This is a genomic window from Bacillus sp. FSL W8-0223 (genome assembly GCF_038006805.1).
In the GTDB taxonomy this organism is placed as follows: Bacteria; Bacillota; Bacilli; order Bacillales; family DSM-4216; genus Bacillus_O; species Bacillus_O smithii.
The window spans coordinates 2,100,531-2,215,873 of the sequence record NZ_JBBOVX010000001.1; the positions used below are offsets into that span (position 1 = coordinate 2,100,531).

At 40.0% G+C, this 115,343-nt stretch carries 102 protein-coding genes, 1 pseudogene, 1 CRISPR repeat array and 2 riboswitches (2 of these 106 cut by a window edge); of the genes and pseudogenes, 21 read left to right on the top strand and 82 right to left on the bottom strand.

The window, feature by feature from the left end; genetic code table 11:
- A protein-coding gene (locus NST81_RS10210; RefSeq protein WP_341029724.1) for a globin-coupled sensor protein crosses the window boundary here: on the top strand, positions 1 to 1,127 show its 3' portion. The gene continues 253 nt to the left of window position 1, outside the view; the window shows 1,127 of its 1,380 coding nt (coding positions 254–1,380); its start codon lies beyond the left edge, outside the window; its stop codon occupies positions 1,125 to 1,127.
- A 764-nt stretch (positions 1,128 to 1,891) separates the two neighbouring features.
- Here NST81_RS10210 and NST81_RS10215 read toward each other — a convergent pair.
- The 6 genes from NST81_RS10215 to NST81_RS10240 all read right to left on the bottom strand — a co-directional run bounded on the left by NST81_RS10215 (position 1,892) and on the right by NST81_RS10240 (position 9,796).
- A complete protein-coding gene (locus tag NST81_RS10215; RefSeq protein ID WP_341029726.1) occupies positions 1,892 to 2,878 on the bottom strand; it encodes an NAD-dependent epimerase in 987 nt (328 codons plus the stop codon).
- 100 nt (positions 2,879 to 2,978) lie between these two features.
- Positions 2,979 to 4,325: a UDP-glucose dehydrogenase family protein gene (locus tag NST81_RS10220; protein WP_341029729.1), complete on the bottom strand. Its 1,347-nt coding sequence runs from the start codon at positions 4,323 to 4,325 to the stop codon at positions 2,979 to 2,981.
- Positions 4,326 to 4,677: 352 nt separating this feature from the next.
- Positions 4,678 to 5,565 (bottom strand): UTP--glucose-1-phosphate uridylyltransferase GalU, encoded by an 888-nt coding sequence (gene galU / locus NST81_RS10225; RefSeq protein WP_327797268.1) that lies wholly within the window; start codon positions 5,563 to 5,565, stop codon positions 4,678 to 4,680.
- 249 nt (positions 5,566 to 5,814) lie between these two features.
- The gene (locus tag NST81_RS10230) at positions 5,815 to 6,978 is read right to left on the bottom strand and encodes an IS256 family transposase (RefSeq protein ID WP_048623008.1); all 1,164 of its coding nucleotides are present in this window, start codon (positions 6,976 to 6,978) and stop codon (positions 5,815 to 5,817) included.
- Positions 6,979 to 7,215: 237 nt separating this feature from the next.
- Positions 7,216 to 8,700, bottom strand: coding sequence for a glycosyltransferase family 4 protein (locus NST81_RS10235; protein WP_327824172.1), 1,485 nt, complete (start codon positions 8,698 to 8,700; stop codon positions 7,216 to 7,218).
- 1 nt (position 8,701) lies between these two features.
- Positions 8,702 to 9,796 (bottom strand): CotS family spore coat protein, encoded by a 1,095-nt coding sequence (locus tag NST81_RS10240; RefSeq protein WP_004439877.1) that lies wholly within the window; start codon positions 9,794 to 9,796, stop codon positions 8,702 to 8,704.
- An 804-nt stretch (positions 9,797 to 10,600) separates the two neighbouring features.
- On the opposite strand from NST81_RS10240, the gene NST81_RS10245 reads away from it, so the two are divergent.
- Positions 10,601 to 11,086 carry a GNAT family N-acetyltransferase gene (locus tag NST81_RS10245; protein ID WP_341029732.1) on the top strand — a complete coding sequence of 162 codons (486 nt, stop codon included), beginning with the start codon at positions 10,601 to 10,603 and terminating at the stop codon, positions 11,084 to 11,086.
- A 99-nt stretch (positions 11,087 to 11,185) separates the two neighbouring features.
- On the opposite strand, the gene NST81_RS10250 is transcribed toward NST81_RS10245, so the two are convergent.
- From NST81_RS10250 to xylA, 5 genes are all read right to left on the bottom strand, one after another.
- On the bottom strand, positions 11,186 to 12,211 hold the full coding sequence (locus tag NST81_RS10250) for a DUF3231 family protein (protein WP_341029734.1): 1,026 nt from the start codon (positions 12,209 to 12,211) through the stop codon (positions 11,186 to 11,188).
- A gap of 232 nt (positions 12,212 to 12,443) precedes the next feature.
- Complete coding sequence (locus NST81_RS10255; protein WP_341029736.1) at positions 12,444 to 12,650, bottom strand: hypothetical protein; 207 nt, start codon at positions 12,648 to 12,650, stop codon at positions 12,444 to 12,446.
- Positions 12,651 to 13,339: 689 nt separating this feature from the next.
- Positions 13,340 to 14,722, bottom strand: a complete 1,383-nt coding sequence (locus NST81_RS10260) for a sugar porter family MFS transporter (protein WP_341029738.1) — start codon at positions 14,720 to 14,722, stop codon at positions 13,340 to 13,342.
- Positions 14,723 to 14,802: 80 nt separating this feature from the next.
- Positions 14,803 to 16,305, bottom strand: coding sequence for a xylulokinase (gene xylB / locus NST81_RS10265; protein ID WP_341029740.1), 1,503 nt, complete (start codon positions 16,303 to 16,305; stop codon positions 14,803 to 14,805).
- A gap of 147 nt (positions 16,306 to 16,452) precedes the next feature.
- The gene (gene xylA, locus NST81_RS10270) at positions 16,453 to 17,787 is read right to left on the bottom strand and encodes a xylose isomerase (RefSeq protein ID WP_341029742.1); all 1,335 of its coding nucleotides are present in this window, start codon (positions 17,785 to 17,787) and stop codon (positions 16,453 to 16,455) included.
- A gap of 245 nt (positions 17,788 to 18,032) precedes the next feature.
- Here xylA and NST81_RS10275 point away from each other — a divergent pair, with 245 nt between their 5' ends.
- Positions 18,033 to 19,208 carry an ROK family protein gene (locus NST81_RS10275; RefSeq protein WP_341029744.1) on the top strand — a complete coding sequence of 392 codons (1,176 nt, stop codon included), beginning with the start codon at positions 18,033 to 18,035 and terminating at the stop codon, positions 19,206 to 19,208.
- A gap of 18 nt (positions 19,209 to 19,226) precedes the next feature.
- Positions 19,227 to 20,228, top strand: a complete 1,002-nt coding sequence (locus NST81_RS10280) for an aldose 1-epimerase (RefSeq protein ID WP_341029746.1) — start codon at positions 19,227 to 19,229, stop codon at positions 20,226 to 20,228.
- A gap of 350 nt (positions 20,229 to 20,578) precedes the next feature.
- On the opposite strand, the gene NST81_RS10285 is transcribed toward NST81_RS10280, so the two are convergent.
- On the bottom strand, positions 20,579 to 21,256 hold the full coding sequence (locus tag NST81_RS10285) for a DNA alkylation repair protein (protein ID WP_341030485.1): 678 nt from the start codon (positions 21,254 to 21,256) through the stop codon (positions 20,579 to 20,581).
- 490 nt (positions 21,257 to 21,746) lie between these two features.
- On the opposite strand from NST81_RS10285, the gene NST81_RS10290 reads away from it, so the two are divergent.
- Complete coding sequence (locus NST81_RS10290) at positions 21,747 to 22,484, top strand: methyltransferase domain-containing protein (RefSeq protein ID WP_341029748.1); 738 nt, start codon at positions 21,747 to 21,749, stop codon at positions 22,482 to 22,484.
- Positions 22,485 to 22,802: 318 nt separating this feature from the next.
- On the opposite strand, the gene NST81_RS10295 is transcribed toward NST81_RS10290, so the two are convergent.
- Positions 22,803 to 23,591 (bottom strand): TrmB family transcriptional regulator, encoded by a 789-nt coding sequence (locus NST81_RS10295; protein ID WP_341029750.1) that lies wholly within the window; start codon positions 23,589 to 23,591, stop codon positions 22,803 to 22,805.
- Between the two features lie 428 nt (positions 23,592 to 24,019).
- Between NST81_RS10295 and NST81_RS10300 the strand changes: the two genes are divergently transcribed.
- Positions 24,020 to 24,793, top strand: a complete 774-nt coding sequence (locus NST81_RS10300; RefSeq protein WP_341029753.1) for a TSUP family transporter — start codon at positions 24,020 to 24,022, stop codon at positions 24,791 to 24,793.
- A gap of 250 nt (positions 24,794 to 25,043) precedes the next feature.
- Here NST81_RS10300 and NST81_RS10305 read toward each other — a convergent pair whose 3' ends face one another.
- The 8 genes from NST81_RS10305 to lhgO all read right to left on the bottom strand — a co-directional run bounded on the left by NST81_RS10305 (position 25,044) and on the right by lhgO (position 34,155).
- Positions 25,044 to 26,072 (bottom strand): ABC transporter substrate-binding protein, encoded by a 1,029-nt coding sequence (locus NST81_RS10305; RefSeq protein ID WP_341029756.1) that lies wholly within the window; start codon positions 26,070 to 26,072, stop codon positions 25,044 to 25,046.
- A gap of 31 nt (positions 26,073 to 26,103) precedes the next feature.
- Positions 26,104 to 26,448 carry a ferredoxin family protein gene (locus tag NST81_RS10310; protein ID WP_341029758.1) on the bottom strand — a complete coding sequence of 115 codons (345 nt, stop codon included), beginning with the start codon at positions 26,446 to 26,448 and terminating at the stop codon, positions 26,104 to 26,106.
- Positions 26,445 to 28,076 (bottom strand): FAD-binding protein, encoded by a 1,632-nt coding sequence (locus tag NST81_RS10315; RefSeq protein WP_341029761.1) that lies wholly within the window; start codon positions 28,074 to 28,076, stop codon positions 26,445 to 26,447. The genes NST81_RS10310 and NST81_RS10315 overlap by 4 nt, the downstream gene beginning before the upstream one ends.
- 62 nt (positions 28,077 to 28,138) lie before the next feature.
- Complete coding sequence (locus NST81_RS10320; protein WP_341029765.1) at positions 28,139 to 28,915, bottom strand: ATP-binding cassette domain-containing protein; 777 nt, start codon at positions 28,913 to 28,915, stop codon at positions 28,139 to 28,141.
- A 37-nt stretch (positions 28,916 to 28,952) separates the two neighbouring features.
- Positions 28,953 to 29,741, bottom strand: coding sequence for an aliphatic sulfonate ABC transporter permease SsuC (gene ssuC / locus NST81_RS10325; RefSeq protein ID WP_341029766.1), 789 nt, complete (start codon positions 29,739 to 29,741; stop codon positions 28,953 to 28,955).
- Positions 29,742 to 30,451: 710 nt separating this feature from the next.
- Positions 30,452 to 31,525, bottom strand: a complete 1,074-nt coding sequence (locus tag NST81_RS10330; RefSeq protein WP_341029768.1) for an LLM class flavin-dependent oxidoreductase — start codon at positions 31,523 to 31,525, stop codon at positions 30,452 to 30,454.
- Between the two features lie 58 nt (positions 31,526 to 31,583).
- Complete coding sequence (locus NST81_RS10335; protein ID WP_341029770.1) at positions 31,584 to 32,453, bottom strand: sugar phosphate isomerase/epimerase family protein; 870 nt, start codon at positions 32,451 to 32,453, stop codon at positions 31,584 to 31,586.
- Between the two features lie 499 nt (positions 32,454 to 32,952).
- Positions 32,953 to 34,155, bottom strand: coding sequence for an L-2-hydroxyglutarate oxidase (lhgO, locus tag NST81_RS10340; protein ID WP_341029771.1), 1,203 nt, complete (start codon positions 34,153 to 34,155; stop codon positions 32,953 to 32,955).
- Positions 34,156 to 34,592: 437 nt separating this feature from the next.
- Here lhgO and NST81_RS10345 point away from each other — a divergent pair, with 437 nt between their 5' ends.
- The 4 genes from NST81_RS10345 to NST81_RS10360 are packed head-to-tail and all read left to right on the top strand — an operon-like array spanning position 34,593 to position 38,039.
- Positions 34,593 to 35,300, top strand: a complete 708-nt coding sequence (locus NST81_RS10345) for a FadR/GntR family transcriptional regulator (protein ID WP_048623477.1) — start codon at positions 34,593 to 34,595, stop codon at positions 35,298 to 35,300.
- Positions 35,301 to 35,324: 24 nt separating this feature from the next.
- Positions 35,325 to 36,734, top strand: a complete 1,410-nt coding sequence (locus tag NST81_RS10350; RefSeq protein WP_341029775.1) for an FAD-binding oxidoreductase — start codon at positions 35,325 to 35,327, stop codon at positions 36,732 to 36,734.
- A gap of 1 nt (position 36,735) precedes the next feature.
- Positions 36,736 to 37,398 (top strand): 4Fe-4S dicluster domain-containing protein, encoded by a 663-nt coding sequence (locus NST81_RS10355; RefSeq protein ID WP_341029777.1) that lies wholly within the window; start codon positions 36,736 to 36,738, stop codon positions 37,396 to 37,398.
- Positions 37,305 to 38,039, top strand: a complete 735-nt coding sequence (locus NST81_RS10360) for a (Fe-S)-binding protein (RefSeq protein ID WP_341029778.1) — start codon at positions 37,305 to 37,307, stop codon at positions 38,037 to 38,039. Before NST81_RS10355 ends, NST81_RS10360 begins: the two co-directional genes overlap by 94 nt.
- A gap of 414 nt (positions 38,040 to 38,453) precedes the next feature.
- Here NST81_RS10360 and NST81_RS10365 read toward each other — a convergent pair whose 3' ends face one another.
- The 3 genes from NST81_RS10365 to NST81_RS10375 form a co-directional block, all read right to left on the bottom strand.
- A complete protein-coding gene (locus tag NST81_RS10365; RefSeq protein ID WP_341029779.1) occupies positions 38,454 to 39,596 on the bottom strand; it encodes a hypothetical protein in 1,143 nt (380 codons plus the stop codon).
- Between the two features lie 2,159 nt (positions 39,597 to 41,755).
- Positions 41,756 to 42,505 carry a CRISPR-associated endoribonuclease Cas6 gene (gene cas6 / locus NST81_RS10370; RefSeq protein WP_341029781.1) on the bottom strand — a complete coding sequence of 250 codons (750 nt, stop codon included), beginning with the start codon at positions 42,503 to 42,505 and terminating at the stop codon, positions 41,756 to 41,758.
- Between the two features lie 702 nt (positions 42,506 to 43,207).
- Positions 43,208 to 43,564: a CRISPR direct-repeat array (repeat unit 29 nt; unit sequence GTTTCAATTCCTCAAGTTAAGATAAAAAC).
- Between the two features lie 334 nt (positions 43,565 to 43,898).
- Entirely contained in the window at positions 43,899 to 44,798 is a 900-nt protein-coding gene (locus tag NST81_RS10375) for an aldo/keto reductase (protein WP_341029783.1), read from the bottom strand.
- 1,174 nt (positions 44,799 to 45,972) lie between these two features.
- Between NST81_RS10375 and hpaB the strand changes: the two genes are divergently transcribed.
- Positions 45,973 to 47,409, top strand: coding sequence for a 4-hydroxyphenylacetate 3-monooxygenase, oxygenase component (gene hpaB, locus NST81_RS10380; protein ID WP_048623484.1), 1,437 nt, complete (start codon positions 45,973 to 45,975; stop codon positions 47,407 to 47,409).
- 141 nt (positions 47,410 to 47,550) lie between these two features.
- On the opposite strand, the gene NST81_RS10385 is transcribed toward hpaB, so the two are convergent.
- The 13 genes from NST81_RS10385 to coxB form a co-directional block, all read right to left on the bottom strand.
- Positions 47,551 to 48,753 carry a transposase gene (locus NST81_RS10385; RefSeq protein WP_048623400.1) on the bottom strand — a complete coding sequence of 401 codons (1,203 nt, stop codon included), beginning with the start codon at positions 48,751 to 48,753 and terminating at the stop codon, positions 47,551 to 47,553.
- Positions 48,754 to 48,995: 242 nt separating this feature from the next.
- The gene (locus NST81_RS10390) at positions 48,996 to 49,790 is read right to left on the bottom strand and encodes a TIGR00266 family protein (RefSeq protein WP_341029785.1); all 795 of its coding nucleotides are present in this window, start codon (positions 49,788 to 49,790) and stop codon (positions 48,996 to 48,998) included.
- A 559-nt stretch (positions 49,791 to 50,349) separates the two neighbouring features.
- Positions 50,350 to 51,705, bottom strand: a complete 1,356-nt coding sequence (locus NST81_RS10395) for a PFL family protein (RefSeq protein ID WP_048623486.1) — start codon at positions 51,703 to 51,705, stop codon at positions 50,350 to 50,352.
- A 14-nt stretch (positions 51,706 to 51,719) separates the two neighbouring features.
- Entirely contained in the window at positions 51,720 to 51,989 is a 270-nt protein-coding gene (locus NST81_RS10400) for an ACT domain-containing protein (RefSeq protein WP_040342136.1), read from the bottom strand.
- Between the two features lie 455 nt (positions 51,990 to 52,444).
- Complete coding sequence (locus NST81_RS10405; protein WP_004439960.1) at positions 52,445 to 53,101, bottom strand: amino acid ABC transporter permease; 657 nt, start codon at positions 53,099 to 53,101, stop codon at positions 52,445 to 52,447.
- Positions 53,102 to 53,214: 113 nt separating this feature from the next.
- Positions 53,215 to 53,997, bottom strand: a complete 783-nt coding sequence (locus NST81_RS10410) for a transporter substrate-binding domain-containing protein (RefSeq protein ID WP_048623488.1) — start codon at positions 53,995 to 53,997, stop codon at positions 53,215 to 53,217.
- 293 nt (positions 53,998 to 54,290) lie between these two features.
- Positions 54,291 to 55,796, bottom strand: a complete 1,506-nt coding sequence (locus NST81_RS10415; RefSeq protein ID WP_341029789.1) for an aldehyde dehydrogenase family protein — start codon at positions 55,794 to 55,796, stop codon at positions 54,291 to 54,293.
- 675 nt (positions 55,797 to 56,471) lie between these two features.
- Positions 56,472 to 56,954, bottom strand: a complete 483-nt coding sequence (locus NST81_RS10420) for a threonine/serine exporter family protein (protein WP_004439974.1) — start codon at positions 56,952 to 56,954, stop codon at positions 56,472 to 56,474.
- A 73-nt stretch (positions 56,955 to 57,027) separates the two neighbouring features.
- On the bottom strand, positions 57,028 to 57,783 hold the full coding sequence (locus NST81_RS10425; RefSeq protein ID WP_048623490.1) for a threonine/serine exporter family protein: 756 nt from the start codon (positions 57,781 to 57,783) through the stop codon (positions 57,028 to 57,030).
- A gap of 246 nt (positions 57,784 to 58,029) precedes the next feature.
- A complete protein-coding gene (cyoD, locus tag NST81_RS10430; RefSeq protein ID WP_004439978.1) occupies positions 58,030 to 58,326 on the bottom strand; it encodes a cytochrome o ubiquinol oxidase subunit IV in 297 nt (98 codons plus the stop codon).
- Position 58,327: 1 nt separating this feature from the next.
- Positions 58,328 to 58,924 (bottom strand): cytochrome o ubiquinol oxidase subunit III, encoded by a 597-nt coding sequence (cyoC, locus tag NST81_RS10435; RefSeq protein WP_048623491.1) that lies wholly within the window; start codon positions 58,922 to 58,924, stop codon positions 58,328 to 58,330.
- Positions 58,924 to 60,894, bottom strand: coding sequence for a cbb3-type cytochrome c oxidase subunit I (locus NST81_RS10440; protein WP_341029796.1), 1,971 nt, complete (start codon positions 60,892 to 60,894; stop codon positions 58,924 to 58,926). The genes cyoC and NST81_RS10440 overlap by 1 nt, the downstream gene beginning before the upstream one ends.
- A gap of 58 nt (positions 60,895 to 60,952) precedes the next feature.
- Positions 60,953 to 61,915, bottom strand: coding sequence for a cytochrome c oxidase subunit II (gene coxB / locus NST81_RS10445; protein WP_048623493.1), 963 nt, complete (start codon positions 61,913 to 61,915; stop codon positions 60,953 to 60,955).
- Positions 61,916 to 62,568: 653 nt separating this feature from the next.
- On the opposite strand from coxB, the gene NST81_RS10450 reads away from it, so the two are divergent.
- A complete protein-coding gene (locus NST81_RS10450) occupies positions 62,569 to 62,910 on the top strand; it encodes an antibiotic biosynthesis monooxygenase family protein (RefSeq protein ID WP_048623494.1) in 342 nt (113 codons plus the stop codon).
- Positions 62,911 to 63,310: 400 nt separating this feature from the next.
- Here NST81_RS10450 and thiE read toward each other — a convergent pair whose 3' ends face one another.
- From thiE to ku, 5 genes are all read right to left on the bottom strand, one after another.
- Positions 63,311 to 63,946: a thiamine phosphate synthase gene (gene thiE, locus NST81_RS10455; RefSeq protein ID WP_341029801.1), complete on the bottom strand. Its 636-nt coding sequence runs from the start codon at positions 63,944 to 63,946 to the stop codon at positions 63,311 to 63,313.
- Positions 63,933 to 64,742: a hydroxyethylthiazole kinase gene (thiM, locus tag NST81_RS10460; RefSeq protein WP_048623495.1), complete on the bottom strand. Its 810-nt coding sequence runs from the start codon at positions 64,740 to 64,742 to the stop codon at positions 63,933 to 63,935. The genes thiE and thiM overlap by 14 nt, the downstream gene beginning before the upstream one ends.
- Before the next feature lie 27 nt (positions 64,743 to 64,769).
- On the bottom strand, positions 64,770 to 65,570 hold the full coding sequence (thiD, locus tag NST81_RS10465) for a bifunctional hydroxymethylpyrimidine kinase/phosphomethylpyrimidine kinase (RefSeq protein WP_048623496.1): 801 nt from the start codon (positions 65,568 to 65,570) through the stop codon (positions 64,770 to 64,772).
- Positions 65,571 to 65,686: 116 nt separating this feature from the next.
- Positions 65,687 to 65,801: riboswitch (TPP riboswitch) on the bottom strand.
- A 90-nt stretch (positions 65,802 to 65,891) separates the two neighbouring features.
- Positions 65,892 to 66,578: a phosphatase PAP2 family protein gene (locus tag NST81_RS10470; protein ID WP_048623497.1), complete on the bottom strand. Its 687-nt coding sequence runs from the start codon at positions 66,576 to 66,578 to the stop codon at positions 65,892 to 65,894.
- Between the two features lie 30 nt (positions 66,579 to 66,608).
- Positions 66,609 to 67,433, bottom strand: a complete 825-nt coding sequence (ku, locus tag NST81_RS10475; RefSeq protein WP_048623498.1) for a non-homologous end joining protein Ku — start codon at positions 67,431 to 67,433, stop codon at positions 66,609 to 66,611.
- A gap of 126 nt (positions 67,434 to 67,559) precedes the next feature.
- Between ku and NST81_RS10480 the strand changes: the two genes are divergently transcribed.
- The gene (locus NST81_RS10480) at positions 67,560 to 69,383 is read left to right on the top strand and encodes a DNA ligase D (RefSeq protein WP_048623499.1); all 1,824 of its coding nucleotides are present in this window, start codon (positions 67,560 to 67,562) and stop codon (positions 69,381 to 69,383) included.
- Positions 69,384 to 69,799: 416 nt separating this feature from the next.
- Here the strand turns inward: NST81_RS10480 and dapF are convergent, their stop codons facing one another.
- The 6 genes from dapF to NST81_RS10510 form a co-directional block, all read right to left on the bottom strand.
- Complete coding sequence (gene dapF, locus NST81_RS10485; protein WP_341029804.1) at positions 69,800 to 70,795, bottom strand: diaminopimelate epimerase; 996 nt, start codon at positions 70,793 to 70,795, stop codon at positions 69,800 to 69,802.
- 153 nt (positions 70,796 to 70,948) lie between these two features.
- A complete protein-coding gene (ribH, locus tag NST81_RS10490; RefSeq protein ID WP_341029807.1) occupies positions 70,949 to 71,419 on the bottom strand; it encodes a 6,7-dimethyl-8-ribityllumazine synthase in 471 nt (156 codons plus the stop codon).
- A gap of 37 nt (positions 71,420 to 71,456) precedes the next feature.
- Positions 71,457 to 72,650 (bottom strand): bifunctional 3,4-dihydroxy-2-butanone-4-phosphate synthase/GTP cyclohydrolase II, encoded by a 1,194-nt coding sequence (locus NST81_RS10495; RefSeq protein WP_270583519.1) that lies wholly within the window; start codon positions 72,648 to 72,650, stop codon positions 71,457 to 71,459.
- 17 nt (positions 72,651 to 72,667) lie between these two features.
- Positions 72,668 to 73,318: a riboflavin synthase gene (locus NST81_RS10500; RefSeq protein WP_048623502.1), complete on the bottom strand. Its 651-nt coding sequence runs from the start codon at positions 73,316 to 73,318 to the stop codon at positions 72,668 to 72,670.
- A 47-nt stretch (positions 73,319 to 73,365) separates the two neighbouring features.
- Positions 73,366 to 74,451: a bifunctional diaminohydroxyphosphoribosylaminopyrimidine deaminase/5-amino-6-(5-phosphoribosylamino)uracil reductase RibD gene (gene ribD / locus NST81_RS10505; protein WP_048623503.1), complete on the bottom strand. Its 1,086-nt coding sequence runs from the start codon at positions 74,449 to 74,451 to the stop codon at positions 73,366 to 73,368.
- 195 nt (positions 74,452 to 74,646) lie between these two features.
- A riboswitch (FMN riboswitch) is annotated at positions 74,647 to 74,792 on the bottom strand.
- Between the two features lie 170 nt (positions 74,793 to 74,962).
- A complete protein-coding gene (locus tag NST81_RS10510; protein ID WP_327797308.1) occupies positions 74,963 to 75,232 on the bottom strand; it encodes a hypothetical protein in 270 nt (89 codons plus the stop codon).
- 108 nt (positions 75,233 to 75,340) lie between these two features.
- Here NST81_RS10510 and NST81_RS10515 point away from each other — a divergent pair, with 108 nt between their 5' ends.
- The 3 genes from NST81_RS10515 (at position 75,341) to NST81_RS10525 (ending at position 78,929) form a co-directional block, all read left to right on the top strand.
- A complete protein-coding gene (locus tag NST81_RS10515) occupies positions 75,341 to 75,937 on the top strand; it encodes a DedA family protein (RefSeq protein WP_048623504.1) in 597 nt (198 codons plus the stop codon).
- A gap of 766 nt (positions 75,938 to 76,703) precedes the next feature.
- Positions 76,704 to 77,261 (top strand): GNAT family N-acetyltransferase, encoded by a 558-nt coding sequence (locus NST81_RS10520; RefSeq protein WP_048623505.1) that lies wholly within the window; start codon positions 76,704 to 76,706, stop codon positions 77,259 to 77,261.
- A 291-nt stretch (positions 77,262 to 77,552) separates the two neighbouring features.
- Entirely contained in the window at positions 77,553 to 78,929 is a 1,377-nt protein-coding gene (locus tag NST81_RS10525; RefSeq protein ID WP_048623506.1) for an MATE family efflux transporter, read from the top strand.
- 66 nt (positions 78,930 to 78,995) lie between these two features.
- Here NST81_RS10525 and NST81_RS10530 read toward each other — a convergent pair whose 3' ends face one another.
- From NST81_RS10530 to deoD, 7 genes are all read right to left on the bottom strand, one after another.
- Positions 78,996 to 79,769 carry an SDR family oxidoreductase gene (locus NST81_RS10530; protein ID WP_048624469.1) on the bottom strand — a complete coding sequence of 258 codons (774 nt, stop codon included), beginning with the start codon at positions 79,767 to 79,769 and terminating at the stop codon, positions 78,996 to 78,998.
- 202 nt (positions 79,770 to 79,971) lie between these two features.
- On the bottom strand, positions 79,972 to 80,688 hold the full coding sequence (locus NST81_RS10535; protein ID WP_341029816.1) for a CAP domain-containing protein: 717 nt from the start codon (positions 80,686 to 80,688) through the stop codon (positions 79,972 to 79,974).
- Between the two features lie 315 nt (positions 80,689 to 81,003).
- On the bottom strand, positions 81,004 to 81,267 hold the full coding sequence (locus tag NST81_RS10540; protein ID WP_003354964.1) for a hypothetical protein: 264 nt from the start codon (positions 81,265 to 81,267) through the stop codon (positions 81,004 to 81,006).
- 107 nt (positions 81,268 to 81,374) lie between these two features.
- A complete protein-coding gene (locus NST81_RS10545) occupies positions 81,375 to 81,821 on the bottom strand; it encodes a MarR family winged helix-turn-helix transcriptional regulator (RefSeq protein ID WP_244878000.1) in 447 nt (148 codons plus the stop codon).
- A gap of 225 nt (positions 81,822 to 82,046) precedes the next feature.
- Entirely contained in the window at positions 82,047 to 83,528 is a 1,482-nt protein-coding gene (locus NST81_RS10550) for a lmo1851 family serine protease (protein WP_048623508.1), read from the bottom strand.
- A 1,096-nt stretch (positions 83,529 to 84,624) separates the two neighbouring features.
- Positions 84,625 to 85,395, bottom strand: a complete 771-nt coding sequence (locus NST81_RS10555; RefSeq protein ID WP_048623509.1) for a M15 family metallopeptidase — start codon at positions 85,393 to 85,395, stop codon at positions 84,625 to 84,627.
- Positions 85,396 to 85,526: 131 nt separating this feature from the next.
- On the bottom strand, positions 85,527 to 86,231 hold the full coding sequence (gene deoD, locus NST81_RS10560; protein WP_048623510.1) for a purine-nucleoside phosphorylase: 705 nt from the start codon (positions 86,229 to 86,231) through the stop codon (positions 85,527 to 85,529).
- 167 nt (positions 86,232 to 86,398) lie between these two features.
- Between deoD and NST81_RS10565 the strand changes: the two genes are divergently transcribed.
- Complete coding sequence (locus tag NST81_RS10565; protein WP_003354956.1) at positions 86,399 to 86,521, top strand: hypothetical protein; 123 nt, start codon at positions 86,399 to 86,401, stop codon at positions 86,519 to 86,521.
- 30 nt (positions 86,522 to 86,551) lie between these two features.
- Here NST81_RS10565 and NST81_RS10570 read toward each other — a convergent pair whose 3' ends face one another.
- Positions 86,552 to 86,860: a YodL domain-containing protein gene (locus NST81_RS10570; protein WP_234395490.1), complete on the bottom strand. Its 309-nt coding sequence runs from the start codon at positions 86,858 to 86,860 to the stop codon at positions 86,552 to 86,554.
- A gap of 178 nt (positions 86,861 to 87,038) precedes the next feature.
- Positions 87,039 to 87,827: a sporulation protein gene (locus tag NST81_RS10575; RefSeq protein WP_048623511.1), complete on the bottom strand. Its 789-nt coding sequence runs from the start codon at positions 87,825 to 87,827 to the stop codon at positions 87,039 to 87,041.
- A gap of 236 nt (positions 87,828 to 88,063) precedes the next feature.
- Between NST81_RS10575 and NST81_RS10580 the strand changes: the two genes are divergently transcribed.
- Entirely contained in the window at positions 88,064 to 89,107 is a 1,044-nt protein-coding gene (locus NST81_RS10580; RefSeq protein WP_048622401.1) for an IS30 family transposase, read from the top strand.
- A 289-nt stretch (positions 89,108 to 89,396) separates the two neighbouring features.
- On the opposite strand, the gene NST81_RS10585 is transcribed toward NST81_RS10580, so the two are convergent.
- Complete coding sequence (locus NST81_RS10585) at positions 89,397 to 89,579, bottom strand: YozD family protein (RefSeq protein WP_327797317.1); 183 nt, start codon at positions 89,577 to 89,579, stop codon at positions 89,397 to 89,399.
- 127 nt (positions 89,580 to 89,706) lie between these two features.
- The gene (locus NST81_RS10590) at positions 89,707 to 90,354 is read right to left on the bottom strand and encodes a hypothetical protein (protein ID WP_327797318.1); all 648 of its coding nucleotides are present in this window, start codon (positions 90,352 to 90,354) and stop codon (positions 89,707 to 89,709) included.
- A gap of 475 nt (positions 90,355 to 90,829) precedes the next feature.
- Between NST81_RS10590 and NST81_RS10595 the strand changes: the two genes are divergently transcribed.
- Positions 90,830 to 91,060: a YozE family protein gene (locus tag NST81_RS10595; RefSeq protein WP_048623512.1), complete on the top strand. Its 231-nt coding sequence runs from the start codon at positions 90,830 to 90,832 to the stop codon at positions 91,058 to 91,060.
- A 109-nt stretch (positions 91,061 to 91,169) separates the two neighbouring features.
- On the opposite strand, the gene NST81_RS10600 is transcribed toward NST81_RS10595, so the two are convergent.
- The 5 genes from NST81_RS10600 to msrA all read right to left on the bottom strand — a co-directional run bounded on the left by NST81_RS10600 (position 91,170) and on the right by msrA (position 95,237).
- Positions 91,170 to 92,642 carry an NAD(P)/FAD-dependent oxidoreductase gene (locus NST81_RS10600; RefSeq protein ID WP_048623513.1) on the bottom strand — a complete coding sequence of 491 codons (1,473 nt, stop codon included), beginning with the start codon at positions 92,640 to 92,642 and terminating at the stop codon, positions 91,170 to 91,172.
- Between the two features lie 778 nt (positions 92,643 to 93,420).
- The gene (locus NST81_RS10605; RefSeq protein WP_048623514.1) at positions 93,421 to 93,633 is read right to left on the bottom strand and encodes a YjcZ family sporulation protein; all 213 of its coding nucleotides are present in this window, start codon (positions 93,631 to 93,633) and stop codon (positions 93,421 to 93,423) included.
- Positions 93,634 to 93,742: 109 nt separating this feature from the next.
- The gene (locus NST81_RS10610; RefSeq protein ID WP_328203953.1) at positions 93,743 to 94,243 is read right to left on the bottom strand and encodes a PTS sugar transporter subunit IIA; all 501 of its coding nucleotides are present in this window, start codon (positions 94,241 to 94,243) and stop codon (positions 93,743 to 93,745) included.
- 6 nt (positions 94,244 to 94,249) lie between these two features.
- Positions 94,250 to 94,696, bottom strand: coding sequence for a peptide-methionine (R)-S-oxide reductase MsrB (gene msrB, locus NST81_RS10615; protein ID WP_048623516.1), 447 nt, complete (start codon positions 94,694 to 94,696; stop codon positions 94,250 to 94,252).
- Positions 94,686 to 95,237, bottom strand: a complete 552-nt coding sequence (gene msrA, locus NST81_RS10620; RefSeq protein WP_003354945.1) for a peptide-methionine (S)-S-oxide reductase MsrA — start codon at positions 95,235 to 95,237, stop codon at positions 94,686 to 94,688. The genes msrB and msrA overlap by 11 nt, the downstream gene beginning before the upstream one ends.
- A gap of 288 nt (positions 95,238 to 95,525) precedes the next feature.
- Between msrA and NST81_RS10625 the strand changes: the two genes are divergently transcribed.
- The gene (locus NST81_RS10625; RefSeq protein ID WP_048623517.1) at positions 95,526 to 96,212 is read left to right on the top strand and encodes a DUF4397 domain-containing protein; all 687 of its coding nucleotides are present in this window, start codon (positions 95,526 to 95,528) and stop codon (positions 96,210 to 96,212) included.
- A gap of 125 nt (positions 96,213 to 96,337) precedes the next feature.
- Positions 96,338 to 97,711, top strand: coding sequence for an RsmF rRNA methyltransferase first C-terminal domain-containing protein (locus NST81_RS10630; RefSeq protein WP_341029831.1), 1,374 nt, complete (start codon positions 96,338 to 96,340; stop codon positions 97,709 to 97,711).
- A gap of 82 nt (positions 97,712 to 97,793) precedes the next feature.
- Here the strand turns inward: NST81_RS10630 and NST81_RS10635 are convergent.
- The 18 genes and pseudogenes from NST81_RS10635 to NST81_RS10720 all read right to left on the bottom strand — a co-directional run.
- Positions 97,794 to 98,923 (bottom strand): annotated as a pseudogene (locus NST81_RS10635) (zinc-dependent alcohol dehydrogenase).
- Positions 98,924 to 99,239: 316 nt separating this feature from the next.
- Positions 99,240 to 99,818: a YpmS family protein gene (locus NST81_RS10640; RefSeq protein ID WP_003354938.1), complete on the bottom strand. Its 579-nt coding sequence runs from the start codon at positions 99,816 to 99,818 to the stop codon at positions 99,240 to 99,242.
- Complete coding sequence (locus tag NST81_RS10645; RefSeq protein WP_003354936.1) at positions 99,819 to 100,625, bottom strand: SGNH/GDSL hydrolase family protein; 807 nt, start codon at positions 100,623 to 100,625, stop codon at positions 99,819 to 99,821. It abuts the gene before it with no gap.
- A 1,220-nt stretch (positions 100,626 to 101,845) separates the two neighbouring features.
- The gene (locus NST81_RS10650; protein ID WP_003354935.1) at positions 101,846 to 102,097 is read right to left on the bottom strand and encodes a DUF2535 family protein; all 252 of its coding nucleotides are present in this window, start codon (positions 102,095 to 102,097) and stop codon (positions 101,846 to 101,848) included.
- 148 nt (positions 102,098 to 102,245) lie between these two features.
- Positions 102,246 to 103,040, bottom strand: coding sequence for an ABC transporter ATP-binding protein (locus tag NST81_RS10655; RefSeq protein ID WP_003354934.1), 795 nt, complete (start codon positions 103,038 to 103,040; stop codon positions 102,246 to 102,248).
- Positions 103,015 to 104,034 (bottom strand): ABC transporter permease, encoded by a 1,020-nt coding sequence (locus NST81_RS10660; protein WP_048623519.1) that lies wholly within the window; start codon positions 104,032 to 104,034, stop codon positions 103,015 to 103,017. Before NST81_RS10660 ends, NST81_RS10655 begins: the two co-directional genes overlap by 26 nt.
- Before the next feature lie 62 nt (positions 104,035 to 104,096).
- The gene (locus NST81_RS10665) at positions 104,097 to 105,092 is read right to left on the bottom strand and encodes an ABC transporter substrate-binding protein (protein ID WP_341029838.1); all 996 of its coding nucleotides are present in this window, start codon (positions 105,090 to 105,092) and stop codon (positions 104,097 to 104,099) included.
- 163 nt (positions 105,093 to 105,255) lie between these two features.
- A complete protein-coding gene (locus tag NST81_RS10670) occupies positions 105,256 to 105,738 on the bottom strand; it encodes a dihydrofolate reductase (protein WP_341029839.1) in 483 nt (160 codons plus the stop codon).
- Positions 105,735 to 106,529, bottom strand: coding sequence for a thymidylate synthase (locus NST81_RS10675; RefSeq protein WP_048624472.1), 795 nt, complete (start codon positions 106,527 to 106,529; stop codon positions 105,735 to 105,737). Before NST81_RS10675 ends, NST81_RS10670 begins: the two co-directional genes overlap by 4 nt.
- 216 nt (positions 106,530 to 106,745) lie before the next feature.
- A complete protein-coding gene (locus tag NST81_RS10680; protein WP_048624473.1) occupies positions 106,746 to 107,477 on the bottom strand; it encodes an anthrax toxin lethal factor-related metalloendopeptidase in 732 nt (243 codons plus the stop codon).
- Positions 107,478 to 107,613: 136 nt separating this feature from the next.
- Positions 107,614 to 107,844 carry an excisionase family DNA-binding protein gene (locus tag NST81_RS10685; RefSeq protein ID WP_003355060.1) on the bottom strand — a complete coding sequence of 77 codons (231 nt, stop codon included), beginning with the start codon at positions 107,842 to 107,844 and terminating at the stop codon, positions 107,614 to 107,616.
- Between the two features lie 74 nt (positions 107,845 to 107,918).
- On the bottom strand, positions 107,919 to 108,668 hold the full coding sequence (locus tag NST81_RS10690) for a TerC family protein (RefSeq protein ID WP_048623522.1): 750 nt from the start codon (positions 108,666 to 108,668) through the stop codon (positions 107,919 to 107,921).
- 178 nt (positions 108,669 to 108,846) lie between these two features.
- Positions 108,847 to 109,284, bottom strand: a complete 438-nt coding sequence (locus NST81_RS10695) for a BrxA/BrxB family bacilliredoxin (protein ID WP_003355062.1) — start codon at positions 109,282 to 109,284, stop codon at positions 108,847 to 108,849.
- Positions 109,281 to 110,423 (bottom strand): conserved virulence factor C family protein, encoded by a 1,143-nt coding sequence (locus NST81_RS10700; RefSeq protein WP_341029842.1) that lies wholly within the window; start codon positions 110,421 to 110,423, stop codon positions 109,281 to 109,283. Before NST81_RS10700 ends, NST81_RS10695 begins: the two co-directional genes overlap by 4 nt.
- A gap of 86 nt (positions 110,424 to 110,509) precedes the next feature.
- Entirely contained in the window at positions 110,510 to 112,384 is a 1,875-nt protein-coding gene (locus NST81_RS10705) for an ABC-F family ATP-binding cassette domain-containing protein (protein ID WP_341030488.1), read from the bottom strand.
- Between the two features lie 379 nt (positions 112,385 to 112,763).
- Positions 112,764 to 113,249, bottom strand: a complete 486-nt coding sequence (locus NST81_RS10710; RefSeq protein ID WP_003355065.1) for a hypothetical protein — start codon at positions 113,247 to 113,249, stop codon at positions 112,764 to 112,766.
- A 57-nt stretch (positions 113,250 to 113,306) separates the two neighbouring features.
- On the bottom strand, positions 113,307 to 114,995 hold the full coding sequence (locus NST81_RS10715) for a formate--tetrahydrofolate ligase (protein WP_003355066.1): 1,689 nt from the start codon (positions 114,993 to 114,995) through the stop codon (positions 113,307 to 113,309).
- Between the two features lie 59 nt (positions 114,996 to 115,054).
- A protein-coding gene (locus NST81_RS10720; protein ID WP_327805275.1) for a class I SAM-dependent methyltransferase crosses the window boundary here: on the bottom strand, positions 115,055 to 115,343 show its end. It continues 392 nt past the right edge of the window; only the last 289 of its 681 coding nucleotides appear in the window; its start codon lies beyond the right edge, outside the window; it ends in the stop codon at positions 115,055 to 115,057.

The following is a 115,343-nucleotide window of genomic DNA, read 5'->3' on the forward strand; positions in this document are numbered from 1 at the left end:
CCAAAATTGTCGATGCTTTTTACGACCGCATCGGCAGCATGCCTAACTTAGTACAAATTATCCAAAGCTATTCGACGATTGACCGTTTAAAGCAAACGTTTCGTGCCTATTTATTGGACATGGTGTCGGGGGAAGTTGGCGAACAATACGTATTGCGACGGAAAGTAATCGGGCAGGTTCATAATCGTATCAAACTATTCCCTGAATGGTATCTCGGGGCTTATGCCTTCATTCAAAACGAAGTGCTGCGAATGCTGATGCAAGAACTGCCGCCGCATAAAGCAACAGACGTATACCTCTCTTTCATGAAACTGTGTTGGTTCGATATACAAATAGCCATAATGACATATATTGAAGCGTACACGTCTTCCATGATGAAGTTTAGTGAAATCGAAAAAGTCCAATATCGCCTAACGGAGTCGTCTACAATGCTTGCCTCCAACGCTGAAGAAACCACTGCTTCTATCGCGGATCGGGAAAAATACGTCAAAGAAATGTTCGATGCAATAAACGCCATTCAAACGCAGTCAAGCGAAATGATCGCAAAAATAGAAAGCGGAAAATTAGACGTAGCCCAAACATTAACGAAACTTGATAACATTGCACAATTAATTGAAGGAACAAAAGCTCTCACCACTGAACTAGCCGACAGCTCAAAAAAAATCGATGGAATTGTTACCACGATTAGAGACATCTCCAACCAGACGAATATTTTATCCCTAAACGCAAATATTGAAGCCGCACGCGCCGGCGAACATGGAAAAGGGTTTTCAGTCGTCGCCAATGAAGTGCGCAAGCTAGCCATGCAAACGGAACAGTCTCTCGATTATATTCAGAATCATATCGATATCGTTCAACAAACGATTCAAAAATTTGAAGCGGCTTTTCAGCGTATCGTCGAGGAAACGAGTGCATTCCGTCAAGCGAACGAAAGCATCATCCAAGTGTTTGAAGACGAAGCTGCAAGTGTAAAATCCAGCGGGGAAAAAATCGATCGATTAGCTTCATTTATCGAAGACTTTCAACAAACTTTCGGGGAGATTGCAAAAGCGTCCCATCAGATCGCTCAAATGGCGGAAGATCTGAGTTATTTAAATAACGAATTAACCGAAAAGTTTAAAAAATAGTAAACCGTTTTTTCCGCTGTTTTCTATTCAACCTTTCTGGACAATTGAAATAAGATGGTCAAATCGAGTAGGAGGGAGCGATTAACTCCCGTCCTCTCACACCACCGTACGTACGGTTCCGTATACGGCGGTTCAATTAAGATAATTGACGCAAGTCTTTATAACTTCCGTGAATAGCTGTTCTCTTTATGCCAGTGGTCACTCCACCCTCCAAGAGGTCTCCCACGGGATTCACCGCTTCCTCCCTCAAGTGAGGTACTACGTTTTCTGTGTTCATCATGACTCACTGAATACCAAGGGCTATTCTCTCTTAATTGTTCGGTCCTTCTTAGTTGTTCTAGACCAACTAATACTATGACCTCTGCTGACTTCTGACGGTTCAGCTACTTATCACTAAGTAGGTTATGAAGAGTACTTCACATATCCGCCAGACCTCCCCGGGTAAGTACATGCACTTTCACACCATCTATCCGCCTCATTTACTCGATATGACCTTCGACAGAAAGAGCTTTGTTTTGTTATGCAAACTCACTCCATCATACCTAGCCTTATATGAGGTTCGTGTTCCTCGGACCGGTGTTTTGCCTCCAGCTTCCTTCAGATTCCGCGTCACCACGGACACCCTTGCTCTTGGCTAACCTCTACTTCTGTCTTCGGGGTTCGGGACTTACACCCTATAGTTCATGTACATGCCGGGCGCACATAAAAACTGCAGAATGATTCTTTTCTGCAGTTTTTAGCTCTTAAATTCTACTTTTATTAACCTACTCGCTAATTTTATAATAATCTTTAAACCACTCGACAAACTTTTCGATTCCTTCCTCAATAGATACTTGGGGTTTATAGTCGATATCCTTTACTAATTCATCAATATCCGCAAATGTTTCTGGAACATCGCCGGGCTGTATAGGCAAAAGCTTTTTGATTGCCTTCTTTCCTAAATGTTTTTCCAGTACTTGAATAAAATCATTTAGTTGTACGGGTTGGTTATTTCCTATGTTATAAATTTTATAAGGAGATTCCGGAGAAGGCCCTTTATTGATTAAACGTAAAATGGATTCCGTAATATCATCAATATAGGTAAAGTCTCTTTTCATATTTCCGTAGTTATAAATTTCGATTGGCTGCTGTTTTACAATGGCATTTGCAAATTTAAATAAAGCCATATCGGGTCTCCCCCAAGGGCCATAGACAGTAAAAAAGCGCAACCCTGTTGTAGGGAGATGATACAAATGGCTATACGTATAAGCCATTAACTCATTCGCTTTTTTAGTTGCTGCATATAAACTAATCGGGTTGTCGACACGATCGGTTACAGAGAACGGTATCTTCTTGTTATTTCCATAGACGGAACTCGATGATGCATATATGAGATAAGGGATTTTATGTTTTTTGCAGCATTCTAATATATTGGCAAAGCCAACAATATTCGATTGGATATACTTATGTGGATTTTTCAAGCTGTATCGTACACCAGGTTGTGCGGCTAAATTGACCACAGTATCAAAATCGTGCTGATAGAAAAGATTTTCCAGTAATTCCGTGTTCTCAATTGAGCCTTTGACGAATTGAAAACGAGGATGCTTCATGATCATTTTTAATCTGTCATATTTTAAGCTTGTATCGTAATAATCATTCATATTGTCTATCCCGATTACATAAAAACCTTCATCTAACAAACGTTTCGTCAAGTGGAACCCGATGAAGCCCGCACAGCCAGTAACCAGAATAGATTTCGAATTCTTCTGCACCTCTTGGACCTCCTTCCCCGATGCGGATATGATGAAAGGTATATAGCTAAGCGCTTTTCGCCATAAAGCCCAGATTTTTCATCTTTCAACGGAGCCATTTTCAAACATCAAAACTAGGCGTACCTACTCCTTCATAATGGTAGCCTAATTTCTTCAATGCAGATGAGTTCAGGCAATTTCTTCCGTCGAATACGTATGGTTGGGATAAAACGTTTTTTGCTTTTTTCCAGTCTATTTCTACGATTTCTTTCCACTCCGTTACAATTAATACCGCGTCTGCTCCTTTTAAAGCTTCAAATGGGGTTTGAGTATAATGAACGTTAGGATATATCTTTTTTACATGTTCTGTTCCTTGTGGATCAAATGCCGAAATGTAGGAATGATTTTCGATGAGGTATTGTATAATTTTTAGTGAGGATGCTTCTCTTATATCGTCCGTTTGAGGTTTAAACGTAAGGCCTAAAACCGCAATGCGCTTTCCTGACAGCGAGCCCAACGCTTTTTCTACTTTTTCCATAAACCATAGTGCTTGGGTTTGGTTCACATCTGATACGGCCTGAAGTATTTGTAAAGGAGTTTTCTTTGCAAAAGCCAATGCTAGCAATGCTTTTATGTCTTTCGGAAAACAAGATCCGCCATACCCGATTCCTGCCTGGAGAAAATGAGGACCAATCCTGCTGTCTAACCCCATTCCTTTTGCCACTTGAATCACATTGGTCCCAATTTTATCGCAAAGTCGCGCCAACTCATTGATGAACGAAATTTTAGTCGCTAAAAACGCGTTTGAGGCATACTTGATCATTTCAGCATCTTTGATCGTTGTAAACACAACGGGTGAGTTGATCTCTTTATACAAATCTTTCATGACCTTTTTGGCTTTCTCCGTTTCACAGCCAATCACAATTCGCTCAGGATACAGAGCATCTTGCAATGCTTTTCCTTCTCGTAAAAATTCCGGGTTCGAAATGAGATCAAAAGAAATTTCTTTGTTTCTTTTTTTCAGTTCAGCTTTTATGATTTTATGAATTTTATCACCGGTCCCGATTGGAACGGTACTCTTAATGACGATGGATTTATATTCATTCATCAACTTTCCAATCTGTCGTGCCGCTTCCTCTACATAAGATAAATCCGCTTCTCCGTTCGGTAAGGAAGGTGTGCCGACGGTAATAAATAAAATTTCGACTTGATCGATAACTTCCTCTATATTTTGGAAAAACAAAAGATTTCCGCCGGCAATAAGTTTTTTTAACAGTTCCTCCATTCCCTCTTCATAAAAAGGGAGAATGGACTTTTTTAACTTTTTTAATTTTTCTTGGTCATTCTCTATGACATATACCTTGTGTCCATAATTGGCAAACGCTACACTGGTTGTAGTTCCGACATATCCTGCCCCAATAACGGCTATATTCATAAGATTCACCTCGATTCTTTTATTTTTCTTCAAAACGGGGCAATCTGTGGTTATATAGCTAATGGGTATATATTCATGTACCCACGAAATCAAACTGGACAGAATGGAACGAAAGTGAATCGTTATGGCAAATGATAAGCATGCTCTTACACGAAGCAACGAACTCGATCATTTATTTTATACGGCTGACTCCCATTTTTAGCGAAAGATCTTGCACTCGACAGCTTTATGTCTAATGATAGAGATGATGCCCATTTCCAAATTAATGATCAAAGTGTCCACTCTGACTAAGTGAAAACTGTTCCACTATACTCATTAGCTGCTTGTCAATCGAAGTGTTCAAACTTTTTAAGATCGCCCCATGTCCTTCATATCGACCTTTGTTCTAACTGTTTAAATTTTCGGGGGCAATCACTTCTTTCAGATACTTTAATATGTCTTCCTGCAAGTCTGGTCGCTGTAAAGCAAAATCAATCGTCGCGCGGATAAACCCGACCTTGCTCCCGATATCATAGCGCTTACCTTGAAATTGATAGGCTAATACTGTCTGCGATTGATTCATGATTTTAATGGCATCTGTTAATTGAATTTCACCATTGGAATCTGGCGGCAACTCTTTCAAAATATCAAAAATCTCCGGTCTTAAAATATACCGACCCATAATAGCAAATCGGGAAGGAGCTTCATCTTTTTTTGGTTTTTCTACTAGCGTTTCAATATTGAAGATATTTTCTTCGATCTCATTTCCTTTTGGTTTTATAATTCCGTATTTTGAAACATCCTCTTCGTCTACTGGCTGAACGCCTACGATGGAGGAATGATAACGATCATAAACTTCCATCAATTGTTTTAAACAAGGCTTCGAAGAGTCGACGATGTCATCGCCTAGCAATACAGCAAAAGGCTCATTTCCAACAAAACTTTTCGCACAGTAAATGGCATGGCCAAGTCCTTTTGGTTCCTTTTGGCGAATATAATGAATATTAGCCATGTTTGAAATCTTTTGTACTTCTTCCAGCAACATTTGTTTGTTTTTCTTAAAAAGAGTTTCTTCTAGCTCATACGATTTATCAAAGTGATCTTCAATCGAACGTTTGCTGCGTCCGCTTATGACAATAATATCCTCTATTCCAGAAGCTATTGCTTCTTCGACAATATATTGAATGGTTGGTTTATCCACAATCGGAAGCATTTCTTTTGGCAATGCCTTTGTTGCAGGAAGAAACCTTGTCCCCAGCCCTGCTGCTGGTATTATCGCTTTCCGAATCATCAACCTGACCTCTTCTCTAAAACAAATCTTTATTTTTGATAGTCCTAACTTATTGATTTATATATTTTAAATATCAAAACGTATTTAAAGATTTGGTACCGTCAAGAATTTTGTGTAAGAGAGTATTCTCAGATACGTTTTTTTAATCTTGGAGGAGGTGTTTAGTTGTCTTATATGAGACTGAATATTCAGTCTCATATAAGACAACTTAGTCTCCCTAGACTCTGTTCTTCATGAACAAAATTTGGTCTTTCAGTATCTTTCTTCAAACATATCTTGAAGTGCCTTGTATGCCGTAGAAAACCCTTTAAGTTTTCTAGTGGACCATTTTTCATTCAAGTCCTGTACCGTTAAGAACGTGATTTTTTCTGCTGCTTCAATACTGGTTAAGCTGTTCATCGTTTTGAGTCGTTTACGTATATCTTTAATCGTTCGTTCAATAGCATTGGTCGTGTAGATGACACTACGAATACTGGTCGGATATTTCATGAATGTTAGGAGGACATCTAAATCCTGTTCCCAAGATTGGACTTCTCTAGGATACTTTTTAGACCACTTGTCTTTAAACTCATGAAAGGCTTGAATGGCTGCGTCTCTTGTCATCGAACGATAGATCAGCTTTAGGTCTTCAGCCACTTCAAATTGGTCTTTTTTCCTTACCTTGTTTAACGTATTTCTTACTTTGTGGACCACACATCGTTGAACATCGGCTTTCGGATAGACGGCTTTAAAGGCTTCTTCAAGACCTGGGAGTCCATCAAAAACACCAAGTAAGACTTCATGAGCACCGCGTGTATAAAGGTCTTGGAGAATCTCTTGCCAGCCATGCGCGCTTTCTTGACCTCCAACGTAAAAGCCAAGAATTTCACGATAACCTTCTTCATTGACACCAAGAACAACGTAAATGACTTCTTTGGCATACGTATCACGACGAACTTTTATATAAAACCCATCAAGATACAACACAGAATACCGTTTGTTTAATGGACGTTGTTGCCATTTTTGAATATCCTCCAACGCGGCATCTGTAATATGACTAATCGTGGTAGGAGAGTAGGTTGAACCAAGAATTCTTTCGATAAACTTCCCAATTTCTCGAGTGCTCATCCCACTTTGATACATTTTAATAATCGCCTGTTCCAGCCAGCCGTCTTGACGTTGATAAGGCTCAAACAGTTGAGTCTGGAAATCCCCGTTGCGATCTCTTGGAACCGTAAGAGCTTCTATTTTCCCGTACTTTGTATCAAGAGTACGGTGATAATAACCATTTCTTGAGTTTTGAACGTGTTCCTGTTCCACTTGGAGGAAATTTTTGATTTCTTCTCTCATGATGAATTCAAGCTTTTCTTGAACAAAATCTTTTATCATATTTTCCAGTTGATTTGCGAAATCTGAGTTGAGTATACTATTACTCATAAGGTAGGGTATCTCCTTTCAGTTTTGTTTGGTCGCAAATCTGAGAATACCCTGCCTTTTTCTTTTTTTCTAGTAGAAAAATTTGCTTACACAAAATAATTTACATCATCAAAGATTTGCTCAGTGTCTCAATTATTTATAGCTGCTTATTGCCTTTTGGTAAGTCAACTATCCAGTTATAGAAACTAATAATGCTTCTTTCCAGCCATCATAAGTTTTGGGAAACCATATGCCATTTTAACTGTCTCTGCGTCTTCGGCTCGTACTGTCTCCTCGTCCGCGTCTTTTTTTGCGCCTGTGTGTACGCCTATTACTATAACTGTGGGAGCTTCTTTTATGGCGTCTGCGTGTATGCCTATTATCATGGCTGCGTTTATAGTGCTTGGAATACCATATGCTTTTTCTAACGGTTTCTCCATCCACATCCAATATGGTGTATTTAATCTTATCTTCAGGTTCCGATTTTTTATCCTTTTTATGTTTCGCTTCATATTCCGATTCTTTATTCTTTTTATGTTCCACTTTATTTGCACTCGTTTTTTCTGTATTTTCTTGTTCAGTGTCTGAAGTTGGGATCACCTGAATGGCTTGACTCCAAACTTCCAGTATCTCGGATGCTACCCGATCCCATTGATACTGGGAAACAGCCAGTTCTCTTCCCCTTTCTCCCATCTTTTTCATTAAAGATTTGTCAGATAAAATTTGGGAGATTTTTGCTACGAAATCTTTGGGATCTTCCGGATTTTCTACAACAAGACCATTTTCTCCTGAATGAATGACTTCCGGGTTGCCGCCCCGTGCGGTTGTGACGATCGGAAGTCCTGCTGCCATTGCTTCATAATGCACCCGAGCTAGCGGTTCTTGCCATTGCGAAGTACATACAAATAAATCAGCTGCAGCAAACCAATTCTGTATTTCATCCGGTGCCACAAAGCCTGTTGTTATAACCGGCACTGGCAGCTTTTTGGCTAATGCTCGTACGTAAGCCACATAATCGGTTATGTTATTTTGGCTAAACCAATTGCTGCCTACAATAACGAGCGCTAAATCTTTGAATTTTCTTGAAAGTTCAGGCAAGGCTCTAACTAATTTATCGACCCCCTTATTGCGTGAAAGCCTTCCGGCGAATAAAAGCACCGTTTTGCCCTCTAAACCATTCGCTTTTCGAATTTCCTTGCGTTTTTTTTGCATCTTTGGATGACTTCCGGGTAAAAATCTCTCGATATCTACTCCTGAATAAATCGTGCGAATCTTTGACGATGCTTGTGGATAAAGTTGACGTATAACATTTCCAACATAATCGCTGACCGTAACAATACCAGAAACTTCTTCCAAAGCTGCGGTTGCTTCTTCTGAATCGATTTTTTCCGCATTGAACATATCATTGTGCATGCTTAAGGTTATCTTAGAATGAGGAGCGGCCTTACGGACAGGAATGACAAGGCGTGGACGGTTAAAAATGTGGATAAGGTCGAATGAGTTTGATTCAACATATCGAATCACACCTTCTCGATATATTTCGAAGATTTTTCCCGGTACACGTACATAATGAATGCCGTCTACAGTTTCTTGATCAGGAAGAGAAGGATCATCAGTCCCTAAAACGGTAATATCATGATGCTTGCTTAAATGTGGAAGAACACCGGAAATATAAGTTTGGATCGCTCCTCCGCGTACGGGAGGCACAGGGAGCTTTTCCGTACAGATCATCAAAATTTTCATGTCATTTCACTCTCTTCCAATCATTTTGAATTTCCTCCAAGACCGGCCATTTAGTCTTATCCGTTTCGATAATGGTTTTCATTAATTGTACAGTTTGTTCATTTAGAAACAATTCAGGTTCATACACAACTTCTTTTATATTTTTATAGAATTCATTCGGAAGTGATAAATCAATCATAAGAATCTCATATAATTCAGGAGAGATGGGATTTGATTCATGATAGGCTTTAATCATCTCTCTTATCCACTTTGCATCCCATTTATATAAGTCCGCCATGGTTCCTGAAATCAGCTTTCTTAAATCACGAATCGGGAGATCATAGGCAACACCGTCAAGGTCGATAATCCACATCCCGTTCTTGCCCATTTGGCCATTAGACCAGCCATAATCCTGATGAACTAAGCCCCAATGGGAATTGCCATGTTTGACTAATTCATAATACTTAGATTGATCCAGTCTTTCCAGACTTCTTCGAGCTTGCTTTTCAAATTCATCTACCACGTCTAATAAGTACGAACTTGCGGGAAGCTCTTTATAAGCTTTAGCAATGTTTCGAAACCAATCCATTTTCATAATGACGTTTTCATAATTGCTTCGCCATTTGTGCAATCTTGAAGCTGTTTCTGCTTGGCGCGGGGGGACATAGCCTTTGCTTAATCGATGAAATTCACCTAGTGCGGAACAAAGCAATTTGGCTCCCTCTAAATCTTTTGTAACAGGTGTTAACGACTCAATCCACTCTGCGACGAACCATAGCTTTCCTCCCGCCTCGACATAATTGGCTCCATCTTTCGTCTTGACAATGGGCGGTACTCTGGCATGCCGAACATCAACTAAATATTCTTGAGCTCCCAAGCTAAATAAACTCCTGGTTGGTCTTCTGTGCAACAGCTTTAAGCTTTTCGGTCCCTTGCTCGTTTCAATCTTCCAAATACATCCCCCTTTATCAGGTTTCGTTGTCACGACCTGCATGCTTTTTACCGAAAAATCATAATGCTTTAAAACTTTATCTGCCAACTTGTTAATATAGTCAGGTACAAAAAACTCATGAGTGGTTTCATTCACTTCCCATGGTTCAATGAAAGTCTTCTCCACTATATCCCTCCTATAAAATCAAAATGAATCTTCATGGGATTGCTATATCGTCCATCTTGTGTAAAGTTTGTCAAGACATCTTCGATTTTGTCTTTCTGAAGTTGGGCGTTTTAAGTCATCCATGGGAATTCATCAGCCATTACGCTTTCTTTAAATTATGATTTATAAAAAGATTTGTCTAATACACTTGACCCGTTTATTAAGAGATTGTTAAGGAATTGTATCCATTCAGCTCATTGTTGTGATCAACACTTTCCCCCAAAAAACATTAACCGAATAAAGTAAAATGGCCGTCTTCAAATGACTAAACAGTATTTGAAAAATATAGCCGTCAAGTTCTCTCCTTGACGGCTTTTAACCTGCCTATCACGTTGTAAGAAATTTCAAGAAAAGTGCTCCTCTTCGTGCAGGTATATGGTATCTTAAAAACAAACGTTAGCGAATGGAGTATTTAATAGGTTTAATAGCGAAAAGTTGTTTTTCTAACAGGGCTAAACAGAAGGAAGAACGATCGGAAAGGATTCTATCCAATCTTTCTGGTAGACCGAAAAAAGAAATACACACTTCACGGTGTTTTTTGGTGAACAGAAGCAAACCGATTGGAAAGTAGTTTGAAAAGGGTGATTGAGGGGTGGCTTTTTTCTGCGTATTCACGGATGAAATACGGTGTTTACAACCAGAAACAGCGGTTGATCGAGATATGATAAGAGGAACGATCGGAAAGCTTCATAAAATGATTTCAATCTAGTTGTTCCATCTCTTTTAAAAATATTGTAATGAAATAATAAATGAAAGGTGATAGAAATGAAATGGATCATTCGCAAAATGGAAAAAGAAGACATAGAACAAGTCCAACAAGTTGCCAAAAGAAGCTGGAATGATACCTATGAAGGCATCATCCCACATAAAATTCAGGAAAGTTTTTTACGTTCCGCCTATCATGACGTAATGATGCAAAAACGTTTAGAGAAGTCTTTTTTATTCGTTTCAGAAGCTAATGGCAAAGTTGTAGGTTTCGCAAACTTTTCCCCGGTAAAAGAAAATGGAACGACTGAACTTTTAGCTATTTATCTACTTCCGGAATATCAAGGCAAAGGAATAGGAACAGCTTTGCTAAAGGAAGGAATCAAGAATTTAACAGGGGCAAAAAAAGTTTTCGTTGACGTAGAAAAAGACAACCAAATCGGAACAAACTTCTATAAAGCGAAAGGATTTGAAATGGTTTCTGAATTTGATGATGACTTTGATGGGCATATTCTAAAAACAGTCAGAATGGTCTTGAAAATTTAAGGCTTCCTAAAAACATCAATGATGTGTTCATTGGTGTGCCGTTCAAATAAAAGACCAATTGTCTCTGATAAAATCAAAAAAGAGGAGCTTTCTGCCCCCCTATGATTGGGTATTTTTCTTGGCCAGTTCTTTTCGGTCGGGTGCCATAGGAGGCTGTTCCAGCCATCTATTTTTAATCATGATATTGGCCCCGTCTTCAGCATATTTCTGTATTTCCAATATTACTCTGTTATAAAGAATTCCAATATCGATTCTAGGACTAGAAGCAACACTAAAACCATAGTACCCAACACTCAAAGAAATCAAAGAAGTTGTATAAAACATCATGAGTTTTTCCGAAAAAGTGTAGGCTGTACTTTCTGTAATTTCTGAATCCCAAGTGATCGGTACAGGAATATCACTTTCTTCTAATTTTGCTCCAAATAATTGAATATGCTTTTTTGAAATTTCTACACCTCTTTGAAAAAAATGTGTTATATCCTTAGACTGTGCCACTTGACTAAATCCTGTAAGAGTGGCTTTTCCTAAAGCATTTCTTTGAATGTTAGAATATAGTTCGGCTATTTCCAAAGCTGTTAAAGGTCTTTTTTCACCAAAGAAGTCTAATATAAAGCCCTGCTTTTTCACAAATTCAACATGATCTAAGTCAGTCAGATAAGGAGTCCTCATGTAAAGACCTTTTGAAAGCAACAAATCCTTTGCCATTTTATATAATTGCTGCGACTCAGTGAGACAATCGCTATAGAATTCTGTAATGTCTGGCCTTACAGCTAAAGACAAACTGATGGAATAAGTAGTAAGCCCTATCTTTGCCATGTGATGTATAAATTGCAATACATAGATATCTGAATACAATTTAGGAGCATTTAAATCAACATCCTCGTCTAGTTTAAAGCCATGAGGAAGCACATTTTTTTCGTTAGTAAGAAATGCGGCGATCTTTTGAATATGGGCTTTAGATATTTGCAATGTATGCTCAATGATAGGCTTTATATCTTTATCCTCAACCTTTTGTAAAAAATAAGTCATCACACAAATACTTGCACTGTCGTTCATGTATTGACTCCACAGCTGAGATATTTCTCCTGAGGTTAGCCTGCCCTGCTTTCCTTGCTTCAAAATCATATCCTCCCTTCATACTTATCCAACATTTTCTCCAATCGTCGACTTTTATATGTAATACCATTTAAAAAAATAGGATTTTTTCCCATGGCTCATTTTTTCTTGCAATAAAGGTTGATTTACCCATTTCTGTTAGATAATCACCATTCATCCTCCTTTAAATAGCCAACTTGTCACCGTTTTAAAATTTTTTCTAAATGTAGAAGTAAAATGGAGAATCTTTTGCTTTCAAATATCATCCTATAGATACATTCTTTTCATGACCGACAGGATTTTTCCTTTTCGCTAAATCACTGAACAGTAGGACGAAAACGCCAGCCAAAAATTTAATTAAACCGCCTAATGCAATCACTTTTCCAATCCCTATAAAATTGGCTAAATACCCCGTAGCAATGTTTCCGACAATTAAAAACCCGATGATAGCAGGTAATAATTCTTTCAATTCTATAATGATTTTCTCCGCTTAAATTTCCCATTATTTTATCATCAAGTTCAGATCGAATGATTCATGTCTTTCGCAAAAGTGAGCAAATGTCCTAATACCAGACCATTCTTTCACCTCCATCATTATTTTTCATTCGAATCAACCTTTTGTAAAAAAGTTTCACGCTTCTCTTCCGCTCAGTCGTTTTTCTTCCTGATGAACAATATATGATCTGACGCTCTCAGGTTAGGTTCTTGCATATTCACACATCAGTCACCTTTTGAATATAAAATATTTCTTACTGTCTGAACTGCATTTTCAAAGATTAAACGTAAGCGGTTGGCAGCATTGCCATTCATAAAATCAAGAACAAGAAATCGGGAAAAACTGTACGGAAGGCTTTTGAAGTTTAGAAACCAAGTGGAACATTAGGGAGATTAATATTTTAAAACGAAGGATTACATAAAAATATGAAGAGACCTTTCTTAAGTGTATTACATCAGTTCGCCGGTGGAGACCAACACATATTATTTCTGCAAAAAATCAATCCTCTACATTCACATGCTTATTGACTGTTAGTAAAAGAAAAAACGTCCCAACAGACCGATGCTGACGCTCAAGCGGAGATCCACAGAGAGACAGGCTGTCATCTGTCTCTCTGTTTACATGCACCTTAACCAAAATGTTGTGCAAGTTCCATTTTTATACTATTTGTTTAAGAAATGCGGCATATCCATACGATTCTTTTCCAAACTTTTATTTCTAAGTTCCAATTCAATTTGTTCAAGACTTTTTCCTTTCGTTTCTGAAACTTTTGTGCTTACAAATAGGAAAGCAAGAACGCCCATAATACCGTAGACTATAAACATTGTGCTGATGCCAAATTGTTCAATGAGTTTAGGGAATGTTAAAGAAACAATCAAGTTGGACAGCCAGTTAGCAACACTTCCAATTCCCATACCAATTCCTCGAATGCTCAAAGGAAAAATTTCTGAAAGCATTACCCATACAACAGGTCCCCAACTAAGAGAGAAGAATGCGATATATACTGCTAAACAGATGACAGTGGTCCAACTTGCTGCAGCTGTCGGCCCTGATAAAGCGTTTACAATACCGAGTACAAACAAAGAAATCGACATACCGGCATTTCCAATTAAGAGCAAAGGTTTTCTCCCAACTTTATCAATAATCATCACAGCAATAGCCGTAATGATGACATTGACAATCCCGATACCGACAGTTCCTAGAATCGCGGCAGACGCTCCAAGCCCAACATTTGTAAATGTAGTGGGAGCATAGTATAGCACCGTATTACATCCTATAATTTGTTGGAAGACAGCCAGACCAATTCCGACGATTAATGCAGGTCTTACCCATCTTTCTTTCACTTCTTTCCAACCGCCTTGTTCCTGTTCAAGTTGGTTGGCCAATTTAATTTCATCTATTTCTTCTTCGACTCCTCTTCCTTTGCGCATGTGATTTAAAATGGAGCGGGCTTCATTTTCACGACCTTGTTTTAATAGCCATCTTGGACTTTCCGGTAAAAAGAACATTCCGATTAAGAGCAGCAACCCCGGGATGAAGGCGACTCCGAGCATCCATCTCCATCCTTCTATGGAACTGAAAAGATAGTTTACGATATAGGCGAGCAAAATACCTGTCATAATCATCAATTGGTTCAAACTAGACAAGGCTCCGCGAATGGAGGTAGGCGCCATTTCGGAAAGATACATAGGTACAAGGGTCGAAGCACTTCCGACAGCTAAACCAAGCACTATTCTGAAAAAGATCAATACCCATGTATTGGGAGCTAAAGCCGTACCTAACGCTCCTATACAAAAAATCGTTGCAGCCATGAGCACCACTTTACGACGTCCCAATCGATCGGACAAGCCGCCACTGATAGCCGCTCCTATCATACAGCCCAATAAAATGGAGCTGACGACGATCCCCTCAGTCCACGAGGTAAGATTCAAATCTTTTTTGATAAACAAAATAGCTCCTGAAATAACCCCGGTATCATAACCAAATAATAGACCGCCCAATGCACCAAAGAAATAAATAAGTCCATTGCTCACTTTCAATTTCATCGATTGACCCTCCCATCATTGATCAGTTTGTTTTTTCATTCATTCGTGCATTCACATAGTCAAAGCAAAGGAAATTGACGCTATTTCATGGCTCTAAGATCAAATAATTGATGATTGATCGCAACGGTTTGTGGATACACATCTTTATAAACTTGATAAAACGCTTTATAGCGTTTGACATTTTCAGGATTGGGTTCATATATCTTAGCTGTTGAAATAAAGGCCTCCGCACATTCTTCAAGCGATGAAAACCAACCTAATCCGGCAGCGGCAATCATGGCAGCCCCCATGCCTGGTCCTTGCTCGTTTTGCAATTTCACCACTTTTGCATTAAATACATCGGCTTGGATTTGCAGCCACAAATCGCTTTTGGCGCCGCCGCCAATCGAGACAACCGTATCGATCGTCTTGCCATAATTACGGAATATTTCAACGCTTTCGTTGATAGAGAAAACTATCCCTTCTATAACAGCTCGGACAAAATCCCGTTTTTGATGAGAACCATCAATTCCTGTAAATGTTCCTCTTATTTTGGCATCTGCATACGGGGTCCGTTCCCCCACTAAATAAGGAGTGAATATCAAACCATTCGCACCGATTGGTGATAAAGACGCTTCTTCCAATAAATGAGAAAAAGATTCATTTGCGGCAAAGGTCTCCTTAAACCAATTTAGACTGTAACCTGCGGCAAGCGTTACGCCCATCGTATAGTAGGCATCTTTTTTTCCATGATTAAAAAAATGTACTTTTCCTCCAAAATTTCGATTTTTGTCGCTCTCATAGGATAGAAAAACACCGGATGTTCCGATACTGCACAGTGCTTTTCCCTCTGACAAAATACCAGCGCCGATGGCTCCACAAGCGTTGTCAGCTCCACCGGCAAAAACTTTGGTAGAGGGTGATAAGCCTGTTTTTTCAGCCACTTCAGGCAACAGGTTCCCTACATAATCTTCTGTTTCAACTAAAGGCGGACAAATGCTGATTGGAATTTCTAAAGTGCGGAGTATATCCGTACTCCAAGACTTATTGAGAATATCCAAAATAAGAGTGCCGGCTGCATCCGAATAATCCATGTTTAATTGTCCGGTCATACGAAAACGCAGATAATCTTTTGGCAGTAAAAAGACGCTCGCTTTGCTTAAATTTTCAGGTTCTTGTTCTTTTACCCACAGTAACTTTGGCAAAGTGAATCCTTCTAATGCAGGGTTTTTGGTGATTTCAAGCAATTTGCCGCCTAATTGCTGATCAATCTTCTTACATTGCGGAGTCGTTCTTGTATCATTCCATAAAATCGCATTTCGAATCACATTGCCATGTTCATCAAGCAGTACGAGACCGTGCATTTGTCCAGAATAACTGATTCCTTCAATATCATCCGGGTGCACGTTCGATTCCTCAACCAGTTGTTTCAACGCCAATATCGTTTTTTGAACCCATTCTTCAGGATCTTGTTCACTATAACCAGGTTGTCGTTGAATAAGCGGATAATCTTTTGACACCGAATGCTTCACTTTCCCATTTTGGTCGACCAGCAGCACTTTTACAGAACTTGTTCCAAGATCAATACCAATGACATATTTCATCTATAATCTCCTCGCTGTTCATTAGACAGGTGAAACGAACGGCTGTCTCTTAAAAGTGCCATTAAGAGGTGGTTCCTTTGTTCAAAAAGGGACAGCCGCTCTTCATACCTGTTTTCCTCATTCATATTGATGGAGCATCAAAAGTCATTAAGCGAAATTTTCGGCATATGCTTCTTGAACAATGTACTGATTCAAGATAGTTTTTAATTTTTCTATTCTACCAGACTCATTGACAATTTCTTTTTTATCAATAATATAGTTTTCTAGTGATTTAAAATCAGCTTTACCGGAAACAATTTCGGCGCCGATGCCTTCTTTATAACTGCTGTAGCGTTCTTCTATGAAATCATCAAAAACACGATCTTCAATGAGTCGATTCGCTACTTTTAAACCTAGAGCATAGCTGTCCATTCCGGCGATATGAGAGTAGAATAAATCATCAGGCATAAAGGAAGATCTACGCGGCTTGGCATCGAAGTTTAATCCGCCTTTTCCGAGACCGCCATTTTTAAGAACTTCATACATCGTAAGAGTCGTTGCATACAAGTCCGTTGGAAATTCGTCTGTATCCCATCCAAGAAGCGGGTCCCCTTGGTTGGCATCCAATGAACCAAGAAGTCCGTGGATTCTGGCTACGCGAATTTCATGTTCAAATGTATGTCCCGCTAATGTTGCGTGGTTCGCTTCCAGATTCAATTTAAAGTCTTTGTCTAAATCATACGTTTTCAAGAATGCGATCGTAGTGGCCGCATCAAAATCATATTGATGTTTCGTAGGTTCTTTTGGTTTCGGTTCAATTAAAAATTGACCTTCAAAACCAATTTCTTTCGCATAATCAATCGCCATATGGAAGAATCTGGCCATATTCTCTTGTTCAAATTTCATGTCGGTATTCAGCAATGATTCATAGCCTTCTCGACCGCCCCAGAACACATAGTTTTCCGCTCCTAATTCTTTGGCGATTTCAAGCGCTTTTTTCACTTGTGCAGCGGCATAAGCAAAAACATCGGCGTTACAAGAAGAGGCAGCCCCATGTACAAATCTAGGATTTGTAAACATATTCGCAGTGTTCCATAGAAGTTTTACATTACTAGTTTTCATGTAATCTTTTATCATGGAAACGATCACATCAAGATTTTTATTCGTTTCTCTTAACGTATCCCCTTCAGGAGCGATGTCGCGATCATGGAAGCAGAAATATGGGTTGCCTAATTTTTCAAAAAATTCAAAAGCTGCTTCTACTCTTGCTTTTGCTAAATCCATGCCTTTTAAATGATTCCAAGGACGAATCATCGTTCCCGAACCAAATGGATCAGATCCATCTTGGGTAAAAGTGTGCCAATAAGCAACCGAGAAACGTAAATGATCTTTCATCGTTTTCCCCGCAATGACTTCGTCGGGATTGTAATAACGAAATGAGAGATCACTTTTTAATGAATTTCCGGAATAACTGATTTTGCCGACATTAGGAAAGTAAGTCATTTAAGTTACCTCCTCGATTGAATGTTTTAGATAATGAAAGCGAATTCAAATTGCATCAAAAAAATATATTGATGCGCACTTTGTTTAACCAATAAACTAAGTACACCTTCATACTAGCACCATCATTTTTAAAATTCAATATTTTTTTTGAATAAAAAATACGATACAATAAAAATGTCTAGAAAAAGACAAAAATGAAAATTTAGTTCGTTTATCGACTATACAAACTAAGAAAGAGGATGTTCATGAAAACAGCGGATCAAACTTTTGTAAAGGTCCACAATCAAAAAATTATATTAAAAAACATCATCAACCATTATCCAGTTTCAAGAGCGAAATTATCCAAAATAACCAATCTGAACAAAGCGACCATTTCTTCCCAAACAGCATTGTTAATAGAAAAAAATCTCGTATCTGAGATAGGTACAGGCTCATCAAGCGGAGGAAGAAAACCAGTATTGCTGGTTTTTAATAAAGAGGCAGGTTATGCCATCGGAGTCGATTTAGGAGTCACTTATATTTTAACCTTATTAACAGATTTGGAAGGAAACGTCATTTATTGCGATTACTATGAGATCTCTGACAATTCGTTCGAAGCAGTCAAACCCATTCTATTAGAAAGAATCCAATTGGTGGCCAGCAAAGCCCCAAAATCGCCGTATGGCATAATCGGGATTGGGGTTGGCGTTCATGGATTCGTGAATAAAGATCAATTGGTGTTATTTACTCCGAACTCTAAGTGGAAAGATGTTGATTTGAAAACTGTATTGGAAAACCATTTTCATTGTCCAGTCCTGATTGATAACGAAGCAAACGCCGGGGCTTACGGCGAGAAATTGTTTGGTTCCATCAAACATTGCACAAACAGCATCTATGTGAGTATCGGGACCGGAATTGGCCTCGGCATCATTGTCAACAATGAACTTTATCGGGGAACGGACGGATTTTCCGGTGAAATGGGGCATATGACGATTGATTTCAATGGAAAAAAATGCGGCTGCGGAAACTATGGATGTTGGGAACTGTATGCATCAGAAAAAGCGTTTTACGACAATCTTTCCCAATTAAAGAATATGGAAAAAGTAACTTTAGAACAGGCGAGCAAAATGATTCAAGAAAATGACGGGGAAGCGTTAAAAGCGCTGGAAACATTCGGACATTATCTAGGAATCGGTTTAACCAATATTATCAATGCCTTTAATCCGGAAGCCGTTGTTTTAAGAAGCAATTTAATCGAAGCGAATCCCATCGTGCTAAATTCTATACAAAGTACGATTTCCTCCAGAATTTCTAGATATGTTCATCAAAGTCATCAGATTTATATTTCCCAGTTAAATCGAAATGCTACCGCTTTGGGAGCAGCCTCTTTTATGATTCATCAATTTCTTATGGATTCAGAGACTTTTCATACCAATGAATGAATAGGGGAGAATCGGGATATGAACAGTGTATCTAAAAACGATGTCAAACAAACCCGTTTTAATGGAATGTACGCTTATGAATTAAATTGTGATCCATATCAAGCGGTTATTCTTCCGAAGTTTGGAGCAAACCTGATTGCGTTTCGAAATGTAGAAAAGGATTATGACTTTATTCGCGAACCGTCCATTCATGAAATGGAAGATTTTCAACAAAAGCCTTTTTTATATGGCATTCCAGTATTGTTTCCACCTAATCGTTTAGAAGACGGTACTTTTACCTTTTCGGGTAAAGTGTATCATTTTCCTATTAATGAAAAGTCAAAGAATAATCATTTACACGGTTTTTTTCACAGTGCTGTCTGGGAAGTATTTAAATATGGATCTACAGATCGAGAATGTTTTATAGAATTAGTACAAAGTATAGACGAGCAATCCGAAGTTTTTCGTTATTTCCCGCATCGCTTTAAAGTGCATCTGCGATATACTCTGTCGAAAGAAGGACTAAATCAACAAGTAAAAATCATTAATAAAGGTTCAGAATCCATGCCTTTAATGATTGGTTTCCACACATCCATTAAGGCGCCTTTTTCAAAAAACAGCACGGCAGAAGATTATACGTTGCAATTGACCATACAAGATCGAGTAGAATTGAATGAACGGTCATTACCAACCGGAAATCTATTGCCTTTGAATGAAGAAGAGAAAAAAATCGCAACAGAAGGTTTTTCTCCGTACTATCAACCACTCGATCATCATTATGTGGCCCAAGATGGAAAAAATCGAATGGTGTTAACGGATCAACGCGAAAAAATCTCTCTTATATATGAGACAAGTTCAGAATTTCGCTTTTGGATGCTGTTTAATCAAGATGCAAAAAGTGGATTTTTTTGCCCGGAACCACAAACGAATATGGTAAATGCGCCTAATATCCCACTCCCCTTTGAACAAACCGGAATGATTGAATTATCAGGAGGTTCGGAGTGGTCCGCTCAATCTCGCCTTTATACGGAACCGTTTTAATATCTCATATCACGCTCGTATAGACAAAATGTATCTATACATGCCATCTACTGGGTAAAATTCAGATTGTTGGTCTGTTCGAAGTTGTTTACAATAATTCATCCCATTGGATTTCGAATGGTTAGTTTAAGTACTTCCAATGTATGGAACCATTCAGCAACAAAACAAGGTATAGGACAATGAAGTTCTATACCTTGAATCCATCACTATAGAATTTGCAACTTTTCTGTCAAGGTTCTTCTTTTTTTGCTTTTTTCGTTTCATACTGGTCTGTTTGGATCGATTCCTTTTTTCTATCGCTAGATACAAACGCAACTCCTTTTATAAAAGTTCAGCATATGTTCATCGCCTTATTCTTTTTTAAAATGTTTCAATGCTTCCCTTCTGCTCAACGGTTTGAGTTCATGACGACGAGCCACAAAATTTTTTACGCTATCAGATCGGGTTTTGGCATACTCACGCAGCACCCATCCTATCGCCTTTTGAACAAAAAATTCGTTGCTGCCCGCTCTTCTTAAGATATAACGAAAGAGACGCTCATCATCCATTTTCCCTCGGTAAAAAAGTTGATATAATATCGCAGACCTCTGGAGCCAAATATTTTCACTTTCAATCCAACGGTCAGGATATCGTGAAATCAGTTCAGGATATGTTTGAAATAAATATCCCATGATATGTGGGGAAAGTACATCGATTGTATCCCACCATGACTTAGTGACGAGTAATTTTTCCAACCACGTCATATCCGATGGGCGTAAGCTTTTCTTTTTCATTTCTATCAAGTCAAGAGCGGCTCTTTGGTATTCGCGCTCGGGCATGTCCCAAAGTATCTGAATCACTTTCTCAAGATTCTCATTTGACGGTACACCATGTTCTTTCACAAATTGTTTCGTCACTTTCCTTCGAATAGGAGTTCGAATGCCCAAAAACGGAAATTGGTTTTTCATGTATTTTTTTGACCACTCAGCGAATTCAGCGTTTGCATGGCTGGTATATAATGAAACAAGATTTTGTATATAGGAATTCAATTGTTCATTCATCCTTCTTTTCCCCCACATGACTATTTATCTTTCAACAATACAATACTTATCAGTAAGCAGCAATTCAATATTTTCGATTCCTACCAAAAACCGCAAATTGATTTTTGAACCTTTTTCTGATCGCCAGAAGGAACTTTTTTCCGCTAGTCGAATATTTGATCATACGAACAGCTAAGTCGTGCCATGATGGTTTTGAAATCACTCAAGTATTTTGACAGAGGATGGAACATTAACCGGGGAAGCGATTACCTTTTACTAAACCTTAGATAGGTTACAACAGATCTAAACGAGGGAAAGTTTTATTTCGATGCCCCCTTTTTCGTTTGACTGTGTGATTGTCTGCGGGATCATCTTTATAAAAAAACAGATACCGCGTTTGATGAATTTTGTATTTCAATCTTACACAGTCTCTTCTGGATTAGCATAAAATACCGAGGAATTCACCTATCCAATAAGTTTCATAAGGAGAGCAATCAGAATGAATTCTTTAAAGAGGAAAGGATATTATGGAAATGATGCACCCTTTATCCCAATTTCTTATGCTTTGATTGGTCTTGTTTTGTTGATTTCCAGTATTGTATTGATTTACCGATCCCACACTTGGGCCTTTTGGCTTTTGATTTATAGTCTCTTTTTGCTGACGTGCGCTTTCTTCTTTTTGCACACATCGATGAAAGGAAAATTCGAAATATGGGAAAATATTTTCTCCAATCTCAATATTCCGGAAAACTCCAAAATACTCGATATGGGATGTGGACATGGAACGGTATTAATTATGGCGGCCAAACAGCTTGGGAAAGAAGGACAAGCGGTAGGTGTTGACCTATGGCGCAAAGTGGATCAATCAGGCAATGACAGAAAGGCGACAGAAAAAAATGCCGAAATTGAAAACGTTGCTGACAAAATTGTCCTTCATACAGCCGACATGATGGCCCTTCCCTTTCAAGACAACATATACGATTATGTGTTTAGCAGCCTGGCGATTCATAATATTAAGGATAAGCAAGGCAGAGAGAAAGCCGTACGGGAGGCTTTTCGAGTTTTGAAACCAGGAGGAACATTGGTAATAGTGGATATTGTTAGAACGAAGGAATATCTAAATGTATTAAAGGACCTTTCTGCCGCCAATGTCAGTCATACGCTTGCCGGTTGGAAAGGCTGGTGGACAGGTCCTTGGATGCCAACGCATATTATAGTGGCTAAAAAATCAAAATGATTTTAAAAACGATTGAAAGTGGGCAGCGACCAAAACCAATGTCGGGCAATGACTAACAACTCCATCCTTCATTATGCTTTGAAATAAAGATCATTCTAGCGCATATCCGGTCAACCAAAAATATCTGGTTGACCTCATCATATGAATCAGTGCGATTGTCAAATTTTCGACGGTTATTGCACAGCGTTTTGATGCTCTTTAAATCCTAAAATGAAACCACTATTTCACATCGTTCGATTATTCGAACGGTGTTTTTGTATATTCGTTTTCTGATTTCATTCGAGAACAACTAGCTGTTCTTATTTTAGAAATAAAAAATTATCTTGGCATCTTAAAAAAATTCTCTCTTTCTGCAGATATCCAAGGTTGTAAATTTTCTTTGCTCTCCTGAACCAATCGATTGACCAGTACATCATGCCAGATGTAATTCTCCAATAACGATACATGTACATCATCATCCGTATAGAAGGCATTGCCGTTTTGTTCCACCGGATGGCCATAAATCATTTCTTTTCCGTCTACAGAAATGATAAACCATTTCTTATTTCCAATCTGCTCTACATAATCTGTCTTCCGATGTACCACCAGATCTTTTAAAGGATTCTCAACCTGAAAGACGATCCCCTTAAGACTGCAAGTTTTCTGTTTCTCTCGCAAGTCGTCTACTAGTTGTTCATACATAAAATCCCAAATGGACAATATGATTCGGTGCTTGGCCCGCCGAATCAGAATACGACAAAATGACAGGATGTTTTCTTCTCCTTTTATCGTTATCACACGTTTATCAGCTTTGATCTCTTGTTTCTCAAACCGTTTTAATTCATTTTTTATCGATGAAAAGGTGACATCCCACTGCTTTTTAATCGATTCTAAAAACACATCAACCGGTAATGGGGAAAATTGTGCAGCTCCGTTTACATCCTCTTTCACCACTATCCCTTTTTTCTCTAATCCTTCTAATACTTCATAAATGCGCGATCGAGGTATACCTGAATGTTTGCTAATCTGGTAAGCGCTGGACGTCCCTAAATGAACCAAAGATACATAGGCTTTCGCCTGGTATTGATTAAAACCAAGCAGCTGGAGTTCTTGTGAAATTTTATCCATATTGAAACCATCCTCTTCAAACCATTCAAAATTTACTTTTATAGTATCGTTAACGGACGATTTAGTAAATGATTCCCCTGTATGACGGCCAATCCTTTATAAAAGTTCTTTTCTAATTATTAGTGTAATTATTTCCTGATATTTGTCTGTATTTTTTATTCACAAAAGTACATTCATTTGTTATGATCATTTTAGTTACCACTATAGTAATTACTAATGTTCATGGATATTATACGGATCCGGTTAAGGGATTTGGAACAGTCTCCATAATGATATGTGGCTAACCTCAATTGGAGAAATATCTGTTTTTTTCGTTACGAACGATTTTCTTAGATAAAGAACGCCGATAACATCTATTGAAAATAAATCAGCTATTGATCTTTCAATAGATAGATCAATAGCTTTTCATTATTCTAGGAGGAATGCATATGGACGATATCAACTTTTACATATTGGGCTTCTTAGTACTCGCCGGTTTTATAGCTTCTTTCGTAGATTCAGTAGTTGGAGGAGGGGGATTAATTTCAATCCCGGCTTTAATGTTTACAGGATTGCCCCCTTCCGCAGCCATTGCGACCAATAAATTAGCCAGTACAATGGGGGCTTTAACGAGCACAATCTCGTTTGTTAAATCAGGAAAAGTAAATTTTTCGCTTGTATCTAAGCTTTTCCCTTTAACTCTTATAGGTTCTTTTTTAGGTGCATTTGTTGTAAAACATATATCATCAGAAATATTAAAACCCTTGGTTCTAGTGTTGCTTATTGCCGTTGCCATCTACACGATCTTAAAAAAAGATTGGGGCAAAGACTCTCGATATCAAGGGTTGAGTTTGAAAAAAAGCATCCTTTTTGCATTAGTCGTTTTCTTGGTTGGCTTTTATGATGGATTTGTAGGTGCCGGTACAGGTTCTTTTTTGCTATTTTCTTTTCTAATCATCGGGTTTGATTTTATCCAATCGGCCGGCAACGCCAAAGTCCTTAACTTTGGCAGCAACATTGCTGCGCTCATCATGTTTCTGTACTTAGATGCTGTCCGTTTTGCATATGGCATTCCCATGGGGATTGCTATGATCCTCGGAGCTTTAGTAGGCTCAAACTTTGCCATTAAAAAAGGGGCATCGTATGTAAGAATTTTATTTATCATTGTTACTGTTTTTCTTATTGGAAAAAATATTCTAGATTATTTGCACCTTTTTAGTTAGTATGTGAAGTCCCTTTTTGCCGTACAATATGCGTCATTCGTCCGTTCGAAATGATCTTTCCTTCTCATCAAGAATGTAGGGAGTCCTAAGTTACTTTTGAGACTCCCTACAGTATTTTTAAGATAATGATAGTGAAGGTTTATCGCTAAACAAGACTTGGAGAAGTACTTCATTTTTTGATTTTTAAACTCCATGTGCCGCATGAGATAAGAATGCTGAAAATGACTAAAGCTACAAATATTATAAAAGTTTATTTGACTATCCAATCCTTCAAATTAAAATCTTTTTTTGCGAATTTTTCTTCCACCAAAAATTTTTTTGTATTTGCTAGAAGTTTTTCACCTTCCTTGGAGACGCTCTCTGATTTTAAATTATTGAGAGGCAATGAATCTTTCATGACTTTTACTGGATAACCCACTTGTTCGGATTGAAATTGATAAAAATCCTCTGGATTTTTTAATACATCCTCTAAAGCACGCTTACGAACATTGTTCCATATTTTAGGGAGTTCAGGATGCTTAGATAGATAATTTTCAGTAATGACAGCAACGCTGCTGCCAAGAAGCTCTGGGTGATCTTTCGCTTCATCGATAACCGGAAAACCTTTTGACTTCATCAAAGGACCAGAGTTTGTCGGGAAAGCATAGGCAGCAATGTCCTTTCGTTCTAAAGCCGCTTCTGCGTCGCTGGCGGCCATATTTACAATTTTAACTTCCTTGTCCAACCTCTTTGCTTTAAGCAGCCCCGTTAGGTAACGATACATATACGAGCCTAGCTGTGTAGCTACTGTCTTTCCTTTCAATTCTTCGACAGATTTAACTCCATTTTTGGGAGTAATCAGCCATACATTGCTGTTTATTGAGGTCTGACCAATCAATTTTGTTTTCAGTCCGTTCGATTTACCAACAATAGCGGGTGTGTCGCCTAATATACCGATATCCAAATCTCCTGCAGCCATTGCTTCATTTAGAGGCGGACCATTAGGAAAAGCATGAAATTCCAACTTCTCAATTCCTTTCTTTTTTAACTCTTGTTGCAGTAATTTCTTATGTATCGCCCACCCCTCTACCCCAGTAGGGATATTATCTTTGCTTGAGCCCACGAATCCTATACGCAAAACCGATGGATCCAAACTGCTTTTTATCGAATATTTACTCGCAATAGTCGATTGCGCATCATTCGAACATCCTACTATTCCTACAACTAAAAATGACAGAATGAATATTTGCGTTAGACCCTTTAAGAATCTTTTCTTTTTGTTATGGTCTGTTAATGTCATAAATTGTTCCTCCTAAAATTCTCGAAATCACTTAATGTCCCGGCATTTTGCTCATCAATCGAAACATTTTATAGGAAGTGTCAAAGGCTGCGCCAGAAGTCCGGCCTTTACCCCATCCAATCTCTTTTCGATAGCTTCCCAATATTCCACTCTGAATCAGTTCCTCTTCTTTTACCTTGACATCTTCTTCAGCAAAAGGGGATACATACATTGCATCCACTGGACAATATGCTTCACACATATAGCAAGTTTGACAGTCATTTTTACGGGCAATGACTGGAATATTTCCTTTTTCCTGATCAAACACGCCGGTTGGGCACACCATAACGCATAACCCACAACTGGTGCACCTTGATTCACTAATTAATTCAATCATCCTTGAATAACCTCCCTATTTTGGGGCAATGACTCTGGTTTTACCCAGATTTTGTCCAGTCCCCCTGTAAGAATTCGATAATGTTGATTCGGATCTTGTTTTTGATAGTCAAGTCGTTTATGCATCCCTCTTGTCTCTTTACGTTCCAAAGCCGAGGAATACATCCAACGAGCAGTAGCTGTCATAGCAGCAGATTCCCTGGCTTTTACTACATCAGCTTCATCTATTAAAATACCACCCCTTATTTCTTTCCAAATCTGGTCAAGCCGCCGTAAAGAAGGAAGCAGCTTATTTTCAGTTCTAAATAGGTTAATATCGTATGGGTTCACTTCCGCTTGAACAGCCTTTGTAATTTCATGAGAAACGGTTCTTTTTTGCGCACCTCTGTTGAAAGCAGAAACAATCGGTGTGGTAGAAACTCCTACTACATTCCGTTTACTTGAATTCACACCCAGCTTTAAGGCATATACAGCTGCTGCTTCGCCGGCCCAAGAACCTGATGACATCGCCCAAGCAGCATTGTGACTGCCTCCGCCGGTAAATCCACCGCAGATAAACTCACGTGTTGCGGCATCTCCTGCTGCATATAGACCCGGCACGTTAGTAGCACAATTCTCATTCACAAGATGAATGCCTCCCGTTCCACGGACAGTCCCTTCTAATCTCAATGTAACGGGAAAACGCTGTGTAAATGGATTAATGCCTGCACGATCAAACGGAAGGAAGAAATTAGGTTGTGCTTTGCGCATCCATTTTTGCATCTCATCATCCGCTTTATCGAGCCTTGCATAAACCGGCTGTGTTTGTAATGTTTTCGCAATCACAGACCGTCCCTTTTGAGATCCTGCTCCTTCAATGATCGAGCCATCCTCATAGTAAAAGGTAGCCCACGTATAAAACGCTGTTTTCGTAACAGAAGCAAATGCCGGGGCAATAGCATAGGCATTTGAAAATTCCATTCCAGAAAAGTTCGCCCCTGCTTCTGCAGCAAGCAAATAGCCATCGCCAGTTAAAACGTTGCATCCCAACGCTTTGCTAAGAAAAGAACATCCACCTGTCGCCATAACAACAGCCCCCGCTTTTACTGTCCAGCGCTCACCTGTCGTAGTAAAAACGCCAGATGCACCCCCTACTCCATATTCATCTGCTAGAAGTTCCAAAGCTGGACTATGATCCCAAATTTTCACTCCAGCTTTTTTTACCTGTTTTCGCATCAAACGCATATATTCGGGGCCTTGTAAACTATTGCGATGAGGCTTTCCTTCCTCATCTAACGGAAAAGGATACTGCCATGCTTCTAACTGATGAATATTTTCATACGTTTTGTTTAGCACAGATGTCATCCATTTTCGGTCAGCCAAGTACCCACCTAAAGCTTCCCTACTTTTCATTGCTGCCTCCCGGTCTTCCGGATCAGGATTTACATACCAAACTCCTGTTCCGGATGGCGCAGTAGCACCGCTTGTTCCGCAATATCCCTTATCTACAAGAATAACCCTTGCTCCTTTTGAAGCTGCATTAAGGGCAGCCCAAGCGCCTGCAGGGCCTCCACCGATAACCAATACATCGGTATCCATTTCTCTACTCTCGCTATTTTGAAAAGTTCCTCTTAAAAACGTTTTTCCCATCAATAAAACCTCCTTGATTGTTAGATTGATCAATTCCTTATCACGCAACCACAAAATAAGCTTTACATGGAACGTGAAATTTTAGATTTTGAAAATTCTATCAAATTAGTTTCTTGCACTCCCATAACACGATCTAAAATCAACTCTTCGAAGTACGAGAAACGCGGGTCCTTTCTTCGCGGACGATCTAATGTAATTGCAATATCCAAGGCGACATTACCGTCTTCAATCAAAACAACACGATCTGCCAATGCAACAGCTTCACTAACGTCGTGGGTGACAAGAATCGCTGTAAATCCTTGTTGAAGCCATAATTTTTCAATCAATTGCTGCATTTCAATTCTAGTAAGTGCATCCAGCGCTCCCAGCGGTTCATCGAGAAGTAACAGACGAGGTTCTCCTGCAAGTGCACGGGCTAAAGCAACCCGTTGACGCTGTCCGCCTGAGAGCACAATTGGCCATTCATCGCCGCGATCTTTGAGTCCCACCAGGGATAAAGCGGCTTGAGCTTCGATTTTAGAATGCGTTTTTGTTCCGATCTGGACATTCGTAAGTACCTTCTTCCACGGGAGCAGTCTGGAATCCTGAAACATAAATCGAGCATCTGCATGAATACTTTCCACAGCCTCTCCATCCGCAATGACTCGCCCATTGCTTGCCGGTTCAAGTCCGGCGATAAGCCTTAGCAGCGTACTTTTTCCGCAACCACTTCGTCCCACTATGGCGATAAACTCACCTGACTTGATGGAAAGATTAATCCCTTTCAACACCTTATTTTCTCTAAAAGATTTTTCAACTCGTTCTAATTCCAGATTTATTCCTCTTGGTCTACTATTCACGAAATTCACTCGCTTTCTGAATAAAGTAAAGAACATATCAACCATTATGCGAAGGGTTATAATTGGGGTGCCATTGCAACCATTTCTTTTCAAAAAATTTAGCCACTAAATCGGATAGCTTTCCAAGTAATGCATAAAGTAAGATGCTAAGGACAACTATGTCCATATGCATAAATTCTCTTGCATTCATAGCCATATAACCAATACCTGAATCCGCCGATATGGTTTCTGCTACAATAAGAGACAACCACATAATGCCAAGCGCATATCTGAGACCTACCAAAATGGAAGGTAACGCACCGGGAAGAATGACCGTTGTAAATAGATGAAATGAATGAAGACCGTATATTTTTCCCATTTCGATAAGTCCTTTATCAACGGAGCGGATGCCATGAAAGGTATTCAAATATATTGGAAAAGAAACACCCAGCGCCACAAGAAAAAGCTTGGACGATTCTCCAATCCCGAACCACAAAATAACGAGTGGAATCAAGGCTAGATGAGGAATGGTTCTTACCATTTGGATTGAACTATCGAACAGTCTTTCTAAAGTTTTGGAAAGTCCATTGATCATTCCGAGTGAAAATCCAATACTACCGCCAATTACAAAACCAATAAAGGCTCTTTTCGCACTTATTCCAACATTATCCAATAACGTTCCATCCTCGCTTAATCTTATAAATGCTTGTACGACCTCAAGCGGTGTAGGCAAAATATTTTGGGAGATCAAACCGTTTTGCCCTAATAATTGCCATAAAAATATTACGATAATCGGAACTATCCATGCTGACCACTGATGAGAGATTAAGTTGCGTATAAATTTCAATCCGTCATCCCCCCTAATAAAAATAAAAATGGAGACATCTCATCTAAATCCCATTAAAAGTGAGAAATCTCCATTTGCATGGTCGACTAATATATGAAATATTTGTGATTTCTAACAATAGCTTATTTTAATAACTAAATTGCAGGATGAGGAAAATTCGCCATTAAAGAGCCAATTTAATCGCCCATTCTGAGTAGTTAATATTTCAAATAAGGTGTATTTATTCTTTCAAAAAGGGTCATATTACGCGTTTTTATTCGTGATCTTATACACCCAATAATGTACGTTTTCCAGCAAAAAAGTTCTCTAAGGCAATGAGCACGGATTCTTTATCACGTTCTTCATTTCATAGTTTCAACTCCTTTGTATGCAACGGCAGCTCTGCCCATCCATCAAGTACGAGACAAGGAACCATGTCGCAACAAGGTTACCCATACAATAATACTTTCTTCTGTTTAACCCTATAGCTTCCTTCCCAGTATGCTAAATGCCGCAGTTTTTCGTGAGAGAAAAAGCAAACTGACGATATTATTTCTCTTGTAAAAAAAGTTCGACCAATTCACAAATTTGGTGACTTGACGGTTTTCTTTAGCTCATTTGAAAATGAACAAAAAATAAGAATTCGTATGCCGCTAAACAAGGATGTTTAGATGAACGGGGAAACACAGTGATGTGTTCGTATCCCAAACTTGATTGATCCTAGAAGCCATTTATATCACCTTCTCTGCTTTTAGCTTTAGACTTCTTACCCGTGGAATAATTTCCTTTGCAAAACGGGCCATTTCAATTTCGAAAGGTTGGAACTGCAGCATAAAAAGATCGATACCAATTTGATAAAAGTCCACAATTCGTTCAGCCACTTGTTCGTAGGAACCGACTAGACCCGCTGCTGTTCCTCCGTTTGTGCCAATATGGGGGTATTTGGCGAAAGTCTGGAACATAACCGCTTTAGGATCAGCGTTTCCACTAAGATGAGCAAGTGCTTCTTTGTCCCCTTCGGCATACTCCCACGCTTTTGCAAGCTCAGCCTTCGCTTCTTCTTCAGTTGGGCGTGCAATGACAAAGGCTGAGAGTCCGAATTTTATTGGTGCGCCATTACGTGGCCGCTTTTGTACGGAAACAATTAATCTCGCTACAACGTTAAGCGGCTGGCCGTTAATAAACCAAACATCAGCATGGCTTGAAGCTAAATCCTTTGCTGGCTCTGATTCTCCTCCAACATAAATGGTTGGACGCTCTCTTACTGGAGAGGCGGGATTCAAAACGACGTCTTGTATATTAAAATATTTTCCTTTGAAGTTTGTTTTTTGTCCTGATATCAGGGACCGGACAACGGTTAACCACTCCGTCCCATACGCATATCGCTCATCATGATCGGCAAACCCAATGCCGGTCCGCTCAAGTTCCGGTCTGTACCAAGCATTGACCACATTGATGGAAAATCTTCCTCTACTGATTTCTTCGATACCAAGCGCCTGTTTGGCAAGAACAACCGGATGATATAAATAAGGCTTAATCGCGGTAATAATTTCAATCTTAGAAGTTAACGCCGCAAGCGCTGCAGCCGATGTCCATGCTTCAAGGTACGGAAAGTTGTCTCCGCTGGGGTTTAACGTATGCTGGGCAACTAATGTAGCGTCATATCCTAGTTTTTCAGCAGTAATGATTTGATTTTTTACTCGTTCCCAAGATGCATTGAAAGGATCATCGGGGTGATGGATGGAAGCCCAAGTTCCCGGGTTCAATGCCCAAACTCCAAAACGTGGTCCTTCTTGTTTAACCATATTTTTTCCTCCTAACAACGGATTGATATTGAATTAGTTCGTATCACAAATGAACTTTTTATGGAATGTGAATGTTCATTTCTTGTGCAACATTACGAATATGTTGGACTCCCCGAACATAATCATCTTCTTCACCAAGAAAATTATTAATATATAAAGGCGTATCCTTATCCAATTTGTTATATTCATATAAAAAAGTCTTCAAATCTAAAGCTCCAAATCCTGGTTGAACAACATCCAGGTGAACGGCAAGCTTATTTTGCAACACGATATCTTTAATATGGCCGCTCTTGATGAAAGGAGCCAGCTTAGAAAATACCTCTTGAATAAATAAAGAATTTTTAAAGTATTTTTCCGGCGAGTCAATAATATTGACTAAGTCAAGATGAACAGCAAATTGTTTTCTTTCAATCGCTTTCATTAATCGCAAATAACTGTCTGGTGAATTTGGAAGCAGCCACGGAAACAGTTCAAGGGTATAAAACGTCCGTTTTGGTTTTACCGCATCAATGATTTCCTTGACAGTATCCACAATCAAGTCGAACGTTTCATTATTCAGATTATTGGGATGAATATCAAAGCTTCCCGGTGTATGATCGTTGACTTTGCTTTTGGCTCTAGAACCAGCAAGATTTACTGCACAGTTCGCTCCAAATTGTTCAGCCAGATCCAATTTTTCTTTTGCAACTTCAATAGCCAGCTTACGTCTCTTATCATCGGGAACGATTGTATTATTAAAAATATGGACCTCTCCAATAGTCAGATCTGCGTCTTGTACGGCCTTTTTAAAATCTTTGATGACACCTTCCGGAACAACCGCTTCAGCCGGCCAGTGTGCCGTGGAATAACCCAATCGCTTCAGCTCCTTAACCCACTGTTCTGGTTCGTGAATTCCACTAAAAATAGGTCCGCCCAGTCTCATCGTCATCGCCTTTCCTTAATAGAATGTCTTTTCGATATTTTGCTGCAAAAAGAAAGAGCAACAAATTCCTCCATTAGGAATTGTTGCTCTGGTAGACCAGTCGACAACTTTTCAGCTTCTTGTCAGCTTGATTATAAATAGACAAGAAACTTTTCATTTCTTTTTACATTGATAAACCCCAAGAATTTTTTGTCCTTCATTTCAAATCTAATAAATTTCAGATTAACCGGTTTCAGACCTCCATCTTTAAATTAATATGTGATTTTTCAAAATTATAAACCAAACAAAACATATATGTCAAGTTGGAATTGAAATTTGGCTGATCAATAAATAGCCAGACTCTTTATATGATTTAAAGAACTACTCGAAAGACCTGTTAACAACATTCTAAGAAATGAACAATTCATCCATTCTTAAGCTTGGAAAAGGTTCAATAAGATTTTATCATCAAATATGGCGTTCTACATTTATAAAAATAACTTAACTAAATTTGTACAGACTCTTCTTATACAATATGTTGAAACCGTTCAACAATCTGTTGGGCGATGGCTTCGCCTATTGGAATGGAGGCCGTGGCTGCAGGAGATGGCGCATTGCATACATGCAACGACCTTTTCCCTGAGAAAATAGCAAAATCGTCTACCATGCTTCCATCCTGCATAATAGCCTGCGCTCGCACCCCCGCCTGGGCAGGAACGATATCTTTCTCCGTCAACTCCGGTATGAGTCGCTGCAAGCTCCGCAAAAACGCTTGTTTGCTAAAGGAACGAACCATTTCTTTCATGCCTTCTCTCATATTCGGCATCGCCATCTTCCAAAAACCCGAATATGCTAAAATCTCCAAAAGATCTTTAAGGTTTATATCTTTTTTCGTATATCCTTCACGTTTAAAGGCCAAAACCGCATTTGGCCCTGCATGAACCTCTCCGTTCATCATCCGGGTAAAGTGAACCCCAAGAAACGGGAAATCGGGATTTGGTACCGGGTAAATCAAATGATTGACAAGATACCGTTTTTCCGGCACTAGCTCATAATACTCGCCTCGAAACGGCACAATTTTCATCCCCGTTTTCATGCCAGCCATTTTAGCCATACGATCGCTGTGCAAACCGGCACAATTAATGAGAAAACGTGTTTGTATGGTCCCCCGGTTTGTTTCAATCGTCACATGATCCATATTTTCTACGATGTTTTCCACTCTCACACCAAGACGAATATCCCCTCCTCTTTCCTGAATGAGGCGTGCAAATGCAGCAGATACACTTTGATAGTCTACAATTCCACAGCTCGGTACCCGAATTGCACCTATACCTTTTACATGCGGCTCGATCTCTTTCAATTCTTCAGAACCGATCTTTTTCACATCCAACCCATTCTGCAAACCACGTTCATAAAGCTCCTCCATAATTGGAAGTTCTTTCTCTTCTGCGGCCACGATCACCTTGCCGCATATTTCGTATGGAATACCGTGTTCTTCACAAAAATGAACCATCGCTTTGTTGCCTTTACGGGCGAATTGTGCCTTGAGGCTGCCCGGTTTGTAATAAATGCCCGAATGGATAACGCCGCTATTATGACCTGTTTGATGATGAGCCAATTCGTTTTCTTTTTCTATTACCACCATTTTTGAGTTTGGAAAACGTTTTGCGAGTGCCATACCTGTAGATAATCCAATAATTCCACCGCCAATGATCGAAAAATCATACATGTATATCCCTCTTTTATAGTAAATTCCTTAGCAAAAAGGGTAATTCACTTTTTTTCATCCGTGAAAATAGCCTTAACTTCTAAATATTCGTCTTTTCCTGACAGCCTATCGTCGTCCCATCGCACATTATCAAGCCTTCAAACAGCGCTTGAGCAATGCAGGAACGGCATCATGTTCTATTGGTTCTGAAACTCTAGATGTGAAAAAACAATCTAAATGACAGGTTTTGCTATTCTGTTTTTGTAATACAAATTTATATAACAAATTGATGTTGTTATATTGTTTTTTTCGTCTTTTTTGTTTATTATAATCTTCAATAAATTAATTGTAAATTGTTTATTTTCTAAAAATTAAAATATTTATATTATGAAAATTGTTATACAAATTTTTAACTTGTTAGACAAATTATGATTTCAATGATGGAAAGGAGCAAGATGATGTCCAAAAAAGAAAAAGTTTCGCAAATCATATCGCGTGAATTACTCAACCAAATTGAAATAGGAAGGTTTCCTCCTGGTTCAAAGCTGCCGACTGAAATGGAATTAGCCGCTCAATATGGTGTAAGCAGAGTACCGATTCGCGAGGCTTTAAGCATGCTTCGTGCTGCCGGTGTCATCTCTTCACGTCAAGGAGGAGGAAGTTATGTAGAAGAATCGACCACTTCATCCTTATTAAAGAGAATTCGAATCGAAAGCGATGATGTAGAAAGTATTAAATATCTTTTTGAAATGAGAAAAATTTTAGAGCCTGAAGCAGCCTATTTAGCCTCACTTAGACGAACACCTGAGCAACTTGAGCAAATGAAGCAAATTTTAGAAAGAATGGAAAACGAATCGAACGAACAGGGAACGAGTTCAACCGAAGCGGATCTTCAATTTCATCGTTCCATTATTTTGGCTACTCACAATCCCGTATTGATTCAAACTCTGGAAAATTTATCCTCCCTTTATGAAAAAACTTTAAAGATCACACTTCGCCCGAACGTAGAATTAAAACAAAAACGCAAAGCTGTCCACGAAGAACATCGCAATATTTTATTAGCCATCGAAGCGGAAGAACCAGAACTTGCTAAAATCCAATGCCTTATCCATTTAAAAAATGCAGAAAGAAAACTAAGTCTGCTCTTAAAGGATTACAACATATAACCGTACAGAAAGTGAGAGATTCAAATGAAGGTAGTCACTTCGCGTCATATTGAAGAAATCAAAAAAATCGTAAAAACCGGAAAAGTATGGACAGACGAAAGCGATCGTTTTAGCTACTCATTCGATGCTTCTTTCGGAACCTTTTTACCCGATGTGGTGATTCAAACAAAGAGCGTGGCAGAATTGGCTGAACTTGTGAAACTTGCCAACCGCGAAAAAATCCCCGTCTATCCTCGCGGTCAAGCCACATCTTTAAGCGGCGGTCCCCTGCCGGTTAAAGGAGGCATGGTATTCGATTTATCGGTATTAGACGATTTGCTTGAAATTCATGAAGAAGATTTGGTCGCTGTCGTTTCTCCGGGAGTATTAACCGCCCAGATTCATAAGGCAGCTGAACAAAAAGGATTCATTTTTCCTCCGGATCCGAGCAGTGCGCACGTATCGACAATCGGCGGCAATCTAGCCGAGAATTCAGGCGGACCAAGAGGCTTAAAGTATGGAGTGACAAAAGATTATGTGATTGGTTTGGAAGTCATTACCCCCGAGGGAAACATCATAAAAACCGGAGGACGCACAGTAAAAAACGTAACGGGCTACGATTTGACGAAACTTATTGTTGGTTCAGAAGGCACTCTTGGGATTATTACGAAAGCCGTGTTGCGTCTTCTTCCCAAACCACCTGCTTCTGAAACGATTATGGCAGTATTCGATAGCCTTGTTGATGCCGGCAGCGCCATTTCCAAAACTTTATCATCCGGAATTTTGCCTGCCAAAATGGAGCTGATGGATCAAGCCTCCATCATAGCCGTCGAACAATATGAACCATTAGGATTACCAACAGATGCTGAAGCCATCATTCTGATTGAGCTGGACGGCCATCCTTTAGCATTAAAAGATGAAATCAAAAAAGTCGCTGAACTATGCCATGCGGTGGGAGCACGGTCGGTCCACATTCCCCAAAATGAAGCGGAGAAAATGGAAATCTGGAAAGCCAGAAAGCTAGTTTCACCGGCAATCGCACGGATTAAACCGACAAAAATTTCAGAAGATGCCACTGTACCACGAAGCAAAATTCCTCAAATGTGCGCAAAATTGCAAGAAATTCGCGATAAATATAAGGTTCACCTTGTCGTGTTTGGTCATGCAGGGGATGGAAACCTGCATCCCAACATCATTTGCGATAAAAATGATCAAGAAGAAATGCGCCGTGTAGAACAGGCCGTCGCCGAGATTTTTACCGCAGCCGTCGAACTTGGCGGGACGCTTTCCGGTGAACACGGCATCGGGACAATGAAATCTTCTTTCATGGAAATGGAGTTAGGTCCCATCGGTCTGGACATGATGAAGCGTATCAAAAAGGCATGGGATCCAAACAACATTTTGAATCCAGGAAAAATTTTCCCTGAAGAGGGTCAGAAATGGGAGTTGACTTAAAATGAAATCATCTTTGGAACAATTGAAAGAAGAATTTCTATATGAAAAAACAAACAGGTGTGTACAATGCGGCTATTGTCTGCCAGTCTGTCCAACATATGTAACCATGAGAAAAGAAACACATTCGCCACGCGGGCGAATCCATCTCATCAAAATGGTCGGAGAAGGAAAAATGACTGATTTATCTGCGCTGGAACAACCTCTCGATTTATGCCTTGGTTGTCGTGCGTGCGAAACGGCTTGTCCAACCGGGGTGGAATATGGATCAATTCTAGAAGCCGCTCGAGCAGCAATGGCCAAACGCAAGAAACTTTCCGTTCCGGCCCGTTTGCTGCGGAAAGCATTGCTGAAAAAAGCCATTCCAAATCGTCACATGATGAAATGGTCAGGAAATGCATTTTGGTTTTATGAAAAAAGCGGAATGCGAAAAGTCGTGCGCAAGTCAGGCGTTTTAAAAAAATTGCCCTATCATCTGGATGAATTCGAAAAAATCATCCCGCAAACCGTTTCACCTTCAGAACGCAATCAAGATTTCGTCAAAATAAAATCCAAAGGTGAAAAAAAGCAACAGTGGCTTTTTTTACAGGCTGCATCATGGACTCCATGTTTCACCGCATTAACCGCTTATCTGTACAACTGCTTGCCGAAGCAGGCTGCGATGTGATCGTCGTACCGAATCAGACTTGCTGCGGCGCCCTTCATGCACATTCCGGAGAATTAGAAGAAGCTAAACGCCTTGCCAAACAAAATATCGCTGCATTTGAACAAGAAGAGGTGGATTTCATCGTCCACAATGCGGGAGGATGCGGAGCTATGCTTTATGAATATGACCATTTGCTTGCGGATGAAAAAGAATGGGCTGATAAAGCCTCTACGTTCTCTGCTAAAATAAGAGATATCAGCCAGGTATTGATCGCTTGCGGAGGACTTCCAAACCTAAAAGCACGTAAAGAAGAACGTGTAACGTATCAACCCTCTTGCCATATGACAAATGTTCAAAAAGTGATTCAAGAACCAATGGATCTTTTAAAAAGCGTGTCAGGAGTTCATTTTATTGAAATGAACCAAGCTGACATGTGCTGCGGTTCTGCGGGAATTTACAATATCATACATTTTGATGCATCCATGAGTATTCTTGATGAAAAGATGAAGAATATGAAAGCATCCGATGCATCAGTGATTATAACAACCAACCCTGGATGTTTGCTGCAAATGAAGCTTGGAATTGAACGTGAGAAATTATCTTCGTCTGTCCGTGTGCTGCATCTAGTCGAGTATTTGGCTGAAGCAGCGGGAATTTCCTAACTTACTGCAATGATAAGCCTTTGAATCAAAATAACAAGATGACCAACCATGATTCTGCTGCCGGCGGACTTCTGCCTAAATATCCTGTATCGGCTGTATATATCCTTAGAGCCTACCCCTCTATTTCAACGCTATGATGGATCTTATCGGACATCTTACAAAATATAGTGTTAAAGAATTGCCGTCGGCTGCCAATGTTTTGACCCCATTGGAAATCGCCGACCTTTTTTGTGTGATGATCGTTTTATGAGAGCAGATCATGGATGAAGAAATTCGGAAAGGATTTTCTTTTTCATACTTATGGCAATTTCCAAGATTGAAATATCAAACTTAATGTTTTCGAATAAGTCTTCTATGTTTGCCTTTCTCACGCCAGAAAAACTTTTTAAGTATTTTTCCAACCCACTTATAATTTCAGAATATTCTTTCGTTCGATTTTAGTTTTCTATTGTCTTTATCATGGTTTTCGTCCCAATATTTTCTATATTCTTCAATACATTCATGTTTATCCATTGATTCTTGAATGATTTTATTAAACTGTTGTGGTTCGTCTACTCTAAACAAAACTGTATGTGCGTGTTTTTGTATGCCAAAAGGTCCAAAATACTTAACAGGATTTATTAATTTTAATTCCAATTCCGGCTCATCAATCCCTACTGTTGCTTTAAATACGCCTTTTTTGGTTTTAGTAAACATAACATCATCTTTCATGCTAAAAGTTTCTAAAGATTGAATATTGTCGATGTCGATCATCATTTTTCCCGTATACCCGCTATGAATGATGAGTTTATTAGACGTGACAACGATTGGCAGGTACTTGGCTGAATTATAGAGAGCGATTGCATAAAAGAAAGCGTAAATATTGATGATGGTGGAAATCCATGCAGCCAATTTATTCCATTGCATAAATAACAGATGAAATACAACCGCATCTAAAGGGAGTATAAGTAAGATCACGATAATAAACGTCTTAAACATCGTTTTTTCATGATATTTGAATAAATGACCATTTGGGGGTTTTGGCTTTTTAAACCATACAATCAAAGAATAATAGAATGTTTTAAATTCCATGATGACCGCACCGCGAACGAATGAATTTCCGATCCAACCACTAATAGAATCATCTAGTCTCTCCCAAAAATCTAAGTGCGTGTCATTTTTTAAAGATTTCATTTTTTTGATGGTCAATCGAATACTATTCACGACAAATAGCAAAAATAAAATTTCTACCAGCGCTGCTACTTTTAATATGTAATGAAAATATTGTCTTTCAGTAGATGGGATAATAAGGAAGGCCAATAGGAAACCAATAAAAAATCCTGAAAAAATAGAAAGGATTTTCCTTTTAGAAAAAAGCCAAAACAAAACAGGAAATAATATCGTCAAGGAAAGAGTAATCACTAAATTAGCTTCGTCCGTTAAACTGCCAACACTTTGAACATAAATGTAAGAAGTTGAAGGGATGACCAATAATAATAGGAATTGAATGAGCCTTTTTAAATTCATGCCATGCGCTCCTTTATCGATTTTAATAATAAATTTTCTTTTGTTTGACACCTCTATTACTTAATTCTCCCTTAATTCACTACCTTTCCGTTCAGTCATCTTACCGCTGATAGACGCCACATACAGCTTTCCTAAGTGGTTAAAACAAGCAAATTTTTTGTTGATGGCAATTAAGAAATGTAGTGTTTGGCAATTAAGAGTATGCATTATTTATTGCATATTCACCGCTTTACATGGAGTGGCGGGAAGGATAGGCTTGTGTGCCTTGCAAAGTCCTATGGCTTACCCCCTTTGCGAAAATTATACCCGCAGAGGCTCCATGTCAAGCGACATAATATTGGAATTTTATACAGAGAAGTGAATAACCTTATTTGCCATTTGATGCCTTTTTTAATTGCCAAATACACAATTTTTGGAGTAAAGAGTTTTACATGGACTGACTGTAATATCGATAGACTCAGGAAATGGTTAATGTTTTTATAAGTTTTTTAATATGGCACATAAGAAAAACATACATTTTCCCTTTTTCTTCGAGATGATTGAGGTATCTTATAGTTGATAAAAGGTAAAGCGATTACAATATAAGCTAATTTTTATAACAAAAGTTCTGATTTTTTAAATATTTGTTATAATTATAACAGATTTGAAAATGAGTGGGGATATGTCAAAACAAAGAGTAGGAAATGACGTCATTTATAGTGGTAAAAGACAGATTCAAGACCTTGATGCAGGAGAAGATGCTGTCATAAAAAACACCTAGAAAACGGCTTTATGATTACATACTTTAAGTGTAATCATTCAGCTTATTGATTCTCTAGGGCAATAAAAAATGAAGTAATAAAATACATACTTGCAAACATGGATAAATCTATGAATACCTTCTATAACCAGCTGAGAACCAACAGAAAGGTTAATAAAATAACTAAAAATGGAGGCCATCTTCTATGACTAAAAAGATATTTTACATTTTTTGTATGATATATTTAGCAATTGTATTATTTTTGAATTATATTTATGATTTAGAAAATACTACTTTAACTGTTTTATTTGGTGTTTTTCTAGTTTTTGTTATCATTTTCAAAGCTTTATTACAAGGGGAAAAGGAGAAGTGAGAAATGAAAAGTTCAAAAAAGGTATGAAATTTTACTTTCGCTTTATCTAGTCATTTCTTTGTTGTTTTCAGCATTTGGTTTGTTACATCTTTTAAAAAAGCCACAAAACTGGGCCCAAATTCAATATAAAGCGCTGTGTTTACAAAACTTCTAATGCAAAGTTTCTGATGTTAAATACTACAATTAGCTACTCACAAACGCCCCCATATAAATTCAATCTTACCAAGCGAGTTGTATTTAATATTGAAAATACAAAGGCATTTTCTGCATCCGATTTGTTACTAATTTCTCGTACATCGTTTTCAAGTTCAAAAGCAATATTTAGTAAAACGGTCACTGTTGCCGTCCGTTATAACCTTTCTTAATTTGTACATCCATCTCTTCGATTTTCTTTTCAATTCGATTGAGTTGTCGGATGCGTTTTTTATCTGAACGGAAAAGCCACACGATGAACAGAACGAATAACACCAATAATCCAAAACAAATAAGTTGAAAGACCACATTCCTGATATTAATGCTATTCATATTATCGTCCGCAAATATATCATCATTTTATAAATCCAGATAAAAACATCAATCGTTGAGAAAACAGCCCCGTGCACAATTAAAGTTTTGTTGTTAATGGCTACCACATTCCCAATGTTCTCATAATTCCATCGGACCGATGTCTGTAGTTTCAATTCCTTATAGTTAAGATACAAACGCCGGTTGCTCCTGGTGAAATTGGAGAGCTGTACTTGTTTCAATTCCTCAAAGTTAAGATACAAACACCTCTTCCGTTGTCGGTGTCGCAAGGACATACGAGTTTCAATTCCTCATAGTTAAGATACAAACTTCGCAAAAGCAAATCGACGCAAAGTTCCGGCGATAGTTTCAATTCCTCATAGTTAAGATACAAACCCCAAAAATAGTTGATAAATCAAGGGATAACATAAATATAGAGTTTGTTGTTTTTCATTTTATCGTAAAAGAATAATTTTATCCATTTTCTCTTACCACTGATATTTTCTGCATTTTTACATAGTTGTACTATAAACACATTTTGTCGTCGATCCCTAGGGGTTTTTGCACGATTGTGGGTCGACGACAAATTCATCTTTACAATTCTTGCACGACTCGAAACATCCCAAACCCTTGAGAATTTTTTCCGCCTATCCCCGTTTGTAATAAGAAGGTTAAATTTTTTGGAGATGACTGTAAGCGAAATTTCCCCAGCCAGGCAGTAATATAGTAGTTTTTAAAAGTCGTAACGACTTTATGTTTTTGAGTGACATGCAATGGTTCGATCAACAACCGCTCTCTTGGCGGTTCTCCGTAATAAGCTTCATACTTGTTGCGAAAATTCACCTCAACTAAATGAGAAAACACTTCGTCATATGGATCAAAGAACTGAGTTTTCCGCTTGCCATCCACCGTTTCATAGGTGCTGTAGACTGTTAAAGGGGAAAGCATCTCTATTTCTACTTCCGAACTTGCTACTTCATCATCCGTTAATTGTATACTTTGTATCTCCAGACATTGATCGCCTAAATGTACTTCATTCTGCAATAAAAAGTATTCTCCCAACTGTTGCGTCAATTCAGGCAATATAGTCGAAATATGCCACGATATTTCATCATCGAACAATATCGTTTTTGAATTCAATTGAATTTTATGCTGGCCAAAAAGTCGGCTAAAAGTAAATAATTTATATGATCGTTTTCCTTTTTGAAATCCGATTTCGTGTAAAAACGTTGCGAACGTTTTATCTTTTAAAGATTGATACAGCAGCCCTTGAAGCAAATACTGATAATGTAATGGCAACAGGATATCATGATACTTTGGTTTCATCGCCACCGTTAATCGCATAGTAACCCTTCTTTCGAAAAATAAATTCGTCTCTGCCTTTATAAACCAAAACAGATATAACTTTTATTTCAAAATAATCCCTTTTTTACTACCATCCCTATTGCTTGTATGACGAACGATCCTTTCCTTATTCCTGACAGGTAAGATGCCATCCCCGAAAAGGCCATACCTGGTCGTCAATGGAATAAAATTATTAGGCTTTGAAAAAGCCGGTCAATTAATCGATAATAACTGAAGCAAACGTTCGATCAAGCCATCTGTAATTAGTTACAAAAACGGCTATTGACAACACCGCACGAGGTGTCAAGGATAGTGTAACAACGCAAAACTGTCACATTTATTTGAATCTTTTGCATTCGTGTATTCTAAAAAACTCCTTTAAAAGGAATTTCTGATTCAAATAGTAACATCTGAATTGTTATTAGCTTTATACAATTTATGTATTTGCACTTTTTTACTGAATATGAATAATGAATCAGAGAACACACAAAAACTATATAGCTCCATTGAACAAAGCAAACATGTCACAAACTTATCTATCAAAGTGTTTAAGAAACTCGTCTCTCTTAAATCAATTCCTCATAGTTAAGATAAAAACGTCTGTGTCGTTTGTATATTTCATAAAGTATCTGAGGTTTCAATTCCTCATAGTTAAGATAAAAACATGATGGGTTATCTGCGCGCGCTGACAAGTATTTCATAGTTTCAATTCCTCAAGTTAAGATAAAAACTGTTTTCTTGCTTTTATGGCATCTTCCAATTTGTCAGTTTCAATTCCTCAAGTTAAGATAAAAACAAGTTATTAGATACAATTAGCGAATACTCTGTTCAATTGTTTCAATTCCTCAAGTTAAGATAAAAACACGTCAACGATCGCGTTGTTATGCTCGTTGTTGATGAGTTTCAATTCCTCAAGTTAAGATAAAAACTTTCTGTCGGATCAACATTTAATTCCAGTCCGATCGAGTTTCAATTCCTCAAGTTAAGATAAAAACCGGTGCAAAAGGTCTTTCGTGGTTGTGTGCGCGTCGTTTCAATTCCTCAAGTTAAGATAAAAACCCCAAAAAACGTTGATGCAGCAACATTTTCATAATCGTGAATTTTTTGTTAATTCCATTTTAAAGTTACAGTAAAAGTTTATCAATCTTTTTCTTTTCTTCGATTTTCTTCTCGAATCAAATTGTCGTCGATCTCCCGGGAAGTAAACGCTATTGGAGGTCGACGACAAAAAATACAATGAGATCGAGAACTTTTTAAATTTTATTTTCTTTCAACATTCGATGGGCCGATATACGACTAATATTTTCTTTTTCAGAATTCGCGGATTTTCATCATGCAACATAAGATGCGAAAGCGAATTTTTCCACAAAAAAGAACTCCACAATGAGTTCTTTTAAATAATATCCAAAGGCATTTTTTTAGTTGGTTTCGGAAACACCTTATCCAATTTATCTAGGTCTTCCTTGGTTAATTCAATCGTTGCCGCTTCTGCATTTTCGATCACATGCTGTTCCTGCACAGCCTTCGGAATGGCAATCACGTCATTTGTACGAATCGTCCAAGCCAGTGCAATTTGCAGCGGTTTCACTTTATATTTATTTGCAATTTCACGAATAGTAGGATCCGTTAACAATTGTTTTCTTAAAGAACCTCCTTGAGCCAGGGGGCTGTATGCCATGATCGGCATGTGATGTACTCGCTGCCACGGCAAGAGATCAAAATCGATTCCTCTGGAACCTAAATGGTATAACACTTGGTTGGTCGAACAATTCGATCCATTAGGGGTATTCCATAACTCTTCCATATCATCCGTATCAAAATTGGAAACTCCCCACCTTAAAATTTTCCCCTCTTTCCGCAATCTTTCCATTCCTTCAATCGTTTCTTCTAAAGGAACACGTCCGCGCCAGTGTAAAAGATATAAGTCTAAATGATCTGTCCCCAGACGCTTTAAACTGTTTTCGCAAGCTATTTTAATTTTGTCCATCCCCGAATTGTGAGGATATACTTTCGAAACTAAAAAAACATCGTCTCTGCGTCCTTTAATGGCTTCACCGACTAAACGTTCAGAATCGCCATTTCCGTACATTTCAGCTGTGTCAATCAGTTTCATGCCTAATTCAATTCCGAGCTGCAAAGCCTTTATTTCTTCAGCTTTTCTCTTCGGCTTTTCCCCCATATACCATGTTCCTTGCCCTAAGCAAGGAATCGTTGTACCGTCCGGCAATGTCACTACCTTTTTTTCCAATCGGCTTCTAATTTCTGTGAATTTTTTCTCATCCAGTAAACTCATCGACAATCTGCCCTTTCTGTTTGGATATAATGGCACCGCAGAATGTACCGTAAAAATTCTACTGTCCACATTATACCCATATAGCAGCGAAATTCCCAAAATCAAGGATTAGAAATAAAAATTTTCAATTTGCGGCGAACGTTTATAAATGATTAATAGAATGTTTCGATTGTGAACCGTTCAACATTACTCGCTCCATATCGACAACATCCTCCCTATCCAATTTAATAAAAACGTTCACAGAAAACGTCTGAAAAATTCAATACCATAGATAAACCATCCTATCGAATTCTTTGCGTCTATCTCAATCCTTATAGGTAAGATCTAAACAAATATTTATGACTGGGAGAAGAGATGGTGGAAGCGATTTCGATTCCTCATAGGTAATTTCTAAACTGCCAATCTTAATTACAGGCGAAGATGCTTATGGAAAGTTTCTATTCCTAATAGGTAAGATCTAAACCGATCATGGCATATTGCGTAACAAGGGAGAAATCCGGTTTCAATTCCTTACAGGTAAGATCTAAACACAGAAAGCAAAAATGGGAACATTTTTGTTGTTTTTAGGTTTCAATTCCTTATAGGTAAGATCTAAACCAGCATCATTTGCGCCAAGGAAATATCTCGCCTTGGTTTCAATTCCTTATAGGTAAGATCTAAACTCTGTCTTGGCTGTTTCATTTTTGCTAATCTCTTCTTGTTTCAATTCCTTATAGGTAAGATCTAAACCCCAAAAATGATTAAATTTAAAGAAATTTTAACAAACTGGCTTTTTGGGAAACAACTTTTTTCCATTGGAAAAGAGATCAAAATTTCTCTGATTTACTTTCTGTTTCGTTCATTTGCTCTCTTTTTCTTACATTTGAAAAATGTCGTCGATCCCCGGGGTTTCTGCGCTTTATAAGGTCGACGACAAATGAAAAGGTTCTGTAAAAGAAATGGGGATACGACTTTCCTTCATAAAATAAACTCCACTTTTGCTTTTTTATTCCTCGTTCTTTTCCTTTTGAATGGAATTAGACGACGTTATAAGCCCCGTCGTCAAATGTCGATGATAGACTCCGCTTGTCCTATTCCTCGATCCTTCAGAAATAATCCTCCCTTCGTTTTTCACAAGTCATAAAGCTGTCTGCATAAGATATGAATATAGTTTACGACAAAGGTGTGTAGGAAAATGGTGATTACAGGTGATGAATATCTCAAACGAATTGATGCATTAAATAATGAAGTATGGATTCATGGGGAACGGGTAAAAGGGAAAATCACCGAGCATCCCGCTTTTAAAGGAGTGCTGCAAAGTAAAGCAGCTCTTTACGATCTTCAACATGATCCTGACTTGACCAATTTATTGACGGTCCAGCCGCAAGACTCCACGGATAAAATCGGGTTTTCCTTTCATCAGCCAAAGACCATTGAAGATTTAAAAAAAAGAGAGGCGGCTACAAGAATTTGGTCAAAAACGAATGCCGGCCTTATGGGGAGAATGCCCGATTACGTCAATACCGGCATTATGGCTTTGGCATCGGCCAGCGACTTATTCGGCAAAAACGAGTCTATGTTTGGGAAGAACATAAAAAATCTTTATCAAACCGCATGCAAGAATGATTTGTCTTTTACGCATACATTCATCAATCCACAAGTCAATCGTTCTGTTGCTTACTTTGAAGACTCAGATGAGAACATCATTGCGGCGAAAGTGGTAAAAGAAACAAGCGATGGTCTGATCATCAAGGGAGCGCGATTACTGGCTACTCAAGGCGGTATAACGGACGAAATTCTTGTTCTTCCATCAGGGGGCAATTTCGTCGATGAATCTTTTATTTATGCCTTTTCCATTCCCTCCAATACACCTGGATTAAGATTTATTTGCCGCCAATCATTCACAGGCGGCGATTCTCGGTTCGATTGTCCATTAAGTTCCCGATTTGAAGAAATGGACTCTCTTGTGGTGTTCGATGATGTCTTGGTTCCTTGGGAAAGGGTATTTTTATATAAAGATTTGCAAATCGCTTTTCAAATGCTTGAAGATACGAATTTTCACACTCTCCTTCTTTATCAAGCAGTCACTCGAATGATTGTTAAAACGGAATTTATTCTTGGTCTTGCCGAACTGATTATCGAATCCATTCAAATAGGGGAGTTTCAGCATGTGAAAGAGAAAGTGAGCGAAATCATCACGGCTCTTGAAATTATGAAAGGACTCCAAATATCCTCACGGGAAAATGCGAAGTTGAATCAATGGGGAACATTGGTACCGGATGTAAAGCCGCTGCAAGCCGCTATTCATTATTATCCACGCGTTTATCCTAGACTGGTGGAAATTCTTCAATTATTGAGCGGCAGTGGATTGATCGCACTTCCGACCGAAAAAGATTTCGAGTCGTCTATCCGGAAATTTTTAGACCAATATCTCCAAGGAGCCAATTCCTCAGCGGAAGATCGAGTGAAGGTATTCCGATTAGCTTGGGATTTATGCATGAGTGCATTCGGCTCACGGCAAACTCAGTTTGAACGATTCTTTTTCGGAGATCCCGTACGCCTCTCCATCGGATTATATAATTCTTATCCGAAAGAACCATATATCAAATTCGCAGAAAGTTTTTTAATTTGAGTATTTTGCAAAATTAGATTTTTTGGATAAAAGTATAAAAAATAAAGCACTCGACAAATAGCTACCAGCATGTTATTTTACAAAATATTACAATAATCTTGTTTTCGGGCATACCTACAGAATTTTTCACATTGAATTTTTTTAAGCGGCTTTCTTCCCTTTATTTTCCTTTGCCATCGCTAGCGCTGAAACAAGTAATACAATAGCGTTCAGGTAAATATGGGTCTTTACTTTTTCAATTCCCCATACATGTAGGGAGTTCGCCGTAAGGTAGCTTTTCATTCTTGAATTACAGCGTTCTACACTTGTCCTCTCGTTGTAAAGCTCTTTCCAACGTTTTGTATCACGGTGCGGATTGGAATATCGGCGCACATCCTTTTTGATGTCGACTTTTACCACCATTCCATAGTTGGAAGATGAACAGGCTGCCATTCCTAATGGGCAATCCACTTTGCCGGTTGCGTGAGGACATCTGAACTTGAGCTGGTCCTTATCAGCTCCCCAATAAGTCATTTCATAACCCATGGAACAACGCGGAGTTCCATTGGAAGAAATCCCTTCAGGAGGCTCTTTTTCGTTGCGCAAATTGAGCGGGATAATGGCTTGCGCTCCAATGTTTTTGGCTGATTCATAGTTTTTTAGTTGGTCATATCCGCCATCCATGATCAGAAATTCAATTTTGGATTTGGTACGCTCTGCCACTTGCTCTATTAATTCTGGTGCGACTTCTCCATCGTTCACATGGGCAGGGGTTACTTTTATGGCCATTGGCAGTTCGCTTGCGGTATCGACTGAAAGATGCATCTTATAGCCAAACCAGGTAATTTTATTGCCGAAGGAATCATATTTTGCGCCCCAATTGGCATTACCCGTTTGTTCACTACGCTTTTTGGGCTGTTTCTTTTCATAGGCATCAATGGCGGCACTGTCGATGGCCTGGTGGCTGCCGTCAATTATTCCTTCCTCCTGAGCTAACTGTACCAAGTCAAGGAAGATCTTTTCAGCCAGCTTTTTTTTGATAAGTGCCGCAAAAACCCGGCTGAGAGTGGAGATAGACGGTGCGGGGCGATCAATCGATAAACCGCATTGATAACGGAAACGAAGGTCTTTATCCAATCGATGATGAAGGGCGGTAAAGGTGTCGATGCCTTCGAGTGGGGCAGCGATGAGAGCCCTTAGAATCCCTTCTCTGGAATGACCGTCAGCCCCTCGGGGTGAAGAACTTCTCAACTGTTTAGCATAAGGGCGTAAATCAAGCGAGCTAAAAAAGATAGGTAATTTCTCTTTTGACTCTAATTTTTGCAGTTCTTCAAAGGAAAATAGGCTTTCTTGTAGAATATACAAAGTGACTTCCTCCTTTTGAATTTTTGTGGTTTCGTCACTTCAAAAATTCTACATTTTAGGGGTGAAGTCCTTTTTTGTGTCTTTGAAATCCTTATGGCTCTTGGGTCAAAAAATATGCAAAATGCTCAATTTAAACAAAAAAGATTTTTTTATAAACGAAAACAAGTTGATCCTCATAAAATAAAAGCCCACCCATTACGGGTGGGTAAACGAGTGATTAGAATTCTTTCAAAAAGAGGTGATTAATCGTCTCCATCCAGCAGTCGTCCAAGTCCGCCAAGTATGCTTCCCTCACCGGTCGAATCTCCGCCATGGCTAGGAGCATTGGCTAGAACTCGGTCTGCCAATCGGCTAAATGGCAATGTTTGCACCCAAACCGTTCCCGGTCCACGAAGGGTGGCAAAGAAGAGACCTTCACCGCCAAAGAAAGCGGTTTTCACTTTTCCGACATATTCGATATTATAGTCGACATCTTGAGTTAAAGCGACTAAACAGCCTGTATCCACGCGCAACAATTCTCCGGGAGAAAGATCTTTTTTGATAATCGTTCCTCCGGCATGGAGAAAGGCAAGCCCATTGCCTTCCAGTTTCTGCATGATAAATCCTTCTCCACCGAAAAAGCCGGTACCAAGTTTTCTTTGAAATTCAATGCCAATGGATACACCTTTAGCCGCGCATAAAAAAGCATCCTTTTGACAAATGACTTTGCCGTTGAATTGAGTTAAATCAAGAGGAATAATTTTTCCAGGATAGGGAGCAGCGAAAGAAACTCTCCTTTTATCGGATGATTGGTTGGTAAAAACGGTCATAAACAGGCTCTCACCCGTAAGCAAACGTCTGCCGGCACCCACTAATTTGCCGAATAATCCGCTTTTTTGTTCCGTGCCGTCTCCAAATACCGTTTCCATCTCGATGCCGTCTTCCATCATCATCATACCGCCTGCTTCCGCGACCACACTTTCTTGCGGATCCAGCTCAATTTCAACACATTGCATATCATCGCCATGCAATTCATAATCAATCTCGTGAGAATTCATCTTTTCACCTCATTCATCATTGTAAGGCAGTGCAAATGCCAGATTGTAGCCTAATTATATCATGATCCAAATCGTTCGTCCTCCATTAGGAGAGCTTTTTTCGACAGTAAGAAAAAGAAAAGAGTTAAGCGGTAGTTCAATATCGAATCGGTTGTAGATCCCTTATTCCGAGTTAACATAATGTTTTTATGTTGAACTTAAGCCCGATTTAATGAAACATCTAAGCTGCTTGGCTGTTTTAAAATTCATCTATACACGATTAGCTGTAAGTCACTCTAGTGGATACGGGGTTTTTTATTAATGGCTTGCACCTTTGAATTTCAAGATCAGAAATTCGTTTATTTTTTGTGTACATTGTATCAAGACAGCGGGTTGACTTTCATCCATGTTAAGATCCCCTAATTTAGTTAAAAAAATCCGCTTCCATCATTTATAGTAGATCATGGAAGCGGAAAAACGGTCCCATTGACCGGAATGTTTTACTCACTAGTTATCCAATCATGAGACCAGAAAGAAACAAACGATTTCTTCAAAAAGAATATAGTTTGTATTGATTCATTTAATTTTTAAATGAATGGATCGGTGCCGGAATGTGACCGCCGCGGGCGATGAAATCAGCGGAGGAATAAGAATTGACGGCCATAACCGGTGCGCGCCCGAGCAGACCTCCGAACTCGACCATTTCGCCAACCGCTTTACCTGGTGCCGGTATCACCCTTACCGCCGTCGTTTTGTTGTTAATTACCCCAATCGCTGCTTCATCGGCGATCATGGCAGAGATCGTTTCAGCAGGAGTATCTCCAGGGACGGCAATCATATCAAGACCAACCGAGCAAATAGCGGTCATTGCTTCTAATTTTTCCAAGTTCAAAGAACCTCTGTTCACGGCGTCGATCATACCAGCATCTTCTGACACCGGAATAAACGCTCCGCTTAGTCCCCCTACATGACCGCAAGCCATGACCCCACCTTTTTTGACGGCATCATTTAAAAGGGCAAGTGCCGCAGTCGTACCATGCGTTCCCACTGATTCCAGACCCATTTCTTCCAAGATGTGGGCAACCGAATCTCCTATCGCCGGAGTAGGAGCCAAAGACAGATCAACAATTCCGAACGGCACGCCTAAACGTTTGGACGCTTCTTGGCCGACGAGCTGGCCCATGCGTGTGATTTTAAACGCCGTCTTTTTCACAGTTTCCGCGACAACATCAAAGCTTTCTCCTTTTACCTTTTCCAATGCCCGTTTTACCACTCCGGGTCCGCTGACGCCGACATTGATGACACAGTCCGCTTCGCCGACACCGTGGAACGCTCCTGCCATAAACGGATTATCTTCTACAGCATTCGCAAACACAACCAATTTCGCACAGCCTAAGCCATGTTCATCGGCTGTTAATTCCGCCGTTTTCTTTATGACTTCTCCCATTTCTTTAACAGCGTCCATATTAATGCCTGTCCGTGTTGAACCAACGTTTACAGAAGAACATACTCTTTCCGTGGTGGCTAAAGCCTCGGGGATGGATTGAATCAAAATGTGATCCCCTTTATGGTAACCTTTTTGAACCAGCGCCGAAAAACCACCAACAAAATTAACACCTACAGCCTTTGACGCTTCATCGAGTGTTTTCGCAAAAGCCACATAATCTTTTTCATCTGTTGCTCCGGCAATTAAAGAAATCGGTGTCACCGCTATTCGTTTATGGATGATCGGAATCCCGTATTCGGTCTCGATTTCCTGACCTACCTTGACTAAATGTTCCGCTTTCCGCGTAATTTTATCATAAATTTTTTCACGTGCTTTCTTCCCATCCGCATCAATACAATCCAGTAAAGAAATTCCCATTGTAATGGTGCGAATATCAAGCTTTTCTTCTTCAATCATGCGGATGGTTTCTAATATTTTATTTGTTTCCATCGTAAACCCCCAACTTATAAACTATGCATTGAGTTAAAAATATCTTCATGCTGGATTTTGATTTGTACATTCAATTCTACGCCTTTTTCAGCCAGCGCTTTCTTGATCGTTTCAAAACTTTCCGATGCTTTGGATAGATCAAGCATCATCATCATTGTAAAATAACCGTTCATAATCGTTTGACTGACATCTAATATATTAATTTTCAAATCGGCTAATTGCTGGCTAACCCCCGCAATAATACCAATGTTATCTTTTCCGATTACGGTTAATATCGCTTTCACCATTTTTCTCTCCTTCTCTTTCACTATTCTTCTCTGCCACGACAAACTATTATCTCTACTATCTGATTATCTTAATGTCCCACTCCAAGAATAACGCAGATTGAAAGATTTTGCATCATTTATTCATCAGGAAATTTCAATGCTTGTAATTGGGTTATGGAACAAATGGGGGGCCGCCTGGGGAAGGAAAAACTTTTAATAGATAAGGAATAAAGTATAACGGCGGACTTTCGTGGAAAATATAAAGAGCGCCATTGTTTTCCTTTCTTTTAGGGAACAATGGCCGTATTTTCAAAAAACCGTATCAAATCTAAATTCAGATTTTTCAACTTGTGAGATTGCCAGGAGCCTGTTTCTGTAAGGCATTGAGTGAAAAAAATTTACACATTCATTCAAATTGAATGGAAAAACAATCCTAACAGCACACTAAGTTTTATGATAAAAAAGTTCTAAGATTATTCTGACACCCATCTTTTTTCCAAAAAAGTGGCCATCCACGTTAAAAGGGTGATGATGATCCAATACATAACTGCGATCGCCGTCAAAAACTGGAACGCTTTAAAATTAATCGAATAAATCGTTTGAGCTGTATACGTTAATTCCGCCACTCCTATAGTCGCAAACAAAGAAGTATCTTTTAAGCTGATGATAAATTGATTCAAGAAGGCGGGGATCATCCGTTTCACTGCTTGCGGAAGAATTACATGCCTCATCGTCTGCCAATAACTCAATCCCGAAGCTCTCCCTGCTTCCATTTGTCCACGGTCAATAGATTCTATCCCGCCGCGGAAAATTTCCACCAAATACGCCCCCGCATTTATGCTCAAAACAAAAATACCGGCCGTTGTAGGTTCAATCGATCCTTTTATAATCAATGGAAAAACGCCAAAATAAAAGAAAATGAGCTGGACGTAAAGGGGAGTTCCCCTGATTAAGCTGACATAAAATTTGGTAATGGCCCGCAATAGTTTTGACCGAGAGACTCGGAACAATCCGAACACGAGACCGATAATGGCCGCAAAGAAAAGCGAAAATATCGCTAGTTCAATGGTTTTCCATGCTCCTTTCAATAAAAGCGGCATCTGATCCATGACAAGTAAAAATCCATTCATCTTATTCCCTCCTTCAGCTATCGCCACGCTCTTCTCCATCTTTGAACTCTAAATTAAAAGATACAGATTTTCATCATTGATTTGAAAAAGGGTGCTGCGAGTGCACCCTTGCTTTATTTCGGCTTGGTTCCAAAGTATTTTTCATATAATTGATCGTATTTTCCGTTTTTCTTCAATTCCGCCAACCCGTCGTTAAAGTCTTTTAAAAGTTGTGGTTCATCTTTAGCAATCGCAATGCCGTAATCCTCTGTCGTTAGTTTTTTGCCTACGATCTTGAGTTGGGAAGCCGTTCCTGAATGAATTTTAGACATAACAAACGGCAAATCGTTCACTAACGCATCTGCACGACCTTTTTCTACATCCATATAAAGAGTTGGTTCATCTTCTAATATTTTGACATTGGCTCCATACTTCGCTTTCAGCTCATTGGCTTTTTCCAAACCGGAAGAACCTTGTTTCGCAACGATCATTTTTCCTTTTAAATCTTTCAATGATTTGATGGCGCTTTCTTTTTTCGTCACTAAGACCAGTCCAGATTGGTAATATGGTTCGGTAAAATCGATTACTTTCTTTCGGTCGTCGCGTATTGTAATGGCTGCCACTCCGCCATCCACTTGCTTGGACTGCAGTGACGTGATCAAACCGTCAAATTTCATTTCTCTCCATTTCACTTTGTAATGCTTCTCTTTCGCAATTTCTTGAACAATCTCAATATCAAAACCTTTTAACTGGCCATTTTCTTTAAATGAGAATGGAGCAATAGCAGGTTCTGTCGCAAACATAACCGTCCTTTCTTTGGTTCCGCCATTTCCCGACTTTTCCGAGGTTTGGCCACATGCCGTTAATCCAATCGCCAGAAGGAAAACGAATATAATCGATCCAACTTTTTTCATCATTTCCCGCCTCTCTTTTATGCTTATTGCCATTTTCGATCTTTTGAAAATTCGACCCGGATTTCACCCGATTACTTGCGAATGGTATTTATCTTAAAGTGTGCAAAAACTGTCAGCATGGAATTTGCCTCTGCAGCTGCTACAAAGTTTTACGGTACGTAAATTGTAGAGTTCTTGGCCCAAAAGGTTTGCAATGAGGTTTTTCACATTTTGTATAATTCAAAAACTGGTAGAACAGTTTATAAAAATGGAAACGACAAACGTTCTTTTCCCACCCTAATTCACTTCAAGCGATATCATGATTCCACATCGATTTGAGCTCGCTGTAATTTTCCGCTAAAATCGACATACACACTTTTCCATTCCGTAAACACATCCAATGCTGCCACACCGGAATCGCGATGACCATTGCCGGTGCCTTTTGTGCCGCCGAATGGCAGATGAATTTCCGCACCGGTCGTTCCGGCATTAATGTACACAATGCCCGTATCTAAGTCTCGCTGAGCGGCAAACACTCGGTTGACATTTCGTGTATAAATGGAACTGGATAATCCATAAGCAACGCTATTATTCACTTCCACCGCTTCTTCAAAACTTCGAACAGGAATGATGGAAAGCACCGGTCCAAAAATTTCCTCTTGAGCAATTCTCATATCAGGCCGAACATTCGTAAATAAAGTAGGGGCATAATAATTTCCGCCGTCGAGATTTTTTTCTTTAACGATATAACCTCCCGCAAGCAAGTCGGCCCCTTCCTTTTGACCCATTTCTACAAACTCATGTATTTTCTTTAATGCACTTTTGTTAATAACAGGCCCTATTTTGACGTCTTCGTTTAATCCATTTCCGATCGTCAGTTTTTTCATTTCTTGAAGCAGACGTTTTTCCAGTTCGGCTTTTACGTTTTCATGTACGATCACCCGGCTGCACGCTGTACACCTTTGTCCGCTCGTACCGAAGGCGCTCCATATGATTCCTTCCACTGCCAGCGATAAATCGGCATCTTCCATGACAATCACCGCATTTTTTCCGCCCATTTCAAGCGAAACTCGTTTTAAAAGTTTTCCGCCTTTTTCCGCTATCGTCCGTCCTACTTCATTGGAACCTGTAAATGAAATGACATCGATATCAGGATGTTCCACGAGGGCAGTTCCGACTTCGGAACCAGAACCGCAAACAAGATTCATCACTCCTTTTGGCAAACCTGCTTCATCCAAGATTTTCACCAATTCTCTTGCCATTATCGGCGTTTCCGTAGCCGGCTTCCAAATGACCGTATTTCCGGCAACAATGGCAGGGAACGATTTCCACGTAGCAATGGCAATGGGGAAATTCCAAGGAGTGATAATTCCAACGACACCAATCGGAACACGGATGCTCATGGCAAACTTATCATTTAATTCGGATGGCGTGGTTTGCCCAAACAATCTTCTTCCTTCTCCTGCCATATAAAAGGCCATATCGATTCCTTCTTGGACCTCACCGCGAGCTTCCTCAATGACTTTTCCCATTTCTTGGGTGAGGATGCTAGCCAGCTTTTCTTTTCGTTCTTTCAACAACTCGCCAACCCGATACAAATATTGCGCTCGTTGCGGAGCCGGTACACGTGACCATTTTTTTTGGGCTTGTTTCGCCGCTTGGACAGCCAAATCCACATCTTCTTTTGAAGACTGCAATACTTCACCGATCGGTTGACCGTCAGCCGGATTGACGATAGTTACAAATTTCGCTTTCTTTGAAGAAGTCCATTCTCCGTTAATATAGTTGATGACTTTTTCGCCTGAAAGCTGTATGTTTGCCATCTTCCCGCCCCTTTCTTATTGAAACTCTGCATATGCCCTTCTTCACGGAATGGCACGTAGTATACAAACGGACGTATTTGCTTGAAATTCATCAAAGATAATGAAAGTAAAACGGCTATTGCTGTTTTTTAAAGACCTACTCATCCATCTCCGCTGATCTTAAGGGCTCTTTTCTATTTTGCATGGTTTATGCCTGTCATTCATTTATATGAATGGAATCTTCGCTTTATCAACTCATGCAAAAATTTTGGTTTTATCAGTCATACGCTTTGCCATTTTAGTTAGATTTGGACGGAAAATTCAATTTGTCAGCAACAAATTGTATAAGACATTGAAAGCATTTGTATGGATTGACCGATGGAGGATTACTTTGTAAGTCTTTTAAAGAGGAAAATGGTTCGAATATTCAAATTGACTTAAAGGATATAAAAAAATCACGTCTCGTAAAAGACGTGAATAAATGAAATCAAGACTTTATGGGTCGATATATGATGATCCGGAAATGATGGACCTCATTGAAAAAAGTAAAAAAAGAATTTTCATTATAAATCCGCCATTCATTAGATCAAGTAAAAAAAGGAGGGACATTTGTCCAACGCTCCAGATGGAACAATAAAATAGCAAAATCTTACATTCACGGTTTTCTTTTTACGGAAATTTTTCATTCTATAGCTTTCAGCTTTCGATATTCGTGTCCTTATTGTATAAAACACGCCATCTTGCTTTTTGCTTAACACTAAGGAATTTCCGAATAATCAGGTTGACAACTTCCGCAAATACGAGACCCATGGCGATGGCACCTGAAATCAAAAAGACTTTTGCCGCCAATTGGAGAGCGATATTATAGTCATTCTGCACGAAATGCCTCATCGCATCATAGGCCAGCCCTCCCGGTACTAAAGGGATGATTCCTCCGACAGTGAAAATAATGACCGGTGTTTTATACATTTTGGCACAAATGTAGCTGATCACCCCGACAAATATGGATGCGACACAAGAAGCAAACACGCTATCATACTGCATTTCTACTAACCAAAAGTAAATAATCCAGCCGATCATCCCTACCAAGCCGCACTGAAACAAGGAGCTTTTAGGCGCATTGAATATAATTCCAAAACCGGCGGAGGCAATAAAACTCGTAACCATTTGCTCCAGCATCTCTTTTCCCCCTTATTTATGAAGCCACTTCTTCTCGTTAAAATCTTCGAGCCTTTGTCTTTGGTATGTATTTTTATAAAAACGTAAACACAACCGCTATTCCGGTTCCGATCGCAAACGCTGTTAAAAAGGCTTCCGCTCCCCTTGATAATCCTGAAACAAGGTGTCCTGCCATTAAATCTCTCAATGCATTGGTAATGGCTAATCCGGGAACAAGCGGCATCACCGAACCAATAATGATCTTATCCAATTGGTGTCCAATTCCTATTTTGACAAAAAAAGCAGAACTGAGACCAATCATGAGAGACGCTAAAAATTCGGCAAAAAACTTGATTTGAATAAATCGATGAACGTACACAAGAAACAAAAACCCGACGGCACCGGCAATGCAAGCAGCTAGAAAATCGTTCCATTTTCCTTGAAACATGATTAAAAAGCAGCCACTTGAAATCGCAGCCGCCAGAATTTGTTCCCATAGAGGAAATGTAAAGTCGTTTTGATCCATTTCTTTTAATAGTGCATAAGCTTCTCGAATCGTTAATTTCCCGGCACTTATGTTTCTTGATACATTGTTCACTAAAGCTATTTTATGGAGATCCGTTGAACGCTCCGAAATACGGACAAGTTTGGTCGGTTCCATTCCATCCATGGAAAAAATAATGGCTGTTGGCGCAACAAAACAATGGGCGTTTTGAATTCCACATGAAGCAGCGATGCGAGACATCGTATCTTCTACACGATACGTTTCAGCTCCGCTTCTTAGCATAATTTTTCCCGCCAGTAAACATACTTCAATAATTTCCAATGTGGAATGGCCATTCTCTTTCATATCTCTCTCCTCATATCCATCAAATTCGATCCTGCTAAAGTAACAATCCAGTTGAAGTTTATCACAAAAAAATTGAAAATAAAACAGATGATGAGAATCTTTAAAGAAAAGTGTTACAGCTATTCATGACTAGTAGATAAGCTGTCCATCGCCAACAAAATAGGGTCCAGCCCTCCAAACCATCATTATCCACTTGAAATAATGGCAGGTTGTTGGAGGACTAGACCCTTTTTTTACGTTCTATTTTTATTGTACGACACTGTTAAATGTCATAATCCATATAGAACCTATTACAATGGTAATGACAAAAACAATGCCCAGCGCAAGTGCAAAAACATTATATCGCGGTTTCTCAGACTCGCGGATATGCATAAAGAAAACTAACTGGATGACAAATTGCAGAACAGCCATCGTAATGATAGCGGCGACAAGCGCCCCTTTGCTGAATGCATGATTCGTCACTAATAACAACGGGATGATGGTTAAGATAATCGATAAAATAAACCCTGTCACATAAGATTTGAGTGAGCCGTGATTTTCCATGTTACATCACCCCCATTAAATACACAATCGTGAAAATGAAGATCCAAACGACATCAAGAAAGTGCCAATAAAGACCGATCACCGTCAGTTTCCGTTTCGTTTTCACATTCAAACCGCGTTGGAAAAGTTGAATGATCAATCCTATCATCCACAAGATCCCTAAGGATACGTGCAATCCATGTGTACCGACTAATGTGAAAAAGGCAGTTAAAAATGCACTCGTAGAAATGCTTGCCCCTTCATCTACCATATGAGCAAATTCCCGCACTTCCAATCCGACGAAAGACATTCCTAACAAAATAGTGACAATCAGCCAGTTAATGATTTGTTTCTTATTTCCTTTATGCATGGCAAGCATGGCCAAACCGCTTGTAAAACTGCTTGTTAATAGAATGAACGTTTCCCATGTTACTCCGGAAAGTTCAAATATTTCTTTTCCGCTTGGACCATTGGCTATATGGTTAACTAATACGGCATACGTTGCAAACAACGTACCGAAAATTAAACAGTCCGTCACGAGGAAGATCCAGAATCCCATTACTTTCATGGATTCCAGCTCTTCCACATGATGATCATGTTGGGATGTAATCGCGGACATCATACCACCCTCCCCATGGCGGATTCCGTTTCTTTAATTTCTTCGACCGGTATATAGTAATCATCATCGTATTGGAAGGAACGTGCGAACATCGTAGCGGCTACTCCAATTAAGCCGACAACGATCATCCAAACCCATTCAAAGGTAAATCCAAAGCCGGCTATAAACCAGAAGAAAGACATTATAAACGGAATTCCAGTATTTTTTGGCATGTGAATCGGTTCTAATTCTACTTTTTCTTTTTTGTAATCCGGATCCTGCATTTTTTTCTTCATTTCCCACCATGCATCTTGTTCAGGTGCATATGGAACGACTGCGAAATTATAATGCGGAGCCGGTGAAGGAATTGACCATTCCAACGTACGTCCGTTCCATGGATCTCCAGTTGTATCTTTTTCGCCATGTTTGATGCTGTAAATAATTTGCACGGCTTGGAAAATAAATCCGATACCCATCAAGAATGCACCGATGGTCGAAACGAAGTTTAAAGATGCCCAGCCGCGGTCCCAGCCGTATGTGTAAAGACGACGGGTCATTCCCATAAATCCAAGTGCATATTGCGGCAAGAAACATACATAGAATCCGATATTCCAGAACCAGAAGGCCCATTTGCCTAAGCGGTCATTCAATTTAAAACCGAACATCTTCGGCCACCAATAAATCAGTCCAGCTAAATAACCGAACACAACTCCACCGATCAACGTGTTGTGGAAGTGGGCAATTAAGAAGTAGCTGTTATGGTATTGGTAATCAGCTGGAGCAATGGATAGCATAACCCCAGTGGCTCCACCAATAACGAAGCACACGATAAAGCCGATTGTCCACAACATTGGTTGGCTAAACTCGATGCGACCTTTATACATCGTAAACAGCCAGTTAAATATTTTAACCCCTGTCGGTATGGCAATCGCCATCGTCGCAATAGCAAAGAACGTATTTACATCGGCCCCTGCACCCATTGTAAAGAAGTGGTGAGCCCATGTGAAATAAGAAATGACGCTGATCAGAATTAATGAAAAGACCATTGATTTATATCCAAAAATTTTCTTTTTGGTGAAAGTTGCAACCACTTCTGAGAAAATACCAAATGCCGGCAACACAACGATATAAACTTCAGGGTGTCCCCACATCCAAATGAGGTTGATATACATCATCGGGTTTCCAGCACCGGTCATCGTAAAGAAATGTCCGCCAAGGAAGCGGTCAATATACAACATGGCCAGCGTAGCCGTAAATACCGGGAACGAGAAAATAATTAAAATACAAGAAGCAAGCACCGACCAAGTAAAGAGCGGCATTTTCATAAGCTTCATGCCTTTTGCTCTCATTTTCAAAATGGTGACTAAGAAGTTAATTCCAGTTGCTGTACTTCCGATACCTGAAATATTGATACCCCAAACATAGAAGTTTTGACCTGGACCGCTGCTGTAAGGAATTTCAGAAAGTGGAGGATAACTTAGCCAACCGGCGTTCGGCGAACCTCCGATAACAAACGATAAGTTGAACAGCAGTGCTCCAAAGAAAAACATCCAAAAGCTTACTGCATTTAAAAACGGATACGCAACATCACGAGCACCGATTTGTAACGGAACGGCGATGTTAAACAATCCGAACATCAACGGCATCGCCATAAATAAAATCATAATCGTTCCGTGCGTCGTGAAAATTTCATTATAGTGGTTTGAATCAAGAAAATGCAGACCTGGCATCGCCAACTGCGTACGCATTAATAAAGCATCGACTCCTCCTCGGAAAAGCATTAAGAGGGAAGCGATAATATACATGATCCCAATTTTTTTATGATCTACAGTTGTCAGCCATTCACGCCAAAGCCAACCCCATTTTTTATAACGGGTCAGCACATAAACGATGGCCAATGACACTAATACGATCGCAACGTCTGCCCCGTATATCATCGGTTCTCCCGTTACGAAGAACCCGGAAGAGAAATCTTTGATTTTCTCCCACATATCGTTTCCTCCTTTTCCTTCTAAAAGGCGATCAGAATCATCGAAAAGTCATCAATGGTTAATGAGACATATCCATATTCATGTCGGAGCCACCATTTTCATCCTTCTCGGAATCTTTTCCAAAATCCGGGTGTGTTTTATAAGTATCCATATGGTGCATTTTGTAGAAATCTCCGCCATTTTTCTTCACAATTTTTTCGAATAAACCGTTCGGGTAAGAAGAATAAAAAGCTTTATCCGTCAATCCCGGTTTTGAAAGTGTTTCATAACCTTTTTCCGTTAAAGCCGGGGATGATTTTTTCACTTGAGCTACCCATTGTTTATATTCATTTTCCGGTTTTGCAATTACTTTAAACTTCATATGAGCAAATCCTTCACCGGAAAAGTTCGCTCCGGAACCATAATAAACGCCCGGTTTGTCTGCCTTTAAATATAGTCCCATTGACATTCCCGGCATCGTGTAGATCTGTCCTCCAAGCGACGGGACCCAGAAAGAATTCATCGGTGCATCGCTTGTCAGTTCAAATTTGACAGGGACTCCGGCAGGAATCACGACTTCATTGACAGAGGCCACTTTGTCGTCTGGATAAGTAAACAGCCATTTCCAATCCAATGACGTAGCTTGAATCGTCACTGGCTGCTTATTAGAATCGTGTAAATCAGTACCCTTTGCCAGTGCAAATGTTGTTTTGTAGGTGCTGTAACCTAAAATCAAACAGATCACAATTGGAATAGACCACCAAACTATTTCTAGCGTTTTGTTGTCGTCCCATTCCGGTTGATAAGGTGCTTTGTTATCCGGTTTGTCGCGGTAACGCCATATAATGTAGAAAAGCAACGCAAAGACAACAAGGATAATTCCTAAGCAGACTAAAGAAGTAAATACAATCAAGTCATACTCTGTTTTGGCTACAGGTCCTTTCGGCTGGAGAACTACATAGTTTTCACAACCGGCCAGCGTCATCACAGCAAAAATCGCCGCTGGAAGGACTTTCAGCCATTTCAGCCATTTTTGAATCATGTGTGTCTCAACTCCTCCCAAATTATGAAATTGTCAATTTTACGTCTGAAGAACATCCCAAGAGACGACAATAAATATTATTTACAATATCAATATAATATAAAGTACGCCAAAATTGTTCATTTATTTTTCAAGTTCACTATTTTGTAACACTTCTTGACAAGCTTCAAAAAAAGAAAATTTTTCTCATTTAAAAACCCGATTTAAGGCGTAAAATAGATATATTAAACGCTTTCATCATCTTTCCGTGTTCTTGAAAAAAATTTAAACAGCTCAGAATAACGAACGATTCAAAAGTCCCATATTAAAATCTGAACAAACCCGTCTGAACACCCATTAATTTACAAATTGAAAATTCTTTTCAAATGAAAGAATGCTCTCTTTAATAAAATTCTCTTCAACACCACACCACTTTCTATTAAATAGATTGGGAAACTGCAAAGACATGACTTTTTCCCATCAATCTTTTCATCGAAAAGAGATTATGCCTGACTCCACCTTTTTATAATGATAATCATTCTTAGGAAAATTGCAATGTCACCCTTTTCCATGTTTTTTGATGAGTGTTCATTGTTTTTTATTTTTATCTCACAATGTTCCGTCATTTCAGATAAAATGATAAAAAGAATAGCAGAATACTAGGAGGAAACAAAATGAATCTTTTTAAAACATCAAAAACCCCCTACTACGCTGTCATTTTCACTTCGGAAAGAACTGAGGTCGACAGAGGATATGACGAAATGGCTGATGAAATGTTGGAATTAGTTTCGAAACAAAAAGGGTTTTTAGGAGCAGAGAGTGTAAGAGGCGAGGACGGATTAGGCATTACTGTTTCCTATTGGGATTCGTTGGATTCTATCCAAAACTGGAAAGAAAACGTTCGCCATCAAATAGCTCAAGAAAAAGGGAAAACAGAATGGTATAAACGTTTCACTACTAGAATATGCAAAGTGGAAAGAGAAACGATTTTTGATCCCGATGCAAAATTTAAATAATTGAAAGCATACTGTCCATCTTATTTCAAACAAGACTTAAATTTATATTACTACTCTATAAAAAAATAGGAGTTTCAACCTATACATGTAACATTTATATATAGTGATAGCAGTTGGCAATCATTGAGTGAACGAAATTTTGCAGAACCTTCCTATCTATTGTTAAAAACTTCAGATAATGACCTATGTTAAGTCACGAAAAAATCCACCCCCTTAAAAATCGGTCCATTGACTAATGAAATCAAAGGGGCGGATACAATCAATTTTGTTAACAAAAATTTAAAAGAATTCAAGAGTCGTTTCTCTATTCTTGTTAACGGACTGCATTAGGCCAAATGCACATAGAAAAACCCGTGCCATTCGTTTTCTGCACGGGTTTTTCACCTATTCAACTGCCAGTTTATCCTTTTAGGCGTGCACTTTTTAGCATTTCTGCTGCCAATTTTGGATTGTTGCTGGATAGAATAGCTGAAACAACAGCGATACCGTCGATACCTGTATGGCTTAACTGCTGAACATTCTCCAGGTTTATTCCGCCAATGGCAACAACGGGGATGTTCACACTCTCCACTATGGATTCCAGCATTCCCTTTTCCAACCGTTCCGCGTCTTTTTTGCTATTCGTCGGAAAAACAGCACCTACTCCTAAATAATCGGCTCCTTGTTTTTCGGCTTCTTTTGCTTCCTCTACGGTGCTGCAAGAAACCCCTACGAACATGGAAGGCGGAACGATTTTTTTCACATAGGCTGCCGGCAGATCGCTTTGTCCGACATGAACACCATCCGCTCCCGCAGCCAGCGCAATATCGACCCTGTCATTGATAACAAGCGAAATCTCATATTTTTCTGTCAGCGACTTCAAGGCAAGCGCCTTTTTCAAAAAAAGCTTGCCTGACGATTGTTTTTCTCGCAGCTGCACCATCGTCACACCGCCTTGAATGGCCGCTTCAACTTTATTCAATAATTCCTCCAATTCCATTGATTCACTGGTCACCAGATATAAAGAAAGCGCCTGTTTGACATTAAACTTCAACAAAGTTCACTTCTTTCTGCCAAGTACGACTGTTCATAAAAGAAACTTCATCGATTAAGCGAATATGAAAGCTTCCAGTACCCACCGGTGATTCGCCAAAAGAGCGGTATGCCAACTCTCCTGCGATTCCCATCACTGAAATCCCGGCAATCGCCGCGTAAAAGTAGTCGTTCGTTGCTCCGGCAAAATTTCCGATTAAAGAAGTAGCCATACAGCCCGTTCCCGTCACCTTTGTTAAAATCGGATGACCATTTTGAATCCCAATTGTCCGATTTCCGTCTGAGATGTAATCCACTGGACCGCTGACGACAACTACTGCCTTTAACAGCTTTGCCGCCCGTGAAGCTAAGAGAGCAAGATCTTCGTTAACGTTCCCGGCATCGACTCCCCTTGTCTGCGCTTCTTCGCCTATCAATGAGGAAATTTCGCTCGCATTCCCGCGGACAATTTGCGGATCGACTGTTTGCAAAAATTCTTTTGCTTTTTCATTGCGAAACGACGTCGCTCCGACTCCAACCGGATCTAATACAACGGGAATTTGCCGACGATTGGCTTCTTGTGATGCACGCACCATGGCGGTAAAAGTAGATTCTGTCAACGTTCCCATATTGATCACCAACGCCTGAGCAAGCTTAACCATAGAAGCCGCTTCCTCTGGGGAATCGGCCATAACAGGTGATCCGCCAATGGCCAGCGTCACATTCGCACAATCATTGATCGTGACGGTATTCGTAATATGGTGAACAAGCGGATTTTTCGATCGAACTTGCTCCATTAATGCTGCGATTTCTTCTTTCATCGTCTATCACTTCTCCTCTGCAGAGTTCTATAATAATCCAGCTTTTTGATATAAATCATAAAAATGGTGGGTTGGTCCGTGCCCCCCGCCTATTTCCAGGCTGTGGCGAATGGCGGTCGTAATATAATCTTTGGCCTTTTCAACTGCCGTAAAAGGCTGTTCACCTCGAGCCAAGAAAGCGCATATCGCAGATGACAATGTACAGCCTGTCCCATGGGTGTTTTTCGTTTGAATCCGTTCTCCTTTTATCCATCGATATTGTTCACCATCATAGAAAAGGTCAGCTGCTTCTCCTTCCAAGTGCCCGCCTTTCACCAAAACATACTTTGGACCTTTCTCCAGAATGATTTCGGCCGCTTTCACCATGTCGTCTTGATCCGTAATTTTCATATTCGCCAATACTTCTGCTTCTGGAAGATTGGGTGTGATGATATAGCTGAGCGGGAGCAAATATTGAATTAACGCGGAGACAGCATCGTCTCTTAATAAAGGATGTCCGCTTTTGGATATCATCACCGGATCTAATACAATCGGTATATTGCGAACCTCTTTCAGGCATTTAGAGACGGTTTTGATAATCTCCTCTGTAGACAACATCCCAATTTTGATCCCATCTACCGGCAAATCATCCAAAACCGCTTCTATTTGATCTTGAATCACTTCTACATCTATATTTTGAACCGATCGAACTTCCTTCGTATTTTGTGCCGTCACAGCCGTAATGACCGACATGCCGTATACTCCAAGTGCGGAAAACGTTTTAAGATCGGCTTGAATTCCTGCTCCTCCACCTGAATCAGAGCCGGCAATGGTTAATGCAGTTTTCAATTTGAACGCCTCCAGTACATTCACAATCGTTTTTACAAGCCAGCAAAAAACCCCAGCGCAAAACACTGGGGTCCGGGTTTTATTTTTCAAATAACGAAAACAACATCAATAAGTTTTCGTCAAAAGAAGCACTTCCCTACGCTGGCATCACCCAGATCAGGTTTAAAGGGTTAAAGGCTTTACGGGCCTTACTCTCAGCCAAACCAATTTTTGGCTCCCCCAGTGTAAATGAAAATATATTCAATTCTATCATCACTATATCATATTATCTAGCAAAATGTAAGATTAGCTTTCACTTTCCAATCATGCTCCACCTTTCCATTACTCACGATCCGAAGGCCTTTTATGAAATTTTTTCTTTACGATAAATTCTACTAAATGAAAAATAAACAAAGAAAAGATCAGCCAAATGGCAGCGGCTGCATATCCTCCAATTACATCGCTAGGATAATGGACGCCTAAATAAATTCTGCTTAGTCCGACCAGCAGAATAAACAAGAAGGCCATAACCGCTCCAAACCGTTTCGCAGGTCTATGCTCCAAAAGTTCAAACAGCAAAAAAGCAAGCGCCCCGTACATCACAAAAGAAGCCATGGAATGGCCGCTTGGGAAGCTAAATCCACTTTCATGAATCAACGGCTGAATATCTGGTCGTTTTCTTTCAAATATTTGTTTTAATATATGGTTAAATGCAGTCCCTAATGAAACGGTTAGAGCGAAAAACAAAGCGTAAAGCCTTTCTTTTTTCAGCCATAACAACAAGCTGACCACGATAACGCATGTTGTAATCCATTTGGCCGATCCAAAAAATGTGATACCTTTCATAAAAGCCGTTAAATCAGGCGAAATCCACGATTGCACAAAAGTGATAATAGCCGTATCAAAATGTTCGATTTTATGTCTTTTCAGTTCGTCCACAATTTCAATAAATGTCCAAACGGAAAAGAGAAACAAAACGGTTATGGTAATAAAATAAGCCGCTGATCGGTTTCTCTCTCTTTGATTCATCTTTACGTTCCCCCATATTTATACGACTAGCTACGCTTTCTTTTTCGCCGCCGCTCTTTTCCGTTTTGGCGTAGCTGTCTTCGGTTTCGTCCGGTCGATCGACGCTTGAAGCGCGGCCATCAAGTCGGTGACATTCCCTCTTGGTTCTTTAGTAGTTGGTGTAACAAAGTCTTCTCCTGTCCGCTTTGATTCGATCAATTCCATCAAACGGTTGCGATACTCGTCTTCATACTTTTCCGGCTCAAATGGAGTTGTCAACTGATCAATCAGTAAAAGAGCGGTATCAAGCTCTTTTTTTGTAATGTTGTCTTTGACCGGAACGTTCGGAACTTCCTCCGCATTTCGAACTTCATCTGGATAGTGGATCGTCTCCATGAGCAATGTATGATTATAAACTCTAATGACGGCCAATTGTTCTTTAGAACGCATCACAATTTTAGCCAGCCCCGCTTTTTCTGATTCCAAAAGAGCTTTTCGAAGCAGCGTATACGCTTTTGCTCCCCCTTCATTGGGAGACATATAATAACTTTTATTAAAATAAATGGGATCTATGTCACTTAGTTGGATGAAATCAATAATTTCAACGGCTTTTTCCTCCGTTTGCTTTTTTAATTCTTCCAGTTCATGATTTTCTAACACGACAAATTTTCCTTTGGCCACTTCATATCCTTTGACAATATCCTCTGGTTTCAATTCCGTTTCACAGACTGGACAAACTTTTTCATATTTGATTGGAGTATGACACACCTTATGCAAAGATCTTAACGAAATATCTTTATCTTCAGTCGCGGCGTGCAATTTAATCGGGATATTCACGAGTCCGAAGCTGATGCTCCCTTTCCAAATTGTATGCATACAAACCCTCTTTTCGTTTTTTATTATTTTTCGCCGCTGTTTAAACGTTATACATTTTAACTTTTGCTATGTATAAAAACAACGGCCGTTCAAAAGATACAAATAGACAAGAAAGGGGCAAACCACATGCAATTCATGATGCCTGAACTAAAAATGACTTTTCCCGAAAAAGGCAACTGGCTTTTTGAAACAAAATATGATGGCTTTCGCGCCCAATTAATATGGACGAAAGAAACCGTTCAGCTTCTCAGTCGTAACGGCCAAAATATTTTGCCCTTATTTCCTGAAATCAAAAATTTTTTGAAGCCGTTTCAAAAAAAGGCTTCTTCATTTTTGCCACTCGTGTTCGATGGGGAATTGGCCGCATTACAATCGGAGGGTAAATCCAATTTTTCTGTCGTGCAAATAAGAGGTCGAATGCGGTCCCCTTCTAAAATAGCGGAAAAAGCATCCTTTTTCCCTTGTACATATCTCGTTTTTGATCTATTGGAAATAAAAGGACAATCCATAAAAAGCCAACCTTTTGAAAAACGGAAAGAACAACTTTATCGAGTATTCGAATCTTTCGGTTGGAGCTTGTCTCCGAAACCTTCTGCCGAATCGAGAATTCAAATGATACCATCATTCCGTGAATTGTCGACCTTAAAAGATTTTGTATCTCTCCATTTTGGAGAAGGAATTGTAGCAAAAAAACAGGATTCTATATGGGAAGGAAAAAGGTCCGGAAACTGGATCAAAATCAAAAACTGGAAGAAAGCCCGTTGCTTCGTGACGGCTTTTCATGAAGCGAACGGCTACTATAATATAGCTGTTTACAAGGATAAAAACATTTTTCCTATCGGCCTTTTTCAAGCGGGAATTCCGAAAAAAGAAAAAGAAGCCTTAAATCAAATTATTCGTCAAAATGCTTTTGAAAAAAAAGAAGACGTATATTATATAAAGCCAGGGATTTGTGTAGAGTTATTTTATTTAGAGTGGCAAAAAGAGGGCTTGAGAGAACCTTATTTTCATCAATTTTTATTTTCCACCACACCTGAGGAATGTACATGGGAACAATTTCGCCTTGATAGCCTCCATATTCCTGAGCAAGTGGAGATCACCCACCCATTAAAACCCATATGGCCTGCTTGCGGTTATACAAAACTCGATTACCTTTCCTACTTGCGGAAAACGGCTCCAAGAATGCTCCCTTTCTTAAAGGATAGAGCATTAACGGTGATCCGATATCCACATGGAGTAGAGGACGAAGCTTTTTTTCAAAAAAACTGCCCGGACTATGCACCGGATTTTGTCGAAACGAAGAAAATGGACGGAATCAATTATATTGTTTGCAATTCCCTGGAAACACTGATTTGGCTCGGCAATCAATTGGCCATTGAATTTCATGTCCCCTTTCATTCCATCCATTCCTCCTATGTCAGCGAAATTGTTTTTGATCTGGACCCTCCTAGTCCAAAAGAGTTTTCATTGGCCGTTCAGGCTGCAAAAGATATGAAAGAAATTTTTGATCAACTAAACTTGAAAACGTTTGTCAAATTTTCAGGAAATAAAGGTCTGCAAGTATATATACCGCTTCCGGAGACATTTACATTTGCCGAAACGGGATCGTTTACGGAACTAATTGCCCGCTACCTCGTATCGAAAAAACCGGAAATGTTCACAATCGAACGTTTAAAGAAAAAAAGAGGCAGACGCTTGTACATCGATTACGTTCAATATCGACAAGGAAAAACAATCATTGCACCTTATTCAGCCAGAGGAAACGAGAAAGGTCTTGTCGCTTGTCCTTTATACTGGGAAGAACTCGATCAATTCACACCAAGCCAATGCACGATCGATTGGGTATTGAAACGAATGGAAACAACTTTATGTCCATTTGCCTCCTTTTTCGAAGCCAAAGTCGATCAACCTTTTGCCGAAATTATCAACGCATTGCCTCAACTGGATTAAAAAGACTGGCTTATACAAAAAGGACAAGCCAGAAATTCCAATTGCTGATTAGGAAACGATTGATTTTCATACAAAAAAAGACCTTTTAATCAAGAAAAACCGACCAAATAAAAAAATTATTTTCTCGTCGGATTCCTTCTTTCGGAAACAAACACAGTATTAAGGTGCGCTTACATCATTATGGAAAAGACGATGCTTTTACACTGTGATAATTGGGAATTAAGCGAGCCTCCTGCTAGTAAAAGCTGAGTCAGGTGAGACCTTTTTGCGGGGGTAAGCGAGAAGGCTCATGGATTGCCTGCGGAAAGCGAGTGAATTTCGCATATATCCCACAACGTTCGATAGAAAGCTTACATGAAAAAAGGGTGCCCCCCGAGTCATTTTACTGACTAATGGGGCGGCCCCTTTACTCTTTTTTATATTTCCACTTTCAAAAACTGAGAGAGATAGTCTTTGGCGTGCTGTTCCAGCTCTTCGTACTGCTGTTGTTCCTCTAATTCGGTTTTATGGATCCATGTAAAAGTTTCCGGTTTCTTGACGTCCAAGTCGATCTCGGCATGATATAAATAAGTGGCATTTCCGATTAAATCCATATAGTAATCGCCGTTGCTTTTTTGATGAACGGCACAACGAACTTTTCCTCCGGGGTTATAGACCTGAATTTCCGATTCCTTCTCATTGTAGCCAAGCAGACATGTGATCAAAGTGGAAGCTGACATGGCCGTGCCGCAAGCATTCGTAAAGCCGACACCTCGTTCATATGTACGAACATAGATCGTACCTTTTTCCAACGGTTTTACGAAACTGACATTCACCCCATCCGGGAAGAGATCATTTGGTCCGTTCACATATTCAGCAATTTGCTTTTGTTCATTTGTAAAAAGGTGTTCCGTATCCACCACGCTGATTAAGTGCGGATTCGGCACTGCCACGGCGGAAAACATCAATTGATCGGACAATTGAGGGATTTTTTCATTCATCAATTGTTCCTTATCGATGTTCATTGGCAATGCGTCCAATTGAAACAAGACGGGTGAAATTTCCACTGTATAAGTGGGAATGTCGCCAAAAATCGGTTCGCTCTTTTGAACATGAAGATCCGCTTTCATCGTCTCAACGACAATGTGATCTTTTCCTAGCCGTTCACATACATAACGCCCTACACAACGCAAACCGTTTCCGCACATAGAAGCTTCCGAACCATCAGCATTAAAAATGCGCATTTTTGCATCTGCTTTCTCGCTTGGGAGGACAAATAAGATGCCGTCCGCACCGATGCCGCTTGAACGGTCGCATAAAGCGATAGCCAAATTTTGACGATCTTTATCTGTAAAGGAATAGTCCAGCTCCTCTTCGTCTATCAACAGAAAATCATTGCCGGATCCATGGCATTTCGTAAATTTCAACTTCACTCCGAACCCCTCCGTCTTCTAGGTTAATAAAATTATCATATTACAAACAATCAAGAAGGGCAATTGAGAATTTCGGCGAAGAAACTTGTTTGGAGCTGGCTTTTTCATGTGAAAAAGAAATGGCTTCTTCGCCGCTTGCATACACTTGATCAGTTATTGATTTAATTGTTTCAACAGATTAGCCATTTCAATGGCGCTCACAGCTGCTTCTGCACCTTTGTTTCCTGCTTTCGTTCCTGCTCTTTCAATGGCTTGTTCGATGGTTTCAGTGGTTAAGATGCCAAAAATAACCGGAACTTCTGTTTGCAAACTTGCCTGCGCTACTCCTTTCGTCGCTTCACTACTTACATAATCAAAGTGAGCAGTAGCCCCGCGAATGACGGTACCTAAAGCAATAACGGCGTCATAACGACCGGATTCCGCCATTTTTTTGGCGATTAATGGGATTTCAAATGCTCCAGGCACCCACGCAACCTCAATATCATCTCGATTTACACCATGGCGTACAAGAGCATCTTCAGCTCCGCTTACTAACTTACTTGTTATAAATTCATTAAAACGAGATACGACGATTCCGATTTTTATTCCAGTTCCTACTAAATTTCCTTCTAATACTTTTGCCATAACAGTTCCTCCTCTTTATTTATCTGTATCACAACGATTATATATGAAGCAGGTGGCCCATTTTTTCCATTTTTGTCCGCAAATAAGCTTCGTTTTCTTTCTTCGGCGGCATTTCAATCGGCACCCGCTCGACTATTTCCAATCCATAGCCTTTTAATCCCGCAATTTTCTTCGGATTATTCGTCATTAGACGCATTTTCGTCACACCTAAATCTCGTAAAATTTGCGCTCCGATCCCGTAATCGCGCAAATCAGCCGGAAATCCCAATTTATGGTTTGCCTCTACTGTGTCAAAACCTTGTTCTTGAAGCTTGTAGGCTTTCAATTTATTGAGAAGGCCAATTCCTCTTCCTTCCTGTCTCATATACAAAAGGACGCCTCGACCTTCTTTTTCAATTTGTTCAAGGGCAGCGGCAAGCTGGGGACCGCAATCGCAGCGATAAGAACCGAATACATCGCCCGTTAAACATTCAGAATGAACTCTCACAAGTACGGGCTCTCCGTTGTCGATATCTCCTTTTACGAGCGCCACATGTTCTTTCCCTGTGAGCACTTCCGAATAGCCGATGGCTCGGAAATGGCCAAAATGCGTTGGGAGCTCGATTTCCACTTCTCTTTTAATCAGTTTTTCTTGTTTGCGCCGATATTCAATCAAATCTTGTATCGTAATCATCTTTAAAGAAAATCGTTCAGCGATTTCTTTTAACTGCGGCACTCTTGCCATCGTGCCATCTTCATTCATTATCTCGCAGATGACTCCAACGGGTTTCGCTCCTGCCAATTTTGCCAAATCTACAGCGGCTTCCGTATGGCCAGCCCGTTTTAAGACACCGCCTTCTTTTGCAATCAACGGAAAGATGTGGCCGGGTTTTTTAAAATCATATTGTGTCGTGTCATCGTTCACAATCTCCTGAACGGTTTTGGCACGTTCAAATGCGCTGATTCCTGTTCGGGTGCTGATATGATCGATGCTGACGGTAAACGCCGTTCCGAGCGAATCCGTGTTTTGATTGGTCATCATTTTCAGCTCAAGCTGGCGAGCTTTTTCTTCCGAAATCGGAACGCAAATCAGGCCCCGGCCTTCTTTTGCCATAAAATTAATCATTTCCGGCGTTGCTTTTTCCCCTAATCCAATAAAATCGCCTTCGTTTTCTCGATCTTCATCGTCCACGACAATGATTACCTTTCCTGCCTTTAAATCCTCCACAGCTTCTTCAATGGAAGCGAACATACTCAATCACCCTTTCTTTAATCGGCGAAGCCGTTTTCTTTCAAAAAATCCAGAGAAATTCTAGATTCTGATGAACGCGATCCCATGCTCATCAAATGATCCACATACTTGGCTAACATATCGCATTCTATATTCACGAGATCCCCTACTTTTTTGGACGCTAAAATCGTCTCTTCTTGTGTATGGGGAATGAGAGAGATGGTCAATAATCCATTCCCTGTGCGAAAAATGGTGAGTGAGGTGCCGTCTATCGCAACCGATCCTTTCTTCATAAAATAGCGCGAAAGCTCCGGCGGCGCTGAAATGGTCATATACAGGGCATTATCGACCGGCTGTATTGAAACAATCGTTCCCACACCGTCCACATGTCCGCTGACAAAATGTCCGCCAAATCTGCCGTTTGCCGGCATGGCTCTCTCCAGATTCACCTTGCTGCCGGGAACAAGCTGTCGAAGCGAAGTATCGCGGAATGTCTCCGGCATCACATCAGCCGAAAACGTTGTATCGCTGAATGATGTTACGGTTAAACAAACTCCATTCACCGAAATGCTGTCGCCAAGATGTACGTCCTCTACAATCTTCTCTGCTCGAATCAATAGCTCCAAAGACTGACTGCCTTTTAACACTTGTTCAACAACGCCTATTTCCTCTACGATCCCTGTAAACACTTACGTCCCTCCTTTTGAACCACAATGGAATTTCGTTCAAACCTTTTCTATTCTTTGACCGATGCGGTTATTTTCACATCCGGGCCTACCATTTCTACTTTCTCAAAAGTTAACGGAAGGGAATCCGCTATCTTTTCTACTCCTTTTCCAGAAAACGATGTAAGAGCTTCTCTACCGCCAATCAATTTTGGGGCCATGTATAAAATCAATCGCTGAAAAGCCTTTTCTTGAAGAAAAGATCCATTGACCTCTGAACCGCCTTCAACCAGAAGCGTCATGATTCCGCGTCTGCCCAGCTCCTGAAGCAATTCGGCAATAGAAACATCTTGGCTTTTTTGCCTTATGACCGTAACACCTAAACGGATTAGATCAAGTTCTTTTTTCTCGGAAGCATTACAGCCACAAACCACTATCGTTTCGCTGTCTTTATTGGTTATAACATTTGCATAATTTGGAATACGCAAGTGGGTGTCTAAAATGACGCGTATAGGATTCTTTTCACCTTGGGGCAATCGAACGGTAAGGAGGGGATTGTCATGAAGAACGGTATGGATGCCGACAAGGATAGCATCATGATTTTTTCTAAGAAGATGAACATCCTGGCGGGATTGCTCGCTTGTGATCCATTTGCTGTCGTGAGCAGCAGTTGCAATCTTCCCATCTGCCGTGACGGCTGTTTTAATAGTGACAAACGGGGTTTTGGTTTGAATGAAATGGAAAAATGGTCTATATAACTGTTTGGCTTCTTGACCGCAAATGCCTGTTTCTACTTCAATTCCGGCATCTTTTAGCTTTTGAATCCCTTTTCCTGCAACGAGCGGGTTTGGATCCAGAGTAGCGACAAAAACCCTTTTTACACGCTTTTCAATTAAATAATCTGCGCATGGGGGCGTTTTGCCGTAGTGGGAGCAAGGCTCCAAAGTTACGTACACATCGGCGCCTTCCGCTTCGGATCCTGCCATATCCAAGGCGATCCGTTCAGCATGGCGTTCGCCGGCTTTTAAATGAGCGCCCATCCCGATGATTCGACCTTCTTTCACAACCACGCTGCCTACAGGAGGATTGGGGGATGTCTGGCCGTTTACACTCTCCGCCAATTTCAACGCGAATTTCATATAGTCTTCTTTCAGCATTGGGGAGCAACCCTCCTCATATTTCAGAATAGCCGTCTATTTGCCTGTCAAAAAGAAGCGAGCAGAATAATGATCCTACCTTGTCCAACATGAATTTTGTGAAGTAAGGAATTTCCAATTGAAAAACCCCGCAAAAATTGCGGGGCCTTTTAAATTCATTGCGAAATAAGCGTTAAAATACTCCTTTTTTAACGCTTCCTCCTTCTCCCATCCAGACTTTCACTGTCGGCTTTGGAATTTCACCAAATCCACCGTACACCGAAAAGGCGCACGGGTCACGGGCTTTGAACATCATGTTCATCACCGCCGGTCGGGAATTTCACCCTGCCCCGAAGGAACATATGAAATTTTTCTCCTTGCTCATATCCTACTTAATCAAAAGGCGTTTCGGCCATGATAATGTATAAACATTCCATGTACTTTTGATTTTAATAAAAATTTTATCATTCTCCAAGTATAATTGCAAGCAAATTGAATGAACGTAGATGGCAATCACAGCTTTATCCAACGATCAAGTCCGTTTTTTCTTTATCCATCCGTCTGCCTCGATTGCTTCATTCCGATTGATAGCTCCATTGCTCATCGTTCGGATGGACAAATGACGAACTGGAATCTTTTTTAGCGTTCCCTCCATCGTTTCCTTTATGTATGCAAGTTGCCCCGTTCGAATGGGTCTTTGTTCGTAAACAAGCTTTTTTAGAGTGCAGAAAAATGAGGAAAAACTACTATTGATTAAAACCATTCCAACGGTTAGCGGTTGGAATATTGTAATCATAATCAAACTGTTTCCGTCTTTTTTCGCCTTTTTTATTTTTTACTATTATGATTGAATGGTAAGTATTATAATTTATTGTGGCAGTATATGAAAGTTTTACAGAGGAGAGAAAGAATGGAACAGTTTACTCATCAGGTCATTACTTTTTTAGGTAATCTTGGCTACTTTGGAATCGCTCTAGCATTGATGATCGAAATTATTCCAAGCGAAATCGTTTTAAGCTATGGAGGATTTTTAGTCTCCCAAGGAAAATTGTCGTTTGTTGGTGCCTTCATAGCAGGTGTAATCGGCGGGACGATTGCCCAAATTTTTCTATACTGGTTAGGTAAATATGCAGGAAGACCATTTTTTCAAAAATACGGAAAATATTTATTCATCAAAGAATCTCATATAGATGCTTCGGAACGATGGTTTAACAAATACGGGCCTTTCGTGATTTTCACAGCTCGATTTATACCTGTAGTGCGTCATGCCATCTCTTTGCCGGCCGGATTTTCCAAAATGTCATTGCGATTATTTTTGCTTTACACATTAGCTGCCATGATACCGTGGACTATATTGTTCATGCTTTTAGGAATGCAGCTTGGCACCCACTGGGAAGCAGTGAAATCCGTTGCCGGAAAATATGTGACCCCGATTGCGATTTTGGCCGTAATCAGTTTGGTCCTCTATTTAGGATGGAAAACTTTCAAACAGAAAAAACGTTCATAGAAGCCTTTTTTCATACGGCAGTCGCAACGAAAAAAAGCGAAAGTGAGATTCATCTTTTCATACTTTTGCAAGTACGAAAATCAATTAGCTTCGCGTTGCTGTGCCCCCGGAATCATTCGTTGTTCTCCGCTGAAATACCCGGGGGCGCTTTTTATGGAAGGTTTTTTAATAAAATTTATTCACCCGTATCAATACGAATTCGTTCCGGTTATGGAACGACCGGCCAGTTTTAGGTGACAGGCTAATACAGGAGTAGAGAAACACTATTTAAAACCGTCATGTCGATATTCTTTCGCTGCCCCCATTATAGCTTGCTCTTTAGATAAAAATTCATGATTTCCAAGTGTTCATTTCTTGCCTTGCACCCCTATGTTCTTGTATGATCAAAACCATAAAAAGAACGAACGAAAGACTGAAAACAATAAAAATTTATAAAATGGACATAAAAACTTAACAAAATGACTATTTTCAAATACAATTTATTTTTGTAATATACAATCAGCTTGCTGATGTCATTCCGGACACATGCCGTTTATGCTTTTGTGAACGGAAGATAAAGCCAGTTTCAACGAATAGGCCATATCATGAGAGATGATTTCTCATTTCAAAAAGCAAGTTTTAGGGAAGGCAAATGGTGCGCCACCAGTCTTGACTGGTTCTAGTGGGTTCGATTCCCACCCCGAAATTTTTTATGAAGTTTATGAAAAATTTCGAGGGTGGAAGAATCGATTTTCCTGACTTCTGCCCTCTTGAGGAGGGATTTTACTTGTTAAAGAAAAGAGACCTGCAGGAAGCCCCATTACTTTTTGAATTGATGAAGCATCCAGATGTCTTCCCGTTTGTTCGCCATAAAGCTTATTCACAAGAAGAGTTTTTATTTTTAACCAAACAAATGATGGAAGCAGAGGAGCGCGGCGAACTCATATCCAGAACAATTCTTGACGAATGGGGAAACCCCATTGGTACGATCAATTTATATGATATTGAAAACCACTCCGGGTTTTTAGGCACATGGCTCGGAAAGCCATATCACGGAAAAGGATATAATCGTTTAGCAAAAGATGCTTTCTTTCAAGAATTGTTTTATCAGCTAGGAATTGAAACCATTTATATGAGAATTCGCAAGCAAAATATCCGTTCCCTGAAAGCCGCCGAAAAATTGCCGTATGCGCTGAAAGCAAATGAAACTCGTCCTCATCTGTATCAATCCATTAATAAAGAAGCACCCGTCTATGATTTATTTGAAATTACAAAAGACCTTTACACTTTGCATTTGTTGCGGCAACAATCCCATGATGATAATGAGGAAGCGATGAACGCCTAAAGAATGCGGGCGGGGATATTCCCGGCCGCATTCTTTGTCTCAAAAAAGATGAGTTTTTTCATCATATTTAATATGACTATCATGGACGCCAACACGTCAAAAAACAGTCTATTTTGAGAAAAAATAGACGGTTAGAGTACCTATAGAATGAATGATTCATAGATTTTCTCTTTAAAAATGTTCGGACTAGTGCATTTTCTAAGTTGTCATCAGCGCTTTATTTCATATAATCGTATTGTACGGTCCTTGCATCAAAATCGGGAAAATCGTTGGAGTTGGAGGAATGCAGCAATGAAAGAGACGAACAGCCTCAAAGAAAAATATAAACAATTTTTGATGATCTTAATCCCTATTTTTGTGACGCAAATCGGCATTTATTCGATGAACTTTTTTGATACGATGATGTCGGGCCGCTATTCTTCCAGCGATCTTGCAGGAGTCGCAATAGGGTCCTCGATATGGGTTCCAATATACACTGGACTAGGTGGAATTTTATTATCTATTACCCCGATTACCGCCCAATTTTTGGGGGCCAAAAACGCGAAAGAAGTTACTTTTACCATCATTCAAGGAGTTTACATAGCCATCGCCTTAGGCATATCCATCATCATCGTCGGCAGTTTTGCCCTTGATCCTATACTAAATGGAATGAATTTAGAGAGCCGGGTACGGATGGTAGCAGAAAAATATTTGATCGCCCTTTCTTTCGGAATCATTCCGCTCTTTGTTTACAATGTACTCCGCAGTTTTATCGATTCTCTAGGGAAAACAAAGGTTTCCATGGTGATTACGCTGCTTGCGCTGCCCATTAATGTGTTTTTTAACTATCTCTTTATCTACGGAAAAGGAGGCTTTCCCGCCTTGGGGGGAGTGGGCTCCGGGTACGCAACGGCCGTTACTTATTGGTTGATCACGATCATTGCCGCGGTCATCATCCATAAACGGCCGCCTTTTTCCACGTACAATGTTTTTCGTCGACTCCCAAGCATTTCATTTCCAAAATGGAAAGAGTTTTGTAAAATTGGGTTGCCTATTGGGTTATCCATTTTTTTCGAAACCAGTATTTTTTCTGCCGTCACGCTGATGATGAGTGAATACAGTTCTGTCACCATTGCAGCTCACCAGGCTGCCAATAATTTTGCATCGTTGTTGTATATGATCCCACTGAGCATCTCTATGACGCTTACAATCGTAGTAGGATTTGAAGTTGGAGCCAATCGCTTCCATGATGCGGAGCAGTACAGCCGTCTTGGAATTTTTACTGCTGTAACTCTATCGATTATATCCGGTGTGACGTTGTTTATCTTTCGGGATAAAATTGCATTGCTGTATTCACATGAGCCAGCGGTCATTCAACAAACTACTCAGTTTCTAGCTTTTGCAGCATTCTTTCAGCTTTCAGACGCCATTCAAGCTCCGGTGCAAGGCGCATTGCGCGGATATAAAGATGTCAATCTTAGTTTTATCATGGCACTCGTTTCTTACTGGATTATTGGCCTCCCATTAGGGTTCCTGCTGGCAAAGACAACGGACCTTCAAGCTTTTGGCTACTGGATCGGGTTAATTACAGGGCTTGCATTTGGCGCTGTCACCTTGTTCACACGTCTTGTTTATGTGCAAAAGAAAATCTATTCTCCACAAGCAAAATGGCAAAGAAGCAGATCCTGACTCGGTCTGCGTCTTTGCCATTTTCTTTGAAACGATATTCCCGTTGTACGTTCCTTTCTTGGTTTTCTACTCATAAAATACTTTTCCCAATACGTCTTTTCCTCCCGTTACAGGAATGATCGCACCTGTTATAAAATCAGACTGCTCTGAACATAAAAAAGCGACCATCCTCGCTATATCCTCCCCCGTGCCTGGACGACCAACAGGAACTGTATCATCCTTTACGCCCATTGCCTCATGAATCTCTTTTTCTTTCCAATCGCCCGTAATATCTCCCGGACAAATCATATTGGCCGTTATGCCGTTTTCCGCTTCTTCCAGAGCAATCGTTCGTGTCAGAGAAGCAAGCCCTGTTTTCGAAGCGGCAAACGCCGAGCGATAAATCCAACCGGGCGCGGTCTCGACCCTATCGAAGCCAAATGTGATGATCCTCCCCCAATGTTTCTTTCTCATTCCAGGAAGAGTCAGCTTAGATAAGTAAAACGCGCTGTTCAAATTTCCATTCACTATGTATTGCCATTCACTATCATCATATTCTTCCATCTTTTTTCGCTTTTTGATAAAAGGACCGGCGTTATGGATCAAAACATCCACACTGCCAAACTGCTCTTCCGTTCGTGCCACAATCTGACGGCAATCTTCCGGCTTTGTAATATCACCGCTGACAACAATCGTTGATACGCCAAACTTCTCCTGTAATTCATTAGCCAATTGTTCAGCTTCATGCCGGCTGGAACAATAATTGATGGTCATATTAAAGCCTGCCTGCGCTAAAGCGTAGGCCGTACGTTTTCCAATTCCTTTAGCCGCTCCCGTAATCAATGCAGTTTTTTTGTTCATTCCTTCCCCTCGCCCCAATATATCATTTTCTTCTCTCATCATTATAGTAAGCGGAGAAAAAAAATTATGCAAATTTAATCCTATTTCTTAAAACCGGTGTTGATAAGAACAAAAAAGGAAGGTCCGGAAATCATTTAAATGAATGATTTCCGGACCCTCTCTTTCACTTTTTGACGATTCTTCCAAACCTCTCTTCAAGAATTTATTTTTTAATAAATTCTTGCGTCCAAATATTTCCGTTTTCTACATACCCAACTCCGATATGAGTGTAGTCTTTATTTAAGATATTCGCACGATGACCTTCACTGTTCATCCAACCATTGACCACTTCTTCCGGAGTGCGTTGACCTTCTGCAATGTTTTCACCTGCGGCTGTAAACTGGATTCCATATTGTTTCATCATATCAAATGGAGATCCATATGTTGGACTCGTATGAGAGAAGTAGTGGTTAACAGCCATGTCATTGGCTTTGTCGTGAGCCATTTTGCTTAAAGTCGGATCTACTTTTAATGGTGGTAAACCATATTTTGCTCTTTCTTTATTCGTTAAATCCACTACTTGTTGTTCGTACGCTTTTAATGAAGATCCTGTTTTGGAAGTAGCAGGAGCCGTTGTATTGTTCTTTTCGGTAGTTGTTTTCGCCGATGGAGTGGATGGAGATGTTTTTTCCGTTACCGTTGTATTCGGCTGAGCTTTGGCAGCTTGTTTCGCAATCGACAGTGCATATTGATATTGCTGATTCATCCAATTATCTAACCAGCTTTTTGAAATCGGAAATTGTTTCACTTCAAATTGACATTCTACGTTATTATTTTTATCACTATTTATCGGAAATGATGCCGCATTTGCCTTTGATGCAAGCGGTGCAGTCAATAACCCAAAGGATACTGCTACTGCCATCAATGATTTTTTGTTCATCTAATCTTCCTCCTTTGATTCTTTCAATCTCTGATCTGGTTACATCATAACATGCGATTTTTGTAATATTTGAGGAAGAAAATGACAGATTCATAGATAGACAGGCCAAAGAAAAAAAGCCATTTATTTTCATCCAAAAAGGGGCTGTAAACCTTGAAGATTAAAGTTTGTTAAATAATCCCTTTCATTCTGAAATTGGCCATTCTTTCTTTTAATTAGGATCCGTTTTATTTATTTCCATAAATAAAGGGTTGACAACCTTTCTATTTAAGCCCTTTATTAACTTCTTTTGCAAACGTATTGCGATTGTAAAGATTATTTGAACGACTCCATTACATCCGTGTAAAGCCGGATCAGCCGAATTTGATCTTCAGTTTTTAAATCCGAATCGATCACCCTTTTCACAGCTAAAAAATATTTTTCTTCTTTTGTTTTCCTAACGCGAGGGTGACTGAATTCGTCTAATAGTTCACTCTTCATCATTTCTTTCACAGTGGCGGTTGGAGAATTCGAGCCATCTTTCACTTCTCGCTTGTTCCACAAGGATAAAAATATATCCAATAAGTATGAATCCTCCACGTTCTTTCCTCCTTTATGCTTGTTTATCGAATGGTAGTCGCAACAAATATCGTCCTTTTTTCTTTGCAAAAATGTTTGTACGAATATTTAAACACATGAATGATGTATCATTTATTTTCAGAATCATCGGAGTGATCGCATGGAGTGTTTAATTTTTTTAATAACTGGATAAATGTATGCAGTTCTTCATTCGTAAAATGGCTGAATTTCTTTTGGAAATATTCAGATTTTAATTCAGCAGCAAATTTCAGCATTTCTTTTCCTTTTTCCGTAATCTCCAGTTCAACTCTTCTCCGATCGACTTCTGAACGCTTTCTAGTTATAAAGCCTTTTTCAACTAAAGAATCTGTAATAGCTGTAATATGGCTTGCCGACACTTCAATGGTCTTGGAAATATCCGACGCTTTCAAAGGACCATTCTCGTGAATGACTTTTAAGACGATAAATTCTGTGCTGTTCAAATATTTTCCGGTGTAATTTCTTAATTCGTTTTTTATCATTCGATAGTTCTTACGCAGTAATTGTTCCAATTCTACTAGCATTTCTTGTCTCAATATGATCGACCTTCCATTTATCATCCAATAATTTATATTATGAACTATTTAATGATAAATGAAATACGTTTCATCTGTCAATATTCTCATCATGAATGATTCCTATTGCATGGCACCGTTAAATTGATGGACATGGGCAGGAGCAATCGGATTTCATACATTCACATAATGAGACGATCAACTCGAACGAAAAAGAGCGGGAAATTCCCGCTCTTCCATTGAAAATTACTTATTTTTAGTGACAATTTCCACTGCTTTTTTCACCTGGGTATCATGATCTTGAATTTCTTTTCTGATTTGATCCATCAATTTAATAGTCGTTTCTCCCGACACCTTTCCTGTCACTTGCAGCTTCTGATCTCTTTGGAACCGCACAACAGCGTCTTTTGTTTCACCGTCAAAATAGCCGTCTACTTTTCCCGGGTTATACCCAAGAGCGCTGAGCATTTGCTCCACTGCTTTCACTTCCTTGGAAAGGTCGGATTCTTTCAGTTCTTTATCCGGATCTACAATTGGTAAATTAGCATAACTTGGGAGTTTGACTTCATAATCCGGTTTAATACCCTTTTTATGAATCCACTCTCCTTTTGGCGTCAGCCATTTCGCGGTAGTGAATTTTAGATTAGAACCGTCTTTAAAATCTTCCGTCGTTTGTACCGTTCCTTTGCCAAATGATTTTTCCCCGATCAGCGGAACGCCGGCAGACTCTTTCAACGCTGACGCAAAAATTTCCGAAGCACTTGCGCTTCCTCCATCAATTAATACAGCCACTGGGACATTTACTTTGTCCTTTCCGTCAGCAATAAATTTCTCGCGCTGTCCATTGCGGTCTTCCACTTGCAGCAGGATTTTCCCCTTTGGCACGAACATATTCGACATTTTTATAGCTTGGTCAAGAAGTCCTCCCGGGTTTTGCCGCAAATCAAGCACCAGCGATGTCATGCCTTTTTTCTTCATTTCGGCGATCGCTTGTTTCAACTCTTTATACGTATTTTCTGAAAAACTTGTGATTTGAATTTTGGCAACACCATGATCGAGCATTTCTGGATAAACAGTTTTAATAGGGATCGTATCTCTTACAATGCTCACTTCGATCGGATCTTGCTCACCCGGACGCTGAATCTTCAGCTTAACCTTGGTGCCTTTCTTACCGCGTATCATCATGACAGCTTTTGTCGAACTCATCCCCTGCAAACTTTTACCATTGACGGAAAGTATGCGGTCGTTCGGACGCAATCCAGCTTTCTCGGCAGGGGATCCTTTAATAGGCGAAACAATTACGATGTTTCCATCTTTTTCTTGGATTTCTGCTCCGATTCCTTCAAAAGAGGACTCGATGCTTTCGTGAAACTGTTTTGCTTCGCTTTTAGACATATAGTCAGAATACGGATCACCCAAAGATTGAACCATGCCATTAATGGCCCCGTTAATCAGTTTTTCATCATCAACTTTTTCGTAATAATTACTTTTTAATTTATCATACACATCGTAAAGCTTATTAAATTCCGGACGGTTTGCACCACCGACATCGACCGCTTTTTCATCCCCAAATGCCAAAGCAAATGTTGTAATTCCCGCTGTTATAAAAACAATGAAAAAGAGGAGCATAACAAAATGAAATCTCTTCATTTTCACATAATTTGACGAAGATTGCTTTTGCTGCTCCTTTTCTTGCTTTTCATCTTCCACATTTGTCACCACTTTCATTGCTCTCATTCTTCGGATTTATGATTTTTCTGTAACTACTTTATTTTAACAGCTTTTTAAATTTAGGGAAAGATAAAACCTATTTAGAAGCTGACCTTAGTAGGGAACCATTTTCGAATGATTGATCGAATGAATCGGAATTTCAGCATCCTCTCTCCAATTCAAAGCTGCGATGGGAATGATCCCTATCTTTGTGCATAGCTGCTTAAATCGGAAGCGAAGCCGCGGGATACACGACTGATTGATTGGCGGAAATGCCTTCAAAAAACCCCTCCATCCACTTGGAGAGGTTTTAGGGCGTTGGGGAAATACTTTTCTTTCATTAAATCGAGTAGGAGGGAGCGATTAACTCCCGTCCTCTCACACCACCGTACGTACGGTTCCGTATACGGCGGTTCAATTAAGATAATTGACGCAAGTCTTTATAACTTCCGTGAATAGCTGTTCTCTTTATGCCAGTGGTCACTCCACCCTCCAAGAGGTCTCCCACGGGATTCACCGCTTCCTCCCTCAAGTGAGGTACTACGTTTTCTGTGTTCATCATGACTCACTGAATACCAAGGGCTATTCTCTCTTAATTGTTCGGTCCTTCTTAGTTGTTCTAGACCAACTAATACTATGACCTCTGCTGACTTCTGACGGTTCAGCTACTTATCACTAAGTAGGTTATGAAGAGTACTTCACATATCCGCCAGACCTCCCCGGGTAAGTACATGCACTTTCACACCATCTATCCGCCTCATTTACTCGATATGACCTTCGACAGAAAGAGCTTTGTTTTGTTATGCAAACTCACTCCATCATACCTAGCCTTATATGAGGTTCGTGTTCCTCGGACCGGTGTTTTGCCTCCAGCTTCCTTCAGATTCCGCGTCACCACGGACACCCTTGCTCTTGGCTAACCTCTACTTCTGTCTTCGGGGTTCGGGACTTACACCCTATAGTTCATGTACATGCCGGGCGCACATAAAGAAAAATTCTCCTGTATGAAAGGATCATCCGCCTGCCGGTATATTCTTTTACATGAAAATGATTTTTTGCGTACTGTCCTCCTGGGCGTATTTCGACGTCCAAAAAAGGGGGATGGCCCCCCTTTTTACATTTTTCCGTAATTCCGATAAAATTCTTCCAATGTCCAGCCGTTTTCATATATCTTCTTCGCTGCTTCTACTCCCACGTAACGATAATGCCATGGCTCAAATTGATAGCCGGTAATCGCTTCTTTTCCCTTTGGATAACGGAGAATAAAACCGTATTCGTGTGCATGTTTCGCTAGCCATTGACCCTCTTTTGTGTTTTCAAATGAATCCGTCAAGAGAAAACCGACGCTTTTCCCGGAAATATCGATTGCCAATCCGGTCTGATGCTCGCTTTGTCCGGGTGTTGCGACAGCCTGATTCGCTTTCGCTTTCCCAGAATTGGCCATTTCATTGTTGAATACCGCTACTTGCCGGTTGTAAGAACGGTAGCCAGAAACGGCATATAAATAAACGCCGTCTTTGGCTGCAGCTGCAAACATCTTTTCCAACGCTTCGGCTGCTTCTTTACGCATCAAGCTTTTTTCAATTTTTTCGTCTCCAAATGAAAACTTTACAGCCGGTCTAACGAGATCTTTCGGCGCGTAACCTTCAGGCAAATTGTACTCTTTATTGACCAAAACGAGCACATTTTCCGGATTGGTAATCACCTTTTTCCCGCTGACTTCTTTTATTTGGTTGAAAGTAAATTTCTCAGCTTTCGGAGTTGTAGATTCTCTCGCTTGGTGATTTTTTTCTTGATGATTGGTGCCTTTTGCTTCCTCGCCGCCCGCTTGGCATCCACTGACCAGCAACACGGCAGCGGCCATCGTCAATATCCATTTTTTCATAGTTCCACCTGATTTTTCTGTTTTTCTGCCATTCGCTGATTATCTATCATGTTTCATTCTTATTGTTGAATAGGAAAACGAAAAGAAAAGCTTTTATGGCTTCTCTTTTCCAAATAACCGATTCTTTTTGTTTATTCTTTTACCACGGATTCCAATGCCACTTCAATCATCTCATTAAATGTTGTTTGTCTTTCCTCCGCTGTCGTTGCTTCACCGGTTAACACATGGTCGCTGACTGTCAGAATAGTAAGCGCCTTTCTTCCATACTTTGCCGCAATGGTATAAAGAGCCGCTGTTTCCATTTCAAGAGCTAATACTCCATATTGAGCCCACTTTTCATGTTCAGCGTGGTCATTATAAAATAAATCTTCTGTAAACACACTGCCGACTTTTAGATCTAAACCTTTTTCGACTCCAACATCATAGGCTTTTTTCAACAGCTCCCAATTCGCGGTAGGGGCATAATCAATTCCATTAAATGTTAAACGGTTTATTTGAGAATCAGTGGAAGCAGACATCGCCAATATGACGTCACGAAGTTTTACGTCTTTTTGAATGGCACCGCACGTTCCAACGCGAATTAAGTTTTGCACATTGTAGCTTTCAATTAATTCTGTCACATAAATGGAAATCGAAGGAACTCCCATTCCGGTGCCTTGAACAGAAATCCTTTTGCCTTTGTATGTACCTGTATAACCGAACATGTTCCGAACTTCATTGTAGCAAACCGCATTTTCTAAAAAGTTTTCCGCAATATATTTAGCACGGAGAGGATCGCCTGGAAGCAATACTGTGTCCGCAATTTCATTTTCTTTTGCTCCGATATGTATACTCATATGAATTCCTCCTTTTATCGCTTTCAATCATCCCTATTTTAAGCTTTTTTGGATGTGTCTGCAAATGATTCCATGAGAAAAATTCCTATGAACGGGCATCCTATTGACAAAGCTGCTTTCATTTAAAAGGAAGAATTCAAATAAAGGCCGCAGGAGGGATATGGACCATGGCAAAAAAACATCGCAGCAGAATAAAAGCGACCAAAAAAAATAATCATGTTCCACCGGAAGCTGTTTTAGCCGAACAGGATGCGCATGGAAAAGAATATTCCGGCAAAGATCGAAAATAGGAGAGAATGCCAAAAAGGCACTCCATCCTATTAGTGAACCAAACTCCGTTCAATCTTTCGCCAGCCGCCCGATTCCAGTCGATAAAAACTCTTATTTGAACCTTTGGAAATTTGTACGATATCACCTGTAGCTACAAAGCGGGCAGAAAAATCGGGCGGCAATAAATCAAATACATTAAAAATACGAAAAACCGTTTCCAAGGCCGCCCGATGGTTTTTGGCTCTTATCGGGAGATGATAAACAGCTTCGTATCCTTGTGTATCTCCGTAATGGGGGGTCTGAAATAAGGTCACTTGGTACTCTTTGACACTTGGCAACAACATTTTCCATTTACTCAATTTTCCTCGCCCCTATCTTATTAATATTTATCCATCCATTTACACAAGGTTTTGACATTCACCTTGTCGATACCTTCATCAAAATTCCACTAATTTTGTCAAAAAGTATGGATGGATGCTATTGATACGGGCTTTCCATGAAAAATGATTCACCAGCGTATATTCAATCCTTGCTGTCTTACTTACCCCTTTTAAGGGATAAACCACACATGATCTTTTGTTCCAACAGTTTCCTCAAAACGGACAATTCTTGATTTGTGACAGAAAACCGGATTTGATTTTCATCTATCGCTATTACCTCGCTTAAATATCCAGCCAATCCTCGAGCCCGACGGTCCACCTCCATGAATATCTCAATCCGATCTTCCGTTTGTGCCAGAAACACGATTTCCAATTCATCCAATTTCCCTAAAAACATTCCGCTCCCTGGAATAAATTCGAATACCTGAATAAACGGATAGTTGCAGCTGGTACGGAAAAATGTTTGTTCACACTCTACTTTTCGAAGCCGAAAACCTAGTTTCTCCATTTCCTCAAGCACCGCGGATGTCATTTGGTTAGGACGCACGGCAATGTAATCTTCGTCTTGAGGATTCACTGCATTCTTAATATCCAATCCGGTTTGAACCCAAACACGCGTACTACCATATGTTAAAGGAGCATCTATTGGCAGAGTAAAGGAAAAAGGAAATACTTTCGTTTCATTGGCCTTCATTAAAAACGGATCGGTAATTTGATGTTGTTCAATAGTCGCCGTGTCTGTATACGGATGACCATCCTTTTGGAAAGTATACATTGCATTGACGGTAAGATAAATAGAATCTATTGTTTGCTCAGTAACCCCTCCATATACTTCTACAACACCACGTATCGGATCTCCAGCTTTGTAACTTGTATATTCTAATTTCGTATCCACTCTTGCGCTTCCTATTCCAATGCTTGTCAACACTTTTGTGAAAATGGCCATTCCTTTTCCCCCTATTCCTTTTTCACGAATCTTACGGTTCAAGAGTCGATTCGTTTCATTTTTTTATTTTCCATTTTATTACGATGTACTGTTCCGAACTCTATTTGCTCCTTTTTTAAAAATAAAAAAGCGGCTAGTTGTATAATCAAATGCAACAAGCATAAAAAATGAAAAACCATAGATAAACCACGTATGATTAAGTCGACTAAAACAATATCGATACGGAGGATTTATCTATGGCAATTACTAATTCTACCATAGGAGCTCGGCATTTCAAACACTTAACGGCTTATGACCGTGGGAAAATTGCGGCCTTACACGCTGCTGGTAAGACTCAACAGGAGATTGCAGATTATGTTGGTTGTCACAAAAGCACCATCTCCCGTGAGTTAAGAAGAGGTACAGTGCCACAAAGAAAAAGCAACGGGAAAATTGTTCATGTCTATTTTCCAGACACAGGTCAACTTCTCTATGAGAGAAACAGGAAAGCCTGTGGCCGCAAGCTAAAACTAGACGATGCCATCGAGTTTATTAAGTATGCCGAAACTCAGATCCTTGATAAGAAATGGTCTCCTGATGCGGTATGTGGGAGAGCCAAACGTGATGGGAAATTCAAAGACAAAATGGTTTGCACCAAGACCCTTTATAACTATATTGATCTAGGACTTATAGGCGTTAAAAACATTGACCTACCTATGAAAATTACCCTGAACACCAAGAAAAAACGTAACCGGAAGAATAAGAAGATCTTAGGACGCAGTATCGATGAGCGACCAATTGAAGTCAATGAACGCCAAGAGTTTGGTCACTGGGAAATTGATACGGTTATAGGCAAGAAGACTAAAGATCAGGCCTTATTGACTCTTACTGAGCGCAAAACCCGTAAAGAAATAATTTTGAGAGTGACAGCCAAGGATAGTCTATCCGTTTCAGAAGTCATATCTCAGTTGAAAGTGTCTTATGGTAATCGGTTCTCTAAAGTGTTTAAAACCATTACGGCTGATAACGGTTCTGAATTTGCTGACCTCGGCCTTAGTGTTGAAAAAGATCTAACAGAGGTTTATTTTACACACCCTTACACATCCTGTGAACGAGGAACCAACGAGCGTCATAATGGCCTTATTAGGCGCTTCATACCAAAGGGGAGACCCATTTCCTCTGTGGCAGACGAAACCATTACCTATGTTGAAAATTGGTGTAACCATCTTCCAAGGAAGATCCTCAATTATCGTACACCTGAGGAGTGTTTCCAAATAGAGTTAGCTGGCTTAGCTTCTTAACCTTAAGCCAGCTAACCCAAAGGGTTGGTTTTTAGCAACTTGACAAAGAGCCTCTGCGGGCATGGCTACCAGCCATGAAGCCAGGTATACGGTACTGGCTGGGCCAACCAGGCTACCATGCCCGCCACTCCACGTCAAGTCGCGCAGAGTGTCCCGATTCTACTTAATCATGGGTTATCTGGTCTTTCAATACTTGTTGCATTTAATATTGCAATTTAAGAAAATAAAAAAGCAAGTGGAAGGCAAAATTCCAACTCGCTTTTTTCAACCTAATTTGTTAACATCTTTGCTATTCGCTTTCATCTTCAACTTCGTCTTCTTCAATGATGCTTTTCGCTAACAGATATTCAAACGTAATATCTGCTAATTCATTTACTTCTGACTTATTCGGAACAAACCCTCTTTTTACCAGTTCACCATAAAAAAATTCTGCAATTTCTTCCGTATCAATATACACTTCTGTTTCTCTCATCCATTTGCCCCCCTGCCCGTTGTTTTTTCTTCTGTTATGTTTCTCTCTTATACTAGAAATTTCCTGCTTGCCCCCTTTTATTACATATTATTCACGCTCATCCAATCTATGATTCCTCATTTTCTGCTCATTCGGATTTTTGGCTTCTAAGCAACTGGGCATGTTTTAATTTTTCTTTTATTTCCTTTACTTTCACCCGATAAAATTCATCTTGAAAATAGTGATACAGCTGCTGATAATCATTCAATTCATCAAGCAGGCGATCAATTAATATATCCGGGGACTCAGGAGCAGGCAATCCTTTTTGTTTTGCTTGCGATGAAATCAACAATAATTCCGTTTTTTTCAAAATTCTTTCTGCTTCCTCATGATCCGCCACCAGCTTTAATTCCTCTTCATGTGCTTCCAGCCATTCTCCGTCAGGTATACGAGTCATTTCATATACGATATCTTCCCAAGCGTCTTCTTTATATCGCCATATTTCCGTTCGACACCCCACGATTTTAAACAAATCATTTCCGCATCCTTTTACTCTGACAAGATCACCAAAAGAGTATTTATACTCGATGAAGAGCCGTTCAAAATGATTTTCTCCTCCTTCGTACTCCCTTAAAAAGGCAAGGGTGTTTTCTTTAAACAGTCCTTCGCTTTTATTAATTTCGTACACAATCTCTCCGTCCAATTGTTTCACATTCGTTACGACGCCGACCGTTCCATATATGGTAATCACTACCGTATCCCCAATTTGAAATTTAGGTCGTTTTCTTTTTTTCACGGCCTCCCATCTCCTTATTGATGCCTTTTTTACACTATATGCCGGAAGAACTCGGCATGCTCACTTCTTTCCTCTCACTTTTCAATCGTTCTTTTCGTCCATTCACGCTTAACCTTTCCCAAAGTTTTTCCCACGCTAAAAATCGTTCATAGAGCATATCATCTTCCCATTTTCAAAGGTCATTCTTATGGAATTTTTCTCCAAATGAAAATTTCTTTTCATATTTTACGACGGGCCATCACACATTTTTGTTTTCATATTGACCACTTATATTATTGAGGAGTAAAATGAATCAAAAAATCGAACTTGTCTTCGTTCAAACGAACAACAATACTTATGGAGTCTTACTTTTTCAGACCAGGTTGGCCATTTACAAGACGAAGAAAATATTGGAAGTCGAGTTTCGATAGGAAGTTTTTGATCCATGCGTAAATCAATCCCGTGCTTATACGGTTTTAAAAAAGGGGGGGATTTGATGGGAAAATCATTCTATCACTACATGATGAAATATAGGGAAGAACCGCCGAGGGACGATATTTCCCGTTTTGCCAATCATCTTTTCTTAGACCATAGCTTTCCGAAAAAATCGGAAGATTATCATGAGATTTCCAATTACTTAGAGATGAATGGCGATTATTTGAAAAGCATGTCCATATTTGATGAAGCCTGGGAGCTTTATAAACAGGATGAAAGAATAATTAGTTAATTGTCTAAGGAAACCGAGTTCCTATCCAAAAGCCGTTTTTTTCAACGGCTTTTGGATAATGGATGGTTCTGAATGACAGCAGAAAAGATATATTGTACATGATGCAAAGTTATACATTTTGAGGAACTTTCTCATTTTGCTTGGTTGAACCAAGTTTCTCCACAATATCTCTCGCGATCCATACTCCACAAGCACTGGCTTGAGCTAAACCACGCGTAATACCTGCCCCGTCGCCAGCCGCATATAATCCAGAAATTTCCGTCTCAAAACGATCATTCAGTTTAGGACGAGCCGAATAAAATTTCGCTTCTACTCCATAAAAAAGAGTATGTTCTGACGCGATGCCCGGTGTAACATGGTCGAGCGCCTCGATCATTTCGATCAAGCTTTTCATCGTGTTGTATGGAAGCACTAAACCTAAATCACCCGGGACAGCTTCTTTTAAAGTCGGAGTAATAAAACCTTCTTTGATTCTTTTCAGTGTGGAACGTCGACCTTTTCGTAAATCGCCGTATTTTTGTACAATAATTCCGCCGTTTGACAACTTGTTGGCGAGGCTGGATACTTCGTGGGCGTATTCATTCGGCTGATCGAACGGATCTGAGAATGTATGAGACACCAGCAAAGCAAAATTGGTGTTGTTGCTTCCCAGTTTAGGATCTTTGTAGGCATGACCATTAGCCAACATCGTTCCCGTATGATTTTCCACTACTACATGTCCGGACGGATTACTGCAAAACGTTCGAACCTTTGTGCCAACAGAAGTATTAAATACAAATTTTCCTTCATACAGATGGGTATTGATTTCTTCCATGACAATGTTCGAAGTTTCCACTCGTACGCCAATATCCACTTGGTTATTGATCATTTTCAGACGACGCTTTTTCAATAATTTCGCAAGCCAAGTCGATCCATCTCTTCCTGGCGCCACCACCACTTTTTCAGCCGCAATCGTCGTTCCGTCTTTTAAAACGATCCCTTTTACTACATGACGATCTCCTTGTTTTTCCGTAGCCAGATCTTCTACTTCTTTTTTGAAAACCATCTCAATTTTGTCTCGCAAGTATTCATATATGCTTTTTAAAATGGCTAAGTTTTCTTCGGTGCCTAAATGGCGAACCTGAGCGCGCAGCAGCTTTAATCCTGCGGCATATGCTCGCCGTTCGATCGCTTTTACTTCCTCCGTTAAAGGATCGGTAATGGATTTCGTCGCACCATGTTTCAAATTAATGCTGTCTACATAATGAATGAGATCCAGTACGGTGGAATCAGGTAAATAGTCTGTCATCCAACCGCCAAATTCACTTGTTATATTAAATTTCCCATCCGAGTACGCCCCTGCGCCTCCAAACCCATTTGTAATAGAGCATGCAGGATAGCAGCCGGCAAATGATTTTTTGCCCACTGCCGGAGGACATTTTTCAATTTTTTTCTCCAAAATCGGGCAGTGCCTCCGGAAAATATCATGACCTTTATCGATTAACAAAATTTTCGCTTGAGGTAATTTTAACGACAGTTCATAGCAGGCAAATATTCCTGCCGGTCCTGCTCCAACGACAATGACATCGTATTTATGGTTCACATTGATCTCCCTCTTTCTCCGATCTTTCTACCACCACCTTACCAAATACCACCATTCTCGTCAACAAAATTACGAATAATAATTTCTTATAAAGAAATTATCATTCGTAAATAAAACGTTTCCTTGTAATTAAACTATAAATAATAATTAATAATGCCTTTATAAACGAATATTGTCTTTTTAGAGGCGAATCGGTTTTTAATAATAATTGAAAAACACTAATTGTACAATTATAAAATACACAGTATTATTATACCGAAATAAATAGTCTTAAATTTAAAAATTTTTGTAATTTTAGATGACTTGGATTCATTCTAACCCGTTCTGAAGAAAATTAAAAAAGACCCAGAATGTTTTTTTTGTGTTAGAGAGATAATTGAATTAAGAGGTGTAGTAAACTTGAATGGCGTTTTAAACAAGTGGGATGTGAAAAGATTCACCCTTTTGATTGAGTTGAACAATCAAGAAGTACAGACTTACACAATAAGCAAGGACTTCAAAAGGGATGAATAAGTTTTATGGAAAAGTGGATTTAATCTTCAACTTGTTCAACTTTAATATAAGATAAAAGGAGAACACTTATATACAACTAATATGTGTTCTCCTATTTTTCAAACTTTTTATTTATCATTTCCTGCTTCATCATCATGGCCTGCCGTTTAAACGACATTCGCGAAAGCAAACTCCCGGAAGATTGAAAGGCTTCGTAAAGGTTGAGTGTTGAAACATTTTGTCAACCTATTCAGCCATCGCCGCCGCCTTTTAAGGATTTAGCGATTTATTTCGATGTACCGTAGCAAGTTGCCCCAATGATAATCAGCAATATAAAAAGGACAACGATGAGCGCAAACCAATGGTTGTATCCGCAACTAGAACCATAAGCATAAGGGAATCCGTAGCCAAAGCCGCTGCCGTATCCATAACCAGATCCAACTCCATATCCTACTGGTTCATATCCTGAAAAGCAATCATATCCATGGTGATCGTGCATACCTTTCACTCCTCGTTGATTGGGCTTTTTCTCTTACATTAGTTCAAAGTATGCATTTGCCCCATGGCAGGATTGGGTGTTAGCCTAAATTCATTCTTATCCGTTTCTGTTATTTCACTGTAACGGTAAGCAATACCTCTTCTCCGGCTGTTACAATATCATTTTCTTTTTTTGCAATGTTTTCAATCATATCGCCATTCGTCACGATGATGGGTGTGATGGTGGAATTCGCCTTTTCCCGTATTAAATTTAGATCAAATGTGATGAGAAGATCCCCTTTTTTTACTTTGTCGCCTTGGGAAACATGACTTTCAAACCCTTCCCCTTTCATCGAGACCGTTTCCAGCCCGACATGGATCAAGATTTCGGCCCCATTGGCGGCTTTTATTCCCACAGCATGTTTGGTTGGAAATATTTGCATGATATCGCCGTCAAAAGGGGCCACTACTCTTCCGTCGCTAGGTTCAATAGCTATTCCGTCTCCCATCATTTTTTCAGAAAAGACAGGATCAGGCACTTCTTCAAGTGAAAGGATTTTGCCACTTACAGGTGTGTAAACATCTATTTCTTTTGACGGCTTCCCCTTTTTCCGAAATAGCCATTTAAACAAGACTGTTCATCCTTTCTCTTCTTTATCCTCAAACAAATATAAATAATCAGCGTATCCTTCTTCGGCCATTTTCTCTTTCGGAATAAATCGAAGAGCGGCGGAATTAATGCAGTAGCGAAGGCCTGTCGGTGCTGGACCATCATTGAAAACATGTCCTAAATGCGAATCAGCTGTTTTGCTCCGTACTTCCGTTCTGATCATAAAATGGCTAAAATCTGCTTTTTCGACCATCTCTTTTTCGTCAATCGGCTTTGTAAAACTAGGCCAACCGCAGCCAGCGTCATATTTATCCTTCGAGCTGAATAACGGCTTTCCGGAGATGATATCGACATAAATGCCATCTTCAAAGTGATCCCAATATTCATTTTGAAAAGGCGGTTCTGTTCCTTGATTTTGCGTTACTTCGTATTGAATCGGAGTAAGTTGTTTTTTTAATTCTTCTTTATTCTTCATTTTCATGATCCCCCCAATGGTTTTTGATAAACTGTTCCCGCCCGGATCCGATCACATAAGCGTTGTATCTGAGAGGAAATTTTTTATAAAAATCCTGATGGTAGTCTTCTGCAGGATAAAACGGTTTTGCCGGCAAAATTTCTGTTACAATCGGTTGAGAAAATTTACCGCTTTCTTCAAGCTTTCTTTTTGACTGCTCTGCTAGTTTACGCTGTTCTTCATTATGGTAAAAGATGGCTGTTTTATACGAAGATCCCCGATCATAAAATTGACCGCCGTCATCGGTTGGATCAATTTGCATCCAGAAAATATCGAGCAATTTTTCATAAGGAAAAAGTTCAGGATCATAAGTGATTTCTACCGCTTCACGATGCCCTGTCGTTCCACTGCAAACCTCTTCATACGTAGGATTTGGCTTATGGCCGCCTGTATATCCAGAAACGATTTTTTCAATTCCCGGCAGTTGGTCAAACGGTTTGACCATACACCAAAAACAGCCACCTGCAAATGTCGCTTTTTCTAAACGTTTTTCGTTGGTCATCGGTCCTTCACCTCGTTTTCTTTCAAAATACCTTCTGCTACTTATTTTAGCGTTTTTTCTTAAAAAGAAAAGCAAAGCAACCGGACATGGAAAGATTCCCATTTCTTTTAATAGAAACAAAATTTTTCCGATCAATCCAACGTTTTCGTTAACCTGTGATATCCAATTAAAAGGCTTCTCATTACATATTCAGAGAAAGTGGAAATTCATTTTCATTTAAAGGTTTAAATGACGGGCATATCACACTTCTCGCCGGCGTACAATGACTTTGAAAGTGGAGGTGAAAAAATGAAAAATCGCAACTATTTTTTTCGTTCTGATCAAAACTTAGAACGAAAAACGCTTTTCCCTAATTATCCAAAATATCATATAGCTTCGAAACTGCTAGCCTCTTCTCCTCCTCTAGCGCATATCCGCTTTTTTCATGCTTCTCCCGATTCGCAGAAATTGGACATTTATGTAAATGAACGTATGCTTATGCGCCGGCTGACCTTTCAACAAATCAGCGAAACGATACTTTTTTCTCCCGGCCTTTATTTCGTCGACATATATCCCTCCGATAAAACGTGGGATCCATTAATCAGCGAAAAAATTCTATTATATCCTGGAGATCATGTGTTATTGGCCGTATGCGGGATGCAGAAAAAAGTAAAATTGATTCGATATCCGAGTGATTCCTTTGTTCCCCGCCACGAAACAAAGCTGCGTTTTATTCATTTATCACCTGATTCTCCGCCGATCGATGTAGTGACCGAAACCGGCGACCTCTTTTTTCAAGACGTTTCATTTAAAGAGGCAACCGAATATATCGGAATGACGCCCATGACTGCCGAGTTTACTTTCAAACTGGCGAACGGGTCTTATTCTTCTATACTGGAAATACTCCTGGATCCGGGGCGGATTTACACGCTGATATGCACGGGCTCCTCAAACAGCGAGATACCTGTTGATTTTCTGTTAATCATCGACCATTAGCGGCCGGCTGTCCCGCCGCTTTCCTATTGCTTTTTTCCAAAAAACATAATAGCATTATGTTTGTCTTTGGCGACGGGAAAACCCGGCAAGCCGGGGCTTATTAGGCAAAAGAAAGGAGCCCTCTCATGGATTATCTGCCCTCCGACTTTCTTCAAAAAATGAAAACATTGCTGAAAGAAGAAAGCGAAGCATTTTTCGCTACCTATAAACAAGAAAAAACATCCGGCCTGCGTATTAATCCGTTAAAAGTTTCTTTCGAACAATGGGAGGAAATTTCTCCGTTTGCGATGAATAAAATTCCCTTTGTGGAAAATGGCTATTATTACCGCCGGGAAGATGCTCCAGGAAAGCATCCTTATCATGCAGCCGGCCTATATTATATACAAGAACCAAGTGCCATGTTTGTGGCAGAGCAGCTCGAACTATCAGAAGGAGATATGGTTCTCGATCTATGTGCAGCACCAGGGGGAAAAACCACTGCCATTGCCGCACGGCTCGGAAACGAAGGGGTTTTGCTATCAAACGAAATTTCGTCCAAAAGGGTCAAAGCATTATCAGAAAACGTCGAGCGTTTCGGACTGACAAACACGGCCGTGATAAATGAGACCCCGGAAAACCTTTCCGCTCAGTTTGAAGAATGTTTCGATAAAATCATCGTGGACGCTCCGTGTTCTGGAGAAGGGATGTTTCGAAAGGACCCGGAAAGCTGCCAATATTGGAGCGGCGATTATGTGGAATCGTGTCATCATTTGCAGCTGGAAATTTTGTCTCACGCTTATGCCATGTTGAAAAAAGGAGGCATTCTTCTCTACTCGACGTGCACTTTTTCTCCGGAAGAAAACGAGCAAACCATTGAACAATTTGTCAAAACGTTTCCTGACATGGAAATATTGCCGATTCCACACAGTCATGGTGTTTCCCCCGGTCGTCCGGAATGGACTAAGACGCATTTTTCCGACATTGCAAAGACGGCTCGCCTTTGGCCGCACCATCTCCAAGGAGAAGGACACTTCGTTGCAAAATTACGGAAAACAGGAGGAAATGAACATTCCGCCCCCATCATGAAAGGGGCAAAGCTGCCTAGGGCACAAGCCAAACTGTTTCAACAATTTATCGAACAAACCTTTGTTCACTTTCCTTTCGAATGGGACCGGCTTTTTTTGAAAAATGACCGCTTATATTTTGTGCCGGAACGAATGCCGGATTTGTCATCGTTAAAGGCTGTCCGAATAGGACTTCCTATTGGAGAATTTAAGAAAAACCGATTTGAGCCGCATCACTCTCTGGCGCTTGCCGTCCAAACAAAGGATGTACGGCACCATTTCGAACTCGAACAAAACGGAACGCTTTGGGAACGCTATTTGCACGGAGAAACGATTCAAACCGGAAAAGACCGGGGCTGGATACTGTTAACCATTCATGGCTTCCCGCTAGGATGGGGCAAGGAAGCAAAAGGAATCATCAAAAATTTTTATCCAAAAGGTTTAAGACTGTCTTGAATAGACGTTGCTTAGTCTTTTTATATTCATGTTTTTAAAAGGCAGCCATCCTTATGAAAAGGAATGCTGCCTTTCGTTGTCTTTACGGTTTCAGAACTACTTTGATGCAATGATCTTGATGATCATTAAATATTTTGTAAGCATTGGGTGCTTCGTCAAGGGATAGTTTATGAGTAATAATCTCTTTCGGATCAAATTCTTTCTTCACTATTTTTTCAAATAGTTTCGGCATAATCGGAATGACCGGTGCTTGCCCCATTTTAATGGTAATATTTCTTATCCATAAGGCGCCTAATTCAAAATTATTGTAGTTGCCCCCATATACTCCCGTAATTTGAATCGTACCGTTTTTCCTGACAGCTTTTGCAGCAATTTTCAAAGGACTAAGGGTTCCGCCTTGCAGCTTCAATTTTTGCCCCACGAATTCAATCGGTGTTTTTTTCCGTCCATACCGACGGCGTCAATCACCTTGTCTGCGCCTCCTCGGGTGATTTCCTTTAGGTATTCCCCCATATCATCGTATTCAGCAAAATTAAACACCTCAACATGATTGATCTTTTTTGCGTGTTCTAAGCGATAATCCAAATAATCAACAGCTATCACGCGTTTAGCGCCTTTCATCCAGGCGAATTTTTGCGCCATCAATCCGATAGGTCCACAGCCAAGAACGATAACGGTATCACCCGGTTTCACATCGGCATTTTCCACACTCCAGTAAGCAGTAGGCAAGTCGGATAAAAAGAGAAGAGATTCATCTTCTAATTTACACGATTCTGGGATCACAAAAGGAGTAAAATTTCCAAAAGGGACTTTTAAATATTCAGCTTGACCTCCTGGATGGTTTCCGTACTTTTCTCCAAAGCCGAAGTACCCCCCCTGAATCATAATATTCATTGGAATTATCGCATTGGCTCGTCATGCCGTGTTCACAATAAAAGCAATGGCCGCAAGCAACATTAAAAGGAACGACGACCCGATCTCCCTTTTTTACTTTCGTCACTTCAGGACCAACTTCTTCCACAATGCCCATTGGTTCATGACCAATCACGTAACCTTTCGGCAACGAAGAGTTTCCTTGATAGAGATGAAGGTCTGACCCGCAAATGGCGGTAGTTGTAATTCGAACAATCACATCGTCTTTTTTTGATTTTTTGGATCCTCTACTTGTTTTACCTCTACATGATTAGGCCCTTGATAGGTTACAGCTTTCAACTCAACCCAACACTCCTATCCAAAAATTAGTTCCAACCACTGTGATTGATTTATGGATCGTTAATGTGGAAGGAATAATAGAAGTGTTTTCCGCAATACTTTTCTTCATTCAGACAAACTAAGAACGGTCTGTCAAAAAAGGAACGGAAAAACGGTACTAGTAGTAGTATAAGATTGTCGTCAAACAGTTGGTGCGAATTTAAAAAACCACTCCATTTAAAGGAGCGGTTTTGTATGGTTTCATGTCAGTTTTCCTCTTGTATCAAAAAGGAGAGCAATCATTTTCCTTTTTTGATGACTGTCGTCTTTTTTTCATTCATTGCACGGGAACGAGCAATGTGAACGAGATTCGATCTTTAGGAAGATTAAATTCATTTACCCGTATGCTGACATTGTTCTTCAGATTCATTCTTTTTGTGGAGACATAAATCATTTTTTGGTTAGGGAATATCCGTACCCAATCCGGAAAATGATATGATTCTTGGGCAATTTTCAGTACATAGGAAGGCGGCAAATGTAACTCGCCAAGCGACATTCCCTTTTGTTTTAATACGATATCTCCATTTTTCAACGCTTTCGGTTCAAACGTCATATTAAAATGAACCGATGTAGAAAAAAGGTCTAATTTTCCGGTTAATTCGACATCGTCCTTTAGATTCACATAATAATCAATGGGAGTGTCTCCTTTTTCTTTCGCAATATACGAGTTAATCACTTTATTCAGATCCTCTTTATTCGTTTCCAAGTGAAATGGAATCGTTTTGCCTACGTTTTTTTCCTTAGGAATTTCTCCTTGATCCACTGGCCAGAAAATAAGGCCGATGAAGACGATGATGATGAAAAGGACCAAGCCTAATAAAAGAAAAAAAGCTCTTTTCCACTTATTTGCACTCATTTACTGTTTCTCCTCTTTCTCTAACACTATTTTCCCATTTGTTAATTCTTCTAGCTTTCTCCCTTTGATAGTTTGATAGATCCGATTAGCCATCAATTGGTACCCTTGATCATTCGGATGAAAATGATCATTGAATAATAAATTTTCTTTTTGACGGTAAAAAATATCATCAATGCTAACAAAAACGGCGTGAGGAAATTTTTTTACCACTTGTTTGCTGGCTGCATTCCAATGATAAATCACTTGATTAATTTCCCTTATATCGGAAAACCATTCTAAAAATGGATTGTAAATACCGATAAGGACGATCCCTACATGAGGATTGTATTGACGTATTGTCTTGAAAATGGCAAACAGCCGCTGTTGATAAGGCTTTTCTTCTTGTAGAAACACGTTTGCGTTTAAATCCATGAAATGATCTCGAAGGATTTTCATTACATCATTTCCACCGATTGTAATGAATACCATATCCGCTTTTTCTATGGCTGATTTCATTTGCCTTGTCTTTAAGCGTTCGAGCAGCTGATCTGATCTCGTCCCTTTAATTCCATAATTTTGAAATTTAGCACTTTTTACCATTTTCAATTTTTCCAAGTCTTTTTTCAAATAGGGAATATAACCACCTTTATTCGTACTGTCACCTACCCCTTGGGTTAAGGAATCCCCAATGGCAACCACCTTCAAATCTTTAGGTACCACTTTTTCGGTTTGTGACTGAACCGTTTTTTCGGATCCTCCTATATAGGAACAACCGGCTACCGGAAAAAGCAAAAGAAAAGCGAAGAAAATATAGGCTGCCGATTTCACTGAATGGTCTCACCTCGCTGCAGATAAAATCTTAGCTGTGGGTTCCACTATGAAAATAACATATTATGATGTTCATAACGGAAAAGTTTCACTTTATTATAACACGATAAAAAGTTTCCTAAATAAGATTTCCGTACCATTTCGGGTATTAACTCCAAATCGATGCAGCCAAACCACCTTTTCAACCAAAACACTCCCTTCGTTTCAAACCGAAGAATGAACAATTCAAAACATTTCCTCATTTTCCAAAACTCATCCGGAAACGTCGGAAAAGGCTCTGCGTCATTACGATTGCAACGACTGTGCCGTACACAATCACCATGTTGATTGATGATTCTGTTAAAAGCAGCCCCTTGCGTTTCATAGAAAGGACATTACCAAATGGCCAAAATAATGTCGTATACTTCATAGGATGAATAAGGAAAGGAAATGGTGAAATAATTCATACCATATATCTATCCATACAGACAAAATCGAGTAGGAGGGAGCGATTAACTCCCGTCCTCTCACACCACCGTACGTACGGTTCCGTATACGGCGGTTCAATTAAGATAATTGACGCAAGTCTTTATAACTTCCGTGAATAGCTGTTCTCTTTATGCCAGTGGTCACTCCACCCTCCAAGAGGTCTCCCACGGGATTCACCGCTTCCTCCCTCAAGTGAGGTACTACGTTTTCTGTGTTCATCATGACTCACTGAATACCAAGGGCTATTCTCTCTTAATTGTTCGGTCCTTCTTAGTTGTTCTAGACCAACTAATACTATGACCTCTGCTGACTTCTGACGGTTCAGCTACTTATCACTAAGTAGGTTATGAAGAGTACTTCACATATCCGCCAGACCTCCCCGGGTAAGTACATGCACTTTCACACCATCTATCCGCCTCATTTACTCGATATGACCTTCGACAGAAAGAGCTTTGTTTTGTTATGCAAACTCACTCAATCATACCTAGCCTTATATGAGGTTCGTGTTCCTCGGACCGGTGTTTTGCCTCCAGCTTCCTTCAGATTCCGCGTCACCACGGACACCCTTGCTCTTGGCTAACCTCTACTTCTGTCTTCGGGGTTCGGGACTTACACCCTATAGTTCATGTACATGCCGGGCGCACATACAAAAAAGAGTGCATGGCTTCCTGCACTCTTTGTAGATTCATTTGCACAAAACGTGGAATCATATCCGCAAATGTCTTTTGATTTTGTATAATTGAAAAATAGGATTATGCATTGTTTTTCAGGATACTGGATCCGTATAGTTGTTCATAATCCGGCCATCTTAAAACTTTTTTCAAGTAATCGCGAAACGAATAGAACGGCCGTGGATTCTGAGCATAGTAGATTCTGGTCATCATGGTCTCTAAACGAATTCTTACGCCAACATAGAAAGGGTTATCCTCCTCCAATACAGGAATTTCACTGATTTTTACCCTTTGGCCTTTCTTTGTCTGAAACTCAATCGCTTTGAGTATCAAAATATCATCCTCTTTTAACCCGTTTATTTTTATTATACTCCATTTTGAGCTTAAAAGAATGCATAATGACCTAAAAAATTTCTTTTTAAAAAAATTTGGAAAAAAGACCTCCATGTTCTTTATCGAAGGAAAAGCAGCAGCCATCTGTTTACGCCAAAATCGTGCGGTCGTTGAGCAACTTTTCGCCTTTTATCTTCTGGAATTCTTCCAACAGTTTTTCGACCGTTAATGTCCTTTTTTCTTTTTCATCGGCTTCAAAAATAATTTGTCCCTTGTCCATCATAATTAAGCGATTGCCGAGATCGATAGCTTGCTGCATATTATGCGTCACCATGAGAGTCGTCAAATGGAACGTTTCGACGATCCTTTTCGTTAGGTGGGTGATCAGTTCCGCTCTAGATGGATCAAGGGCTGCAGTATGTTCATCGAGCAATAAAATTTCGGGTTCCGTAAATGTAGCCATTAACAAAGACAAGGCTTGCCGTTCCCCACCTGATAAAAGCCCCACCTTTGCTTGCAGCCGATTTTCCAATCCCAATTCCAGCATTTGCAATTTTTCTTTAAACAGTTCTTTTCTTTTTTTAGTCACTCCGATCGATAATGTACGTCTTTTCGTACGATTGTAAGCAATAGCGAGGTTTTCTTCAATGGTCATGGACGGAGAAGTACCCGCCATAGGATCTTGAAACACTCTTCCGATTTTCCTTGCCCGCTTATGTTCAGGAACGTTGGTGACATCAACTCCGTTTAAACGTACAATCCCCAAATCAGGAGCTAACTTTCCGGATATGATATTCATTAAAGTAGATTTTCCCGCTCCATTGCTGCCGATCACGGTGACAAAATCCCCTTTTTTCAATTGTAGATCAAGGTGATGTATCGCTACTTTTTCATCAGGAGTTCCTTCATAGAAAACTTTATAGATTTGATTTAATTCCAGCATCTGTTTCACCTCGATCCGTTGCTGCACGTATCCTCATCAAAACCCGCTGCTTCTTCATTTGATGTCTTCGATACTTTTCAATCAATTGTGGAACGATTAACGCTAGAACTACGATTGCAGCTGTAATCAGCTTCATATCCCCCGTATCGAAAAATTGAATGCGAAGTGCCAGCCCAATAATGATTCGGTAAATAATCGCACCAACGATAACCGCCGCAGTGGCTCGAATAATAGTTTTGTCGCCGATGATCGCTTCGCCAATAATGACTGACGCCAAGCCTATGACGATCATCCCGATTCCCATGCCAATATCGTTAAAACCGTTGTATTGAGCGATCAATGCTCCCGAAAAAGCAACAAATGCGTTGGAAAGACCAAGTCCTAACACTTTCAACCAATCAGTGTTCGCCGAGAACGTTTTGATCATATTTTCGTTGTCTCCTACAGCACGAATGCTTAAACCAATTTCGGTTCGCATAAACCAATCGATCAATTTTTTCATACAGTAAGCCAGCACTAGCATAATGATGAATATACCCCACGTTTTCGGAACATATGCGCCAAGACCCGCCAACTCCAGCCAATGGTTGATCGCTTGGTCGATTCCTAGATGATTCCACCACTTGGAAATGATCGTGATGACCGTATCTTCAGCCAGTAAAGGAACATTTGGCTTTCCCATGATGCGAAGGTTAACGGAATAAAGAGCCGTCATCATTAAAATCCCGGAAAGCAGCGGATTGATCTTTCCTTTTGTGTGCAAGAGGCCTGTTATACATCCAGCTAAAAAGCCGGCAAGAAATGCACAACCTGTTGCTATAAAGGGGTTTATTCCGGAAACGATCATAACGGAAGCCACTGCACCTCCAGTCACGAAGCTTCCGTCAACCGTTAAATCGGGAAAGTCTAATATGCGAAAAGAAATGTACACTCCCAATGCCATAATGGCGTAAATGACGCCTGCCTCTACAGACCCAAACAAAGAAGTAAACATGCTCATCCCTCCAAGAAGCAGTCAAACAAACTGCTCTGTTCACCCTTACCGCTCATCAAACATTATTGAATCAATTCCGCTTCTTTTTTCCACTCGTCTTTGATGGGAATATTCATGGATTTCGCCGCCTTTTCATTGATGACTAATTTCAGCTTTGACGGTGGTTCAACGGATATATCACCCGGTTTCTTTTCCCCTTTTAAAATTTGTGCGGCCTTTTTTCCTGCCTCATAGCCTATATCATAATATTCAAAACCATAAGCAGCGAAACCTCCTCGTTTAACAGAATCCAGTTCACCTACAAATAGCGGAATATCGTGGTCATCCGCTACTTTGATGACGGATTCTAATGCTGAAACAACGGTATTATCCGTGAATATATAGAGCAAATCCGCTTTGCCGACCAGCGATTCCGCCGCTTGCTTCACTTCAGAAGAAGTCGAAACCGTAACGGGAACTATTTCTAATTTGTATTTTTTGGCTGCTTTTTTTACTTGATTGATTTGCGCCACTGAATTCGGCTCTCCGGCATTGTAAATGACTCCCACTTTTTTTCCTTTAAACTGTTCCGCCATAAATTGAACCGTTTTCGGTATCGCTTCAGGATGCATATCCGTTGTACCTGTTATATTGCCTCCCGGTTTTTCCATCGATTTGACTAATCCGCTGCCGACGGGATCAGATACCGACGTGAAAACGATTGGAATCTCTTTTGTCGCATTTAGGGCGCCTAATGCGCTAGGAGTTGAGTTGGCAAAAATTAAATCAACGCCCTCGCTCGCAAAATTGTTGGCAATCGTCTGGTTGTTATTTTGGTCTCCCTGCGCAATCTGAACATCATATTTTGCCGAAATCCCCTCATCTTTCAGTGCTTTCTTGAATCCTTTAAACGCATTGTTTAAAGAAGGATGCTCCACAATTTGCGTAACACCGATCGAATACGTTTTCTCTTGTTTGGACCCGCTTTTTCCGCTACTTGTTTCTTTGCTGCCGCATCCACTTAAAAGCAGGGTACTGACTAGACCTGCAGCTAGAATCCCTTTCCACTTCCTTTTCACAAAAATTCCCCCATTCTTTTTTGCTCAAACGCTGTTATGTATTAAAATTATGAAGTACAATATTCACAAAATCAAGTATTTTAAAAATTTTATAAAAATAATGATTTTTTTGATCGATTTTTTAGAAATTAAAAAAGCAGCGGAAGAAACCGCTGCAAATCGTTTAAGATCGGCTAAAAAGAAGGAATTCATAATCATATGGATTTTGTTCGTCTTTTATTCCTTTTTTCTTTTCCTCAATCCGCCACTCGCTCCAGTTCACTTCCGGAAAATACGTATCGCCAGCAATATGGTGATGGATTTTTGTTATATACATTCGTTTTGCATGAGGAAGGAAGATACGAAAAATTTCGGCTCCTCCAATAATAAAAATTTCTCCGTACTGATCGTTCATCGCCAGCACTTCTTCCGGAGAATGTACAATCGTGCAGTTGTCCGCCCGAAAACTGCGGTTTTTGGTCAGCACCACATTTTTTCGCCCGGGCAGCGGCTTACCAATCGATTCAAACGTCTTTCGCCCCATCACAATCACATGTCCCATCGTCGTCCGCTTAAAAAACTTCAAATCCTCAGGCAATCGCCAAGGCAATCGGTTGTCATTGCCAATGACGCCGTTTTCATCCATCGCTACAATTAACGAAATCATACGCTCACAACACCCGGAATATGTGGATGTGGATCATATCCTTCCAATCGAAAATCTTCATATTGGAAATCAAAAATATTTTTCACTTCCGGATTTAGGATCATTTTCGGCAGCGGACGCGGCTCGCGTGTTAATTGCAGCTTAACTTGTTCAAGATGGTTTAAATAAATATGAACGTCTCCAAAAGTATGAATGAACTCGCCTGGTTTTAAGCCGCAAACATGAGCGATCATCATCGTTAAAAGAGCGTAAGAAGCAATATTAAACGGAACACCAAGAAAAACATCTGCCGACCGTTGGTATAATTGACACGATAATTTACCGTCGGCCACGTAAAACTGAAATAAAGCATGGCATGGAGGCAAGGCCATTTTCTCAATTTCTGCTGCGTTCCAAGCACTAACGATCAATCGTCTCGAATTAGGGTTTGTTTTAATTTGCTCGATCACTTGAGAAATTTGATCCACTGTTTGGCCATCCGCACCCCTCCAAGAACGCCATTGATAACCGTAGATCGGTCCAAGGTCGCCATTTTCATCGGCCCACTCATTCCAAATCCTTACGCCATGCTCCTGCAAATAGCGAACATTCGTATCTCCCCGCAAAAACCAAAGCAATTCATAAATAATGGACTTTAAATGAAGCTTTTTCGTTGTCAAGAGAGGAAAACCATCTTCCAGAGAAATTCTCATCTGATAGCCAAATGTACTAATGGTACCTGTGCCTGTCCGGTCATCTTTCTTTATTCCATTGTTTAAAACATGTTCAATTAACTCTAAATATTGTTTCAAGAACTCCACCTCGATTCTTCCTGTTGCAATTTGATTGTACCAAAAGCGAGTCTAATCAGAAAATACTTTTCATATAATATCACAGAGAGTCTGTCTTAGATAGCGAAAGTGTTTTTTCTTTTTTTCTCCGTCCCTAATAAAAAAAATCCCCACACAGTGGGGAGACAAATGAATGTGCTATTTAATTTTTTATCCAATTTTTCAAAACCATGTTGATCAAACAGATATATCAGCAACATAAAAATGGCTTTTTTCCATATCTACGAAATATTGATAGGTTTCTGGTGCATGTTGGCGCAAGTAAGCCTTTGTTTGGCTGTTTAAATAATACATAGCAAACGTTTCTGCAAAATATTCTTCCTGATAATCGATAAAATAAGATTGATGCGGAAAAAGAACAGGGGCTTCTTTTTTCCAGATAGCATGGAAACGCAGGTCGCCGAAAGGATCGTTGTAAATATAGCGATCAACCGAATGCCCGAGTTCATGAAGTTCCAAACTAACAGAACCGTGCCCTTTTCCTTTTTCGCTGCATCCAATTTTGGCGAGCACCCACTTCGATCCCCCTATTCCAGGGACATTATCCCATTTCACGTTGTGATTTGCATATCCGCGGGGACTCTCTCCTTTTAAATAGGAAGCAGTAGGAATATCAGTTAATTTCCCATTAAAAAGATAAATCTTGATTCCTGCTTGATCTATTTTTTTTAATAGAGTCGGAGGAAGATGATCCAAGTGTCGGATCATTTTCTCCGCATCTATGGGCTGTCCGATTTTTTCAGGAAGTACGACAATATCTCCCAATGTCTGTTTCGAACGAAGGCTAATATTGTTTACTAGATGAGAATTTTTTAGAAACATGCCTGTAATAGAGGCATTTGTATGCGGGTGAAGCGGCCACACAGACAGTAGCAAAAAGAGTAGAGAAATGATCAAGATACGTTTCATGGCCATCGCCCTCCCCTATTAAACTACATTCATTGTATCATAGAATAAGAGAGCGAAGAGCAAGCCAACTTCTTGAACCTTTTCCATATTATGATGATTTCCCCTATTCTTTTCTAGTTCACCGCGCGTCCATCACCTAATCTTCATCTTTGACATCCAAGTCTTCCGGAATCGGTTCATTGTACCATTCTTCCAACTGTTTTTTTAATTTTTCCATTTGTTCTAAATGAGTATTGAATTGATCTTTATAAATTAAATACTGTTCTCCGTCAAAAACAGCGCGGATTTTATTATGAAGTATCAAGCTTTCAATATACTTTTCCGGCAATGATAAATAATCCGCTGTTTCTTTTATCGTTAAATACATCCTTTCGCCTCTTTCTATCAATCTCTCTAATGCACCCATTCTGTACCACACTGACAAAAGGGTATTTCGTTCCATCATTTCTTTCTTAATATATGGGTTGCAAAGGTCAATATAAAACATAGGAGTATAAATGCGAAGAAATAAACATGCTCAATTTCAATATGGAAAACACTTAAGAGCATTTTTATGGATATAAAAACAATGATGACGTAAGCGGTAGTTTCCAGTTCTGGAATACGATCAATGAGCCGCAAAAACAACCCGGCGACTCCTCTCATCATCAGAACTCCCAACATTCCGCCAATCAACAGGACCCATACTTTTTCACTGATTCCGAAAGCTGCCAAGATGCTGTCAACAGAAAAAGCCGCATCCATCATCTCCACGGCCGCTACTGTACCCCAAAATGGCCCGAACAACTTGATTAATAAGCCATTTTTCTTGATCCCGGTAACCTCTTGATCCACTTTTTCGCCCATACTCTTATCGACAAAGTAATGGATAGACAACCAGGCAAGATAAAGTGCTCCAAGTACTTTAATCCACCATAGCTTAATTAAATAAACACCGATCCCAATGGCAATAAATCTTAAAAGATATGCACCAATCAGTCCGTAAAACAGCGCTTTTCTTCTTTGGGCACCGGGAAGATGGCGAACCATCACCGCTAATACTAAAGCGTTGTCGGAAGAGAGAAGCCCCTCTAAAACAACGAGAGTACCGATCAGTCCCCAGCTTACGGGATCCGTTAACACTTCCATCCACATGTCCCATTCAAAAAATTGTGCATAAGTCTTTGTGATGTCTTGAATTATCTCTGACATGAAGAGCCTCCTGTAATAAACAATGATGGGTTAGGATGTTTTCATCCCTATCATCTATTGCGTTCATTTGATTTTTCCGTAATAAAAAAATTCACTCACCTATATTCTAATCGGAAAAGACAAATATCCTGAAAGGTTAGTAAGTGAAAAAGGATGCCTATTCGACATCCTTTCTCCATTAATCGCAAAACTGATGAAGGGCATTCGTTAAATTGGTAACGATGTCTTCAACCTCATGGTATTCGATATCTTCCCTCGGAATAAAGTGAACAACTTCTTTGCCTTTTAATATGGCCATGGACGGCGATGAAGGCTCATAGCCTGTAAAATATTCCCGCATTTTGGCCGTAGCTTCCCGATCTTGTCCAGCAAAAACCGTCACCAAATGATCCGGCTTTTTCTCTGATTCTGCGATCGCCTTAACGGCTGCAGGACGAGCAAGCCCCGCAGCGCAGCCGCACATAGAATTGACAAATACTAGTGTCGTTCCTTCTGCTTGGTCCATGAAATGAACGACTTCTTCCGGTGTGATCAACTCTTGAAAACCGGCGTCCACCAATTCCTGTCTCATCGGCTTCACTAATTGTTTCATATATTCTTCATAAGCATTCGTCATTTCTTTTCCTCCGATTTTTCATTTTTTCGGGCTTCGGTCATTTGTTTCCAAACAGAACCTTTTCCCTCTTGTCCACCTTCTATTCGTTCGATTGCCATTTTAATCTGCATTTGCACTTCAAACTCCGGATCATTTTCCGCCGCTTTTAATGCCGGAAGGGCCGTTTCATCTCCGACTTCATATAAATACATGGCGGCACGCCATCGGACGATTTTGCTTTTATCCTTCAGAGCTTCACACATTGCAGGGATTGCTTCTTTAAATCCAAGGTCGGATAAACAATCTCCTGCTGTTCGGCGAACGGCCACCACCGGATCTTTTAACGCTTTATACAAAAGCGGCAATACTTTTTTATCTTTGATCATGCCTACATAGACCACTGCAAGTCTGCGAATGGCTACTTTATCATCGTTCATCGCTTTTTCAAGCAAGGGCAAATCGTCCAATGTAGGATCTTCCATTCGTTCCAACAGCTGATACCGCTTCCGCCAGTCCGATTCATCCAACATCTCGGGTGTCAACTTGACCCGTTCTGGCTTATACTCACTTTGACGTTCTCCTTGTCGGGCGCGATCAACGAGCGCATCCAGCCTTTCCCGGGTGTAAAGTGCGGTGATTTCTTCTATCATACTTTTTCCAATTTCATCCATATCCCCATACCGAACACCGTAATCTTTCCAAGTACGCTGCAGAACAAAATTGTCGCCATCTTGCTGAGCAGCTTCAAAAGCTTTAAGGAATTCCTGAGGCAGTCCAAATCGTTTTTCTTCTTGACCGTCATTTAATTTAATCTGCAATGGAATACCTTTAAACATTTGAACCGATACTTTTACTTCCCCAAAATGTTCATTGGCCGTTCTCTTTTCGGGCTTGGTTTCCACTTCTTCGCCAAATACGCGTCGTACTTTCGGCAAAATTTCTTGCCAATCATATTTTCCATTTCGTTCCACTGCCAAGAAATCTGCCACGTGATAAACGCCTTTTACCCCATCTATCTTTAATATGTCAGCGATGACTGGGGGCGCATCACTACTTTGCTCTTTCTTGTAATTATGGCTTTTCCCCGAGGGAAGTTCCTCATCCAATATAATTTTCATTGTATTAGGGCTAGGCGTAGGTTCTATTGCCACAATTTTCAAGTTTCTTCCTCCCCTCATCGAACCGGAAAATTCGTAACAATGCCATTGTATCATAAACGAGAGACAACCAATGAATGATTTGTCTATTAGGCTAATTCCGAAAGATAGCTCCACCGTTCAATCAAAAATTCGAGCTGTTCGTTTAATTGATTTAGTTCCTCCATGATCGACTGTGCCTTTTCAAAATCGCTTCCGGTTGTTTCTAGTTGTTGTTGCAACTCTTTGATCTTGTTTTCTGTATCCTCAATTTTGTCTTCAATTTCCTCCCATTCTTTTTTTTCTAAATACGTCATTCTTTTCTTTTCGGATTTTGCTGCTTTAGGTTTACGTTCCTCTTTCAACGGTGGAGAAGGTTTTTTCGCTGCCTCCTGCTCGTTCAAATAGTCACTGTAAGATCCGTAATAGTGACGTATGTTCCCCTCTCCTTCAAAAACGAGCAGCTCTTTGGCCGTTTTATCCAAAAAATAGCGATCATGGGAGACCGTTATGACCACGCCGGGAAAATCCTCCAAATAATCTTCCAACACCGTTAAAGTTTCCGTATCAAGATCATTCGTTGGTTCGTCTAAAAACAGCACATTGGGCTGTGACATTAACAGTTTTAATAAATAAAGCCGCCGCTTCTCGCCTCCGGACAGCTTTCGAATCGGCGTTCCATGCGTGTTCATCGGAAAAAGAAATCTTTCCAGCATTTGGGCGGCTGAAATGCGTTCACCGCTTTTTGTTTCAATCACTTCTGCTTCTTCTCGAACATAAGCGATGATCCGCTTATTTTCATCCATGTCGGTACGCTCTTGTGTGTAAAAAGCGATTTTAACGGTTGATCCAGTCACCAATTCTCCTTCATCCAAAGGAATTTTCCCAGCCAAAATATTTAAGAAGGTAGATTTGCCGCTCCCGTTTCGTCCGACAATCCCGATGCGGTCATGCGGCTTCACAATCCAATCAAAATTTTTCAATATGACCTTGTCGCCGAAAGCTTTAGAAGCATGTTTTAATTCAAACACTTGTTTCCCGAGGCGGCTTCCTTTCAATTGAATATCGAGCTGCTCTTTTTTGACGCGATTTTCCACTTTTTCTTCGAGCTTTTCAAAGCGTTCAATCCGTGCCTTTTGTTTTGTGGATCGTGCTTTAGCCCCTCGTTTTATCCACGCCAATTCTCTTCTGTACAAATTGCGGCGTTTTTTCTCCAGAGATTCTTCCTGTTCTTCACGCACCGCTTTCGCTTCCAGATAATCTTGGTAATTTCCTTTATAAAGAAAAATGTTTCCGTTTGCCAATTCAAACATTCGATTGGCAGTCGCATCGAGAAAATAGCGATCATGTGTAACAAAGAAAACAGATTTCGGATATTTGTTCAAAAAATCTTGAAGCCATTGAATCGTTTCAAAATCAAGATGGTTCGTTGGTTCGTCCAAGATCAGCAAATCAGGTGTTTCAATCAATACTTGCGCCAGGGCAACCCGTTTCTTTTGCCCTCCGGACAAAGTAGCAATTTTTTGATCAAAATGATCGATCCCCAACTTCGTTAAAATCGTTTTGGCATTCATGTTTGCTTCCCAAGCGTTCAGTGCATCCATCTTTTTTTGTAGTTCAAACAATTTTTCCGTTAATTCCATCTTTTGCGGATATTTTTCTAGCAGCGACACGGTTGCTTCATATTCTTTTAAGAGACGGATCACCTCGGCTTCACTTTGGAAAATTTGATCTAAAACGGTTCGATCTCCTATTAGTTCCGGTTCTTGAGGAAGATACGCAATAGAATAATCATTCGGTGCGGATATCTCCCCTTCATCCGCAACGTCCTTTCCTGCGACAATTTTCAATAACGTCGATTTTCCTGTGCCGTTCACCCCGATTAACCCGATCCGTTCTTTTTCACCGATGGTAAATGAAATATCTTGAAACAATACTTTATCCCCATATGATTTAGACAAATGTTCAACGGATAAAATTTTCATATTCAACGTACAGGAGCCCTCCACAGCGAAAGGGGAGGGTTGGCAGAAGCGTTCGCCAAATTTTCTCCTATACTTCCTCCTTTCATCTGAACGTAACGATAGCCTTTAAGAAAATGATTCTATCGTTTGCGACAATCCCCAATTTGGCGGCGAGGAATGCTCCGGCCTGTAAACAGAAACCATTTATATGAAACGTAAAAAACAAACATTTTTGCCGCTATTCTTTGAAATGACAGAATCCTTTCACGGAAAAGAACGATTATACATGCAGTAATCCGTCCGGTTGAACGACTTTCTTGATGAATAAACACGAGTGAATGATTCTCAATGGACATTTTAATCAAATTTCGAAATCCAAAAGGAATCCATTGTCGTGATATCAATCTTGAAGAGTCGCAACAAAAAATTCGATCAGTTGTTGCAAATCGTCCATCATGTCTTCCGTAATTAATCGTTCAAAACGGACCACTAATTCACACGATTTTCCCGACAAAGAAGAATCAATGTTTCTTGTTTCGAACATTCTTGGTTGTCCCCATGCTGCTTTCCATTTACGGATTCTTTCTTTCGTCACGTCTTGCTCACTTCCGGAATAAACCACTTCAAGGAATGCTCCGCGTTGTTCGGCAGCCCCGTTGGCAAGCAATTCAGCGGACAACTGTTCCAAACGGGCATAAAGTCGGAAGGTGGCAAGAATATTCGAGCGCTCCTTTAATGAAAAGGAAAGCGAATATTTTCTCGAAAGCCGAGCTAAGTCTATAATATCATTTCTCTCTTTTATGGAGATGACTCCATTTAAATCCAAATCATAGAACAATCCTTCCGCCACTACTTTCATATTGTCAAAAGCCGTTGGATCAAACATGCCCTCACCTCTTTTTCACGCAAACAGTAAAAGAAAGAACCCAATAGGCTCTTTCTGTTAAAATAAACCGATCGCTCTTCCTTGTTCATCGACATCCATTTGATTGGCAGCAGGATGTTTGGGAAGGCCGGGCATGGTCAACACGTCTCCTGTCAGCGCGACGATAAAACCAGCACCTAATTTTGGCAGCAGCTCCCGTACGTGGATGACAAAGTCTCTTGGACGACCTAATTTTTCAGGATCATCCGATAAAGAGTATTGAGTTTTAGCCATGCAAATCGGCAAACCACTCCAACCATTCTCTTCAAACTCTTTCAATTGTTTGCGAGCTTTTGCCGAAAACTCAACCCCTTTTCCGCCATAAATCGATTGAACAATGGCCAAGATTTTTTCTTCCAAGCTTTGTTCAAGGGAGTACAGAGGACGGAAAGAATGATTGGACTGCTCGATCACTTTTAACACTTTTTCCGCCAAATCCAAGCCTCCTTTTCCGCCTTTTTCCCACACTTCCGTTAAGGCCACAGGGATTTGTTTTTCGGCACACCATTGAAAAAGTTCATTGATTTCGTTTTCCGTATCCGTTATAAACCGATTCACCGCTACGACAAGAGGCAGGTCAAATTGCTGGATGGATTCAATATGTTTTTGCAAATTCGCGATGCCTTTTCTTAAAGCGGACAGGTTTTCTTGATTTAATTCGCTTTTTCCTTGTCCGCCGTGCATTTTCAAGGCACGGATTGTCGCGACAATCACGACGGCATCCGGTTGAAATCCGGCAGCGCGCGTTTTGATATTGAGAAATTTTTCAGCTCCCAAATCAGCACCAAATCCTGCTTCTGTCACGACCACGTCCGCAAGTTTCAACGCAGCTTTTGTGGCCATTACACTATTGCAGCCGTGGGCAATATTGGCGAAAGGACCGCCATGAACCAGCGCAGGTGTATGCTCGATCGTTTGGACTAAGTTCGGCTTCAGAGCATCTTTTAACAATAGGGTAAGGGCCCCTTCAGCCCCAAGATCGCCAGCGGTTACGGGCTCTTTATCGTAATTGTAGGCGACTACCATTTGCGACAGCCTTCTTTTTAAATCCTGTAAATCGGTCGCGAGACAAAGGACCGCCATGATTTCAGAAGCAACGGTAATGTCAAAGCCATCTTCGCGCGGCACTCCCTGTGAAGGACCGCCTAATCCAACCACGATTTTTCTTAGCGCACGGTCGTTCAAATCCAATGATCGTTTCCAAACAATCCGTCTTGGGTCGATTCTCAACTCATTTCCTTGATGAATATGATTATCTAATAGAGCGGCCAAGGCATTATTCGCTGTCGTAATGGCATGGATGTCCCCGGTAAAATGCAAGTTAATATCTTCCATTGGCATGACTTGGGCATATCCCCCGCCTGCCGCTCCACCTTTTATTCCCATCGTCGGACCTAGCGAAGGTTCCCTCAACGCAATCATCGTTTTCTTGCCTAATTGCGAGAGAGCGTCTCCCAAGCCAACAGTGACCGTCGATTTCCCTTCACCCGCAGGAGTCGGATTAATGGAAGTAACGAGAATCAGTTTTCCGTTTGGTTTTGTATTCAATCGCTTTAACGTTTCATAGGACAACTTCGCTTTATATTTCCCATAAAATTCTAAATCTTCTTCTTCCAAACCAATCGATTTCGCGACTTCTTTTATCGGCTTGAGCTCCGCCTCTTGGGCGATCTCGATATCGGTCTTTACTTTCGTATGTATACCCATTTTTCTTTCCCCCATTGTGAATGAAAGTCTGTCATTTCAAAGGCCTTTGGCAAAGGTGCTCAATTCACCTTCTGCAGCAAAAAGACAGTCATAAAAGAAATCGCCTGTTTTAATGGGTCGGGGAGAGTGGATAATATGGTTCTGTCCGTTTCCCTTTTCGGAACATGGAGTTCCTTTAATGTTATAAAACCATGCTCAGATGCTAATTTGCTAAATTCCCATGGCATCATTGTATTCATCATCACTTTTTCCCCCAACAATCTAGGGTATGCATTTTCCCTCGGACCGGCGGTTGGGCCCAAAATCCCTATACAGGCGATTCCTTTCGGTATTAAAATCCTTCCTATT

Bases quoted from the DNA above. Each gene is read 5' to 3' on its own strand.
- NST81_RS10230 (WP_048623008.1), bottom strand. From the start codon at position 6,978: ATGAGTAATAGTATACTCAACTCAGATTTCGCAAATCAACTGGAAAAT.
- NST81_RS10235 (WP_327824172.1), bottom strand. From the start codon at position 8,700: ATGAAAATTTTGATGATCTGTACGGAAAAGCTCCCTGTGCCTCCCGTA.
- NST81_RS10245 (WP_341029732.1), top strand. From the start codon at position 10,601: ATGAAATGGATCATTCGCAAAATGGAAAAAGAAGACATAGAACAAGTC.
- NST81_RS10250 (WP_341029734.1), bottom strand. From the start codon at position 12,211: ATGATTTTGAAGCAAGGAAAGCAGGGCAGGCTAACCTCAGGAGAAATA.
- NST81_RS10260 (WP_341029738.1), bottom strand. From the start codon at position 14,722: ATGAAATTGAAAGTGAGCAATGGACTTATTTATTTCTTTGGTGCATTG.
- xylB (WP_341029740.1), bottom strand. From the start codon at position 16,305: ATGAAATATGTCATTGGTATTGATCTTGGAACAAGTTCTGTAAAAGTG.
- xylA (WP_341029742.1), bottom strand. From the start codon at position 17,787: ATGACTTACTTTCCTAATGTCGGCAAAATCAGTTATTCCGGAAATTCA.
- NST81_RS10275 (WP_341029744.1), top strand. From the start codon at position 18,033: ATGAAAACAGCGGATCAAACTTTTGTAAAGGTCCACAATCAAAAAATT.
- NST81_RS10280 (WP_341029746.1), top strand. From the start codon at position 19,227: ATGAACAGTGTATCTAAAAACGATGTCAAACAAACCCGTTTTAATGGA.
- NST81_RS10290 (WP_341029748.1), top strand. From the start codon at position 21,747: ATGAATTCTTTAAAGAGGAAAGGATATTATGGAAATGATGCACCCTTT.
- NST81_RS10295 (WP_341029750.1), bottom strand. From the start codon at position 23,591: ATGGATAAAATTTCACAAGAACTCCAGCTGCTTGGTTTTAATCAATAC.
- NST81_RS10300 (WP_341029753.1), top strand. From the start codon at position 24,020: ATGGACGATATCAACTTTTACATATTGGGCTTCTTAGTACTCGCCGGT.
- NST81_RS10305 (WP_341029756.1), bottom strand. From the start codon at position 26,072: ATGACATTAACAGACCATAACAAAAAGAAAAGATTCTTAAAGGGTCTA.
- NST81_RS10310 (WP_341029758.1), bottom strand. From the start codon at position 26,448: ATGATTGAATTAATTAGTGAATCAAGGTGCACCAGTTGTGGGTTATGC.
- NST81_RS10315 (WP_341029761.1), bottom strand. From the start codon at position 28,076: ATGGGAAAAACGTTTTTAAGAGGAACTTTTCAAAATAGCGAGAGTAGA.
- NST81_RS10330 (WP_341029768.1), bottom strand. From the start codon at position 31,525: ATGGTTAAACAAGAAGGACCACGTTTTGGAGTTTGGGCATTGAACCCG.
- NST81_RS10335 (WP_341029770.1), bottom strand. From the start codon at position 32,453: ATGACGATGAGACTGGGCGGACCTATTTTTAGTGGAATTCACGAACCA.
- lhgO (WP_341029771.1), bottom strand. From the start codon at position 34,155: ATGTATGATTTTTCGATCATTGGCGGTGGAATTATTGGATTATCTACA.
- NST81_RS10345 (WP_048623477.1), top strand. From the start codon at position 34,593: ATGTCCAAAAAAGAAAAAGTTTCGCAAATCATATCGCGTGAATTACTC.
- NST81_RS10350 (WP_341029775.1), top strand. From the start codon at position 35,325: ATGAAGGTAGTCACTTCGCGTCATATTGAAGAAATCAAAAAAATCGTA.
- NST81_RS10355 (WP_341029777.1), top strand. From the start codon at position 36,736: ATGAAATCATCTTTGGAACAATTGAAAGAAGAATTTCTATATGAAAAA.
- cas6 (WP_341029781.1), bottom strand. From the start codon at position 42,505: ATGCGATTAACGGTGGCGATGAAACCAAAGTATCATGATATCCTGTTG.
- NST81_RS10375 (WP_341029783.1), bottom strand. From the start codon at position 44,798: ATGAGTTTACTGGATGAGAAAAAATTCACAGAAATTAGAAGCCGATTG.
- hpaB (WP_048623484.1), top strand. From the start codon at position 45,973: ATGGTGATTACAGGTGATGAATATCTCAAACGAATTGATGCATTAAAT.
- NST81_RS10390 (WP_341029785.1), bottom strand. From the start codon at position 49,790: ATGAATTCTCACGAGATTGATTATGAATTGCATGGCGATGATATGCAA.
- NST81_RS10395 (WP_048623486.1), bottom strand. From the start codon at position 51,705: ATGGAAACAAATAAAATATTAGAAACCATCCGCATGATTGAAGAAGAA.
- NST81_RS10405 (WP_004439960.1), bottom strand. From the start codon at position 53,101: ATGAATGGATTTTTACTTGTCATGGATCAGATGCCGCTTTTATTGAAA.
- NST81_RS10410 (WP_048623488.1), bottom strand. From the start codon at position 53,997: ATGATGAAAAAAGTTGGATCGATTATATTCGTTTTCCTTCTGGCGATT.
- NST81_RS10415 (WP_341029789.1), bottom strand. From the start codon at position 55,796: ATGGCAAACATACAGCTTTCAGGCGAAAAAGTCATCAACTATATTAAC.
- NST81_RS10420 (WP_004439974.1), bottom strand. From the start codon at position 56,954: ATGCTGGAGCAAATGGTTACGAGTTTTATTGCCTCCGCCGGTTTTGGA.
- NST81_RS10425 (WP_048623490.1), bottom strand. From the start codon at position 57,783: ATGAAAGAGAATGGCCATTCCACATTGGAAATTATTGAAGTATGTTTA.
- cyoD (WP_004439978.1), bottom strand. From the start codon at position 58,326: ATGGAAAATCACGGCTCACTCAAATCTTATGTGACAGGGTTTATTTTA.
- cyoC (WP_048623491.1), bottom strand. From the start codon at position 58,924: ATGTCCGCGATTACATCCCAACATGATCATCATGTGGAAGAGCTGGAA.
- NST81_RS10440 (WP_341029796.1), bottom strand. From the start codon at position 60,894: ATGTGGGAGAAAATCAAAGATTTCTCTTCCGGGTTCTTCGTAACGGGA.
- coxB (WP_048623493.1), bottom strand. From the start codon at position 61,915: ATGATTCAAAAATGGCTGAAATGGCTGAAAGTCCTTCCAGCGGCGATT.
- NST81_RS10450 (WP_048623494.1), top strand. From the start codon at position 62,569: ATGAATCTTTTTAAAACATCAAAAACCCCCTACTACGCTGTCATTTTC.
- thiM (WP_048623495.1), bottom strand. From the start codon at position 64,742: ATGAAAGAAGAAATCGCAGCATTAATGGAGCAAGTTCGATCGAAAAAT.
- NST81_RS10470 (WP_048623497.1), bottom strand. From the start codon at position 66,578: ATGAATCAAAGAGAGAGAAACCGATCAGCGGCTTATTTTATTACCATA.
- ku (WP_048623498.1), bottom strand. From the start codon at position 67,433: ATGCATACAATTTGGAAAGGGAGCATCAGCTTCGGACTCGTGAATATC.
- NST81_RS10480 (WP_048623499.1), top strand. From the start codon at position 67,560: ATGCAATTCATGATGCCTGAACTAAAAATGACTTTTCCCGAAAAAGGC.
- ribH (WP_341029807.1), bottom strand. From the start codon at position 71,419: ATGGCAAAAGTATTAGAAGGAAATTTAGTAGGAACTGGAATAAAAATC.
- NST81_RS10495 (WP_270583519.1), bottom strand. From the start codon at position 72,650: ATGTTCGCTTCCATTGAAGAAGCTGTGGAGGATTTAAAGGCAGGAAAG.
- ribD (WP_048623503.1), bottom strand. From the start codon at position 74,451: ATGCTGAAAGAAGACTATATGAAATTCGCGTTGAAATTGGCGGAGAGT.
- NST81_RS10515 (WP_048623504.1), top strand. From the start codon at position 75,341: ATGGAACAGTTTACTCATCAGGTCATTACTTTTTTAGGTAATCTTGGC.
- NST81_RS10525 (WP_048623506.1), top strand. From the start codon at position 77,553: ATGAAAGAGACGAACAGCCTCAAAGAAAAATATAAACAATTTTTGATG.
- NST81_RS10530 (WP_048624469.1), bottom strand. From the start codon at position 79,769: ATGAACAAAAAAACTGCATTGATTACGGGAGCGGCTAAAGGAATTGGA.
- NST81_RS10535 (WP_341029816.1), bottom strand. From the start codon at position 80,688: ATGAACAAAAAATCATTGATGGCAGTAGCAGTATCCTTTGGGTTATTG.
- NST81_RS10550 (WP_048623508.1), bottom strand. From the start codon at position 83,528: ATGAAAGTGGTGACAAATGTGGAAGATGAAAAGCAAGAAAAGGAGCAG.
- NST81_RS10555 (WP_048623509.1), bottom strand. From the start codon at position 85,395: ATGAAAAAATGGATATTGACGATGGCCGCTGCCGTGTTGCTGGTCAGT.
- deoD (WP_048623510.1), bottom strand. From the start codon at position 86,231: ATGAGTATACATATCGGAGCAAAAGAAAATGAAATTGCGGACACAGTA.
- NST81_RS10565 (WP_003354956.1), top strand. From the start codon at position 86,399: ATGGCAAAAAAACATCGCAGCAGAATAAAAGCGACCAAAAAAAATAAT.
- NST81_RS10575 (WP_048623511.1), bottom strand. From the start codon at position 87,827: ATGGCCATTTTCACAAAAGTGTTGACAAGCATTGGAATAGGAAGCGCA.
- NST81_RS10580 (WP_048622401.1), top strand. From the start codon at position 88,064: ATGGCAATTACTAATTCTACCATAGGAGCTCGGCATTTCAAACACTTA.
- NST81_RS10585 (WP_327797317.1), bottom strand. From the start codon at position 89,579: ATGAGAGAAACAGAAGTGTATATTGATACGGAAGAAATTGCAGAATTT.
- NST81_RS10595 (WP_048623512.1), top strand. From the start codon at position 90,830: ATGGGAAAATCATTCTATCACTACATGATGAAATATAGGGAAGAACCG.
- NST81_RS10605 (WP_048623514.1), bottom strand. From the start codon at position 93,633: ATGCACGATCACCATGGATATGATTGCTTTTCAGGATATGAACCAGTA.
- msrB (WP_048623516.1), bottom strand. From the start codon at position 94,696: ATGAAGAATAAAGAAGAATTAAAAAAACAACTTACTCCGATTCAATAC.
- msrA (WP_003354945.1), bottom strand. From the start codon at position 95,237: ATGACCAACGAAAAACGTTTAGAAAAAGCGACATTTGCAGGTGGCTGT.
- NST81_RS10625 (WP_048623517.1), top strand. From the start codon at position 95,526: ATGAAAAATCGCAACTATTTTTTTCGTTCTGATCAAAACTTAGAACGA.
- NST81_RS10630 (WP_341029831.1), top strand. From the start codon at position 96,338: ATGGATTATCTGCCCTCCGACTTTCTTCAAAAAATGAAAACATTGCTG.
- NST81_RS10640 (WP_003354938.1), bottom strand. From the start codon at position 99,818: ATGAGTGCAAATAAGTGGAAAAGAGCTTTTTTTCTTTTATTAGGCTTG.
- NST81_RS10655 (WP_003354934.1), bottom strand. From the start codon at position 103,040: ATGCTGGAATTAAATCAAATCTATAAAGTTTTCTATGAAGGAACTCCT.
- NST81_RS10660 (WP_048623519.1), bottom strand. From the start codon at position 104,034: ATGTTTACTTCTTTGTTTGGGTCTGTAGAGGCAGGCGTCATTTACGCC.
- NST81_RS10670 (WP_341029839.1), bottom strand. From the start codon at position 105,738: ATGATTTCGTTAATTGTAGCGATGGATGAAAACGGCGTCATTGGCAAT.
- NST81_RS10680 (WP_048624473.1), bottom strand. From the start codon at position 107,477: ATGAAACGTATCTTGATCATTTCTCTACTCTTTTTGCTACTGTCTGTG.
- NST81_RS10685 (WP_003355060.1), bottom strand. From the start codon at position 107,844: ATGTATTTAACGATAAAAGAAACAGCGGATTATTTATCATTGCCGGAA.
- NST81_RS10690 (WP_048623522.1), bottom strand. From the start codon at position 108,668: ATGTCAGAGATAATTCAAGACATCACAAAGACTTATGCACAATTTTTT.
- NST81_RS10695 (WP_003355062.1), bottom strand. From the start codon at position 109,284: ATGACGAATGCTTATGAAGAATATATGAAACAATTAGTGAAGCCGATG.
- NST81_RS10705 (WP_341030488.1), bottom strand. From the start codon at position 112,384: ATGAAAATTTTATCCGTTGAACATTTGTCTAAATCATATGGGGATAAA.
- NST81_RS10710 (WP_003355065.1), bottom strand. From the start codon at position 113,249: ATGTTTGATCCAACGGCTTTTGACAATATGAAAGTAGTGGCGGAAGGA.
- NST81_RS10715 (WP_003355066.1), bottom strand. From the start codon at position 114,995: ATGGGTATACATACGAAAGTAAAGACCGATATCGAGATCGCCCAAGAG.